This is a genomic window from Halomonas fontilapidosi, from assembly GCF_014192285.1.
Lineage (GTDB): Bacteria > Pseudomonadota > Gammaproteobacteria > Pseudomonadales > Halomonadaceae > Halomonas > Halomonas fontilapidosi.
Map to the genome: position 1 here is coordinate 568259 of NZ_JACHXQ010000001.1, position 114128 is coordinate 682386.

The window sequence follows — 114128 nt, forward strand, 5'->3', positions numbered from 1 at the left end:
CGCCGAGACGGCCCGCGCCATCATCGACCGCCAGTTCGTCGAGGTGATCATCGCGCCGGGGATCGAGGAGGAGGCGCTTGCCATCGTCGCCGAGAAGAAGAACGTGCGCCTACTCGATGTCGGCGCCAAGTGGCCGGGCGAGCGCCAGCACGCCCACGACTTCAAGCGCGTCACCGGGGGGCTGCTGGTGCAGGACCGCGACCTGGGCATGGTCGGCCGAGACGAGTTGACCGTGGTCACCGAGCGGGTGCCCAGCGAGCAGGAGATGCGCGATCTGGCCTTTGCCTGGAAGGTGGCCAAGTACGTCAAGTCCAATGCCATCGTCTACGCCAAGGATGGCCAGACCATCGGCGTCGGCGCCGGCCAGATGAGCCGCGTCTACTCGGCAAAGATCGCCGGCATCAAGGCCGCCGACGAGAGCCTCTCGGTGCCGGGCTCGGTGATGGCCAGTGACGCCTTCTTCCCCTTCCGCGACGGCATCGATGCCGCGGCGGCGGCCGGCATCGCCGCCGTCATCCAGCCCGGCGGTTCCCTGCGCGACCAGGAAGTGATCGACGCCGCCAACGAGGCCGGTATCGCCATGGTATTTACCGGCATGCGCCACTTCAGGCACTGACGCCAGCGGCGAGCTGTAAGCTGTAAGCTGTAAGCGCAGCGTAGATAGCGTCGCCATCATCAGAAAACCCCGTCGGCCATGGCCGACGGGGTTTTCGTTTCTTACAGCTTAAGGCTTATGGCTTACGGCTCCGGGCGAAGCCCGGTCAGCCCAGATCGATGCAGAGGTACTTGGTCTCAAGGAACTCCTCCAACCCCTGATGACCGCCTTCGCGACCCAGGCCCGAGGCCTTGACCCCGCCAAAGGGCGCGGCCGCATTGGAGATCAGCCCGGTGTTGATACCCACCATGCCGTACTCCAGGGCATCGGCAACGCGCCAGACACGTCCCAGGTCCCGGGAGTAAAAGTAGGAGGCCAGCCCGAATTCCGTGTCGTTGGCCATGTGGACGGCATCCTCCTCGTCATCGAAGGGGAAGACCGCCGCCAGCGGACCGAACGTCTCCTCGCGGGCCACCTTCATCTGGTCATTGGCAAAGCTGATCAGCGTCGGCGAGAAGAAGTTGCCGCCTAGCGGGTGGGGGTGCCCCCCCAGCAGCAGCTCGGCGCCCTGATCAACGGCGTCATGGACGTGCTCGCTGACCTTGGCCACTGCCTTGTCGTCGATCAACGGGCCGATGTTGATGCCCTCCTGGGTGCCATCACCAACCTTGAGCTCGCTGTTCATGGCGACGGCCAGCTTTTCGCAGAAGGCATTGACCACGCTGGACTGGACCAGAAAGCGGTTGGTGCAGACGCAGGTCTGACCGGCGTTACGGAACTTGGCAGCCATGGCCCCCTCGACCGCGGCATCCAGGTCGGCATCCTCGAAGACGATGAAGGGGGCGTTGCCGCCCAGTTCCAGGGAGATCTTCTGGATGTGCTGGGAGGCCTGGGACATCAGCTGGCGCCCCACCTCGGTGGAACCGGTGAAGGTGATCTTGCGTACCAGTGACGACTCGGTCATCGCTGCCGCAATGTCGGAGGCACGGCCGGGTACCACATTGAACACCCCGCGCGGCACCCCGGCGCGCTCGGCCAGTTTGGCCAGGGCGGTGGCAGAGAACGGCGTCTGGCTGGCCGGCTTGACCACGATGGTGCAGCCTGCCGCCAGGGCCGCGCCCGCCTTGCGGGTGATCATCGCCGCGGGGAAGTTCCAGGGCGTGATGGCGCCGACCACGCCGATCGGCTGCTTGGTCACCACGATGCGCTGGTTGGCCTTGGCGGCGGGCACGGTTTCGCCATAGACGCGCCGCGCTTCCTCGGCAAACCAGCGCAGGAAGCTCGCCGCATAGGCGATCTCGCCGGCGGCTTCCTTGAGCGGCTTGCCCTGCTCGAAGGTCATGATCATGGCCAGATCGTCCTGATGCTCGAGCATCAGGTCGTGCCACTTCATCAGGATATCGGCGCGCTCCTGGGCGGTCATCGCACGCCACGCTGGCAGGGCCGCATCGGCGGCGGCAATGGCCCGCTCGGTCTCGGCCCGTCCCAGCCGCGGCACATCGCCCATGGCCTCGCCGGTAGCGGGGTTGAGGACGTTGATCTGCTCACCGCTATCGGCGGCGACCCAGCTGCCATCGATGTAAGCGAAGGGACAGTAGAGCTGCGTTTCCTTGAGGGCTTGCATGATCGTCTCCTGCCGCAAAGGCGGACTCTTGTCGGTTTTCCCCCATGCTAAGCGAAAGACCCCGGCGCACCAAGCACCGGGGTCCTTAATCGGTAATTCACATCACCTCAGCGAGGCCGGCGAGGCTCCCGGGTTTCGGACAGGGTAATCGAGACGGAGTCGGAGAAGCGCAGCGCATGGGGCTTGTCGATCTCCACCTGGGCGGTCAGCACCGGTTCGTGGCTCATGATCAGGTCCAGCACTTCGCGCGTCATGCGTTCAAGCAGCAGGAAACGGTGATCTTCCACCAGCGCAATCACCTGCTTGGTGATGGTGCGGTAGTTCAGCGCCTGCTCGATGTGGTTGAACTCGACGGCCTTGTCAGCGCGATAGCGGATCACGGCATTGATCACCACGTCTTGACGATTCTTGATCTCGTCTTCCTTGATGCCGATGTGCGTACGTAACCGCAGGTTCTTGATGCGGATCGTGGCGAGATCATGGTCGAAGTGCTGGTCATCCAGGGCATGCATCGACATGGTGGAGCTCCTTGCGGGGGAAATCAGCGGCCATTCACGAGGGTGAGGAACTCCTGGCGCGTGCTCTGCTTCTCGCGGAACGCGCCAAGCATCACCGAGGAGGTCATGCTGGAGTTCTGCTTCTCCACGCCACGCATCATCATGCACAGGTGGCGTGCCTCGATCACCACCGCCACCCCGCGGGCCTCGGTCACACGCTGCACCGCTTCGGCAATCTGGCGAGTCAAGTTCTCCTGGATCTGCATGCGACGGGCATACATGTCGACAATGCGGGCAAACTTGGAGAGCCCCAGTACCTTGCCGCTGGGCAGATAGGCGATATGGCACTTGCCGATGAACGGGAGAAGGTGGTGCTCGCACATGGAGTACAGCTCGATGTCCTTGACCAGCACCATTTCGTCGGTCTCGGACTCGAACACCGCGCCGTTGATGATCTCTTCCAGCGACTGGGTATAGCCGTGGTTGAGAAACTGCATCGCCTTGGCGGCCCGCTTCGGCGTGTCACGAAGCCCTTCTCGGTCGGGATCCTCTCCGAGTTCGTGGATGATCCGGCGATAGTGACTGGCGAGTTCTTCGGTCATGGTCAGGCCCCGTGAGGTGTCGGTGTCCGATGTGTCATTGGTGGATGGCCTGGCCATCGCATCACCATATACAGAATATATACAGATTTTTAATCTTGTACAATAAAAGCCTAGCGAAGAGGCCAGTCTAGCGCATGTCGCCCGTCGAGAGCAGGCGGCCGTCGTACCGGCAGTGACATCATGTCGCGTATGGGCTGCCTGGAGCCGGCTGCCGCTCCGCTCGCCCTGTGATAGAGTAGAAGCAGCTCCACGCTGTGCCCCCAGTTACCTTCGAGACCTTCGAGAGCCCGACATGACCAAGACCCATGCCTCTCTGCTGATGGCCGCCATGCTGGCGATGCCAACTCTGGCCATGAGCGATACCCTCGAACTGCCGGCCGATGCCACCGTCGATGCCCAGGTTATCGACGTGTTGACGCTGTCCGCACAGACACCGCAACGCAACGACCTGTTGATCCACCCGGTCGCCGATGGCGATGCCTCCCATTCCCTCCCGGAATATTGCGTGCTGATCGGCGACGCCCAGATCGATGGCGAGCGCATCCGCCTGACCACCCAGTCACTGACCTGCATCGAGACCGAGGGCAGCGACAGCGAGATCTACAGCGGCGAGATCTCCGCCGCGGCCTATGGTAGCGACGGCAATTTCGGCCTCGCGGCCTGTCAGGACGGTGACTGCCGCCTGACCCCGGAACAGACCTTTCAACTACGATTGGCCAGCGAACTGGCCATCGAGCAACAGGAAAATCCCGCCGCCAGGATCAACGAGCAGCGCCGCCAGGCCGAGGGCGAAGGGGTGGCCAACCCGATTCCCGCCGACAGGCCAAGCCCTGAAGATAACTGAGCATCATCCCGATCGAGACACAACGCACCCCACGGGGTGCGTTTATTTGTGGTGGCACCCGCTAGCGGCCACGGTCAAGCCAGCCAGCGCGGCCTGGCCTCCAGCGCCTGGCGCTGCTGCTCCAGCGTGCGCAGCTGCCCGTCCCAGTAACCGGCATCGGCCAGCCAGGGAAACGCCGCCGGGAAGGCCGGGTCTGCCCAGCGATCCACCAGCCAGGCGCTATGGCGCAGCAGCCGCAGGGTGCGCAGCGGCTCCACCAGCGCGAGTTCCCGGCGGTCGAAGTCGCGGTGCTGCTCGTAGCCCTCAGCCACCTCGGAGAGTTGCATCTGGCGCTCGCCCTCCTCCTGGGCGGTGAACAGCATCCATAGATCCTGGATGGCCGGGGCCATCAGGCAGTCATCGAAGTCGACCAGTGCAAAGTGCTCGTCGCGGCCGAGAATATTGCCGATATGGCAATCGCCCTGCACGCGGATCGCCTGATCCGCGCTCCACGCATGGGGCAGGAGGCGTCGATGCAGAGTCGCAGTGATACGCTCGTAGGCCTGGCGCTGACGGCGGTCCAGCCAGCGGCTGGCCAGCACCTTGTCACGGGCCTCGAGCACCATGCCATCAAGGTCCAGGGCGCGGCGATGCACGAAGTGTCCCTGCTCGCCCACCGCATGTACTGCGCCGATCAGCTCACCCAGGGCAAACAGATGAGCCGGATTCTCCAACTCGGGCGCCTGGCCGGGCAGGTGAGGGAACAGCGTAAAGCGAAACCCTTCGGCGTAGTGCAGGCTCTCGCCCGCTTCATCTCTCCAGGGGGCAGCCACCTCCACACCGGCCGCGGTGAGCTCGGCAAGGAAATCATGCTCCTCGCGAATCTGGGCGTCTGTCCAGCGCTCCGGACGGTAGAACTTCACCACCCAGCGGCGACGCTCCTCGTCGTGCACCAGAAAGACCCGGTTCTCGTAGCTGTTGAGAGCAAAGGGCTCACCGGGCAGCCAGAAGCCGAGTGATTCCACCGCGGCTACCACCCGAGAGGGCGAGAGCTGAGCGAAGGGATGAAGGGTGGTGTCCATGACGTCTCCCGGGTAACGAGGACGTCATGCTAACAGGGAAGCCATCGCCTGTGTCGCAAGAAGCGCGGATGGCCTTTCGCTGCACACCACGGGATATTCCGGCCATCAGTGCCGGCCGGCCGGCGTTCGCGCCACCGCCCAGGCCTGCACTTCCTCGGCGCCGGCCTGTCGACACGCCACGGCCAGGGCATCCAGTGTCGCGCCGGTGGTCATGACATCATCCACCAGTACCACCCGCCGCGGCAGGCCCGCCGGAACGCGAAAGGCCCCGCGCAGATTGCGGCGCCGCTCGCCACGATCCAGGCCGCGCTGGGTGCGGGTGTCACGGTTGCGCTGCGCCAGCGACAGGGGGCAACCCAACTGTCGCCCGAGACGCACAGCCATCCAGTGCGCCTGGTCGAAGCCACGCTCACGCGACCGCCGAGGATGCAGGGGAACCGGCACCAGCGCGTCGGGCCAGCGCTGAACCGCCGGAGACAGGCCCGCCTTCAGCAGTTCCAGGAGTACCCGGCCGGCCCGTGGTGAGGCATCGAACTTGAAGCGCTGCACCAGACCGGCGACCTCGGCATCGTAGCGCAGCGGGACCCAGGCGCGGTCGTAGCCCGGTGAACGACGTAGGCAGTGGCCACAGCGGCGCCCTCTTGCAGCGCCCGGCTGGGGCTCGGCACAGACCGGGCAGGCCGGCAGGTTCCAGGGCAACTCCGGAAAACAGGCCTCACACCAGGGAAGATGTCCCTGCAGGGCGTCAAGGCAAAAGACACAGCGACCGGGCAGCGCCTTCACCGCCCAACCGTCAACCTTCTTTTTCAGTAAGGTTGACATGCCGGCCGTAAACCTTAGGCTATCCGTCAACCTCGATCCAAACGACAAGTTGACCATAAGCGAGCCCACCATGATGCCTGCGTCACACGAGTCCCGCACCGCTTCCCTGACCCTAGCCCCGACAGGCGAGGTCCGCCACGACTGGACGGTCGAGGAGATCGAGGCACTCTTCGCTCTGCCCTTCAATGAACTGCTGTTTCATACCCAGCACGTCCACCGGGCTCACTTCGATCCCAACGCCGTACAGGTCTCCACGCTGCTCTCCATCAAGACCGGCGCCTGCCCCGAGGACTGCAAGTACTGTCCGCAGTCGGGGCACTACAACACTGGCCTGGGCAAGGAGAAGCTGCTGGAGGTCGAGAAGGTGGTCGAGCAGGCCCGAGCCGCCCGCGAGGCCGGCGCCAGTCGCTTCTGCATGGGGGCAGCCTGGAAGAGCCCGCGTGAGAGAGACCTCGATGTCGTGCTGGAGATGGTCCGTCAGGTCAAGGCGCTGGGCCTGGAGACCTGCATGACCTTGGGCATGGTCGACACTGACCAGGCTGGCCGCCTGGCCGAGGCCGGGCTCGACTACTACAACCACAACCTCGATACCTCCCCCGAGTATTACGGCGAAATCATCACGACCCGCACCTACGCCGACCGCCTGGAGACCCTGGGCAACGTGCGCCAGGCCGGCATGAAAGTCTGCTCGGGGGGGATACTCGGCATGGGCGAGGCCCCTCGCGACCGTGCGGCCCTCCTCCAGCAGTTGGTTCGCCTGGAACCACACCCGGAGTCAGTGCCGATCAACATGCTGGTCAAGGTGCCTGGCACGCCGCTCGAGGACGTGGAGGACCTCGACCCCATCGCGTTCATCCGCGCCATCGCCGTGGCCCGCATCCTGATGCCGACAAGCCATGTGCGCCTGTCGGCCGGTCGCGAACAGATGACGGAGTCCACCCAGGCACTGGCCTTCCTGGCCGGGGCCAACTCGATCTTCTACGGCGATCAGCTGCTGACCACGGGTAATCCCCAGGTGGATCAGGACCGCGCGCTGTTCGCCAAGCTGGGGCTGCATCCGGAAGAGGTGGCAAAGAGCGCTCGCGAAGCCTGTGCCGACGACCAGGGCCAGCAAGCAACGCTGGAGGCCGCCATGGCGCGCCAAGCCAGCCAGGCCCGTGCCGCCGAGCTGTCCTACGACGCCACTGCCACTAAGTCCTACGACGCCAATGCCACTACCGAGGCCTGAGGTCCGCGTGTTGGCACCGGGCGACAGCTGGACGACATGGCTCGCCGAGCGCCGAGAACAACGCCGGGCTCGCGGGCTGTGGCGGACGCGCCGCTGCCAGGCTCCCGGGGGCATTCTCGACTTCGCGGGCAACGACTATCTGGGTCTGGCCGGCGACCCGCGTCTTGCCGAGGCCCAGGCCGAAGGCGCCCGACGCCACGGCGCCGGTGCCCGTGCCTCGCACCTGGTCAGCGGCCATCTCGCGGTACACGAGGCTCTGGAACAGCGCCTGGCCGCGCTGACCGGGCGGCCGGCGGCGCTACTCTTCTCCACCGGCTACATGGCCAACCTCGGAACGCTGCAGGCCCTCTGCGATGCCGACACCCGGGTCTTCCAGGACCGCTTGAACCACGCCTCGCTGCTCGATGGCACCGCGCTTGCCGGCGCCCGCTCACGGCGCTTTCACCATGCGGACCTCGAGGACCTCGAGCGGCTGCTCAGTCGAACCCCGCGAGAGGCTCGCATGCTGGTGGTCAGCGACGGGGTCTTCAGCATGGATGGCGACGTGGCCGACATTGCCGGGCTGGCCGCAACCACCCACCGCCATGGTGGCTGGCTGATGGTCGATGATGCTCACGGCCTGGGTGTGCTGGGCGCGGCCGGCGACGGCTGCGTGGGACGTGCCCACGGCATCGGCCGGGTTCCGGTACTGGTCGGCACGCTGGGCAAGGCGCTGGGGTCCGCCGGCGCCTTCGTGGCCGGCAGCCAGGCGCTGATCGACCATCTTGTTCAGTTCGCTCGCCCCTACATCTACACCACCGCCCAGCCGCCGGGGGTGACCGCCGCCACGCTGAAGGCCCTTGACCTGCTCGAGGCGGAACCCGAACGGCGCACCCGCCTCGCCAAGCTGATCGCGCGCTTTCGTAAAGAAGCCGCCACCCTGGGACTGCCGCTGGCTGGCTCCCGCACACCGATCCAGCCGCTGGTGCTGGGCGAGAGCCACCGGGTGATGCACTGGGCAGCTCGACTGGCCGAGCGCGGCATCCTGGTCGGCGCGATTCGCGAGCCTACGGTACCTCGCGGCCAGGCGCGGCTGCGCATCACCCTGAGTGCCGCCCACCGCGATGCCGACCTGGAGGCGCTGTTCGAGGCACTCGCCGACTGCCATGCCCGGGACGCCCTCGCAGAGGGCGAGGTGGGCCCATGACGCCCTTGGTGCTGCTCTCCGGCTGGGGCTGCGACGCGCGACTCTGGCAGCCGCTGGACGGGCACTGGCCCGACGCAGTTCGCGTCAGTACGCCGAACTGGCCCGGCTACGGGGACCGCCCCCCGCTGGCAGATCCCGGCAGCCTGGCTCAGCTGGCCAAGGACATGGTGGGCGCTCTTCCAGCGGACGCCATCTGGGTGGGCTGGTCGTTGGGTGGGCTGCTCGCCGCCGCGCTGCTCGACCACCTGCCCGCGCCTCGCGCGCTGGTGCTGCTCGGCATGGCCGAGCGCTTCTGTCACCCGAAGGGCATCCCCGTCACGGAGTTGCGGTCCTTCCAGCGGGCCTTCGCGCGAGCCCCCGACGCCACCCACCGGCACTTCCTGCGCTGGCAGCTGGCCGGCGAGCCCGACCCGCGCGCCGCGCATCGACGACTGCGCGCACTGCTCGACGATGGCGGCGCCGCCGACCGCGCCACCCTGGCCGCGGGACTCGACCAGCTCGGCGAGCTGGATAACGCTGAGCGCCTGGCCCACGCACCCTGCCCGGTATGGCGGGTCTCAGGAGCACATGACCCGCTGCTCGCGCCGACCCAGCGCGAGAGCGCCGATCATCATCTGACCGGTGCCGGTCACTGCCCGATGCTCAGCCGGCCGGCGTCACTGGCCGCCTGCCTGGCCGGTATCGCCTCCAGCGGAGGCGCCACGTCATGACCGCACTGCCGCTCGCCACGTCCGACTGCGCAGGCGCCCTGCGCGGTGACGACTGGCAGGCCCGCGTGGCCCGGGCCTTTTCGCGTGCTGCGCCACACTACGCCGAACGCGCCGTCGCGCAACGCCGCATGGCCGAGACACTGCTATCCCAGCTTCCCGAGAACGCCGAAGAGGTTCTGGACCTGGGGTGCGGGCCGGGGGAGCTGGCCGCGCACCTGGCCGCCCGCTTCGGTCCCCGCTGCACGGTCATCGGCCTGGACCTGGCCCCGGGCATGCTCGAGGTGGCCCGCCGCACACACGGTAAAGCAGCCCGCTGGCTGTGCGGCGATGCCGCCGCCCTGCCGCTGGGCGAGGCCAGCCAGGATCTGGTGGTATCCAACCTGGCCGTACAGTGGTGCCCGGACCTCGACGCCGTGATGGCCGAGCTTCGTCGCGTCCTGCGCCCTGGCGGCCGGGCGTTGATCAACACCCTGGCGCCGGGGACCCTGGCCGAGGTCGATCACGCCTGGTCACGGCCCGGCCAACCCGCCGACCTGCTGGGCTTCCGCGACGCCGCGCGTCATCACGGCGCGGCCAGAGGAGCAGGCTTTCGCCATCTCGACTGTCGCGAGCAGATGCTGCAATTTCACTATCCGGACCTCGCCGCGGTGATGGCCTCCATCAAGGGCATCGGCGCCCAGACCTCGCGGCCCGGGACGCAGCTCACCCGCGGCGACCTGGCAAGGGCGGCACATCGCTATGAGGCGCAACGCGAACCCCAGGGCTTGCCCGTGACCTATCGCCTGCTGACCCTGGAGCTTTACGCCTGAGATGAGCGCCTACTTCGTTACCGGCACCGACACCGATGCCGGCAAGACCCTGGTCACCAGCGGCCTGCTGGCCCTGGCGCGCCGTCGCGGCCTGACCACCCTGGGCCTCAAGCCCGTGGCCTCCGGTTGCGAAACCACATCCGAGGGACTGCGCAATGCCGATACCCTGGCGCTGCAGGGCCAGAGTCACCCCGCGGCGAATTACACCATGGTCAATCCCTTCGCCTTCGCCCCCGCCATTGCCCCGCATCTGGCCGCGCGCCGGACTGGCGTACGGCTGGCCCTCGATGACCTGGTCGACCATGCCCGGCCACTGCTTGCCGAGCAACGCGACCTGACCCTGATCGAGGGCGCCGGCGGCTGGCGGGTACCGCTCAATGGGCAAGAGGACCTCTCGGCGCTGGCCGTCAGGCTCGAGCTACCGGTGATTCTGGTGGTGGGCCTGCGTCTGGGTTGCATCAGCCATGCGCGACTGACCGCCGAGGCCATTCGGGCAGACGGTCCACGCCTGGCCGGCTGGGTGGGCAGCCTGGTGGACACGGCGTTCGCTGCCGACACGAGCCTCTACCGTGACAACCTGGCCACCCTCGAGGCCACGCTACCCGCGCCCTGCCTGGGCGTTTTGCCACGGCTGGCCTCCGATCCGCCATGGGCCATGGCCAAGGCCGCCGCGGATTATCTGATGCTGCCCGATGGTGATTGACTTGCACGGGAGCGTCCGTAGAATATGTCCGCCTGCCTACCCGTGCGGATGTGGTGGAATTGGTAGACACGCCAGATTTAGGTTCTGGTGCCGTAAGGCGTGGGAGTTCAAGTCTCCCCATCCGCACCAGGTTCGCCCCGAGCCTGCATGAGTCCTAACTCCTTGAGTCAGAAAGGCTTACAGCCGTGGAAGGTGTCACACTTCGGTGCGACATTTGGAGTCTCCCATGGCCTACGGCAGCTACCTGACTCGGAGCCTACACCGGACAACCTACTACGCCCGGATCGTGATCCCACTTGATCTGCGACAACAGCTCGCAGGGAAATCTGCGACAACAGCTCGCGGGGAAGCGTGAGGTCAGGCAAAGCCTCAAAACCACCTGCAAGGCAACAGCCAAGTGAACCGTACCGGCTTTCTCGGAGAACCGTTGGTTTGAGTCAAGCCACCTTCTTGGCCTGGCCCTATTGTCATAATACTGCGCTTCTCGCTCGGCCGGCGGCATGTTGCCGATCGGCTCCAGGAGCCGTCGATGGTTGAACCAGTCGACCCACTCCAGGGTGGAGAGTGTAAAGTGACCCGATTGGAGCGGAAGCAAAAGCCTGTGGCAATCTTTGGCAATGAGCTCTAAAAATTTAGCTGCTTCAGAAGCTAAACACTACACGAGAAGGCATCACTCTCGACTCGGCGAATTTTCTATAACAAAGGAAAAAGCATGCCACACTGCGAGGAACGAATTATTAAAAATAATCGATTACATTGATAGAGAAAGCTTCAAGACCGGCCTTACGGATAATGGGCATAACAAGTTATTTAAATAAGTAAAAATCAATTTTTATAAAAATTGCGCAAAGCCCATATTTTAATATTCTGAGCGGCCTGGTTCTTCTTGCCACTGCCGGCTACGAGACATGGGCAAACATTGAAGAAGTGTCTATAGGTACTCACCATGGCATCTTGATTTTCATCATTGTTCATCTCTTAAAAACAATACCCAAGTTTGTGCAAGGCCTAAAGGACGTGAATGAGTCAAAGAAAACACACTAAATCTATACCTGAATATACAAAATCGACATATTGAAAATCTCGCAAAACATTTAGCTATAAAGCAATATTATCTCATCATCGTTGAGTGTGGAATTCTCGTAAGCGCTCCACGAACCCCATCTGTTGCGGCCTGAGTTAGACCGGTAGAGCGTCTTTCCAGCGCCAGGGGAACAGCGCGTCGAGATCGTCATGCTAGCCGAGTATCGGCAGGGTTTCGAACACGAATTGCAGATCGTCGTAGGGTGACAGGCCGTTGCCCTTGGCCGTCTCCATCAGGCTGTAGATTGCCGCGCTGCCGTGGGCGCCGCTCGGTGTGTGGCTGAACAGCCAGTTCTTGCGGCCTACCACAAAGGGTCTGATGGCATTCTCGGCCGGGTTGTTGTCCAGCGTAATCCGGCCATCATCGAGGAAACATCTCAGGCGTTGCCACTGACCATCCAAGTAGTGCAGCGCCTTACCCAGCGCGCTTTTCTGCAGCACCTGGTTGGCTGATTTTTCGAGCCAGGTGCGCAGTTGGGTGATCAGCGGGCGGGTCTGAAGAGCGGGCCAGCACTAACCCCAGTCCGCTTTTACTGGGTTACCGCCAGCCTTATCTGTTGGAAAGAATCACGCTCGCTCTCCGGAGCGGTTTCCAGCAGCCGGCGGGACCAGAGCTCGGCAGCGTCGCCATCACCAGCAGCTTCCGCCGCGCGGACGGCGCCCTCGAGGGTGTTATAGCGTTGCGGCCAGGTTCGATTGGAGTTGTCGTAAGCGGCCAAGGCCTCCGCCGAACGATCAAGAGACACCAGCAGGTCCCCGAGTGCCTCGTAAGGAGGGAGCAACGATCCCGGTGTAACCGGATGTTTTTCGGCGGTGGCCTCTAGCTCTCCAGCGGAGCGCAACAGCGCTATAGCATCTTCAGGCCTGCCCTCGGCTTTCGCAATCCAGCCGGAAAGAATGCGGCGGTCCACTTCGATATAGGTTGAGAAACGCGGATCTGCGGCAGAACCGGCATCCCTCACCAGGGATACCAACTGCTGTTCCGCTTCACGGGCGGCGGCCAAGTTGTCGGTATGGACGGCGCCCAGCCCCCGCGCAAACCAGCTCAAGCCAGTCGGCCAGGGAAATTGCTGCCAGCGGATATAGTCGGGATCGCCGAGCGTAAGGGTTGCTGCCGTTTCCCAATCTCGTGTTTCGACAGCCAGCCTTGCCGGCATGGAGGCCAGATGGAAAGCTCCGGGGAAATTCGCCTGATGCGGCCCATTCGCCTGGGCAGTTGCCCACACGTCCCTAGCCGCACTGTCCTCACCACGCTGGAGGTGGCCATAGACCTGATAGTCAAGCGCGTGGACGTAATGAAAGGATTTCGCACCATCAGCCACGTGATTCACCGCCACCTCGGCGGACCGTTGGTTCCACTCGATCACCCGAGCCCAGTCGCCAAGCCGGACATAGATATGTGAAGGCATATGAAGCGCATGGGGCACACTGGGGGCAATCGCGCCATAGGATTCCACAACCTCAGTCGCATCCCCCGCCCGGCCATCCGCATCGGTGGCGTGGATGCTGTAATGGACTGCCCCAGGGTGTCTGGATTCGTTTTCCCAGACCCTGCGAAGGACCTGCTCAGCCTCGTTGAGTAGGGCACTGCGATCATCGGCGGACAGTGCGAGTGTCAGGCGCGACAACGCATAAAGCGAAGCGACGTCAGAATCCTCTGGAAAGGCCTGATACGCCTCACTCATGCCGTTAATCCAGCCCGCCAGGCGCACCTGCACCTGGTCGGTCTCGGGAGCAAAGAAAGCTGCGGTAGCCTCAACCAGCTGCCGCTCACGTGGGTCTTCGACAGCGTCCAGCGCTTTCTGGATGCTCCGCCGACCGAGGGTGATATCCCCTTCGCTCGGCGTGGTAGCCCATAACGGCTGGAACAGGGTTGTCGCTACGCCCCAATGGCCCATGGCGCAGCCGGGATTGGCGCGGACCACGGCTTCGAACTCCGCTCGCGCTCGGGCATACATCATATGATGCATCATCCCTAACGCATGGTCGACGTCAGCGCGAACAGCATCGTCACAGTTAGCCTGGAAGTCGATGGTGCCGATGTCGTTTCTGGCACTGAGCGCAGGGTCATCTTGACTGGTTTCTTCCAAGGCAATCGCAGGAATAGCAACACCAAGAGAGGCGGCAAGCAAGACAAGACGGAATGTTTTCATGACAGGACTCCAGTGAAACCCGATTGCGGGCGGAGCCGGCATGTCATACATCGATCAGGAACTGGGAACACGCTACCAGAAACTGGTCCAGCATGCGCAGCTTATAACAACAATGGTAGTCCGTTGTGGGTTGCTTAGCCAGCACCTTTCTTGCTCAATTTATCCGCCAGCTCAGAAAAATAAAGTCGAGAGACTGCATACTCGCGACCGTTATGGTCCTTGCCTTTAGTGGCAGGACGATGGCAGGAATTCGCGTATGACACTAGGGATCGATGGAGTTGACCTGAATCCATTATCAAGAAAAACCACGGCTCTAGATGAGTCGTGGAAGTGACGAAAATTCTTCACACCAGGCATTCTTTTCTAGATAAAGGAATTACCCGATGCATAGTGTCAGTGCCACCAGGGATCGGGTGTCACGACGGTAGCCGGAGTTGTTCGAGTTGCCGGTATGACCATTGTTCCCAGTTGCGCCCTTGTCGGTGTTGACGTCTTTATCATGGTGGACATCACTGCCTTTTCATGGAGACGTTTCATGCGCTCTTCCAGATACACCGAGTCTTCCGCCATCACAGTAGGGGCGAACAGCAGTGTGATGACCAAGGCTGATGCGTATGCCGTGAGTTTCATGTTGATTACCTCGCAAGGGTATCGAGGGTGCGTATATGGTCGACAGCAGACTCTTGATGCCGAATGACGCCCCGATACCGTGATGAGCCCTACGGCGCTGAGTCACGCAGGAGCAGCACAGCATTTTCTGTGAGCAGGTGCTTGGATGGTCCCTCGGCGCGATAACCGAAGGCGGATGCTCGAGTCCCCGATGCGGTGTTGCACGTTGCGAAAATCGCCGTGCCATCAGCCTGAGGCATCTCGGTGAGGACATTGGAATGACTTGGGCAAGTCACATTTGCTCATCAGAACAATAAGCGCATGGTCAATGTCGTGGGTCTCGTATTTGTCGCCAGGGAGCGTCTTGCTTAGGCATGTTTACTATAGTGCACTTCGAGATAAACATTTCATTTCTGTGCGAGATTTTTTTTCACGTCATGGGAGTTATTGGTGATTTTATAACATAAAAGATTGTCGAATATTAGGGCTCTCCGTCGCTGGGTGTGGAATTCGCCCCCTGCACTGGGCCAGGATATGACCTCCACGACGCTCGGAGGCATGGCATGGAAGGCACCCTGGTCTGCCCTAGTCTGGTGCTGGAAGAGCCCGGTATTCTCAATAAGCAGCACTTGGATACTTTCCACCTGGCGGACTGGCATGCATTAGAGCCAATTCTTGAGAGCAACGTGCCCTTCCTCCTTGCGGCTGGCGACATTGCGCTGCCCACCATTGCGGACCTGGGTGATGGTGGCCTTGGTGAAACCTTAGGCGTCAAGCAAGGAATAGATGAACTCATCGCTGTCGGCGTCTGGACGTGTCGCAACGGTAAGGGTGTCCATGCTGTAGGACTGATCGAAGGCCATGCGGGGCGTGCTCCCTGCGTGCAGGCTTTGGCTGAGCCCGTCATTCGTTATTCTTAGAGACTACTCACGCAAACAGGGGATGTCACTCGAGCGGAGCGCTGGAGGCCGGGGGCAGTCGGCTATTTTGTCAAACAGGTATCTCAGATGGCGAGCGCTTCCCAATAACGCTGTAAACTAGCTAAGGGGGAACAAGGTTACACCTTGCTGTCTCGCTCACGCCTCGCTAGGATAACCGCACCAACCCACTCACTGTTGGGTGTCACACTTCCACACAGATGGTTAGCGAACGCTAACCATCAAGGCTATGATTCATGGGAATTTGTGGTGCCGGTTGGCGTAGTGAGTTCCCCTCTCCCCATCCGCACCATCTGTTCTCCCTGTTGTCGACGCGCTCCCGTCCGTCATCCCCCGAGATGCGCGGCGCCTTCGCGTGCCCATCGTACCGCTTTCACGCTGCCACGGAGTTCTCTCATGACCGCTCCCCTCTCCTCTCCCGTCTGGCACCCCTATGCCCATCTCAAGACCCAGCGCCAAGCGCCCAAGGTGGTCGGCGGCGAGGGGCCGCGCTTTACCCTGGAGGGCGGCGAGACGCTGCTCGACGCCACCTGCTCCTGGTGGTGCATGATCCACGGCTACGCGCACCCGCGGCTGGTGGCGGCGATCCGCGAGCAGGCCGGCGAACTCTGCCACGTGATGCTCGGCGGCCTGACCCACGAGCCCGCCGACCGCCTCGCCCGGGAGCTGGTGCGCGTCACGCCCGAGGGGCTCAATCACGTCTTCTACTCCGACAGCGGCTCGGTGGGCATGGAAGTCGCCATGAAGATGGCCGTGCAATACCACCAGCTGCACGGCAAGCCGGGCAAGCACCGCCTGATGTCGCTGATGAAGGCCTACCACGGCGATACCGCCGGCTGCATGGCAGTCTGCGATCCGGAAGAGGGCATGCACTCGCTGTTTGCCGGCTACCTGCCCCGCCACCCCTTCGCGCCGGCCCCCACCGCGCCCTTCGATGCCGAGCCCGACGCCGTGGCGGCGGACCTGGCTGCGCTGCGCGAGGTTCTGGAACGCCATCACCACGAGGTCGCCGCCCTGCTGATGGAGCCGCTGCTGCAGGCCGCCGGCGGACTCAACATGACCTCGCCCCACTATCTCAAGGGAGCGCGCGAGCTGTGCGACGAATTCGACGTGCTGCTGGTCTTCGACGAGGTGGCCACCGGTTTCGGCCGCACCGGGCGGATGTTCGCCGCCGACCATGCCGATGTCACGCCCGACATCATGGTGCTCTCCAAGGGGCTTACCGGCGGCTATCTCGGCCACGCGGCGACGCTGGCCACCGACCGGGTCCATGATGCCTTCGTCGGCGACACTCCCGAGCACGCCTTCATGCATGGCCCCACCTTCATGGGCAACCCGCTGGCCTGTCGTGTGGCGCTGGAGAGCCTGGCCGTCTTCGAGGAAGAGGACTATCCGGGCAAGATCCACGGGCTCAACCGGGTGCTGCGCGAGACGCTGCTGGATGACGAGGCGCTGGCCGCACACCCCGCCGTTGCCGACGTGCGAGTGCTGGGCGCCACTGCAGTGATCGAGACCCATGACGCAGCCGTCCTGGCCGGCGTCGGCGACTGGGCCCGCGAACAGGGCGTCTGGCTGCGTCCCATCGGCCGCTGGCTGTATACCATGCCCGCCTACATCACCGCCGAGCGCGACATGCGCCACATCACGACGGTGATGAAGGAGTGGTTCCTGGCGCGGTGACTGTCCCGGGGCTAGACCAGCCGGCGCGGAATAGTGAGATCCCAGCTGCGGCAGTGAACGCGCCGTTCGCCCTCGTAGGCATCCAGCGTGGCGTGCAACTCGAAGGCCACGGCGGTCGACGTCAGCACGGTGCGGGTTACCGTGCTCACCTCCCAGTCCCCCCGCTTCAACGAGCGTTCCCAGAGCGTGGTAGCCTTCAGGGAGTCGAAATCGTCGTCTCGCGACTGATAGGTCTCCACCGCGCGTGTTGCCACCTCCAGCTCGCTGTCCTCCAGACGAATCCGGCCGTTGTCGTTGATCACCTCCAGCGTCGAGAGATCCTCGGCGAGGTCACGATGCACATACCAGTTGTGATGCCCCGTCTCGAGTGTCGTCGCCGGGATGGTCGGCGCGGCCTCGGGCTCGGCAAATTCAGCCAGACGATCATCCTCGTCGCGCGGCGGGCGCTGCGGCAGATGCAGCGCACTGCCCTTGTCGAAGATCGTCAGTCGCACCCGCTCGGGCGGCGCCCACGCCAGCGGCCAGTAGGACGTGGAAAGCGAGAGCCTGAGTCGGTGACCCCGCGGGAACACCTGAGCGACGTCGTTGCACTTGACGCGGACCCGGTAGCGACGCCCCGGCTCCAGGGCGCTAGGGGTCTCGTTGCTGTCACGATGCGTCAGATTGAGCAGGCCATAGGTCACGCGGGTGGCCTTGTCGTCTGGCGCCACGTCGGAAAGCCGGACCGCCAGCATCGCCACGGGACGGTCGGCGGAAAGCTCCAGCTCCACTTCCGGCGCGCCCATTATTTCGAGGGCCTCGTCCAGCGGCGGCGTTTCGAAGGTCAGGGCGCCCCCATCCTCTTCTCGCTGGTCATGGGCCAGATCGGGGCCTGCCGCATAGGAGCACCATTTACCGGCAAACAGGCCGCAGGTCAGCGGCGACTGCAGGGTGAGGGCGGTTTCCTCCCGGCGCCGCTGGCCATCCAACGCCAACCTGCCTGGCGCCAGCGACAGGCGCCAATAGGAAACGTTGGGCGAAGGCCAACTCGGCTCAGCCACCCAGCGCCCCGGCCGACAGCCATAGCGAGTGGTCGGCGGCATACTGTCCTGCATCCAGACCCGAACGGCGGGATCCTGCTCCAGGCCGCGGTCTATGCCCTTCAGGCATTGGTCCCACCAGCGCAGGCACTCCTGCAGGAAACCGATGGCCGGCCCCGGCTCGCCAAGATGGGGATACTTGTGGCTCCAGGGCCCGATCAACCCCTTGCAGTGCTCGGGCAGATTCTCCACCAGCCGCTTGACGGCGTTGGAATAGCCGTCCGCCCAGCCGCTGACGGCCAGTATCGGCACCTCGACGCGGGAAAAGTCCTCGCAGATGGAACCGTGCTGCCAGTAGGCGTCACGGTGTTGGTGCTCGAGCCAGGTGGCAAGCCATAGGCCGCTCCCTTCGAGCCGCTGGTGCCACATCTCTCGCCAGGCATCACCGACCACGCTGGGATCCGGCGGCAGCGAATTGTAGGCGAACATGGTGGAGGCCCAGGAGAGATTGTCGCCCAGCAGGCAGCCGCCCATGTAGTGGACATCGTCCGCATAGCGGTCGTCGGTGGAACAGACGCTGATCACCGCGCCGAGTTCCGGTGGGCGCCGATAGGCCAGCTGCAGGCCATTGAAGCCGCCCCAGGAAATGCCGATCATGCCCACCTTGCCGGCACACCAGGGCTGAGCGGCGATCCAGCGCAGGATCGCCTCGCCGTCGAGCAGTTCCTGTTCCAGGTATTCGTCGGTGAGTACGCCGCCGGAGTCCCCGCTGCCACGAATATCCACCCGCAGCGAGGCGTAGCCATGCCCGGCAAAGTAATGGTGGTGCATGGCGTCCCGCCGCGCGGAGCCATCGCGCAGGCGGTAGGGGATATATTCCAGAATGGCGGGCACCGGTGCCTCTTCGGCGCCTTCCGGCAGCCACAGGCGGGCACAAAGTTCGATGCCGTCGTCCATGGGAATCCAGACGGGATCCCGGCACTCGACCGGGTAGGGAAAGTCGGTCACGACATGCATGACACGGTCCTCCTTGAATAACGCAATGGCTCAGTGGGACTCCTGCTCGGTTAGGGGGTCGATCTCGAAGGGCAGCATCCGCCGACACGCCTCGATCCGCTCGATCAGCGCCTCGCGGTTCTCGGCCCCGGTAAACAGCACGCCCAGTTCGAAGGAGAAGGAGTCCTGGTGCTGAAGCTCCGAGAGCTGCATGCCCTCTTTCACGTTGAGATGCACCAGGGTCCCCGGGAACCGCTCCTCGACCTCGCGGATCTCCTCTTGCGAGGGCACGCGACGCACCCAGCCATCCTCGAAGACGCGCAACATCTGCTTGGCAGCAATGGCGTAATCGCCTTCGCGGTGTGGCATGCGCGGGGCAATGCCCAGCGCCGTGTCGACCATTACCTGCATGTGCGGCGCGCCGTCGACCAGCTGAAATATCGCCGCATGCGAGCGAGAGATGCGCGAATTGATCTCGAGCAGCCACAGACGGTCATTCTCCTCATCGAGGAAGTACTCGATGTTGAACGGTCCATCGTCGTAGCCGATATGCGACAGAAAGCGGCGAGTGTTCGACAGTATCCGCTCCTGCAAGGCGTCGGGCAGCGTGGAAGGATATTCGTAACGCAGCAGCACGGAGGCGTGCGTCTCGTCCCTCAAGCTGTCGATGATCCCCTCGGCATGTACTTCGCCGTTCTGAACATACCCCTCCAGGGTACATTGGCGACCGGCAGAGATGATCGCCTCGGCGATACAGTGATGGCCTGAAATAGCGGCCACTTCCTCGGGAAGCTCGGCCAGGGCCATCACCTCGTCGAACGGCTCGCCGAAACGGCCGATGCCGCCGCGAATCGTCGGCAGCGCCTCGCGGAGCTGGTCGGCGTTCTCGATCAGGAAGCCGAGATGAGAGGAGTGGGCCTTTATCGGCTTGATCCAGAACGGATAGTCGATCTCGACAGAATCGACGGCCCGCTCATCAAAGGGGTCGATGGCCTGGAAGGCCGGCACACACGCCGGGATCACTTTCGCCTGCTCCAGGCGGCTCCAGTACTTGTGCTCACACTTGAGAAACGCCTCGAGCGACGGGCCGGGCAGGCCGTATTCCCGGCGCAGGACCGGCAGCAGGCCGCTGGTCGGAAAATCCCAGTACCCGACGATGGCATCCACCGACCCGGGAAAGCGCTCGAGCTGAGCCAGGGCAGTCGCGACGAGACGTTCGAAGGGGTATTCATCGGCATGCACCACCTCCTCGAAGGATAATAACTCGTGGAAGGCATAGTCCTCGCGGTGGCGCAGGTGCGGCAGCATCTGCCTGCTCAGCTCATCCTGGCCGATGATAAAGACATTCCAGCTCATGCGATTTCCTCCGACATGCTCGTCTCCTCAGTGTGGACCATACAGCCCCCAACCGTGGCGACTTGGACGACCTTTCAGCATGTCAATGTTCCGCCGTCATGACTTGATATCGATCAAGGAGTCACGAGCCAAAGGGAGACAGCGGGAGGGCCGCAAGGCACGAGACGATGGTGCCAAGGATGGCGAAGCCGGTAAACTGCCCGACAAACAGGGCCAAGAGACGCAGAGATGAAGGGATTGCGAACACTGTTAGCCATATCGCTGGCCACCCTCGGCCTGGCTGCCCATGCCAATCCCCCGGAGGTCGACGACAGCGATTTGCCAGCGTGGGCCGAAAAACAGCTAGGACCCTTCCATGCCCGTGTCTCGCGCTGGGTGGAGAGCACCTCGCGCCGCATCGACGGCTTCTTCGGAACCACCGATGCACTGAGCGTGGACACCGACTCCTACTTGCGCCTCAGCCAGGAGTGGGACTGGCGGGAAGGTGAGCCCTTCGACCAGGACCTGGGCGCGCGTTTCCGCCTCGACCTGCCCACCACCGAGGAGCGCCTGAGACTGATCATCGAGAGCGAACCCGACGAGACCCGCGGCACCTTGTCGGAGCGAGAGTCGGCGCTCAGCGATGATCCCGCCAATAGCCTGGGCGACCTGCTGGTGGGCTTGAACCGCCTCGGCGACAAGGACAAGACGCGCCACTGGAACACGCGCGTTGGTGCCGGTATCAAGCTGCGCCTGCCGCTCGAGCCCTACGTGCGGCTAACCAGTCAACGGCTCTGGACCCTGCAGGAGGGCCCCTGGCAGTTGCACAGCGACAACCGCCTGTCCTGGTTCAACGGCGACGGCTACTCTGCCCGCACCCGCTGGGACCTGGGCAGGCCACTCGACGAGCAGCGTCACCTGCGCTTTCTCACCAACGTCCAGTGGCGCGAAACGGTCGACCACCTCGAGTTCAGCCAGGTCGTGGAGCTCAACCACCGCCTCAACCGCCGCAGCGTACTGCGCACCTCGGGCGGGGTGATCGGCGAGAGTGGATCCAACCCCGCCATCGAGGACAGCTATCTCGAGGTTCGGTTTCGTCGAGACATTCACAAGGGCTTCACGTTCCTGGACGTTGCCCCTTCTCTGCACTTTCCCCGCGACGCCGGCCGCGACCCGCGCTGGGCACTGACCCTGCGTCTGGAAATGTATTTCCGCCGCCACATCGACCGCGTCAGCCTGTAACGCGAAGGAGCCCTCGCATGCCCCTGAGCAAGACCCGTTCGAGCTTCTACCGCCGCCTCTATGTGGCGCATCTGGTGGCGACCGGTACTGCCAGCGTGCCGGCCATCACCGCGGCCACCGGCATGCCCCGGCGCACCGCTCAGGATACGCTGGGCGCGCTGGACGAGCTGGATATCCGCTGCGAGTTCGAGCCGACCCCCGGCGAGCGTCACAATATCGGCGCCTTCGTGATCCGCGACTGGGGACCGATCGATCCGGCCTGGGTAGCAGCGCATGCCGAGCGGCTGCGAGACGCCCTGGGCTACCCACCCCGAAGATGAGCCATGCGGTGAGACGACGCCTTATCCGTCAACTGACGTGGCTGGGCCTCCTGCTGCTGTTGACCGGATGCGGCTGGGGCGACTGGCGCCAGATTCCGGCATCCGGCAATGATACGACACGGCTGGCGGATGGCGGGATCATTGCCGATGACGGCTACCGATTACCCCTTCATCACTGGCCAGCCAAGGGCGACCCACAGGCCATCGTGCTCGGGGTACACGGTTTCAACGAACACGGTGGCACCTTCAAGCGCCTCGCCGACGACCTGGCACCCCAAGGCATTACCCTCTATGCCCACGACCAGCGCGGCTTCGGCACCACCGCCCAGCGCGGCCTCTGGCCAGGCCACGAGCGGCTGGCCGCCGACGTCACCCTGCTCGCCGAGCGGCTGAGCGCGCGCCATCCGCAAATCCCGCTTTACCTGGTCGGCCACAGCATGGGCGGCGCGGTGACAATCCTCGCCCTGAGCGGTGAGAACCCGCCGCCCGTGGATGGCAGCGTGCTGATCTCACCCGCGGTGTGGGGCTTCGAGGCCATGCCCTGGTACCAGCGTCTGGGTTTGTGGCTCGGCGTGCGCCTTTTCCCCGCCTTGAGCGTCTCCTCGGACATCGTCCAGCGCTTCGGCATCGAGCCCACCGATGATCCCGCCGTCAGGCGCCGGTTGGCAAACGACCCGCTGATCCTTCGCCGCGCGCGCATTGACACCCTGCACGGCGTAAGCCTGGCCATGGAGGCGGGCCTGGAGGCCACCCGACGACTGCCGGCTCCGTCACTGATCCTGTATGGCAGCGAGGACCACATCATCCCACCGGAAGCGATCTGTGCCCTGCTCGCACGACTGCCCGAGAAGGAGGGCTTTCGCCTGGCGCTCTACCCTCAGGGCTACCACATGCTGACCCGCTATACGAAACGCGAGCGCACCGTGGCCGATATCGCCGCCTGGCTGCTTGACCCCGACACTCCCCTGCCTTCGGAGCATGAGCTAAATCATCGGCAGGCTCGCCGGACCCTCTGCGATACATAACGCCCTGCTCAACGTTTACTAAACGTTGAGCAGCCCGCCGTTTACGGCCAGGTGCCTTCGGGAGGGATTGACATGTCACGAGCTAAGCCGGACTGTGAATCAATGAGCAAAGAGACAAATGACGCCTGCCCCGACGACAGCGGCACCATAGGCGAGCTAGCGCAGCAGCTCGATGCCGCCATCGAACGCCTTGCCATCGAGAATGCCGTTGCCGAGGTCTCCCCGGTCTTCGACGTCATTGATGCGGCACGCCCCTTGATGTTCGATGAAAGAGGGCTGGAAGCCCTCTATGCGCGCGTGCCCGCCATCGAGGCCGCAGGTTTCTTCGGTGGCAGCGACTGGGATTATCCCCAGACTCTGGTGCCCTCGCTGGCGGTGCGGACCGCGCGCCACGGGGACCCGATCGCCGCGCTGGTCGAAAGCCTGAGCCAGATCCGCCTGCTGGCCGTCGCCAAGGGCGATTATTCCCATCCCTCCGTCTCGGCAGAACATGCCCATCACTTTCTCGCCCAGGTGATGGCCATGAATCTCGACATCGTGGTCGGCGACCTGCAGGAGGGCGATCGCCTGAGGCCAGACGGGCTCGGCTACGCCGTCCAGGCCCTGTATCGCTATCTGCTGAAGCACCTGGGCTACCAGAACCTGCTGGAGCACCTGGTGGCAGAGGTCTGGCGCATCCTGGCGCAACGCCCTGTCCAGGTCGACGGCGTCAAGCAGATGGTGACCCAGATTGCCACCTGCCTGCCCGGTCTGGAAGACCAGCCGGATGCCACGGTCGGCGAGGCGGGCGCAGACGCCATGCGGCTGATCAACGCCGTGTTCAGTCCCACCGAAGGTTGCCGAGAGGATCCCGGTTTCGAGGTATATGCCGAGCGCCTGGCCGGCATGGATGACGCGGCCCTGCTTCGGGAGTCCATTGACTTTGCTCAGGCCATGCACAGTACGGGGCTGGTCTCGCCTTACATGCCGGGCTTCATACGCTACCTGCGCACCCGCTGGAACGAACTGATCCCGACGGCACTCGGCCTGAGCCATACGGGAGCCGACGCCTTTCACTGTTATCCGGCGTTGATTCACACCCTCATCGATGAAGCCCTGTTTGCCGAAACCAGCCAGGCCGCCTACGGGCTCGCCATGATGCTGGAGAGAGGGATTCTCTATCCGCCTCCGATGGCCCCATCGTTATGGCGGCAGTTACGGCTGACGCTGTGCGATGCTGCGGCAGAGAAGATCGCGGCTGTCTTCGGAGACCGTCGCTCGCCGGAATGCTTTCTGCTCGCCGACGTTATCAATGTCCTCGGCCGCCCGCTGGGCGTGGGTCAGGGGAACTATCCTACCTGCCAGTCGACACGGGCGTTGTCGATGTGGGCTTTCAACACCCCGGCCGACCTGTTGCGGATCGTCGCCTGGGCGGCGCGCGACGACGAGATCGTCATGCGCTTCGAGGGCCACAACATTTCGTCTCGCGAGCTTGGGGCGGGCCTGGCAACCGAGCCACCCGTGGACGTTGATGCCGTCTCCCTGATCACCGTCCCGCACCTCGATCGCATCTACTTCGAGATGGGACGCCGCAGCGTCGGGCGCGGCGAGGATCCCCACAAGTGGGTCAACGCCGAGTTCCATGGCGATCAGGTGGGTCACGGTTTTCGCATTGCCGTCGATGTGTTTACCGGCAATCTGAAGGATTTCGAGGGCTTTATCCGCGACTTTTACGCGGCTTACCATCCCTTCTATAATGGCAATATTCCCGTCATCAATCCGCAGCCAGCGGGTATTGCCGTGACCGATAGCGCGTCGCGCTTTCTCGGCTGGCATGCGATCACGATCCAGCGCCTGGCACTCGACCAAGACAAGGTCATGCGCGTTTACTTTTTCAACCCCAACAACGACAGTGGTCAGGATTGGGGGCAGGAAATTATCACCTCGACACAAGGCAATGGCGAACTCTACGGGGAGGCATCGCTCCCGGTGGCCCAGTTCGCATCACGGCTTTACGTCTTTCACTATGACCCGCTCGAAAAGGGCGAGCCAAACGATGTTCCGACCAATGAAGTGAGTCAGGCCATGAGCCTGGCGCGTAAGAGCTGGGCATCGGGACGCTAGTCCAACGCTGCCTGGCAGTTGGGATAGGCAAGACCGCTGGAAATCGAGCATCAATTTCCTGCTTAATGCAGAAGGAGAGCATCGCATGTCGACTGTATCAGAAGCCCCGGACTCCAAGGACGTTTCGAGCTGGACTGACCCGACACTGGACTCGGTCAAGGGGACTGAAACGCCCAAGGATCCCAACAAGGGCTATATCGCGCTGCTGGGCTGGAGTATCAATGCCATCAAGGCCGCGCAGAAGTTTGACCGTCGTTACGTGGTCGTAGCGCCCGACTGGGCCGCCGATTTCTGCGAGGCCAATCATATCCCCTACATTCCATGGGATTTCGTGCGCCTGAATGATCGATCCATGGAAATTGCGGAGCGGCTCAAGGAGGAAGGCGTCGATGTCGCCATCCCGCTGTTCGAGGAAACCGTCGAATGGTCGGGTGCGATCAACTCCGTGCTTCTGGATAACCCCCGCATGTACGGGCAGTCCATTCTGTTCCGCGACAAGGCGCTCATGAAGCGCCGCGCTCAGCTCGGCGGTATCCGTGTGGGCATCTTCGAAGAGGCCCACGAGAAAGACGACATCATTCGCTTCATGAAACGCGTCAATCAGACGCTGCTCAAGCTCGACGGCGACCCGGATGACCCGATCCACGTCAAGGCCTTCGACAAGGCCGGCTGTCTCGGGCATCGCATGATCCGCAAGCTGGAAGAGATCGACAACATACCCGACGAAGAATATCCCTTGCTGATGGAAAGTCACCTTGATGGCTGGGAATTTGCCGTCGAGGCCTGGATCCATGATGGCAAGATCAAGTTCCTCAACATCTCCGAATACGTGACCCTGGGCTATTCGGTCTTCGTCCCGGCGACACGGGAACTCGAAAGCTGGCGAGATGCCATCACCAAGCAGATCGAGAAGCTGATCAAGACGTTCGATATCCAGTTCGGCCTGATTCACCCCGAGTACTTCGTGGCCTCCGACGGCGAGATGTACTTCGGGGAAGTCGCCTACCGGCCTCCCGGCTTCAAGGCCTTCGAACTCATAGAACGCGCCTACGGGTTCAGCGCCTATCAGGCTTCCATGCTGGTCTTCGACCCCAAGAGCACTAAGGAGGAGGTCGAGGCCTTCTTCCCGCGCGAGGTGGTCGATGCGAAAGGCTACGCGGGTTGCTTCGGCGTGTACCCACGGCGCCGTGTCGTCAGCAAGCTGGAAATGCCCAAGGAAACCACCGAGCATCCCTACTTCGAGTCTCACGAGCTGGTAGCGCCAGCGGAAGAGACGGTGCCGGACCGCTCGGCATTCGGTACACACTGGGGCCTCATCTTCTTCTTCGGTGACGACCCCATCACGATGCGGGACCTGCTCAAGGCTCAGGAGGACCTGGACTTCTACGTCTGATGACGCCCTGAACGTCGTCTCTGGTCGAGGCGGCATGTGACCACGGGCAGGGCCTGCGCCCTGCCCTTTGCATGCCCATCATTCGTGTAGTCCCCGCTCCCCGCTCTCGATGCACCGGCGCGCCAGATAGACCACGACACAAGCGACCAGCAGTATCTCGCCCTTGGTGGTGCGCCCAACGTGGCAGGGGCCAACGGCCCAACGCTGAATTGACACAAGCGCCCAGTCACGCCTACTATTGATAATTATTCTCATCGAAAGGCTATCGCCGGTTCGGCCCACATGACTCCCGAACGCCCCAGGTTACGTACCACCGTTGTCTTCCTGCAGGTCTCCTTTCAGGCCATCAAGCACTCCATGGCCGGCAAGGCGAGCGACGGTCTGCCCTGCTGGCTCGACGGCAGGATGCTGACGATGCTCTGTCGCGACCTCAAGGCGTGTCGCGACCAGGCGGCTGGACAAGGCGACGCCCACCAGGCCCTCGAGACGGCTTGTTCCCAGTGCGATGCCCTGCTCGGCCACTGCCCGGGCGGACTGGACAGCACGCTCTGCCACCACCATCTGGACGCCATCCTGGCCGGCTTGCAGCGCGCCCTCGCGGCGTTGCCCCTCCCACCCGCCGAGCAGGCACCGACGGGCCTCTGGTACAGCGCGACCCGCCACCTTCGCGAAGGCTGGCGTCGCCTCTCCTGAGACCGCATGACACCCTGCTCCCTGCCCTGCTGTCGCTTCTCCGGCCGTTAACGCCCAGCGAGCGCTGCCTGGCCCGCCTCATTAGCGGCGCCACAACGATACCCGTCCCACGCGGAAAGCGCGTCTCCCGAACGATGAAATCTCTACGCCGGGCCCCTATGCTGGAAGGCAACGCCAATACCGGAGGGGCAGAACGATGATCACCGAGACAGACAAGCAACACCTGCAGCGCTGCGTGGAACTGGCGGAGGAGGCCCTCGAGGCCGGCGACGAGCCGTTCGGCTCGGTGCTGGTGAGCGGCGATGGTGCGGTGCTGGTGGAGGATCACAACCACGTCGCCGGTGGGGATGCCACCCAGCATCCGGAGTTCTTCCTGGCGCGCTGGTCCGCGGAGAACCTGACACCCGAAGAGCGCGCGCGAGCCACCGTCTACACCTCAGGGGAACACTGCCCGATGTGTGCGGCCGCCCACGGCTGGGTGGGGCTGGGACGCATCGTCTATGCCAGTTCGTCCGAGCAGTTGGAACAGTGGCTCGAGGCAATGGGCGCGGCGCCACCCCCGGTTCGCCCATTGCCGATTCAGGCAATCGTGCCGGAAGCGGAAGTCGAGGGTCCAGAGCCGGCGCTCGCCGACCGCATCCACGGCCTTCATCGTCGGCTGCACGGCGCCTGAGCCTGAAACTCAGGCCTCGGCCAGCACCTGCGCCATGTAGGCCTCGCAGCGCTGATGAGCCGGCCGCTGACGCAGCCCTTCCCAGTAGGCCACGAACTCAGGTCGCCGGGGAAGGGTACCGAAATGCATGCCCCAGCCGAGGTGAGTACCGACATAGACGTCCGCGGCGCTGAAGGCCGTGCCGGCGATATACGCCCGTCCCTCGAGGACGCCGGCCAGGGTCTCGATGACCGTCCAGTAATCGCCACAGCCGAGCTGTCGCTGCTGTTCGACCGTGGGTTGCACGCCGAGGGTGGTCAGCGCGAGAGCGGCCTCGAGGGGACCGGCCGCGAAAAACAGCCAGCGGTAGTAGTCACCCCGCGCCGCAGGCGGCGGCGCCAGGCCGGCCTCCGGGAAGGCATCGGCAAGGTAGGTGCAGATCGCGGCGGCCTCGGTGACCACCACGTCGCCATGGCGAATCGCCGGCACCTTGCCCATGGGGTTGAGAGCCAGATAGTCCGGCGACTTCATGGTCGTGCCGTACTCGAGGGTCACCGTGCGATAGGGCACGCCGAGTTCCTCGAGCATCCAATGGACGATGCCGCCCCGCGACAGCGGGTTGGTGTAGAAGGTGAGCTCGGCCGGCTCGAGCGGAGCGGGTTCCGCCAACGTGGCTGGCGGAAGCGTGACCTCCGGCGGCAGCACATAGCCCTGGCCGGGGGCGTTGACCACCTCGACCCCGACCGCCCGCAGCGCGGCGATATCCTGATAGAGGGTGCGCAGGGTGACCCCCAACCGCTCGGCAAGCTCAGGCCCGCCGATCGGCTCTGCGTGATGGCGCAACATCCGGATCAGGTCTTGCAGGCGCGACGTTCGTGGCATGGGCGACTCCTCGTGAGCGTTGATGTCTCTCGCCGCCTCAACACGGCGTCGAGGCGTCATCATGCCTTCGAGCCGCTACCGACACCAGCATGCTTTTCACATCTATCTGCCAGCAATGAGCCGCTACAGCGACTGCAGAGACTCGCTCAAGGTGCCACGCCTATCAAGCACGCTCACACACATGTTGCGCTCACAGCCCTTGTGCGCCGCGACGCAGCCAGTCGTGCATGAAAACCAGCTTACGGCGGACCTGTTCAGACAGCACGAAGGGGTAGAGATCCGACAGCCCCATGGCGCGATTGATGTGGTTGACTGCCATCACCTGGTGCGTCGCAATGTGGATCAAGTTCTCGGCATCTGCTTCCATGTAGGGGTCCCAGCCGAGATGAGGCAGGTCGGAGGACGAAAGGCCAGCTGCCACGAAACTATCGGCAATATCCGTCAAGTGCAGCAGGTGGGACGCGGTTTCCGCCCAATCTTCATGGGGATGCGCAGAGGCATAGGTACTGACGAAGCGCGAGCGCCAGTCGGGCGGTGGCCCGTTATGGTAGTAGCGCTGCAGTGCCGCGGGATAGTCCTCCCGCTCATCGCCGAACATGCCCCGGAAGGCGTCGAGAAAATCTTCCCGAAGGCTGAGACGCCACCAGAGCATATGCGAAATCTCATGGCGCATATGGCCGATCATGGTGCGATAGGGCTCTTCCAGGGCTTCTCGCCGAGTCGTGCGCAGGACCGGGTCGGCCTCGGCCACGCTGATCGTCACCACGCCGCCGACATGCCCCATGGGCACCGGGGTCGGGCCCTCGGCCAGCATGTGAAACACCGGGCGAGCGCCCGGGTCCTCGGGCCGAAACCAGTTCCAGCGTCCCAGATTGTCGAGCACCCAGCGCTTGGCGGCCTCGGTCTGCGCCCAGTTGGGCATGGCATCGGGAATGGAGGGATCCGGCGCCAGCTCGGTCATGGCGCAGGCGCGACAGAAGGCCCCCTGCTTGGGAGCGATCCAGTTGCAGCCGATCACGTCACGATTGATGCAGAACGGCGGCATGGTGATGAAGGCCCTGGCCTGCGGATCATAGGCAACCGGCGTTCCCTGGGCGGTGGCAAGGTTATCAAACCAGAGGGCGCCGGCACCGACGGGATTGGCAAAAACGCGCATAAGGCAGTCACTCCGCAAGAATCGCAAGGCAAATAGCCGGGCGTATTACGCTGCATCCTGCTCTTTCTTCCTCTACCAATCAAATCCTCCCATTAACTGCGATCGCGCGAACGCTAGATCTCGAAGCCGAGCCCGAAGTCTTCGGCACTGATCGCCATCAGCGGCTCCGCGCCGGCCTCGATGGCGGCCTTGTGAGCACGGGTGCGCGGCATCAGCCGCTGGTAGTAGAAGCGTGCGGTGTCGAGCTTGGCACGGTAGAAGGCGGCTTCCTGGGTGCTCTCGGAAAGCGCCACCCGGGCCTGCTTCGCCGCACGGGCAAAGAGATAGGCCAGGGTCACATAGCCGGCATACATCAGATAATCGACGCTGGCCGCGCCCACTTCCTCTCGGTCGCTCATGGCCTTCATGCCGATGGCCATGGTCATCTCGCCCCATTCCCGGTTCAGCTTGGCCAGCGGACGCACGAACTCGGCAAGCTCGCTGTTGCCCTCCTCGGCCTCGCAGAACTTGTGGATCTCCCTGGTGAAGACCTTCAGGCTCTCGCCCTGGCTCATCAGCACCTTGCGACCCAGCAGGTCGAGCGCCTGGATGCCGGTAGTGCCCTCGTAGAGGCGGGTGATGCGCGCATCACGCACCAGCTGCTCCATGCCCCACTCCTGAATGAAGCCGTGGCCGCCGAACACCTGCACGCCCTCGTTGGTGGCTTCGAAGCCCACCTCGGTGAGAAACGCCTTGACGATGGGCGTCAGCAGGCCGAGCAGGGTCTCGGCGCGTTCCTTCTCGGCGGCATTGCCCCCATGCTCGACAATGTCGATCATCTGCGCGGCATACAGCACCAGCATCCGGCCGCCCTCGGCGAACGCCTTCTGGGTCAGCAGCATGCGGCGCACGTCCGGATGCACGATGATCGGGTCGGCGGGCTTCTCCGGTGCCTTCGCACCGTCGAGTGCGCGCATCTGCAGGCGGTCACGGGCGTAGGCCAGGGCGTTCTGGAAGCTCGCCTCGGTCAGCCCCAGGCCCTGAATGCCCACGCCGATACGCGCGGCGTTCATCATGGTGAACATGCAGGCCAGCCCCTTGTTGGGCTTGCCCACCAGGAATCCCTTGGCCCCGTCGAAGTTCATCACGCAGGTGGCGTTGCCGTGGATGCCCATCTTGTGTTCCAGCGAACCGCACACCACGCCGTTGCGCTCGCCCGGCTCCCCCGCGTCATCGGGAAGATACTTCGGCACCACGAACAGCGAGATGCCTCTGGAGCCCTCGGGCGCGTCGGGCAGCTTGGCCAGCACCAGATGGACGATATTCTCTGCCAGGTCGTGCTCGCCGGCGGAGATAAAGATCTTGGTGCCGGTGATCGCGTAGGCGCCATCGTCGCTGGGCAAGGCGCGCGTCTTGATCAGGCCGAGGTCGGTACCACAGTGGGGTTCGGTGAGGCACATGGTGCCGGTCCAGGTGCCTTCCACCAGCTTGGTCAGGTAGGTGGCCTGTTGCGCCTCGGTGCCGTGGTGGCGCAGGGCATCGGCGGCACCATGGGAGAGGCCCGGGTACATGCCCCATGCCAGGTTGGTGGCGCAGACCATCTCGTTGAGCACCATGGCAAGCGACGGCGGCAGGCCCTGGCCGCCATGCGCCGGATTGGCCGCGAGGCTAGGCCAGCCGCCCTCGACGTACTGGGCATAGGCCGCCTTGAAGCCCTTGGGCGCCTTTACCTCGCCGCCCTCCAGCAGGCAGCCTTCCTTGTCGCCGCTCTGATTCAGCGGCAACAGCACCTCGCGCGCGAAGCGCGCGCCCTCCTCCAGGATGGCGGCGACCACATAGGGCGAGGCCTCCTCGCCGCCGGGCAGGCCCGCATAGTGGGCCGGGTAGTCCAGCATCTCGTCCATCACGAAACGAAGGTCGCGCAGGGGGGCCTGATAGTTGGGCATCTCGATCTCTCCTGGAAGTCGGGCGAGGACAGCGGCGGCGGCCGCTTTCAAACATGTGTTTGAAATTATCCGTGACGCAACCATCAGTCAAGCGTTCGTTTAAAAGCTTCGAGCGACAAGGTAAGAGGCGCAAGGGATATCCCCCAGGCGCAAGATGAAAAAAAGGAGCAAGCCAAGGGGTTTCCTTGAAGCTTGCTCCTTGTAGCTTGCGGCTGGCCGCAGGCGCTACTGCATGCGAATCCCGCCGTCGAGGCGGATCACCTCGCCGTTAAGCATGGCATTGGTGATGATCTGCTCGGCCAGGCGGGCAAACTCGCCGGGCTTGCCGAGCCGCTTGGGGAAAGGCACGGAAGCGGCCAGCGCCTGGGCCGCCTCGTCGGGAATCTCGCTCATCATCGGCGTCTCGAACACGCCGGGGGCAATCGCCATCACCCGCACGCCGTGGCGCGAGAGCTCACGGGCCGCGGGCAGACTCATGCCCACCACGCCGGCCTTGGAGGCGCTGTAGGCACACTGCCCCACCTGGCCGTCCATGGCGGCGACAGAGGCGGTGTTGATGATCACCCCCCGCTCGCCGTCCTCGCCCGCCGGGTTCTTGGCCATGGCGGCGGCGGCCAGACGCATCACATTGAAGGTGCCCACCAGGTTGATCTGCACGGTGCGATTGTAGGCCTCGAGGTCGGCGGGATTGCCCTCGCGATCGACCAGCTTGCCGACGCTGACCACGCCGGCGCAGTGAATCACACCGGCCAGTCCGCGCTCGCCGCCGAGCGAGACAGCGGCGTCCACGGCGGCCTGGATATCGTCGCCGGAGGTCACATCGCCGCGCACCGCCCGGGCAACCTCGCCCAGGCGCTCGGCATGCGCCTCGACGGCGTCGCTCAGGTCGCAGAGCACGACGCGACCACCGCCGGCCGCCAGACGTTCAGCAGTGGTCGCCCCCAGTCCGGAGGCGGCGCCGGTAATCAGGAAGGTGTTGTCCTTCACTTGCATGTCAGGGTCCTCGTCATTTGGCCGGGGCCGGGTCGGCGGCATCGGCGCGTAGCTTGAAGCGCTGGATCTTGCCACTGGGCGTCTTGGGCAGTTCCTCGACGAATTCGATCACCCGCGGGAAGGCGTGAGTCGAAAGCCGTTCGCGGACCAGTTGGCGAATCTCGTCGGCCAGTTCATCGCTGGCCTCGAAACCCTCGCGCAACACGATATACGACTTGATGATCTCGCCACGAATTTCGTCGGGCTGACCCACGGCGGCGGACTCGGCCACCGCTGCGTGAGTCATCACGCTGTTTTCCACGTCGGTAGGCCCGACACGATAGCCGGCGGTGGTGATGATATCGTCGTCGCGACCGGCAAACTGGAAGGTCCCGTCCGCATTGCGAATCACCACATCGCCGGTCAAATAATACCCTTCGGCGAAGGGGTGCTTCTCCTGCCAGGTATAGCCGGCGAAGAAGTGTGCCGGGGAATTCTTGATATCCACGGCCAGCACGCCAGGCTCACCCGGCGGCAGTTCATTGTACTCGGCATCGAGGATCGCCAGGCGGTAGCCGGGCATCGGCACACCCATCGCCCCGACGTGCTTGGGGTGGTCGAGGGCATGGTGATTGTTGCAGGTCATGCCGGTTTCGGTCTGGCCGTAGTGGTCCATGACCGGACAGCCCAGCGAGCGTTCCACCCAGGTCACCACCTCGGTGTTGAGTGGCTCGCCCGCGGAACTCGCTGCGCGCAGCTCGAGGGTCTGGTGGGCATCGTCGAACAGCCCCGAGGCCTTCATCAGGCGATAGGCGGTGGGCGCGGCGGCGAAATTGGTAATGCGGTGGCGCTTCATGAAGGCCAGCGCCCCCTCGGCACTAAAGCCCGCCTCGCAGAAGTGCGTTGTCACGCCCAGCAGCAGCGGCCCGGCGATGGCGTAGTAGAGGCCGTAGGCCCAGCCTGGGTCGGCCATGTTCCAGAAGCGGTCGCTGTCACGCAGGTCGACGGCCAGTTCCATGTAGAGAGCGAAGGCCGGCATGCCGGCCAGCGGCACGGCCACGCCCTTGGGCTTGCCCACGGTGCCGGAGGTGAACATCTGCAGGAAGGGCTCCTCGCGCGCCAGGCGCGGCGGGGTGGCCTCGATCGGCGAGTGGGCGAGCGCCTCGTTCCAGTCCAGGTCGCTGGCGTGCTGGGCATCGGGTCCGCCGACGGCGAGCACCGGCGGGCACTGGGTCAGATCATCGAACTTGAAGCGGTTGGCGTGATCGGTGATCAGCAGCTTCGTATCGGCGCGGCCCAGTCGATAGTCCACGGCGTCGGGCCCGAAGGCGGTGAACAGCGGTTGGTAGACGGCACCGATGCGCCAGGTGGCCAGCACCGCCACCAGCAGTGCGGGAGAGCGTGGCAGCATGCAGGCAATGCGGTCCCCCACGCCCAGCCCACGCTCGGCAAACCAGCCGGCGAGCCTGGCGCTTTCGGCATCGAGTTCGGCATAGGTCAGGGTATTGACCTGGCCCTGGGTATCCTCGTGCACCAGCGCCAGGACATCGCCACGCCCGGCACGCAGGTGTCGTCCGCAGCAGGACTCGAAGGCATTGGCCTTGCCATCGCGATGATCGTCGAGGCGTGCGATGACGTCATCGATGGAAAAGGTCTCGAGATAGCTCTGATAGTCGGGAAGGGTGCTCATGTAATGCCCTCTCGCGGTTTGTGCTTGTTGTGGCGGCAAATGGGGCACGCCCAATGCTGACGACGTAAGGAAACGGTCATAGCCGATGGCTGGCGTGCGCGCCCACCTTCTGGTTAGATGCAGTTGACGTAAGCGTCAACCTAGCAAGCGCTAGGTACACGCTAGAGGCTCTCGAGGAAGGGGGCAAGCCCTGAACGACGGGATGGGACTAGACGATGGTCGAGCGTGGCGGAGCGATGACGTACCGGCGCTCGACCAGGGGCCGGCGGGTCAGGCGGGTCGATGAGTGATCATCGCGACCAGCTCGTGGGCCAGGTCATCCGGAGAGCGAGGGCCGGCGGGGTCGTACCAGCGCACCGTCCAGTTCAGCGCCCCCATCACGAAGCGAGACACCAGGAAGCGGTCGCCGTGGATCAGACCGGCGCCCAGCGCCTCGTCGATCACCGCTTCCCACAGCGCTTCGTAGGCATCGCGCAGGTGGCTCAGGTGGTCGCGGGCCTCGGGGTCCAGGCGGCGCCATTCGTAGAGGGCAACGACATGGGCATTGCGGTCGGTGAGCAGGGTTTCCAGGTGGGCACGTGCCATGGCCTGCAACCGTGATTCGGCCGTGTTGTCACACTGCTCTAGGGCCGCCTTGGCGATGACCAGGGCATTCTGGGTGCCCTCTTCGATCACCGCGGTCAGGATCTCCTGCTTGTCGCGGAAGTGATGGAAGAGGCTGCCGGACTTGATGCCCATCTCCTGGGCGAGCATGCGCACGGTGGTCCGATCGAAGCCCTCCTGGACGAACAACTGGGCGGCCTGGCGGGTCAACTCCTTGCGACGCGGTGAGTCATTCATTACATTCATCGACGTTTACACTAGCGCTTGCTTGGTTGACCCTGAGAAAACCACAGCCCCGGGGCCGGGTCAACGCAGCCTCCTTGCCAGCCCGGCCTCGATACGCCACAACCAGAAGTGACGGGGATATCACCTCAACCCCCCAACAATCACAACGCGGTTTGTCGCAAGCCGCACGCCATCACGGAGTCACACCATGAGCAACGCCAACGATATCGTTTTCCTCTCTGCCGCACGCACACCCATGGGCGGCATGCTGGGCAGCCTCGCCAGCGTCACCGCCCCGCAACTGGGGGCCACGGCAATCCGCGCCGCCATCGAACGCGCTGGCATCAGTGCCGACAGCATCGACGAGGGCATCATGGGCTGTGTGCTGCCCGCTGGCGTCAAGCAGGGCCCGGCCCGCCAGGCCATGCGCCAGGCCGGCATTGGCGACGTCATCGGCGCCACCACCATCAACAAGCTGTGCGGTTCGGGCATGAAAGCCACCATGCTGGCCCACGACGTGATCCGCGCCGGTAGCGGTGAGGTCGTCCTGGCCGGCGGCATGGAGTCGATGACCAATGCGCCGCACATCCTGACCAAGGCGCGGGCGGGCTATCGGCTGGGCCACGGTGAACTCAAGGACCACATGTTCCTCGACGGTCTGGAGGACGCCGAAACCGGCAAGCTGATGGGCGGCTTCGCCCAGGAGATCGCCAGCGAGCGCGACTACAGCCGCGAGCGTCTCGACGACTTCGCCATCGCCTCGCTGGAGCGCGCCATGGAGGCCACTAACGCCGGCCACCTCAAGGCCGAGATGGCCCCGGTCACCGTCACCAGCCGCCAAGGCGAAAACGTGGTGGACCACGACGAGCAGCCCTTTCAGGCCAAGCTCGACAAGATCCGCTCGCTGCGCCCCGCCTTCGCCAAGGACGGCACCATTACCGCCGCCAACTCGAGCTCCATTTCCGACGGCGCCTCGGCGCTGATCCTGGCCAGCCAGGCGGCGGCCGACCGGCTGGGCGCCAAGCCGATCGCGCGGATGCTGGGCCACAGCACCAATTCACGTCACCCGAGCGAGTTCACCATTGCCCCGGTCGGCGCCATCGACAAGCTGATGAAGCAACTCGACTGGACCGTCGACGACGTCGATCTGTTCGAGATCAACGAGGCCTTCGCGGTGGTCACCCTGATGGCCATGGACGACCTGGGCCTGCCCCATGACAAGGTCAACGTGTTCGGCGGCGCCTGCGCCCAGGGCCACCCCATCGGCTCCACTGGCTCGCGGATCATCGCCACCCTGATCCATGCCCTGCGCACCAAGGGCGGCAAGCGCGGCATCGCCAGCCTGTGCATCGGTGGCGGCGAGGCGACTGCCGTGGCCGTGGAGCTGATCGACTGAGGAGCGCAACGTGGCAGGGATGCCCGACATCCAGTCGTCGTGGATCGACTCGCCGCACGGCAAGTGCTTCGCTGCCCGCTGGCGACCCACTGAGGGCGAGGCATCGCGCAGCCCCATCGTGCTGCTGCACGACTCGCTGGGCTGCGTGTCGCTATGGCGGGAATTCCCCGCCCGGCTAGCGGCTGCCAGCGGCCGCGAGGTCATCGCCTACGACCGCCTTGGCTACGGGAGGTCGTCGCCTTACCCGGGGCCCCAGCCGTCCAGCTTTATCGCCGATGAAGCCGAGTACTTTCATGAGCTGCGTGAGTCCTTCGGACTCGCCCATTTCGTGATTCTCGGCCACAGCGTTGGCGGTGGCATGGCGGTCGAGATCGCCGGCCGGCATGCCGACGGCTGCAAGGCGCTGATGACGGTGGCGGCTCAGGCCTTCACCGAGCCCCGCACCCTGGCCGGCATCCGCGAAGCCGAACAGGCCTTCCAGAACCCCACCGCCATGGCGCGCCTGGCAAAACATCACGGGGCCAAGGCCGAATGGGTTCTGCGCGCCTGGGTCGACACCTGGCACTCCCAGGCCTTCGCTGACTGGACGCTGGACGGCGCCCTGCAGCGGGTAACCTGTCCGACCCTGGCCATCCATGGCCAGCACGACGAATACGGCTCGCTGGCTCAACCCGAGCGGATCGCCACGCAGGTCGCCGGCCCGGCCAAGATGGCCATCCTGCCCTGCGGGCATGTCCCCCATCGCGAGTGCCCCGAGACGTTGATCGCCACCCTGCTGCCCTTCCTGGCCGAGCCGGCCTCGGCCTGAGGCGTATCGATTCTGGCCTGTCTCACCCCTTGGGCGCCGCCAGACGATCGAGACGCAGTCGCTGGCGACCATCGAACAGCCGCCGGCTGCCCGCGGCTACCGCAGCCAGCGTGCCGAAGCCGGTTCCCAGGGTGATGGTGAACATCACCAGTATCTGGTACTTCACCGCCAGCGCCGGCGGGCTCCCGGCGAGAATCTGGCCGGTCATCATGCCCGGCAGGCTGACCACCCCGGCGGCGGCCATGGCGTTGATCATCGGCATCAGGCCACTACGCATCGCCTCGCGGCGAATGTCCCCCACCGCCGCCTGCCAGCGCTGACCTAGCATCAGGCGATTCTCGATCACCGCGCGCTGGCGCCAGGCGGTGTCGGTCAGGCGATCCAGCGCCAGGGCGACGCCGGTCATGGTGTTGCCGAGCATCATGCCCAGCAGCGGAATGGCATACTGAGGTCGGTACCAGGGCTCGGGGCCGATGATCACGGCGAGGGTCAACACGGTCACCGTGAACGACGACAGGAACATCGCTACGGTACCGATACCGAAGGCCCAGCCGCCGATCAGGCGCCGCTTCTGGCGCGCCATCACCTCGCGCCCGGCAATCAACAGCATGCCCAGCGCCATCAGCGCCACCCAGTAGAGCGTCGCTGCCGCGAACAATGCCTCCAGCACCAGACCCACCAGTGCAAGCTGGACCACCGTGCGCGTCGCCGCGATCAGCAAGTGTCGGCTCATGCCGAGCCGCATGGCCGCCGTGCATCCCGCCAGCGCCACCACCATCAGCGCCGCCAGGGCCAGCTGCCACCAGGCCAGTTCGATCACACCCATGCCGGTGCCTCCCTGAGGTTACGGCCTTCGATGCGCCAGTGGCGGGTCGCCACCCTGGCGATCTGATCGGCGTCGTGGGCGACCCAGAGCACCGGCCAGTGTCGCTCGCGAATGCGCGCCATTAGCCACGCCTCCACCCGGCGCGTGGTCGCCCCGTCTAGGTTGGCGGTAGGCTCATCGAGCAGCAGCACCGAGGGCTCCAGGCTGACCGCCCGCAGCAGGGCCAGGCGCTGCTTCTCTCCCGACGACAGCCGCGCGACCTGCCATGTCAGCACCTCGGGCGTGAATCCCAGCGCCTCCAGGTCGGACGCCTCGGCCCGGGGCAGGTGCTCGCCCACCTCGTCTTCCCACCAGTGGCTCTCTGCCGGCACCAGCATCACTCGCGCACGCCACGCATGGGCCGGCAGCGACGCCTGGTCGATATCGCCCAGCCATACCTCACCGTCATGGGCCTCGAGATCGGCCACGGCGCGCAGCAGACGACTCTTGCCGGAACCGCTGGGACCCGACAGGCAGTGAACCTCGCCGGGAGCGACCGTCAGGGTCACCGGGGCCAACTCGCCGACGGCAAGCCGCACCAGGTGCAGCGACGGGGGTGCAGTCATGGTGGCCTCCGCAGCAGGGGAACTGGCTGCGATGGTAGCAGCTAGTCGCGTACGTGAGAGTGAGACATGCCACGGTCATCGCCGCGTCATCTAGGCGACTCTTCACTGTCATGAAAGGCTTCCAGGATACGTCATGCACCTCATATCCCTGACACAGGTGGACTCCCATGCAAACCCTGACACGCTCCCTGCTCGCCGGCGGCTTCGCCGTCGCCGCTCTCACCGTCGGTATCTCTCAGGCCCAGGCTGAGTTCTCCCTGAGCGAGCGCTACACCGATAGCGACGGCGACCTGGTGGCCGATATCCCCGCAGACGAGAGCCAGTGGCTCGACCCCGACACCCTGGTGTTCGCCTATACCCCGGTCGAGGACCCCGCCGTCTACGCCGAGGTGTGGGACGGTTTCCTCGAGCATATGGAGGAGGTCACCGGCAAGACGGTGCAGTTCTTCCCGGTGCAGTCCAACTCCGCCCAGATCGAGGCGATGCGCGCCGGGCGTCTCCATGTCGCCGGCTTCAATACGGGTTCGAACCCCCTGGCCGTGGCCTGTGCCGGCTATCGGCCCTTCACCATGATGGCCGCCGAGGACGGCAGTTTCGGCTACGAGATGGAGATCATCACCCATCCGGGCTCAGGCATCGACGAGGTCGAGGACATCCGCGGCCGGACCCTGACTCACACCTCCGAGACCTCCAACTCCGGCTTCAAGGCGCCCACCGCGCTGATGGCCTCCGAGTTCGATATGGTCTCCGGCGAGGACTACGAGGTCGACTTCTCCGGCAAGCACGACAACTCCGTGCTGGGCGTGGCCAACCAGGACTACGCGGTGGCCACCGTCGCCAACTCGGTCAAGAACCGCATGATCGACCGTGGCGTGATCGACGCCGACCAGCTCGAGGTGATCTACCAGTCCGACACCTTCCCCACCACCAGCTACGGCACCGTCTACAACCTGGCGCCCGAGCTGCAGGAGGCGATCCAGGAGTCCTTCTTCAGCTTCGAGTGGGAAGGCAGCGCGCTGGCCGAGGAGTTTGGTCGCAACGGGGAGGAGCAGTTCATCCCCATCACCTTCAAGGAGCACTGGGCGGTGATTCGCCAGATCGATGAGGCCAACGGCGTCGAATACGACTGCAACTGAGCCTCAACTCAGGAAGGCGCGGGCGGCATGCCGCCCGCGCCTTCGCGTAGATGAGTCACAGGGGAGAACCTGCCACGTGCTGACCCTCAACCAGCTGACCAAGGTCTATAGCGTCGGCGACCCGGCACTGCGCGACGTGACCTTTCGCGTCCCGCGAGGCCAGGTCGTCGGCCTGATCGGCCCCTCGGGGGCCGGCAAGTCGACCCTGATCCGCTGCATCAACCGCCTGGTAGAGCCGTCCAGCGGCGCAATTTACCTGGACGAGACCGACCTGACCTGCCTGGGCAGTCGCGAGCTGCGCCGAGCGCGGCGGCGCATCGGCATGATCTTCCAGGAATACGCCCTGGTGGAGCGACTGACCGTCATGGAGAACGTGCTCTCCGGCCGCCTGGGATACGTGCCCTTCTGGCGCAGCTTCACGCGGCGCTTCCCGGGTCACGACATCGAGAATGCCTACCGCCTGCTCGACCGGGTGGGCCTGCTGGCACATGCCGACAAGCGCGCCGACGCCCTCTCGGGGGGGCAGCGCCAGCGGGTGGGCATCGCCCGCGCCCTGGCCCAGGAGCCAGAGCTGCTGCTGGTGGATGAGCCCACCGCAAGCCTCGACCCCAAGACCAGCCGCCAGATCATGCGGCTGATCACCGAGATCTGCGCCGAGCGCCAGCTGCCGGCCATCGTCAACATCCACGATGTGCCGCTGGCCCAGCAGTTCGTCGACCGACTGGTGGGACTTCGCGCCGGGCAGATGGTGTTCGATGACACGCCAGACCGCCTCGACGAGACCATGCTCAGCGAGATCTACGGTGCCGAGGACTGGACGGCCATGGACCAGGAGGACGACGAGCCCGAGTCCAGCAGCGATGCACAGATCTCCCTGCGGCTGCCGGGGGCAGCGACATGACCGCGAACGCCGCCTATCCGCGCCGCTGGAAACGCCCACCGCAGCTGGTCACGACCCGACGCTGGCGGCTGACCCTGCCGTTGCTGGTCGTGGCCTACCTGGTGCTGGCGCTGGGCTCATTGGAGATCGACGCCGGCCGCGTCGTCGAAGGCCTGTCGCGCGGCGCACGCTTCATCCAGGGCTTCTTGCAGCCGGACTTCGTCAGCCGCTGGCAGGATATTCGTCAGGGGCTGATCGAGAGCCTGACCATGACACTCACCGCCACGGTGGTGGGCGTGCTGATCTCCGTGCCCATCGGCATCGGCGCGGCACGTAACCTGTCACCGCGCCCGGTCTATCTGGTGTGTCGTTCGATCGTCGCCGTCAGCCGTTCGCTGCAGGAGATCATCATCGCCATCTTCCTGGTCGCCATGTTCGGTTTCGGTCCCTTCGCCGGCTTCCTCACGCTGGCCTTCGCTTCCATCGGCTTCGTCGCCAAGCTCCTCGCCGACGACATCGAGGAGGCCAGCGCCAGCCAGATCGAGGCCATCCGTGCCACCGGTGCCAGCGGCCTGCAGCTGATCCATTACGCCATTCAGCCACAGGTCATGCCGCGACTGATCGGCCTGTCGCTCTATCGCCTGGACATCAACTTCCGCGAGAGCGCGGTGATCGGCATCGTCGGCGCCGGGGGAATCGGCGCCACCCTCAATACCGCCATCGACCGTTACGAGTACGACAGTGCCGGCGCCATCCTGCTGCTCGTCATCGCCATCGTCATGCTCTCGGAGTATGGCTCAAGCTACCTCAGGAAGACCCTGCAATGAGCGCTCTCGACACCGGCCCAGGCGAGCCCCCCCACTATTCTCAGGTCTGGACCTTTCGCACGCCGCGTGCCCGGCTGGCGCTATGGGTCGGCTGGGTGGCGCTGGTGGCACTGTTCATCTGGTGCTGGCAGATAATGAACGAGAACACGCTGTGGATCTTCGTCACCGACGCGCCCAGCCAGGCTGCCGACATCAGCAGCCGCATGTTCCCGCCCAAGCTGGCCTATTTACCCGAGCTGCTGATGCCGCTGTGGGATACCCTCAACATCGCCACCCTGGGCACCCTGGGCGGCATCATCCTGGCGGTACCGGTGGCCTTCCTGGCGGCGCGCAACACTACCCCCTCGGCGCTGCTGATTCGGCCCGTGGCGCTGTTCATCATCGTGAGTTCGCGCTCGATCAACTCGCTGATCTGGGCCCTGCTGCTGGTGGCGATCATCGGCCCCGGCCTGCTGGCCGGCATCGTCGCCATCGCCCTGCGCTCCATCGGTTTCGTCGGCAAGCTGCTGTATGAAGCCATCGAGGAGACCGATGCCCGCCAGGTCGAGGCGGTGACGGCCACGGGCGCCGGTCGGGCCCAGGTGATCCACTACGGGCTCGTGCCGCAGGTACTGCCCGCCTTCTGGGGCATCTCAATGTTCCGCTGGGACATCAATATCCGCGAGAGCACCATCCTCGGGCTGGTAGGTGCCGGCGGCATCGGCATGAAGCTGCAGTCCTCCATCGATACCCTGGCCTGGTCCCAGGTGGCCACCATCCTGATCGTGATCCTGGGCACGGTGGTGGTCAGCGAGACGCTCTCGGCAAAGGTCCGCCGTGCATTGATCTGAGCCGCGACGTCGCCATGGCATGGATGCCGCCAGACTCGCTCTCTCGATGAGTCTGCTATAGCGTGACGAGCTCATCCGTTCATGCCTGAAGAGGTCAACCCGTGCCCCATTTCCTGGTGTTCCTGGGCACCGCTCGCAACAGCACCCCACCCGCCCCTGCCCGTCTCGGCCTGCGCGTGGCACGCGCCTGCGGACGGCTGCTCGAGGCAGACGGCGCCACGGTCGAGCTTATCGACCCGCTAGAGATCGAGCTCGGCGCCGTCTTCAAGCCCCATTTCGCCTACGCGAAGGCGAAGGTGCCCGAACCTCTGGACGCCCTCGCCGAGAAGATCGCGGCCGCCGATGGCTACGTGATGGTCAGCCCGGAGTACAACCACTCGATGAGCCCGGCGCTTGCCCACCTGCTGAACCACTTCGGCAGTTCCCTCTACGCCTTCAAGCCCAGCGCCATCGTCACCTACTCCGCCGGACAGTGGGGCGGCGCCCGGGCGGCGGTCAACATGCGCACCTTTCTCGCGGAGCTCGGCTGCCTGCCGGTCTCGGCGATGATTCACATACCCAGGGCCCAGGAGGCCCTCGACGAGGACGGCCGCTTCCGCGAGGACCCGAAGCACTGGGCCGGCTACTTCGGCCGCACCCTGGGCCAGCTCGGCTGGTGGGCAGAAGCCGCCGCGCGCCATCGCGACGTCCAGGACCCGACCGAGGTCTCGCCGGCCTTCCAGCGCGCCCCGGACCAGCGCAACGCGCCGGCGTCCGGGTGATAGCATTGAGTATATATGATTTCCCATATATGATGAGCAGCAAAACGGCCTGATACCCCGCCCCCGACGACTGTCTCAATGGAGACACCATGAACGTACTGTTCCTGTGCACCGGCAACTCCTGCCGGTCCATCTACGCCCAGGCGCTGTTCAACCACCTGATCGAGACCCGGCATCACGCCTGGAGCGCCGGCAGCCATCCGGCCGGCGAGATAAACCCCTTGACATTGATCTGGCTGGAGAAGGAGGGCATTTCCCCCCGCGGGCTCGCCAACAAGTCCTGGGACGATCTCGAGGTGACGCCGAATATCGTCATCACCGTCTGCGATGATGCCGCCGGCGAGGCCTGCCCGCTCTTCCTTGGCAAGGCCGTGAAGGCCCACTGGGGCGTGCCAGCCCCCTCGAGGGCCGAGGGCAGCGAGGCCGAAATCGAGGCCGCCTTCGCCAGCACCTTCGGCGCCCTGCGCCGGCGCATCGAGGCCATGCTGGCCCTGCCGCTGGATCAGCTGTCCAGCGAAGCCCTGCGGCAGGCCTTGGAAAAGATCCACCAGGGTGCCTCCCGGGAAGAGACCCCACAAGGAGACACCACGTGACGACCCATCCCCTCGACGACCTGCCCAATATCGACCGCGTTCGCTTCCAAGTGCCCGACGCGGCCAGCCTGGGCATCCCCGTGGACCGTGAGCATCCCACTCGCATCCTGCTGCTCTATGGCTCGCTGCGCAGCCGCTCCTTCAGCCGCCTGGCGGTGGAGGAAGCCGCGCGGCTGCTGCGCGCCATGGGCGCCGAGACTCGCATCTTCGACCCGAAGGGGCTGCCGCTGCCCGATGCCGAGGAGACGACCCACCCCAAGGTGGCGGAGCTACGCGAACTGGCCGAGTGGTCGGAAGGTATGGTGTGGTGCTCGCCGGAGCGACACGGCGCCATGACCGGCATCATGAAGGCGCAGATCGACTGGATCCCCCTGGCACAGGGCGCGGTGCGTCCCACCCAGGGTAAGACCCTGGCGGTGATGCAGGTGTGCGGCGGTTCCCAGTCCTTCAATACCGTCAATCAGCTGCGCGTGCTGGGGCGCTGGATGCGCATGGTCACCATCCCTAATCAGTCCTCGGTGCCCAAGGCCTTCATGGAGTTCGATGAACACGAGCGCATGAAGCCCTCGTCCTACTACGATCGCATCGTCGACGTCATGGAGGAGCTGGTGAAATTCACCCTGCTGGTGCGCGGGCGCAGCGAGGCGCTCACCGACCGCTACTCCGAACGCAAGGAGTCGGCCGAGCAGCTCTCCGCCCGGGTCAACCAGCGCGCCATCTGACAGGAGTCACACCATGAGCACACTTCAGGATTCCCAGTCTCCCAGCACGTCGGAGGGCATGGGGCTCTTCGAGCGCTTCCTCTCGGTGTGGGTGGCGCTGGCCATCGTCATCGGCGTACTGCTCGGCCAGTTTGCCCCAGCGATTCCCGAGGCGCTGTCGCGTTTCGAGGTCGCCCAGGTATCGATTCCGGTGGCGATCCTGATCTGGGCGATGATCTTCCCGATGATGGCGCAGATCGACTTCAGTGCCGTGCTCGGCGTGCGCCGCCAACCCAGGGGGCTGATCATCACCACCACAGTGAACTGGCTGATCAAGCCCTTTACCATGTTCGCCATCGCCTGGTTCTTCCTGACGGTGGTGTTCCAGCCGTTGATCCCCGCGGACCTGGCCAGCCAGTACCTGGCGGGTGCCATCCTGCTCGGCGCTGCGCCCTGTACCGCCATGGTCTTCGTATGGAGCTACCTGACCCGCGGCGATGCCGCCTACACCCTGGTACAGGTATCGCTCAATGATCTGATCATGCTGTTCGCCTTCGCGCCCATCGTGGTCTTTCTGCTCGACATCTCCAACATTCAGGTGCCCTGGGACACCGTGGCGCTGTCGGTGGTCCTCTACATCGTGATTCCGCTCACCGCCGGCTATCTGACGCGTCGCACGTTGATCGCTCGCCATGGCAGCGAGTGGTACGACAACGTCTTCATGAAACGCATCGGTCCGGTCACCCCAGCCGGGCTGATCCTGACACTGGTGCTGTTGTTCGCCTTCCAGGGTGAGGTCATTCTCGAGGCGCCACTGCATATCGTGCTGATCGCCGTCCCGCTGATCGTTCAGACCTTCCTGATCTTCTTCATTGCCTACGGCTGGGCCAAGGTATGGAAAGTGCCCCACCGCGTTGCCGCCCCTGGGGCGATGATTGGCGCCAGCAACTTCTTTGAACTGGCCGTGGCCGCCGCCATCTCGCTGTTCGGGCTACAGTCTGGCGCAGCGCTGGCCACGGTGGTGGGCGTGCTGGTGGAGGTACCGCTGATGCTGGCGCTGGTGCGCATCGCCAACAAGACTCGGCACCACTTCCCCGAGGCCGAGGCACCCGCCGAGGCAAAGGGCTGAGCCATGGCCATCGAGGTCAGCGACCGCGCCCGCGAGTGGCTGCACAAGCAAGGCGGCGTGGCCACGGTGCGCCTCTCACCCCGTCATGGCTGCTGCGGCGGCAGAGCGGACATCGCGGTGGCCGAAGCCAGGACGCCGGATGCACCGAAGCGCTACACGCGCCTCGAGCACGATGGCGTGGTGCTCTATATCGCTCCGACGCTGCTCGACCAAGACCTGACACTTGATGTCGAGGGCTTCCTGGGCCTTCGACATCTCTTCGTGGACGGTGCGCCGTTGTCCAGATAGCACGCCCTCGCGGCTTGCACCCGGGCGTCTTCCCAGTGAGGATCAAGCGATGACTGCGACTCTCCTGCGGCGCTACCCGCTGCTCACCATCGTGCTGGCCCAGCTGTTCGGCACCTCGCTGTGGTTCTCCGTCAACGGCGTGGGACTGTCACTCTCCCGCGACCTGGGCGTTTCCGAGGCGGACCTGGGCCGCCTGACCCTGACCGTGCAGGCAGGCTTCATCGCCGGCACCCTGTTCATCGCCACCACCGGCCTGGCCGACCGCTTCCGCGCCAGCCGAATCTTCGCCGCCTCTTGCCTGGCCGGTGCCCTGACCAACGCTGTCTTCGTGCTCGCAGCGGCACACCCTCCCCACGCGCTGCTGCTGCGTTTTGCCACCGGGCTCTGCCTGGCCGGCATCTATCCGCTGGGCATGAAGCTGGTGATCGGCTGGACGCCCCGCTATACCGGGGCAGCACTGGCCTGGCTCGTCGGCATGCTGACCCTGGGCACCGCCCTGCCCCACCTCCTTCGCGGCTCAACCCTGGGCCTGCCCTGGGAGTGGTCGTTGTTGGGTGCTTCCATCCTTGCTGTACTCGGCGGGATAGGCATCTTCGTTCTGGGAGATGGCACGCATCTGCCATCCTCGAGCGGCAAGACACGAGTACTCGATGGACTGGCCGCCTTGCGAGAGCCCCGCTTCCGCGCCGTGGCCGGCGGTTACTTCGGCCACTGCTGGGAACTCTATGCCTTCTGGACGCTCACCCCCTTCCTGGTCGCCCGCGAGGTGGCGCGACTCGGCGCAGCCGAGGCTTGGGTTCCCTGGTTGTCGTTTACCGTCATCGCGCTGGGGTTTTTGGGCTGTGTCGGTGGCGGGCAGCTTAGCCGCCGTCTCGGCAGCCTGTGGGTGGCGCGTCGAGCGCTGGCCGCTTCTGGGCTGATCTGCCTGGTCTATCCGCTGGTCGGCTGGCTGCCACCCGGGCTGCTTCTGATACTGCTCGTCCTGTGGGGGCTGAGCGTGATCGCCGACTCGCCACAGTTCTCGGCCCTGGCCGCGGCCAGCGCGCCGCGCGAGCGAGTGGGTTCGACCCTGGCAGTGATGAACGCCGTGGGCTTCGCGCTGACCATCCCGTCCATTTACCTCACTACTGCCCTGTGGGAGTGGCAGGGCGGCTGGGTGCTTTGGTGGCTGCTGCCGGGGCCGATTCTTGGGCTGATGGCGCTCCAGCCCCTGCACCGCCAGGACCCCCTCGCCTCAGGAGATGCCTGACCGTGCGCCGTGTCTTTCCCTGCATCGAGTCTGCCTGGCAAGACCACCGGGACGAGCTACGCGGCTTCCTGATCCGACACAGTGGCGATCGCGATGCCGCCGATGACCTCCTGCAGACCGTCTATGCCAAGGCGCTGGCCCACCGCCGGCAGTTCTGCGAACTGGACTCCCCGCGTGCCTGGCTGTTTCGCGTGGCACGCCACCAGTGGATCGATCAGCAGCGTCGAGACAAACGCTGGACGGACGAGGCACCGCCCGAGATCGCCACGGAGTCGCCGACGGCCTCCCCCGTGGAGAGCCTGATCGACTGTATCGAACGCGCCCTGCCCCATCTCGAGCCGCAGGATCGCGATATCCTGCAGCGCTGCGACCTGGAAGGGCTTCGCCAGGCCGACTATGCCGACGGCCACGGTCTGGGCCTGCCGGCCACCAAGGCGCGCCTACGCCGCGCCCGACAGCGGCTGCGGCTGCGCCTCATCACCCAGTGCGGGATCGTCTTCGACGAGCAGGGGCGCATCTGCTGCCATCGCGCGCACCAAGGATAAGCGAGATTTTTCGCATCGCGGCGGTATCCTTTTGCCGCCTGCTGCGTCTTCCTGGGTGACACCGACCGAACACACAGGGAGAGGATGACCATGCTGGAGGTCTTTAGCTGGCTGGCCGACTGGCTGATCTATGGCGTCGCGGGGCTGGACCCCGAGAGCAAGCTCGGCGCCTCATTGCACTTCTTCGTCGAGGACACCACCAAGATCTTCGCGCTGTTGGTGGTGATGATCTATGTCATCGCCCTGATGCGCGCCTCGCTGAACCTGGAGCGAGTACGCCACTACATCCAGCAGAAGCACCGCCTGGCAGGATACGGCCTGGGCGCCAGCTTCGGCGCCATCACCCCCTTCTGCTCCTGCTCGAGCATCCCGCTGTTCCTGGGCTTCACCAGCGCCGGGATCCCACTGGGCATCACCATGGCCTTTCTGTTCACCTCGCCGATCATCAACGAGGTGGCGGTGATCATGCTGTGGAGCCTGCTGGGCTGGGAATTTACCCTCGTCTACATCGTTATCGGCATGGCCGTGGGCATCGGCGGCGGGATGCTCCTCGATGCCCTGAAGGGCGAGCGCTGGCTGAAGGCTTTCGCGGCCAAGGCCTATCAACAGGCCGCCGCGACGCCCCACGACGATGCGCCCGCACCCGAGACGCCCTCTCTGACCCTGAAGGAGCGCCATGAGTTTGCCAGAGACGAGCTCAAGGAGATCGTCGGGCGGATCTGGAAGTGGGTGCTCATCGGCGTCGGCCTGGGGGCCGGCCTGCATGGCTTTGTGCCCGACGGCTGGTTCGCCGACAACCTGGGCAGCGGCCAATGGTGGAACGTGCCCATCGCCGTGCTGGCCGGGCTTCCGCTCTACTCCAACGCCACCGGCGTCATCCCGGTGATGGAGAGCCTGATCCTCAAGGGGCTGCCGGTGGGCACCACCCTGGCCTTCTGCATGAGCACCGTGGCGGCCAGCTTTCCCGAGTTCATCATGCTCAAGCAGGTCATGCAGTGGCGCCTGCTGGCCACCATCTTCGTCATCCTGCTAGCCAACTTCATGATCGTTGGCTGGCTCATCAACCTGCTGAGCCCCTGGCTGTTCAGCGGATTCCTGTCCTAGAGGAGACACATCATGAAGAAGATCGAGGTACTGGGTACCGGCTGCAAGAAATGCGTCAACACCGCCGAACAGATTCAGGCCATCGCTGGCGAACTGGGCATCGAGGTCGAGGTGGAAAAAGTCACCGACCCGGCCACGATCATGGGCTACCAGGTCATGTCGACGCCCGCCGTAGCCATCGACGGTACGCTCGTTCACAGCGGCAGCGTGCCGGGCCGAGAAAAGATCGAGAGCCTGCTGAAGGGCTAAGCAGGGCATACCGGGCCCGTGTTGATCCTTCAGCACCGGGCCCCTTTCCGAGACGCCCCACCGGACTATCTTGATCATCATCAAGTCCTGTTCAGGGATTACCCCTTCTCCTGGCTCAAGCCTCTGAAATTCTAGGCTGTTGGCAGTAGCAACGCGCCGACGCTACCCACCGTCCTTGCGCGCCTGCCAGGGGGTAACTAATCTGAGAAATGAATCTGCTGATTCAAATATCCATATAACTATGCAGCAACAGCCGATATCGACCTCCCTACAACAACATTCCGGAGCGCCAGACGATGTCCCGACTGAGCCGCCGCAACTTCCTCAAGCTGACCGGCAGTAGTGCTGCCGTCAGCACCCTGTCCCTGTCACCGTTGGCCAAGGCCCAGCCGGACCAGGGTTCGGGCACCACCGGCAGCACGACTCTCCCCTACCCGCGAGAAGTGGTGGCCAGGCTGGGAGACGTCGCCGTCAATCAGCCCGTCCACTTCAACTATCCCGACTCCCGATCGCCATGCGTGCTGATTCGCAAGGGGCGTGAGGTCAAGGTCGGGGTGGGCCCGGACCGGGACGTGGTGGCCTACAGTACCCAATGCACGCACATGGGCTGCCCGGTTAACTACGACCAGAAGGCCGAGACCTTCAAGTGCCCCTGTCACTACAGCGTCTTCGATCCCGACAACGCCGGCCAGATGGTGATCGGCCATGCCACCGAGAGCCTACCGCGGATCATCCTGGAGTATGACGAGGCAGAAGACGCCCTGCTTGCCGTGTCGGTCGATGGGCTGATCTATGGTCGTCAGGCCAATATCATCTGAATCGGGAGAACAACAATGACGCAGTTCAAGGACCGCATCCCGCTGCCCCCGGCAGATGCCCGGAAGACCAACATGGCGTGTCACTTCTGCATCGTCGGCTGCGGCTACCATGTCTACAAGTGGCCCGCCAACCGGGAAGGTGGCAGGACTGCCGACCAGAATGCGCTGGGGCTCGACTTCACCCGCCAGCTTCCTGCCATGCAGCTCACCATGACGCCGGCCATGGTCAACCGGATCAAGGATCACGACGGTCGCGAATACAACATCATGATCCTTCCCGACAAGGCGTGCAGCGTGAACCAGGGGCTGTCCTCGACGCGGGGCGGCCAGATGGCCAGCGTGATGTATTCGGAGGGCACCCCGATCGGCGAGCGGCGGCTTAAGTACCCACTGGTGTACACCGGTGACGACTGGGTCGAGAGCAACTGGGAGCAGGCGATGGCCCTCTATGCCGGCCTGACCCAGCGTATCCTCGACAACGAGGGCCCGGACCAGCTGTTCTTCAACCTCTTCGACCATGGCGGCGCCGGCGGCGGTTTCGAGAACACCTGGGGCACCGGCAAGCTGATCTTCAGCGGCCTGCAGACGAAGATGGTCCGCATCCACAACCGTCCCGCCTACAACTCCGAGTGCCACGCGACCCGCGACATGGGCATCGGCGAGCTCAACAACAGCTACGAGGATGCCGAAATATCCGACGTCATCTTCTCCATCGGCGGCAACTCCTACGAGACGCAGTCGAACTGGTTCCTGGCCCACTGGGAGCCGAACCTCAGGGGCGCCAACGTCGGCAAGAAGCGGGAATGGTTCCCCGACGAGAGCGTGGGCAAGGGCAGGGTCATCCTGGTCGACCCGCGACGCACGCCTACCGTGGCGATCTGCGAGACCGTCGCCGGCAAGGACCATGTCCTGCACCTGGCGATCCAGCCGGGCACCGATACCGCGCTGTTCAATGGGCTGCTGACCTACGTGGTCGACCAGGGCTGGCACGACCAGGCCTTCATCGACGAGCACACCAGTGGCTTCGCGGAGATGCTCGCCGCCAACCGCTTGGAGCTGGACGAGTGCGCCCGGATCACCGGGCTGGATCGTGCCGATATCATCAAGGCCGCCGAATGGGCCTACCAGCCCAAGGCAAGCGGTCATGCCCCGCGCACCATGCACGCCTACGAGAAGGGCGTGATCTGGGGCAATGACAACTATCGGATCCAGTCCGCCATCGTCAACCTCGTGGTGGCCACCCGTAACGTCGGCCGCCGCGGCACCGGCGTCGTGCGCATGGGCGGCCACCAGGAGGGCTATACGCGCCCCCCCTATCCCGGCGGGCGCCCGGCGCCTTATATCGACCAGGAGCTGATCAAGGGCAATGGCATGATGCTGACGGTCTGGGCCTGCAACGCCTTCCAGACCACCGTCAATGCCGAGACCTATCGCCAGGTGATCAAGCGGCGAGCCGCCATCGTCAACCAGGCGCTAGCCGAAGCACGCGGCGCCTCCACCGAGGAGCTGATCGATATCGTCTATGATGCCGTCAAGAACAAGGGCGGCCTGTTTATCGTCGATATCGACCTCTACCGCACCAAGTTCGCCGAGTCCTCCCACCTGGTGCTGCCGGCGACCCATCCCGGCGAGATGAACCTGACCTCCATGAACGGCGAGCGGCGGCTGCGGCTGTCCGAACGCTTCATGGACCCTCCCGGCATCGCCAGGCCGGATTGCCTGATCGCCGCCGACATGGCCAACGCCCTCAAGCAGCGCTTCGAGGCGGCAGGCAACGCGGCGATGGCCGAGCGTTTCGCCGGGTTCGACTGGACGACCGAGGAGGACGCCTTCAACGACGGGTTCCGCATGGCCCATGAGAAGGAGATCGACAGCCAGGGCGGGCCGACGGGACACCTGGCCACCTACGAGCGCCTGTCCGAGGCCGGCAACAACGGCGTCCAGCTGCCCATCAAGGCGTACAAGGACGGCAAGCTGATCGGCACCGAGATGCTGTATACCGACAGCAGGTTCGATACCGAGGATGGCAGGGCACACTTCCAGCCGTCGCCCTGGAACGGGCTTCCCGAGGTGGTTCAGCAGCAGAAGGAGAGGTTCGACTTCTGGATCAACAACGGTCGTACCAATCATATCTGGCAGTCTGCCTATCATGATCAGCACCTGGCCTTCCGCAAGGGCCGCTACCCCATGGCCCCGGTCGAGATCCACCCGCAGGATGCCGAGGCGCTGGGGATCGCCAACGGCGATATTGTCGAGGTCTACAATGACTACGGCGCGACCATGGCCATGGCCTATCTGGAACCCGACCTGAACCGGGGGCAGGTCTTCATGATGTTCGGCTATCCCAATGGGGTTCAGGGTGACGTGGTCAGCGAATGGACGGACCGCAACATCATCCCCTACTACAAGGGGGCCTGGGCCAACCTTCGCCGCATCGGCTCCAACCCCGCCTACCTGCGAGACGTCTCGTTCAAGCGTCGGCGCTATTCCTGAGACATGACGCCGATTGCGGATCTGGCGCAGCATGGGCGAGTGAGGTTACCAATTCTCCCTCGTTCATACTGAATGACTGCCATATCAGCACATGGTCAATCGCCGCTCCGGCCGATTCCCCATGCTGGCGAGACGGTTCTGCAGCAGGGCCAGACGCTCAGCCTGGCCCTGCTGAGCGGCCTTCAGGATATCCTCTATCCAGTTGGGCAGTGCCGGCGCCAGGCAATAGTAGACCCACTGACCATCACGACGGTCGCTCAGCAGGCCGCAGTTGCGCAGCTGGGCCAGGTGACGCGACACCTTTGGCTGGGACTCCTCCAAGGCGTGGGTCATCTCGCAGACGCACAACTCCTGCTCGCAGCGAATCAGCAACGTGAGCGTCAGACGCGTCTCGTCACCCAGGCACTTAAAAAGTCTTGGGGGGTCGAGCTGAATCAAGCGATATACCTCATAGAAACCAAGGGGGTCATTCTACGTCACCGTCCGCTGCTCCGACAGCAACCCCTGCCCAAGCCGGGTACTGTGTCATACCATGTCACGCCGCCTCACGTGGCAATGCCAGGGCCATCAGCGCACTGGCCGCCACCAGGGCAGACGAGATCCACAGGCAGGCGGCAAGGCCATGGACCTGGTAGACCCAGCCGGAGAGCAGCGTGCCCAGCAGGCGACCCATGGCGTTGGCCATGTAGTAGAAGCCCACGTCCATGGAAACGCCGTCGGCGCGGGCGTAGTGGACGATCAGGTAGCTGTGCCAGCTGGAGTTGACGGCGAACAGCACGCCGAAGGCCAGCAGCCCTGCTACCAGCCAGCCCACTTCGGCCAGGGGCAGCAGGGCCAGCAGTGCCGGCAGGCCGGCCAGCAGCAAGGCCCAGAAGGCCGTGACCCCACGCGCCCCGCCCTTGACCAGGCCGGTAAGGCGCGGTGCCTGGGTCTGCACGCCGCCGTAGCCGATCACCCAAATGGCCAGCAGCCCCCCTACCGTCCAGTGGCTCCAGCCGTGCTGGTCATAGAGAAACACCGGCAAGGCGACCACGAACCAGACGTCCCGGGAGGCGAAGAGGCAGAGCCGCGCTGCCGAAAGCACGTTGATGGCCTTTGAGGAGGAGAACACCTCGGTGAACTTGGGCTTGCGCTTCTGGCGTCCCAGGTGGGCCTTGAGGCGCACCAGCGACAGGGCGAGCACGCCCACCAGCATCACCGCCATGGCGATGACGGCGCCACGAAAGCCGATCAAGGTCAGCAGCAGCCCGCCCAGGAAGAAGCCGGCGCCCTTCAGCGCGTTCTTGGAACCGGTGAGGATCGCTACCCAGCGGTAGAGGGCGCTGCCGGCGCTGGGGCTGTCCTTGGGCACCAGCACCTTGACCGCACTCTTGGCGCTCATCTTGTTGAGGTCCTTGGCGATCCCCGAGAGCGCCTGGGCGGCCATCACCCAGGGCACGGTCAGCGCCGTGGCGGGCACCATCAGCATGGCCAGCGCCACGATCTGCAACCCGAGCCCGAGGTTCATGGTGCGGTTGAGCCCCAGGCGGGCCCCCAGCCACCCCCCTACCAGGTTGGTAACCACGCCGAAGGCCTCGTAGAAGAGGAACAGCAGCGCCACTTCCAGGGGCGAGTAGCCCAGCTGGTGGAAGTGCAGCACCACCAGCATGCGCAGGGCGCCATCGGTGAGGGTGAAGGCCCAGTAGTTGCCGGTGATCAGCAGGTACTGGCGCACCTCAAAGGGCAAGGCCCGCAGGCGAACGGCAAGCGAGTTTCCATCAACCACGACCCACCTGCATCTCATCTACCTGCTCCCGCCCTACCTTCCCTAGGCCCACCTTCAGGGCCAGTTCCGCGGTGCGGTTGGCATAGCCCCACTCGTTGTCGTACCAGGCGTAGAGTTTGAGCTGGGTACCGTTGACCACCATGGTCGAGAGGGCATCGATGATCGAACTGCGCGGGTCGGTGCGGTAGTCGATGGAGACCAGCGGGCGCTCCTCATAGCCTAGGATGCCGGCAAGCGAACCCTCGGCGGCGGCCTCGAGCGCCGCGTTGATCTCTTCCACCGTCACCTCGCGCTCGAGCTCGAAGACCATGTCGGTCAGCGAGGCGTTGGCCAGCGGCACGCGCACGGCGTGACCGTTCAGCTTGCCCTCGAGTTCCGGGAAGATGGCGGTGATCGCCTTGGCCGAGCCGGTGGTGGTGGGGATCAGGCTCATGCCGCAGGCGCGCGAACGACGCAGATCCGGCTTTTGTGGAGAGCTCGGGGCGTCGAGGATCGTCTGGGTGTTGGTGATGTCGTGCACCGTGGTCATCGAGCCGTGGCGAATACCGTAGGTCTCGTGGATCACCTTGACCACCGGCGCCAGGCAGTTGGTGGTACAGCTCGCCGCGGTGACGATGCGATGCATCGCCGGATCATAGAGGTCGTCATTGACGCCCACCACCACATTGAGCACGCCCTCCTCCTTCACCGGTGCACTCACTACCACCCGCTCGACGCCCTGGTCGAGATAGGCCTGAAGCGCTGCCGTGGTCTTCATCTTGCCGGAGCACTCGATGGCGACCTGGCAGCCAGACCAGTCGCTATCGCCCAGCGCCTTGTGGGCACTGAAGGCGATACGACGACCGTCGATCAGGATGGCCTCTTCCTCAGCCTGGATGCCCTGTCCCGGCGACCACTGGCCGTGCACCGAGTCGAACTCGAGCAGGTGGGCGAAGGTGGCGGCGTCGCCGCCCGGGTCATTGATGCGCACCAGTTCCACCTCGCCCGCCGCCACGCGGGGCCAGAGGCTTCGCACTACCAGGCGGCCAATGCGCCCAAAGCCATTAATGCCGAGTCGTAGGGTCATGTTGCTCTCCTGATAAACAATGAACGCCGGAAGACAGCCTCAGGCATTGCCGTCTCTCGTCTTGATCTGCAACCACAGCGACAGACGGCGACGAATCTCCTGCAACGCCTGTTCATAGGCGTCCTCGCGGCCGATCAGACGCGGATCGCGAATATCCCAGTAGAGATGCTCGTCGCTTTCGCCCTGCCAGTCGCGACAGGATTGCTGTGCCTTGTCGCACAGCACAATAACGGCATTGAAGTGTTGGCCCGTGAAGTCATCCAGCGACTTGCTGGCCAAGCCCTCGGTGGAAATCCCCTGCTTCTTCAATGCCGCCAGGGTCATCGCAGCGGGTTCATCCGGCTCGCTGCCCGCGCTGTAGGCCTCGAAGGTGTCGCCTGCCAGGTAGCGCAACAGCGCCTCCCCCATCAGCGAGCGAGCGGAATTGGCATTGCACAGGAAGAGCACACGCTGTTTGGTCATGTGGGGAGCTCCCGAATATATATGGAATATCATATATAACAGCGCCAGATGTCAATTCCATGACGGCGATCGCGGGAGGAAGCGATCAGGAGGCGAGCAGGATACCCGACACGGCCAGCAGCCCGACCACGGCCCAGGCGGGCGTTTGCCAGCGCACCAGCAGCAGAAAGCCAGCCACGGCCAGGGCGAACGTCTCGGGCCCGAGGATTGCCCCGGTCCAGACCGGGTCATAGAGTGCGACACCCAGAATACCCACCACGGCGGCATTGGCGCCGCGCATCACCGACTGGGCAGCGGCCCAGTGGCGAACGCTATTCCAGAACGGCAGCACGGCCACCAGCAGCAGCAGCCCCGGCATGAAGATCGCGACGAGCGCCATGGCGGCCCCAGTCAGCCCGCTCGGTCCGATACCCAGCACGCTGCCGAGATAGGCGGCGAAGGTGAACAGCGGCCCGGGCACCGCCTGAGCGGCCCCGTAACCGGCCAGGAAGACATCCGACGAGACCCAGCCCGACTGCACCACTTCAGCCTCGAGCAGCGGCAGCACCACGTGCCCGCCGCCGAACACCAGGGCACCGGCCCGATAGAAGGCATCCAGCAGGTCGAGGGTCGGCGAGGCGGTCGCGAGTGCCAGCAGCGGCAGTCCCGCCAGCAGGGACAGGAAGGCAAGCAGGGCGACGCCGCCGGCCCGATGGGAAACGGGCAGCGATAGCGTCGCCGGCTGCGCCGCATCACCGTTGGCGCGGCATAGCGCCAGGCCGGCCAGCACCCCCGTCAGGATTGCCACTACCTGGCCAAGCGGGCCACCTACCAGCACCACGATGAAGACCGCGGCCAGAGCGATACCGGCGCGACGACGATCCGGACACAGCCCCTTGGCCATCCCCCATACGGCCTGCGCCACGATAGCGACCGCCGCCACCTTGAGGCCGCGGACCAAGCCCTCCACAACGGGCCCCTCGAACAGGCTCGCACCCAGCGCGAAGGCCACCAGCAGCAGCGCCGAGGGAAGGGTAAAGGCCAGCCAGGCCAGCGCCGCGCCCCCCGGACCGGCCCGCAGCATGCCCAGCGCAAACCCCACCTGACTGCTGGCCGGCCCGGGGAGGAACTGGCAGAGCGCCACCAGGTCGCCATAGTCGCGCTCGCCGAGCCACTGCCGACGCGTTACGAACTCGTGGCGGAAGTAGCCCAGGTGCGCGACGGGGCCGCCAAAGGAGGTCAGGCCCAGCAGCAGGAAGGCCAGAAAGACCTCCTGATAGCGGCCCCGATCGCCTGACGGGAGACTCATGGCCGGATACTGCTTCGCCGGCCGGAGCGCGTGGGCGCGGCCACGCTCAGCCGTAGCGGCCGGTGATGTAGTCTTCGGCCTTCTTGGTGGCCGGGTTGGCGAACATCGTTCTGGTGTCGTTGTACTCGATGATCTCGCCAAGGTGGAAGAAGGCCGTATAGTCGGCCACTCGCGCCGCCTGCTGCATGTTGTGGGTCACGGTGATGATGGTGAACTGCTGCTTGAGCTTGTCCATCAGGTCCTCGATGGTCGCCGTGGAGATCGGGTCCAGCGCCGAGGTGGGCTCGTCCATCAGGATCACGTCGGGCTGCACGGCGATAGCGCGGGCGATGCACAGGCGCTGCTGCTGGCCGCCGGAAAGCGAGGTGCCCGGCTGCTGCAGCTTATCCTTGACCTCCTCCCACAGGCCGGCGTCGCGCAGTGCCTTTTCCACCAGTTCGTCCTGATCGGCCTTGCGGCTCACCAGGTCGTGCATGCGCGGCGCATAGACGACATTGTCGTAGATCGACTTGGGAAAGGGATTGGGCTTCTGGAAGACCATGCCCACCCGGCGACGCAGGGCCACCTCATCCATCTTGGCGGCATTGACGTCGAGGCCGTCCATCTCCACCAGCCCCTCGAGACGCACGTTGGGAATCAGGTCGTTCATGCGATTCAGGCAGCGCAGGAAGGTGGACTTGCCACAGCCCGAAGGCCCGATCAGGGCCGTGATGTTCTTCTGGTAGACATCGATGTTGATGTTCTTCAACGCCTGGCTCTGGCCGTACCAGAGGTTGAGGTCGCGGACGCGAATGCTCAGCTCATGGTGAGCATCGGCATTGCGGGTTACCGGCTGGCCAGCTTCGGGACGGGAGCTTTGGTGAGGTGACATCGGCGCGGTACTCCGCTCGGCAACATGAATGTTCATCTAGGGATATCCTGTAACGTAGCGTGGCTTACCAGCGGCGCTCGAACTTCTTGCGCAGGATGACGGCGGTGGCATTGAGGAAGATCAGGATCGTCAGCAGCACAAGGATCCCCCCCGCGGTCTTCTCGACGAAGGCCTGCTCCGGCTCGCCCGCCCAGGTGAAGATCTGGGCCGGCAGCACGGTGGCCGCCTGGGTGAAGGAGGCGGTAGCGTCGGGGATGAAGGCCACCATGCCGACGATGATCAGCGGGGCGGTTTCCCCCATGGCCTGGGCCAGGCCGATGATCGAACCGGTCATGATGCCGGGCATGGCCAGCGGCAGCACGTGATCTCGCACCACCTGCCAGCGCGAGCAACCGACCCCGAAGGCGGCGTGGCGAATCGAGTCCGGCACGCTGCGCAGCGCCGTGCGGGTGGCGATGATGACCACCGGCAGAGTCATCAGCGCCAGCGTCATGCCGCCGACCAGCGGGGAGGAGCGCGGCACCCCGAAGAAGTTGATGAAGATGGCCAGGCCCAGCAAACCAAACAGGATCGATGGAATCGCCGCCAGGTTGTTGATATTGATCTCGATGATCTGGGTCAGGCGGTTGTCCGGGGCGAACTCCTCCAGGTAGACCGCCGTCATCACGCCGATCGGGAAGGCGATAGCCAGCGTCACCAGCATGGTCATCACCGTACCCACGGCGGCGGAGAGAATCCCGGAGGCTTCCGGCATCTTCGAGTCGCCGCTGGTAAAGAAGGTGGTGTTGAACTTGAGCGCCGCCCGGCCCTGCTCCACCAGGGTATCGACGGTGGCCTGCTGGGCGTCACTTAGCTTGTTCCGATGCCCCTTGAGATACTGGTCTACCTCGCTGTCGGCCAGCACCCAGCGGGTCTCGCTGGTGCCCAGCAGCTCTGGATTGTCGCGCATGCGCACCGGGATCAAGCGCTCGAAGGTCCGGCTCACCAGGCGAGACACCTCGGGATCCAGGGCGGCACGCCCCATGCGTTGGGCATCGTCATTGTAGTCGATCTCCACCTGGATCTGCGCCTGCTGGAAGGCCGGCAGGCCCTTGGACAGCATGTCGGCGAAGAACAGCACCAGGAACAGGCCGGCCAGCCCCAGGGCCCCCATGGAGATCCACTTCAGCCGCGACGACCGGCGATGGCGGCGGCGTAGTTGGGCGCTGATGGCGTCGAAGGATTGACTCATCTCGGCGTTTCCTCGGCGTTACAGGTTATTGACGCGATACTTCTCGCGGAAGCGACGGATCATCAGCACCGACACCAGGTTCAGGCTGAGGGTGACGGCGAACAGCACCAGACCCAGGGCGAAGGCGGAGAGCGTCTCGGCACTCTCGAACTCCAGGTCGCCGGTCAGCGCCGCGACGATGCGCACCGTTACCGTGGTCATGTCTTCCAGCGGATTGGCGGTGAGGTTGGGCCGCATGCCCGCCGCCATCACCACGATCATGGTCTCGCCCAGCGCCCGGGAGACCGCCAGCAGCGAGGCGGAGATGATGCCCGGCAGGGCCGCGGGAATGACCACGTCGCGGATGGTCTCGCCCTTGGTCATGCCCAGCGCCAGGGAGCCCTGTCGCATGCTGTCCGGGACCGCATTGATTACGTCGTCGGAGAGCGAGGAGATGAAGGGGATGATCATGATGCCCATGACCACGCCGGGCGCCACGGCATTGTTGAAGGAGGCGTCCAGGCCTAAAAAGCCGGCCAGGTCGACGATCAACGGCGCCACCGTGATGGCGGCGAAGAAGCCGTAGACCACGGTGGGAATGCCGGCCAGCACCTCGAGGGTCGGCTTGGCCAGGGTGCGTACCCGCTTGGGAGCGAACTCCGCCATGTAGATGGCCGAGAGCAGGCCCACCGGGATCGCGACCAGCATGGCGATAGCGGTGATCATGAAGGTGCCGGCGAACAGCGGCACCGAACCGAACTGGGCGGCGGCGCCACCCTCGTCGGCCCGTCCGGCAGCGGCCAGGAAGCTGGCGCCAGGGTTCCAGACGGTTCCGGTGATGAAGTCCCAGAAACTGTGCATCTGGAAGAAGCGCAGCGCTTCGAAGACGATGGAGAAGAGAATCCCGAAGGTGGTGAAGATCGAGATCAGCGCTGCGGTCACCAGGATCCAGCGAATCACCCGCTCGATGGCCTGGCGGGCGTGGAAGTCGGGCTTCACCTGGCTCATGCCCACCATCAGGCCGATAGCGGCGACGACCAAGCTACCGGCCAGCAGGTAAAAGGTGGGAATGTCCGCGCCCAGCAGCAGCATCAGGAAGGCCCCGACGGCGCCCACGGTAATCGCCGGGCCGGCAGTGGCGAGCACGGCGAACCAGGCGTACTGGTCGGGCTGAGCGTACATGGACGCGCCGGTTTCGCGCACTCGCGCGGCCTTGGCACGTCCCAGGAAGAAGGCTATCAGACCCAGCAGCAGCAGAACGCCGCTGAACATGGCGAGGAGTTGATTGGTCTGCATAGGTCTCTCTCGGTGGATTACGACGGCAGCATGCCTGCCGGAAAGCGCGTCGGCCGGCAGCCGTGGGCTGCCGGCCGGATCGGGCGTCCCTGCCCCACAGGCGATTACTTGAGGTCGCTGACCTCGAGCTCAGCCCGGTTCTCGACCTTTTCACGGGTCTGCTCACGCTCGGCTTCCGGCAGCGGGATCAGGCCCAGGTCACCCAGGTAGCCGCCCTCGCCGATCATGGTCTCGGAGACGAACATGTCGACATAGTCGTACAGCGGCGGCACGGCCTCGGCGTGCTGGTTCTTGACGTAGAACCACAGCGAGCGAGCAATCGGGTAGTCGCCGGCACTGATCGCCTCGGGCTCCGGCGCCACGCCATCGATCGCTGTACCGACCAGGGCATCGGGGTTCTCGACCAGGAAGGAGTAGCCGAAGATACCGAAGGCCTCGGTGTCCTCTTGCAGGCGCTGGACAATCAGGTTGTCGTTCTCGCCAGCATCGATGTAGGCGCCGTCGGCGCGAATCTGGGTATAGGCCTCACCACCGTAGGCCTCCATTTCTTCTGACGGCACTTCCATGGCGAGCTCTTCGAAGGCGTCGCGGGTACCGGAGGTGCTGGGCGGGCCGTAGATGGAGATCTCGCGATCCGGCAGGGAGGCGTCGATCTCGCTCCAGTTGATGTAGGGGTTGTCGACCAGCTCGCCATCGACCGGCACCTTGGCGGCCACGGCCAGGAACAGCTGCTCGAGCGTCAGCTCGATAGCGTCGTTGGTGCTGGACTGGGCGAAGACGATACCGTCGGAACCGATCTTGACCTCGGTGACGTCGGTCACGCCGTTCTCGATGCAGCGCTCCAGCTCGGAGACCTTGATGCGGCGAGAGGCGTTGGTGATGTCCGGAGTGCCCTCGCCCACGCCGTTACAGAACAGTCGGATGCCGCCGCCGGAACCGGTGGACTCGATGACCGGCGTCGGATACTCGGTCACCGCGCCGAACTCCTCGGTGACGTAGCTCGCGAACGGGTAGACGGTGCTGGAGCCGACGATGCGGATCTGGTCGCGAGCGTGGGCCACGGTGGCCACGCCCATGACGGCGGCAGCAATGGCAGTGGTCTTGAGGATGCGATTCATGGAGCGATCTCCTGATTGGGACAGTATGCAACCTTCGCGAGTGACACCTTGCACCAGCAAGATGACAAACTGATGACATATACGTCACCTCAGCGTCATCTTTACCGGGGACAAGAAGCCCCCCTGCGGGTCACACACTGACGCAAGGAAATGACAGCATCATGACACGCTCACGTCCAGGAACGCTGTTGACGACGGGAAAGCAGGGAGACCATCACCGCTTGCGCGATGTCGCCGCCGGCGTTTCGGGCAAGGCGGTGCGCCCGGCCAGCACCCGGATGCCGAGGTTGGCCAGCAGTGACGCCCCCAGCATGGTGCCCACCATCGGCCAGGCGCTATCCACCTCGAAGGCACCCACCAGTACCCCGGCCAAGGCGCCGCTGGAGAACTGCAGGCTGCCTTGCAGGGCCGCGGCCGTGGCGCTCATGTGATGAAAGCGGTCGAGCAGTGAGGTAATGGCGTTGGGGGCAATCAGGCCGATGGTGCCAGCGAACAGCATGATCAGCGGCACCATGGTGGCGAGCGACGCCAGGCCGGTGATCACCATCAGCGCCAGTCCGATGCCGGCGGCCAGCTGGATCGCCAGCCCCAGGCGCAGGTTCTGCAGCGGCGTGCGCCACCTCAGCAGACGAATGTTGAGGCGGTTGGCGGCGACCATGGCGACCACGTTGACGCCGAATACCAGCGGATAGAGGGATGGCGTCAGGCCGAAGTGCTCGAGATAGAGAAACGGCGAGGCGGTAACGAAGGCAAACAGCCCGGCGAACGACATCGAGGCCGCGGCAATGAAGCCCATGGCCCGACGGTCGCCAAGCACGCTGGCGTAATTGGCCAACACCCTGGACGGCGTTGCCGCCGACTCACCGGGCGCTCGCGTTTCCGGCAGGCGGGTGCCCAGCAGCCACATCAGGAAACCTGCATAGACCGCCAGGAACACGAAGATCAGCCACCAGTCGGCAAGATAGAGCAGGCCACTGCCGACGACCGGGGCCACCAGCGGCGCCATCAGCATAATGATGGCCATGGTCGACATGACCTTGGCAGCTTCACGCCCGTGAAAACAGTCGCGCACGATGGCCGCCGAATTGACCACGGTCGCGCCACCGCCCAGCGCCTGCACGAATCGCCAGCTCAACAGCTCGCCAAGCGAGTCCACCGTGGTGATCACCAGACTGGCCAGCAGGAAGACCACCAGGCCGCCGAGCAGCACCGGCTTGCGCCCGACGCGGTCGGACACCGGGCCGAACACCAGCTGACCCAGGGCAAAACCGGCCAGGAAGGTAGAAAGCGACAGCTCGGTGTGGTGGATGCTCGCACCGATGTGCCCGGCAATCGCCGCCATGGCCGGCAGGTAGGCATCGATGGCAAAGGGCGCCAGAGCCGTGTTGGCGGCCACCAGCAGCGCTACGCGTCGTGCGTTGAGGGTCAAGGCGCCTCCCGGCATCACGCGACAAAAGATAGAGGGCTAATGATACCCGAAACGGCGGCGCCCTGCCTCGGCCGTCTATATTCGGTCTCTGCGCCTTGCTAGAGTGGCCCCCATGACAACCGGAGGGATCCCGCATGGCAGATGATCTGCTTTCACAACTCAAGACGATGACCACCGTGGTCGCCGACACCGGTGACCTCGACACCATTCGCCGCTTCTCGCCGACCGATGCCACGACCAACCCGTCGCTGATCCTGCAGGCGGCCCAGCACGAATCGCGCCGTGCACGGCTGGCCGAGATCGCCCGCCAGGCCACCGACATCGACGATGCCCTGGACGCGGTGGCCGTGGAGATCGGCAGCGAAGTCAGCGCGCTGATACCGGGCTACGTCTCGACCGAGGTCAGCGCGCGTCTCTCCTTCGATACCGACGCCACCCTGGCACGGGCACGCTCTCTGATCAGCCGCTACGCGCAGCATGGCGTGGGTGCCGAGCGTATCCTGATCAAGGTCGCCGCCACCTGGGAAGGCATCCGTGCCGCCCGTATCCTCGAGCGCGAAGGGATTCGTACCAACCTCACCCTGCTGTTCAGCTTTGCCCAGGCCCGGGCCTGCGCCGATGCCGGCGTCACTCTGGTCTCGCCCTTTGTCGGTCGAATACTGGACTGGCACAAGGCCCAGCAACCCGATGCCGACTTCAGTGGCGACCGCGACCCGGGCGTGCAGTCCGTCAAGCGCATCTATGAACACTTGAAGGGGCATGGCTACAGCACCATCGTGATGGGCGCGAGCTTCCGCAATGCCGGCGAGATCATTGCCCTGGCCGGCTGTGACCGCCTGACCATCTCGCCCAAGCTGCTGGAAGAACTGGCCGAGACCCGCGGTACGCTGGAGCGCCGGCTGATGCCGCTGGATGCCGAGACTCGCACCCCGGAACCCCAGGACGAGGCCGAGTTCCGCTGGGAGATGAATCAGGACGCCATGGCTACCGAAAAGCTGGCGGAGGGGATTCGCAAATTCATGGACGACCAGCGCAAGCTGGAGGCGCTGCTGAGCGAGCTGAGGAAAAGCTGAACGGCAGGAGGTCGTCGAGGCCCGGGTCAGTTACCGTGCGAGGCGGTCTGCTGGGCCTCGAGCATCTCGACCAGCGGCTGAAACTCCTCGCGGTTATGCTCGTTGAGGCGCATCAGGATACGGTGCGCCTCGAGAACCCGTTGGCGGGTTTCCTCGACGTCGGTGGGTATCTCGGGAAGGTCGCAGAGCTCACAGGTCTCGGTGATCGGTGTCTCCACCAGGGTGAAGATACGCGAGAACCCCATGACGTCCAGCATTCGCCGAACATCCGGGTTGTCGGCGATAATGGTCGGTCGCTCGGTGACGCGGCCCTGCACCGCCATGGCCACCTTGGCGAGGAAACCCAGCGCGGTGGAATCCACGTTGGTGGTGTCGCGCAGGTCGATGATCAGCGTCTCGAGGCCCGGGGTCTCGGCCAGCTGACGAGCCTGTTGGTCCAGCGTGGCACACAATGTGAGGCGCACATCCCCGCACAGTTTGAGGACGAATACCCCGGAATCGAACGCCGCCTTGATGCGGCCTTCATGGTTTATCATTGCCAAATCCGCTCAACATCATGATCGTCAGGTCGTCCGGCAGTTCCTCGTGCCCTGGCGCGCCCTTGGCGACACTTTCATCATCGTCTGCCAAGGCGCCCAGTGCAAGGCTGCCACGTAGGTCCTCCAGCGTCTCGCTGGCCAGGACCCGCTGCTCGAGTTCCCTGAGCCGTAGATCAAGCGTATCGCCCGGTAGACACTCCAATATGCCATCCGAACACAGCCACAACCGGAAGTTCTCCGGCAGTGCACAACCCAGCTGGGGATAGTCGACCCCCGGAAATAGGCCGACCGGCATCCCCTCGCCCGGCAGCGGCGTTATCTCACCGTCCGCCACCAGCAGCGGCATGGGCAGCTGAGCGCCCAGCGAATAGTGGAGATAGCGCCGCTCATGGTCAATGACCCCGACGAACAGGGTCGCATGCTTGCCGATGCCGGCATCCAGCAATTCGCGGTTGATCGCCGCCAGCCAGCGCGGCGCCAGGGCCTCGGGGTGCTCACCGTTCCACTCGTGCTGCCAGTGATTGGAGAGATACTTCAGCAGTACGGTAACGAAGGCCGAGGACGCGCCGTGGCCCGAGACGTCGGCAAAGTAGAACAGGCTGTAGCGCGCATTGAAGGCCTGGAAATCGAGAAAATCGCCCGACAGGTAGAGCGAGGGTGCCAGCCAGTAGTCGAAGTCGACGTCATTCAGGAGCTGCGGTCTCGACGGCAGCAGCTTGCGCTGGATCTGTCCACCGGCCTGCTGATCGAGACGCAGCATCGCCAGGTGGGTCTCGAGACTCTCGTTGAGCTCTTCCAGGTTCTCGTTCAGCTGAGCCAGGCGGGCACGGTCATGTTCACGCTCCGCGGCCAGCAGATGCACGTCGATGGCCTTGCCGATCATGCGCCGCAGCAAGGAGCCATGGCGCAACGGGTCGATGATGTAGTCCACCAGACCGGCATCAACCGCACGCAGCAGGTCAGCATCCTCACGCTCATCGCTGACCACCAGGGTCGGCAGACGCTCGGCAAGCCGAGTCCATTCGCCGCTGGGCACCGCTCGCGCGTGGGCCACGATGAGCGCGGTTTCCGAGGGAAGTTCCTCGATGTCGTCGGCGGCATATACCGCCAGGCCGTCGCGGGCGATGGTCTCGGCCAGGGCATCGCGCTCCGGCCCGGGCACGTCGATCACCCCGATCAGTTGCTTGGCTGGTGACATGCGGTCATGGCCTCATTCGGCGAAGGCGTCATCGAAGTCCGCTTCATCGAAGTCGAACGCCTCGTCGACGAAGGGATCTTCCCCCTGTTCGCCATCGCTGACCTCGAAGCGGCGCTGCTGCAACCAGATATCGCGAATGAAGCTGTAGCGGTCACCGCGGATCATCTCCTCCCGGTCAAGCAGGCCAGCGCGCGTATCGATGACCCGCAGGGCGGTGAGACCCATCCGCACCTCGTCATCGTCCACGTAGGTGGTCGGATAGGTATACATGTCTGCCGGAAGGCCGCCGGTATCGCGCAGCGTACTCGGACCGAGCAGCGGCAGTATCAGGTAGCGCGAATCCTCCCATCCCCAGACAGCGAGCGTCTGGCCGAAGTCCTCCTCGCGGCCGGTGATCTCCAGCTGCGTGGCAACGTCGAACAGGCCACCGAGGCCAATGGTGGTGTTGATCAGGAAGCGACCGGTGGCGATGCCGGCATTGCCGCCCTTGCCCTGCAGCAGGCTGTTGAGTGCCGTCCGCGGCTCCCCCAGGTTATAGAAGAAATTGCCTACGCCTCTCTCGACGGGATCAGGGGTAATGAAACGGTAGCCGCGCGCCGCCGGCTTCAGCGCATAGCGGTCGATCACGTCGTTGAAGGCGAACACCTTGCGATTGAAGCCCTCCCAGGGGTCGTCGGGATGTCGCTCCTGGCGCTCGCCAGTGGTGGCACACCCCGCGGTGATCCCCAGCAGAAGGACCAGCGCTACCCGCCCCGCCCACTTCATCGGACACAGTTTCATCGGCTTGCTCGCCTCCCGGCAATTCCCTGTCATGACACTCATTGGCGACGCACCACTACGCTGCCGGCACTGTATCCCGCGCCGAAGGAACAGACCACCCCGAGCGCGCCGCTCGGCAGGTCGTCCCGGTAGAGATGAAACGCGATGATCGAGCCCGCCGAGCTGGTGTTGGCATAGCGGTCGAGGATGATCGGTGCCTGCCCGGGGATCGGCTCATGGCCCAGCACGCGACGGGCGATGAGGTCGTTCATGTGGCGATTGGCCTGGTGCAGCCAGAGCCGCGACAGGTCGTCACCCGAGAGCTCGAGGCTCGCCAGGTGATCGGTGATCAGTGCCGCCACCAGCGGGCAGACCTCCTTGAAGACTCGCCGGCCTTCCTGGACGAAGAGCTTGTCGACGGCCAGAGGATCACTGTCGGTGACCCGATTGAGGAAACCGGCGTTGTTGCGGATGGCGTTGGAGAAGCGCGTCACCAGACGCGTGCCGAGCACCTCGAAGCGCTCGGCGGCCGTCGCCACCGTCTCGCTCTCCAGGACGATGGCGGTACAGGCGTCGCCGAAGATGAAGTGGCTATCGCGATCCCGGAAGTTGAGGTGCGCCGAGCAGATTTCCGGGTCGACCACCAGCGCGCGCTTGACGCTGCCGGCGCGGATGGCGTTGGCGGCGGTCTCGATGGCGAAGGTCGCCGAGCTGCAGGCGACGTTCATGTCGAAGGCATAGCCGCCCGCGCCCAGCGCGTCCTGTAGCTCCGCTGCAACGGCCGGATAGGGCCGTTCCAGGTTGGAGCAGGCGACGATGACCAGCTCGATATCGCCGGCTTCGACCCCCGCCGCCTCGAGGGCATCGCGCGCGGCGGACAGGCCCATCTCGCACTGGAGTGAGGGTGCGTCATTGTCACGCTCCGGCAGCCTCGGGCGCATCCGTGTGGGGTCAAGGATACCCTCGGCGTCGAGCACGAAGCGACTGTGGATGCCCGAGGACTTGACGATGAACTCGCTGCTGGAGTGCGCCAACGGCTCGCGCTCGCCGGCGGCGATGGCCTCGGCATGGCGCTCATTCTCTGCGTCCACCCAGGCATTGAACGAGGCCACCAGGGCCGCATTGTCAATGGCGTGCGGCGGGGTGAAGAGCCCCGTCCCGGTGATCAGCACTTGGCTCATGCTTTTCTCCCTGTGAGTTCTGTCCAGCGCTTCTCGAGGCGCTTGGTGGAGACCGGGAACTTGGTGCCCAACTGCTGGGCGAAGAGCGAGACTCGCAGCTCCTCGATCCACCAGCCGAACTCCACCAGTGCCGGGTCCTCCACGTTACCGCGACGTTCGCTCTCGCGGCGCGCGGTCAGTCGGGCCTCGAAATCCTGGACTTCCTGCATGTGCATCTGATCGCGCATACGCTCGCGCGGCGCCTTCTCCAGGCGGATCAGCGCCGCCTCCATGTAGCGGGGATACTCCTCGAGCCACTCCCCGGCCGCGCTGACGAAACCGGGCTGCACCAGCCGCTGCATCTGGGCCTTGAGGTCACTGTAGACCAGCGCCAGGGCCAGGTTTAGCTGCCCCTTGAGCGCCTTGGTCACGGCCAGGTGGCCCTTGAGGGCCTGTTCCAGGGTGGTCACCAGGGCCTCGGCCCGAGGCAGCAGCGCATCGCCTTGTGCCGCGAGACGCTGTTCCAGCGCCGCCTGCGAGCGCGGCAGTGGGTCGCTGGCCATGACCTGGCGAAACACCGCGCAAACCACATCCTCGATGAGCTGACGCTTGCTGCCCACCTTGGCGAACAGCAGCGCACAGGTATCGAGCCCCTTGAGCCGCTCGATGCCTCGCACCTGATCAGGCAACTGCTCCATGGCGGCCCTTGTCACGCCCCGGCGATGCGCCTCGCGAGCCTTGTCGGGATGGTCGAAGAGTTCGACCCGAAACGCGTCCTTGGCGGGCACCAGGGCCGGATAGGCTTCCACCCGAATTCCGGCCTGAGTGGTGACCCGCGACTCGGGCAGGGGTGTCTCGGGCAGGGCCTCGAGCTCGCTTTCGCTGCTGGCCTGCGCGGCCAGGGCACGGGCGCCCTCCCCCGCAGCCGCCTCGAAGCGACGCTCCAATTCGCGCGCGTCGCGCCCCTGGCCCAGGGTCCGCCCCTGGTGGTCGACCACCCGCAGGTTCATCACCAGGTGCGGCTCCAGCTGGTCGGTACGCCAGTCATCGGGGTGGAGGCGAACGCCGGTCTTGCGGCGCAGAAACTCGCCCAGCGCCTCGGTGAGCGGGACGTCATCCGGGCTCATGGCCTCCAGGGCAGCGTCTACCCAATCAGGGATTGGCACCACCTGGCGGCGCACCGCCTTGGGCAGCGATTTCATCAGCGCGATGCACTTCTCGCGCAGCAGACCGGGTACCAGCCACTCGAGCCGCGCCAGGGGCAACTGGGGCAGCATGGCCGCCGGCACGGTGAGGGTCACGCCGTCGTCAGCGGCCCCGGGTTCAAAATGGTAGCTGAGCGGGTAGCGCACGCCCCCGAGCATCAGTTCATCGGGATAATCGGCCTCGGTGACCTCCCCTGCCTCGCGCGCCAGCAGGGCCGCACGATCAAACTTCAGGATGTCGGGGTTGTCGCGTTCGGCCTTGCGCCGCCAGGCCTCGAAGCCCTTGCCATTGACGATGTCCTCGGGGATGCGCTCTTCATAGAACGCGAACAGCGTCTCCTCGTCGACCAGGATATCGCGCTTGCGAGCACGATCTTCCAGGTCCTCGACCTCTTCCACCAGGGCCCGATTATGGGCGAAAAACGCCCCCTTGGTTCGGAACTCGCCCTCCACCAGCGCCCGGCGGATAAAGAGCTCCCGGGACTCCTGTGGGGCGATGGGGCCATAGTGGACCTTGCGGCCGGTGACGATGGGCAGACCGAAGAGCGTGACCTGCTCGGTGGCGACCACCTGGGCGCGCTTCATTTCCCAGTGCGGCTCGGCATAGGAGCGCTTGACCAGATGGCCGGCCAGCGGCTCGATCCACTGGGGCTCGATTCGGGCCACGGTGCGCGCGAAGAGCCTGCTGGTCTCGACCAACTCGAAGGCCATCAGCCACTTGGGCGATTTCTTGGCCAGCCCCGAGCCTGGATGGATCAGGAACTTGCGGTTGCGTGCCCCCAGATACTCGCGATTCTCGGTGAGAAGGCCCAGATGCGAGAGCAGCCCGGTGAGCAGCGCCTTGTGCAGCGCCACGGCGCTTTCTCGACGGGCTTCGCGACGGACCTTGTCGTCCCTTTCCTGGTCATCGGCGACAGCACGCGGGGCGGGCGGCGGCACCTCGATGTCCATGTCGCGCAGCAGCTGGCGCAGCTGGCGGAAGGTGTCGTGCCACTCACGCAGACGCAGATAGTTGAGGTAGTGATCCTTGCACCAGCGCCGCAGCCGGTTACCGGAGAGTTCCTCACGGGCCGCCTCGAAGCCATGCCAGAGATTGAGCAGTGCCACGAAGTCCGAATCGGGGTCCTGCCAGCGGCGATGCGCCTGGTCGGCGGCCTGGCGCTTGTCGGCCGGCCGGTCTCGGGGATCCTGCACCGCCAGGCCGGCGACCACGATCAGCACATCGCGCAATCCGCCCTGCTCGGCGCCGGCCAGCACCATGCGCGCCAGGCGCGGGTCGATGGGCAACCGCGCCAGCTTGCGCCCCAGTGGGGTCAGGCGATTGCTGGCATCCACCGCGCCCAGCTCGAAGAGCAGCCGGAAGCCATCAATGACGAAGCGCGAATCCGGCGGGTCGACGAAGGGGAAGGCCTCGATATCACCGAGTTTCAGCGACAGCATCGAGAGGATCACCGAGGCGAGGTTGGTACGGCGGATCTCGGGGTCGGTGAACTCGGGCCGGGCGAGGAAGTCCTCCTCGTCGTAGAGGCGGATGCAGACCCCCTCCGCGATACGCCCGCAGCGCCCCTTGCGCTGGTTGGCGCTGGCCTGGCTGACCGGCTCCACCGGCAGGCGCTGGATCTTGGCCTTGTAGCTGTAGCGGCTGAGCCGCACCAGGCCCGGGTCGATGACGTAGCGGATGCCCGGCACGGTGAGCGAGGTCTCCGCCACGTTGGTGGAAAGCACGATGCGCCGCCCCGCATGGGACGCGAAGACACGGTTCTGCTCGGCATTGGAGAGCCGCGCGTAGAGCGGCAGGATCTCGGTGCCCTTGAGATCGGCGCGCCGCAGGGTGTCGGCAGTCTCGCGGATCTCGCGCTCGCCGGGAAGGAACACCAGGATATCGCGCGGGCCATGGAACCAGCGCCTGTCCCGCTCGACCCGCTCGATCTCTTCCACGGCGTGCAGGATGCCTTCCTGCAGGGTACGGTCCTCTTCCTCGTCGTCATCGCGCACCAGCGGCCGGTAGCGCACCTCCACCGGGTAGGTGCGCCCCGAGACCTCCACCACCGGCGCCGGCTGGACCTGCCCCGTCTCATCGTGGCGCCCGAAGTGCTCGGCGAAGCGGGTCACGTCGATGGTCGCCGAGGTGATGATCACCTTGAGATCGGGACGCCGCGCGGTGAGGCGCTTGAGGTAGCCGAGCAGGAAGTCGATGTTGAGGCTGCGCTCGTGGGCCTCATCGATGATGATCGCCTCGTAGCGCATCAGGTCCGGGTCGTGACGGGTCTCGGCGAGCAGGATGCCATCGGTCATCAGCTTGACCAGGGTGCTGTCGCTGCTCTGGTCGGTGAAGCGCACCTGGTAACCCACCTGCTCGCCCAGCGGCACCTGAAGTTCCTCGGCGAGGCGACTGGCCACCGAGCGGGCCGCCAGGCGACGCGGCTGGGTATGGCCAATCAGCCCGCGGCGCCCCAGGCCCAGCTCCAGGCAGAGCTTGGGCAACTGGGTCGTCTTGCCCGAACCGGTCTCGCCGGCCACGACCACCAACTGGTGCTCGCGCAGGGCCTCGAGAATGTCCTCACGACGTTCCGCCACCGGCAACGCCTCGGGGTACTCAAGGGCCACCGGCTGCGCCCGGCGATGCGCCACCTGCTGCCGCGAACGCTCGAGCGCACGCCGCACCTCGGCAAGGCCACGGTCCACGGGCTTGCCCTCCCTGAGGCGACGGCGCAGTCCGCGCAGGCGCTTGTCCAGGGTGGGGACATCGCGCCGCAGGGCATCAGCGAGGTCGCGGGTCAGGGCATCGAGTTCTGCAGCCTCTTGGGCCTTCGTGGCAGGGGCCTGGCGGGTCTCGGTGGTCACGTTCGCTACGATCGTCTCCGTGTCTCATTCATTAAAAAAAGCAACCCGCCCGGGACATCCGGGGCGGGCAGCATATTGTAACGCCGAGGTCACGGCGGCGCCTAATCGCGACCATCAAGCGTGGCTATCGAATGGCTAGAAAGACGCTATCGCGTGCCCAAGGGGCGCCGGCGATAACAGCGCCCCGGCCCACCCGGCTAACGTCATCACGCTTCGGCATTGTCCGTCGCCTCGTCTCTCAGCTGACGACGCAGCACTTTCCCAACGTTGGTCTTGGGCAACTCGTCGCGAAACTCCACGAACCTCGGCACCTTGTAGCCGGAGAGGTCCTTCTTGCACCAGGCGCGCAGCGTCTCGGCATCGAGGCGCTCGTCCCTGGCAACGACAAACAGCATGATCGCCTCGCCGCTGGTCTCGTCGGGCACGCCGACGGCCGCCGACTCGATCACGCCCGGATGGGCCGCCACCACGTCCTCGATCTCGTTGGGGTAGACGTTGAAGCCGGAGACCAGAATCATGTCCTTCTTGCGGTCAACGATGCGGATATAGCCATCCGACTGAAGCACGGCGATATCCCCCGTGTGGAACCAGCCCTGGTCGTCGATCGACTGTGACGTCTCGTCGTCGCGATTCCAGTAGCCCTTCATCACCTGAGGGCCTCTCACGTAAAGTTCACCGGCGACGTTGAACGCCGCGTCCTGGCCATCGGCATCCACCACCTTGACCTCGGTCCCCGCCACGGGCTTGCCGATGGTGCCGAGCTGGATCGCATCCACGGGATTGAAGCTGACGATGGGCGATGTCTCGGTCAGGCCATAGCCCTCGGCCACCGGACAGCCGGTGACCTCTTCCCAGCGCTGGGCCGCGGCACGGGTCAGGGCCATGCCACCGGAGATCGTCAGATGCAGCCGGGAGAAATCGAGGCGGCGGAAATCCTCGCGGTTGCACAGGGCGTTGAAGAGGGTGTTGAGCCCGATGAAGCCGGTGAAGGAGATCCCCTTGAGGGTCTTGACGAAGTCATCCAGGTCACGGGGGTTGGTGATCAGTACCGAGTGATTGCCGGTCTCCATCATGAACAGGCAGTTCACCGTGAAGGTGTAGATATGGTAGACGGGCAGCGGGGCGATGATGGTCTCGGCCCCGTCGCTGAGTGCCGGGCCAATGGCCTGGCGAGCCTGGAGCATATTGGCCACCAGGTTACGATGGGTCAGCATGGCCCCCTTGGGCAGCCCCGTGGTGCCACCCGTATACTGCAGCGCCGCGATATCATCCGGCTCGCGCGTCACCTCCCTGTGGCGGCGGCCCGCGCCTGCCTGGAGAGCCTGGCGAAATGGCGTGGCGCCGGGCAACGAATAGGCTGGCACCATCTTCTTGACGTACTTGACCACGGCATTGATCAACTGACGTTTGGGAAAGCCATGCAGGTCCCCCAGCTCGGTCACTACCACATGCTGGATATCGGTGCGCTCGAGAACCCGTTCGAGCTTGTCGGCCATGTTGGCCAGGATAACGATGGCGCGGACGCCAGAATCCTTGAACTGGTGGGCCATCTCGCGTTCGGTGTAGAGCGGGTTGGTATTGACCACCACCAGTCCGGCTCGCAGCGCACCGAACACAGCCACCGGAAACTGCAGCACGTTGGGCAGCTGAATGGCGATGCGGTCGCCCTCCTGCAGCGTTGTCTCCTGCTGTAGCCAGGCGGCGAAATCGCCGGAGAGACGGTCGAGCTCGGCATAGCTCAGCACGCGCCCCATGCAGCTGAACGCCGGTTTGTCGGCAAAGCGCGACACGGAGGAGTGGAAGATCTCCATTACCGAGGCGTAGTCGTCGAGTCCCTCCAGGGGCTGTCCGGTCAGGATAGCGGGCTTGGCGTTCTCGCTCATGGGCAGTCTCCATGCTGTAGCTGATATGATCAGCGGACTTGTTGTTCTATGCACTACCTTATACCAGCGGCACCACGACGTGAAACAGCCGATTGAAACTTACGTTTTAAACCGAGCTCTTATCACGCCGCCCTGCCAGACCAGTAGCTCGCCCGGCACCATGCGCACCCACTCCTCGTTGTCGGTCAGCGGCTCGGTGGCAATCACCGAGACCACATCATCGGCCGTGGTGTGCTCGGCAAAGTTCACCGTCAGCTCGGCATCCGAGAGACTGGCTCGGCCAAAGGGCGCCCGTCGAGTGATGTGCGCCAGCTTGGTGGAACAGAAGGTGTAGAGGTAATCGCCGTCGGCCAGCAACAGGTTGAAGACGCCCAGGCCTCGCAGCCGCTCACATAGCTCATGAAGAAGCTGCCAGAGGGCGTGACGCCGGGCGTCATCCTGTGGTGGCTCCGGAAAGGCACGCCGCAACTCGCCAAGCAGCCAGCAGAAGGCATGCTCACTGTCGGTGCTTCCCACCGGGCGGTAGAAGGAGTGCGACAACGCCTGCCAGTCAGCAAGTTGGCCGTTGTGAGCATAGCACCACGGCTGCCCCCACATTTCGCGAACAAAAGGGTGGGTATTGGCCAGGCGTACCTGCCCGACATTGGCCTGCCGAATATGGCTGATAACGATGTTGGACTTGATCGGGTAGTCGCAGATCAGCCGGGCAATGGGCGAATGCACCGACGGATGGGGATCACGGAAGTCACGGTAGCCGCCCTCCTCGTAGAACGCGATGCCCCAGCCATCGCGATGTGGCCCGGTGCCCCCGCCACGGTGCAGGAAGCCGGTGAAGCTGAAGCAGATGTCGGTCGGCACATTGGCGCTCATGCCAAGCAGTTCACACATGCGGTTCCTCCCGGCGCACAGGGTGTCGCGCGCGGCGACGACGCAACAAGAAGCTGATCACCAGGCATAGCGCCACGATCAGCGCCACCGCGGCCCACAGTCGCGGGTCTCGGTGATGCGCCTGCCACAGCCGCTGCAGGCCCGGGACGCCTGCCTGCCAGAGACCAACCGCCTTCTCGGGCAGGCGATTGGCCCAGGCGACGAAGCGGTCGGCCATGGTGTCGGCGGCAGGCCGCGAGGCAGCGCCTTGCTCGCCGCCCTCGAAACGCTCGGTACCAAGGGTCCGCCCAGGCGCGTCTGCCAGGTCGATGCCGACACGTCCGTCGGGATTGAGTATCAGGCGGGGCAGGGACAACTCGCGCGTCTCGCCCTGCTGCTCGATAACGGCCGTCAACAGTAGTGGCTGACTCTGCCCCTCGTCGAGTTCGGGCAGGGCGATAACCCAGCGCGAGGCGCCGACGGCGCGGGCCTCGAGACGCTCTCCCTGCAGTTCGCCATGAATCGTGGTGTTGTCATGACTCAGCCGAGGATGTTCGGCGGCCAGTACCACGCGGCCCTGCCGGGGGCGATATACCGCGCCGATGGCCGGCAGCACGTTGACCGCCTGCACCCGCTGACGCTGGAACCCCGGCCCCTCGGCCCGGAATACCAGGCGCGCATTGCCGGTGAGCGCCGGCGCCGGCAGGCGACCACGATAACGCCCCGCCTCGGGCTGCAAGCTAATCCGCGACTGAATATCGCCCTCGGCATCCTGCAGCGAGACCGACAGGGAGGGGGCCTGCTTTTCCGCGTCGAGGGGATCGCCGTCGCGCTCCACCCAGGCCTCGACGGGCACCTCGAAGCCCAGGTAGAGCGTGGTCGGTAGCTCGGCGGTGCGCAGGTGGAGCGAGGAGGCAACATTGATGCGACTGCCCTCGCCCACCGGCCCTTCCAGTCGCCACTCGCCGATCTGGGGATCGGGCACCCGGATCAGGTCAAAGCGCGGATCCACCTGCCAGCGAATGGCGCCTGGCGCCTCATTGGCCCGATAGCGCGTGCCGTCGGGGGCGATCAGGGTCAGGGGCGTATCCTCGGGCTGATGGAAAACCAGCGCCGAGAACGTCTCGACGGCGTCGTCGATGACGAAGCGCCCCTCCTCGAGAGGAACCTGGTCGGCCGGAAAGATCCGCTCAACAATGTCGAGAAAGGCGCCCAGCAGTCCTTCCGGGTTTTCGGCGAGTGACGCCAGGCCGCCGGTGGACTGGGCCAGCCGCTCCACCAAGGCCAGGTCGGCCTGGCCGGAGAAGGCGATGGCATGGATGGTCACACCCCGGTCGGCCAGGTCGGTCGCCAGCTCGTCCAGGAGTCGACGACGCGAGGCCTCATCGACCTCCGGCTTACTCCCTTGGGCGGGGGACAGGTCGATCATGCCATCGGTAAGCAGTACCAGATGCCGCCAGCCGTTGGCATCCGCCCTTGCCGCCTCACGCAGGGCCGCCTCGATATCGGTGTACTGCTGGTAATCCTGCAGGGCCGGCGGCAGGGCCAGGGCCCGTTCGAGCCAGGCCGCATCCACCTCGCCCAGCGGCAGAGGATTATCGACTGTCTCACCGAAGGTCCAGATGCCCGCCGTGGCGCCATTGGGTAACAGCGCCACCAGCATCTCCAGGGCGCTGAGCGCCAGTCGCTCGGGATCGTTGTCCTTCATGCTGCCAGAGACATCCACCACCACCCGGACGTCCGGGTGCTCCTCCCAGTCGACCTGAGCCGGCGCCAGGCTTGCCCACAGCCACAGGGCACAGCCCAGCGTGAGCATGCAGATCAGTCGACCGCAGGGCCCTGGCATGCCATTCCCGCCCATCAAGGCTCCTTAGCCGATCATCGGCTCCTGGCGCTCGCCTCGACCACCGCGGCGACGGTTGGCGGGCGCCTCGTCGGCCATGTCCACGTAGGCATCATCATCGAGGGTGTCGCGATGGCGGCCACGCCACCACAGCAGCAGCCCCACCAGGACACCCACTCCGGCGCCCACGGCGACCAGCGAGGCCGCCGAGACGAACGAGGCACCGTTGCCCTCGAGAAAGGCCACGGCCGCCACCACCACCGCGGGGGCGAAGCCGGTATAGAACTCACCCTCCTCGAGCAGCGGCAGGCGGAAATGGGCCGGCGCCCACATCACACCGGCCACCAGCCAGGTGACCACCAGCCGCGGCAAGCGCGCCAGGAAGGCCAGCCCGAGATAGCCAGTTAACAGCACCACCAGCGACAACACGCCATAGACAAGCCATAGTAGGGACATTGAATCCGAAATCAGCATCACGACCTCGCGACCAGTGCGTCGATGACGCACGTTCTTGAAAATACACTGAGTATGGTACATCTCGCGCAATGAAAGCACAGCCGCCACGTGACCAGGCCCCCGAGACGCCTGCCGATGACCCCGTATACCGCTTCCGGGATGTCGATGACCCAGCATGGCACTGGCTGGAGAACCGCGATGACCCAACGGTCAGCGACTTCCTCAAAGCCGCCAACGAAGAGTCGCGTTGCTGGTTCTCGCCCCTCGACGATCTGGTCGAGCGCCTCTACCACGGCCACCTGGCTCGCCGCGAACTGGCCGTCCACGGGCTGAGGACACCGCTGGACCACTACACGGTGTGGAGCGTGACGGCGGTGGATGCCGACTACCCGGTCTGGTGGCGCCACCCCAATGGCGACGCCGATGCCGCGGAGTGCTTCCTCGACCTGCAGGCCAGGGCCCGCGAGCATGACTTTCTCGAGGTAGGCGACATGGCGCTGTCCCCGGACGAGGCCTGGCTGGCCTGGACCGAGGACACTCGCGGCGACGAGACCTACACCCTCTACCTCAAGCACCTGCCCGACGGTGCGCCCGAGGTGCTGCTCGAGGAGATCGGCCCCGAAATCGGCTGGGCCGAGGACAACACCACCCTGCTCTTCACCCGCTACGACGCCACCCAGCGCCCGGAGAGCATCTGGCGCCTGCCGCTGGCGACCGGTAAGGCCGATGAGCCGGCCCTGGTGCTGCGCGAGGAGGATCCGCAGTTCTGGCTGGGCATGGGCAAGACGCGCTCCCGCGAGTGGCTCGTGCTGGAGAGCGCCTCCAAGGACACCAGCGAGAGCTACCTGATACCCGCTCGGGCGCCAGCCACGGCGCCGCGCTGCTTCCGCCCCAGGGAAAACGGGGTGGAATATGCGCTGGACCACCGCCCCGGCCACTTCTATGTGTTGCACAACCGGGAGGCCACCCACTTCCAGCTCGATGTGCTGGCCGAGCAGCAGCTGGGCGAATCCGACCCCGCCACCCACTGGCAGCCGCTGATCGCCCACCGCGACGATGACACTCTGGAAGGCGTCGACGCCTTCGAATGGGGGCTGGTGATCACCGAACGCGACCATCACGAGGCTCAGGTGCATCTGCGCGTCCTCGAGCTGGATACCGACCACGCCATCACCCGCGACGAACGCCTGCCACTGCCGGAGCTGCCCTGCAGCCTGGCACTGGGTGATGCGCCCCACTTCGATACCCGCTGCCTGCGGCTGCGCGAGGAGTCGTTCATCCTGCCGGTGTCCTGGCTCGAGCATGACCTCGATAGTGGCCAGCGACGCCTGCTCAAGCAGCAGCCGATCCATGGCGACCTGCAGCCGGAACAGCTGGTCTGTGAACGTCTCTGGGCGACCTCCCACGATGGCGAACGCGTCCCCGTCTCGGTGGTGATGCGCGCCGACCTGGCCGGCCACCCGTTGCCTACCCTGCTCTATGGCTACGGCGCCTACGGCGAAGTGCTCGACCCCTGGTTCTCGGTGGCCCGGCTGGAACTGCTGGCGCGCGGCGCCGCTTTTGCCGTGGCGCACGTGCGCGGCGGCGGCGATCGTGGCGAGCCCTGGTACCTGGCCGGCAAGCTCGAGCACAAGGCGAACAGCTTCCACGACTTCCTCGCCGCCCGCGACGCCCTGGTCGAGAAAGGCTTCAGCGACGGCGAGCGCATTGCGGCCTACGGCGCCAGTGCCGGGGGGCTGCTGGTCAGCGCGAGCCTCAACCTGGCCCCGGAAGCCTTCTGCGCCGCGGTCCTCGACGTCCCCTTCGTCGACGTGCTGCGCACCATGGAGAACCCCGACCTGCCACTTACCACCGCAGAGTACACCGAATGGGGCGACCCCCGCGAGCCCGAGGCACGACGCCGCATCGGCAACTACTCACCGCTGGACAACCTCTCGGCACAACCCTGGCCGGCGGTCTTCCTGCAGGGCAGCTGGCACGACACCCGGGTGCCTTACTGGGAACCCGCAAAGCTCTATGCTCGCCTCAGGGAGCTGGACCGTAACCCGGGGGGTGAGGACCCATCGTCGACAGACCGCCCAGCGGAGGGCCGCCCCGCGGCGGATCGCCGCCCCGCGGAGGGCCGCCCCATCCTCCTACGGACCGATATGGCCGCCGGCCACGGTGGGGCCTCGGGACGCTTCAAGGCCTGGCACGACAACGCCCGCCAGGATGCCTTCCTTCTCTGGGCACTGGGGCTCGAGGGCCGGGACGCCTGATCCTGATGTCTAGGTCGCAAGGGACCCGGCCGAGGCCGGGTCCCTTGCATACCGATCAGGCTGCAGTGGCGTCAGCTGCCACCGCCGGCACCACCACCGGCGCCACCCCCGGCACCGCCACCGGCACCGCCACCGGCACCACCGCCAGAGCCGCCGCCGGAACCGCCGCCGGAACCGCCGCCGGAACCGCCGCCGGAACCACCACCGGAGCCGCCGCCGGAACCGCCACCAGAACCACCGCCGGAGCCGCCACCCGAGCCGCCGCCGGAACCGCCACCCCCACCACCGGAATGAATCAGGCCGTTGTCACCACTGCCATCGTCGGTGCCGTCATCCGTGCCATCATCGCTGCCGTCATCGGTGCCGTCGTCGGTGCCGTCATCGGTGCCGTCATCGGTGCCGTCATCGGTGCCGTCGTCGGTGCCGTCATCGGTGCCGTCATCGGTGCCGTCGTCGGTGCCGTCGTCGGTGCCGTCGTCGGTGCCGTCGTCCGTGCCAACATCGGTACCATCGTCCGTGCCGCCACTCGTATCGTCGTCGGCGCCGCCATCGCTGGCGGCCAGCACGACGTCACTTCCGTCGCGTGCGCTGGACAGGGCCGTTCCCCGGTCTCCGGCGCTCGGCGGGTAGAGCAGCAGCAGCTGTTCGGGGCTTTGCCGCGTCGGCAGCCATGACTGCAGCTGCGCCATCTCCTGGTCGTCGAGTACCCGGCCCTCGTTCATGAGGTCGTTGAACATCGCCGCCATTTCGTCGTCGCTGAGAGTCTGTCCACTCCACGAGGACGACTGCGCCGCCACACCGGAAGAGGCCAGGGCACCCATCGCCAAGGCAAGCGCTAACTTCCTGAAACCTTTCATGATGCATCCCCTCGTCGTTATCCCATGCCCCCCGGACGTGACACGCCATGCTCACGTCCACGCTGGACAACAAACTGTTACACACAGCAAAGCATCGTCCTCGCCGGTGATCGGCGCCATAGGACGAAGCCATGAAACAAGGGGCGCTGGGGTATGAGCGTGGACGCCTACCGCGTATGAGGCGTCTCAGGCATGGAGCGGAGGGCGCCCCGATGCAGGGCGTGGATCAGGCATCGATGGGGAGGATGGCGATGATGTGCTCCTCGAGCTCCTCCTCGGGCACCTCGCGCTGCGAGACGGCGAAGCTGCGAACGCTGATGCCCTTGCGGTGCATGCGTTCCGGCCCGCCGGCGATGAGCGGGTGCCAGGCGGCCAGCTTGCGCCCTTCCGCCACTCGCCGATAGGCGCAGGATTTCGGCAGCCAGCGGAAATCGTCGATACGCTTGGGGGTCAGCTGCGTACAGTCGGGCACCCTCGCGAAGCGATGGGCATAGTCACTGCAGCGACAGCTGTCAATATCCAGCAGCTCGCAGGCGACGTTGAGCACCGCCAGGTCGCCGGACTCCTCGTCCTGAAACTTGAGCAGACAGCACTGGCCACACCCGTCGCAGAGCGCCTCCCACTCCTCGCCGGTGAGCTCCTCGAGGTCGAAGCGCTCCCAGAATCGTTCTCTCATCGTGGCTCGCCCCCCTGGGATTCGCCTTTCACTACGCCTCAGTTGGCTACAGGGTCAGACCTGTATTCCTTTTAGTAACGTGCCTCGGTCGGCGTGCGGTAGAGGTCCAGCAGATAGTCCTCCTTGGCCGGCGGCATCTGCAGGTAGTAGCCCTTGTCGCGGATGGCGGCCATGACGTCCTTGGCCCTGGCTCGCCCCAGCGTCCGCTCGGGGGTGAGAATCAGCGTCATGGCGGGCAGCGGCCTGCCGAACTGCTCGAGCAGCGCCTCGGGCACCTCCTCGAGGCCCTGGCGCTTGTCGACGTAGAGATACATCTGCTCCTTGCGCGCGCTCTTGAAGACCTGGCAGAGCAGCTTGTCACCCCGCATGCGATCATCGCTCATCGGGATATCTCCTCGAGGGCCGCCGACAGGCCTGCATTCAGCCGCTCGCCGCGCCAGCCCCCGGGCAGCGGCAACGGCTGGCCCGTGAGATCGGCGCCCACCAGGGCCTCCAGGTCACGCCGCTTGAGCAGCACCTCGGGTGCCACGCCGAGGGCGTCGGCATCGGCATTCACCACCTTCTTCAGCGCCTTGAGGCGCTGCTTGAACTCGGGGGCCATCGGCGAGAGCGGCACCGTCGGCAGTTCGCTCTCATCGACGTGTTGGGCCTCGCGCACCAGCCGCAGCAACTCGTCGCCCTCGCGCTTGATCAGCGGCGACTTGAGGCCCTCGACGCGGGCCAGTTCAAAGCGGTTCTCCGGCAGTTGCTCGGCAATGGCGTAGAGCAGCCGGTCCGGCACCAGCCATCCGCGTGGCACATCGCGGCGCCGAGCCTCGCCCTCGCGCCACTGGGTCAGACGCCGGTAGGCTTCCACCTGACGCGGCGCGAGCCGCCACAGCTGGCGATGGCGCAGATACCACTGGCCATCGGCAGCGTCGCTGCGGGCCGAGAGCGCCACCAGGTCTGCACAGTCCGCTTCAAGCCAGGCGCGACGCCCCTGGCGCTCCAGCGCCTCGCACTGGCGCCGCCACACCTCCAGCAGGTAGACCACGTCAAGGGCGGCGTAGAGCTGCTGTGTCTCGCTGAGCGGGCGCTTGAGCCAGTCGGAACGGGTCTCGTCCTTGGGCAGGGTCTCGCCGACCCAGGTCTCCACCAGCCTCTGGTAGCCCATGGAGGGCACCTCACTAAGCAGCGCCTGGGCGATCTGGGTATCTACCAGCGGCGCAACCGGCACGCCGGCCCAGTGCGCGAAGACCTCAAGGTCCTCGCTGGAAGCATGCAGCAGCTTGAGCGGTCCCGACGACAAAAGCCGCCGGAAATCCGCGGTGCAGGCCACCTCCAGGGGATCCACCAGGAAGGCGGGACCGCCCGCCGTGAACTGGATCAGCGCCGGCACCGGGTGGAAGGTGCTCTCGCGAAAGAACTCGGTGTCCAGCGCGATCACGTCGGCCGACGCCACCTCGGCGCAGGCGGCATCGAGGGCCTCGGGGGTATCGATCCAGTGAATCTCGGGGGTCAGGGGCATGCAGGATTCCGGCAGGGAAAAGGGGATCACTCGCCCCGGAAGGGCAGGCGACCATTGAAGGCGCGGCTCAGGGTGCCACCGTCGACGTACTCGAGCTCACCGCCCATGGGTACGCCATAGGCCAGCCGCGAGAGCGTCACGCCGAGGGGCGAAAGCTGGGCGGCGATATAATGGGCGGTTGCCTCGCCCTCCACAGTGGGATTGGTGGCGAGCACCACCTCCTCCACGCCACCCTCGGCGACGCGGGCCTCGAGCTGATCGAGGCCGATGTCCTCGGGGCCGATACCGTCGAGCGGCGAGAGGTGGCCATGCAGTACAAAGTAGCGGCCGCGATAGCCGCCGGCCTCCTCGATGGCCAGCTGGTCGGCGGGCGACTCCACCACACAGAGCAGATCGTCATCGCGCCGCGAGCTGGTGCAGAGTCGACAGACCTCTTCCTCGGTGAGGGTTCGACAGCGTCGGCAGTAGCCGACCTGCTCCAGCGCCACACCCAGCGCCTCGACCAGGCGTCGACCGCCGTCGCGGTCGCGCTCGAGCAGGTGCATGGCCATACGCTGCGCCGTCTTGGGCCCCACACCCGGCAGCACGCGCAGCGTCTCCATCAGTCTCTCGACCAGCGGGGAAAAGCTCATCGGCGATCTATCTCGACGTCGATCAGAAGGGCATCTGGAAGCCCGGCGGCAAGTTGAGGCCGGCCGTGGCCTCCTCCATCTTGGCCTTGGAACTGGCCTCGACCTTGCGCACGGCATCATTCACGGCGGCGGCCAGCAGATCCTCGAGCAGTTCCTTGTCCTCTTCCATGACGCTGGGGTCGATATCGACCTTGCTCACGTCATGGCGTCCGTTCATGGTCACCTTGATCATGCCGGCCCCGGCTTCGCCCTGGACTTCGGCCTTGGCGACCTCCTCCTGGACACGCTGCATCTTCTCCTGCATCTCCTGGGCCTGCTTCATCAGATTGCCCATTCCACCTTTCATCATGGCGGATTCCTCTCATGGTTGATGTGATCGACAGCCGCGGCGCAATTCAACCGCGTGCCTCGGCGTCGGCCGGCTTGACCGTGGATTCGATCAGGCGCGCACCGAAAGCCTGCTGCAACTTCTGTATGTGGGGGTCACGACTCAGGGCTTCAATCGCCTCGGCATGTCGCTGAGCGGCCAGGCGATCGGCCTGCTGCTTGGGGGTCTCGACTCCTGAGGGCAGCGGGCCCGACTCCATGGCCAGGAGGCGCTCGACCCCGATGGCCGCCAGCGCCTCGCGCATGCGGGTGACATGGACCTCGGCCTGCATCGCCTCCTGGGAGGGGTCGAGCCGCAGCGTCAGTCGTTCGCCGTCGTCGGCCTCGACAACGCAGTGGGCGGCCAGGTTACGCGTCAACCCCCCGAGCCCCAGCGAATCGAAGCAGGCCAGCCAGTCGGCGTGGCTGAAGCCCTCTGCCGCGACGGGCGCAGGAGCGGTCGGCGCTTCAGCGGTCTCCTCTTGCGTCGCTTGTGATTCTGTCACCGACGGGTCCGACAGCGCCGAGGCGTCAGGCAGGGAGGCCTCTGCCGGCCCGGCCGCGGGCTCGTCCACCGGCGAGACAGGAGAAGAGGCCTGCGGAGCTTTCGCATGCGGTTCTTCCTGCTCGATCCAGGGGGGCGGCTCGTCATTCGACCACGCGGGCATGTCGGCCTCAGCGGCCGACGCCACGGGCTCGGGTGACGGGCCAGCCGTCGCGGCTGAATCGGGGGCCTGCGAGGGCTCGGGGGTGAGCTGGGCGGGCGCGGGTGACGAGCCCGCCTGGATGGCCTGCCCACCTTCTGATGCCTGCTCCTGGCGAGCCGGCCCAGCCTGAGAGGGCGCACTGCCGCTCGGCGCCGTGCCGCCCGACCCGGCGCCGTCGGGCTCACCCTGGCCACGCAGGGGCAGCGGCGTCTGCGCAGGACGCGGCACGCCCTGGGGGCGAAACGCCAGCATGCGCAGCAGGGTCATCTCCAGGGCGCTGCGCAGGTCCGGGGCGTGCGCCATGTCGCCACGGCCCTGGATGCCGATCTGGTAGTAGAGCTGAATGTCCTCGGCGGTAAAGCGCGCCGCCAGGGCGAGCAGCGCGTCGCGATCGCCGTGGCCGTTATCCACGGCATCGGGCACCATCTGGGCGATGGCCAGGCGGTGCAGCACCCCGGTGACGTCGTTCAGCACCGCGGCGAAGTCCGGCCCCTGCTCGGCCAGGGCGGCGACCTCGGCGAGCAGCCGAGCGGCATCCACCGTGGCCAGGGCCTCGATCAGTGCGAGCACGTGACGATGATCGAGGGTACCGAGCATCGCGGCGACGTCGGCATGCTGCACCGCTCCTTGGCCGAAGGCAATTGCCTGGTCGGTGAGGCTCATGGCATCGCGCATGGACCCCTCGGCCGCCTTGCCCAGCAGCCACAGCGCACTCTCCTCGAAGGACACCCCTTCGACCTCGAGCACCTTGGCCAGGTGGCCGACGATGCGCTCGGGCGGCATGTGCTTGAGGGTGAACTGCAGACAGCGCGACAGCACGGTGGGCGGCAGTTTCTGCGGGTCAGTGGTCGCCAGCAGGAACTTCACATGGGGTGGCGGCTCTTCCAGGGTCTTCAACAGCGCGTTGAAGCTGCTGGTGGAGAGCATATGCACCTCATCGATGAGGTAGACCTTGTAGCGCCCCTGCGTCGGCGCGTATTGCACGTTGTCGAGCAGTTCGCGGGTATCCTCGACCTTGGTGCGTGAGGCCGCATCGACCTCGATCAAGTCGACAAATCGCCCCTCGTCGATGGAACGGCAGCTGTCGCACTCGCCGCAAGGGGACGAGGTCACGCCCTCGTCGCCCTTGCCGTTACGGGTGCAGTTCAGGCACTTGGCCAGAATGCGCGCCAGGGTGGTCTTGCCCACGCCGCGCGTGCCGGTGAACAGGTAGGCATGATGCAGACGCCCCTGATCGAGGGCATTGACCAGCGCGCGCTGGACATGCTCCTGGCCCACCAGTTCGTGGAAGGTACGCGGTCGCCACTTGCGGGCCAGAACCTGATAGCTCATGCAGCGCGGAATCCTTGCGGTGAAGCGAACAGCAGCGGTGGAATTGACGAACGCCGGGGGCATGCGATGACGCGGCCCGATGTCCGACAGCAAGGCACCATTCTAGCGACCGGGAAGCGCTGCGGGAAGCAACGCCCGATGGTCGTCACCCCGGATATTCCCGCAAGAGATCGCGACCGTAACCCCGGATGAAGTCCAACGCCCGGGCATGCTTCCAGTCGTCGCGATAGACCAGGCCGAAACTGAAGTCGATCTCGGGCGTGAAAGGCAGCATCGACACCCCGTCTTGCGGGGAAAGCTGGTCGGTGGCGGTGATCGGGTTCATCACGCTGATACCGACACCACTGGCCACCAGGGCGGTGATGGCGCCGATATTGGCTTCGGTCTTGCCGGCAATATGAATGCCGTGCGTGGCGGTCAGGTTGAGCAGCGGATCGGCGCCGACATTGGGCTGATTGCTGATCACCAGATACTGGTCCTTGAGATCTTCGATGGTCACCGCGCTCCGGGCTGCCAGGGGGTGGCTCCCGGGCACCAGGCAGCGGGCCTGGGTCGTCAGCCATGCCTCGACGCGCAGCACGCGCGAGGTGACCGGCAGTGTCACGAAGCCGATATCGGCATGGCCCGACTCTACCTCCCGCAGCACATCATGACTCGACATCATGTCGAAGCTGATGCTGAACCCACGATTGTCCTCGAGCAGTGCGGCCACCAGACGCGGCACGAAGCCGAAGGCCAGGCCCGGAATCGCCGCAATCCGCAGCCGCGAGGTACCAAACTCCTTGAGGGCCAGCACGCTGTGGCGCAGTTCATCGATATTGCCCATCAGACGCAAGATCTCCTCATAGAGCTCGCGCGCTTCGGGGGTCGCCACCAGCCGGTTCTTCTCACGCAGAAACAGTTCGAGTCCCAGGTTCTGCTCCAGCTGGGCCAGAGACCGGCTGACCCCCGACTGGGTGATGCCCAGCGTCCTGGCCGCCTGCGAGGCGCTGCCGGCCTCGAACAGGGTCTTGAAGATCGCCAGCGCCTTGAGCGAGTGGATATTGACGTCTGCCATGAGTAAAAATCATCGTGTTCGGTAAAAAGATCATATATTGAAATATTTTGCTGTCGCTACCTAGACTGTTGCTATCCGAACCACATAACGACAACGGATCGACAAGATGACGGCTTCTCCCCTGTTCTACCAGGCTGGCCCCCCGATGCCGGAAGTCAGCCACGGCCACGGTGTCTTCCTGTGGGACATCCACGGCAAGGAGTACCTCGATGGCTGCTCCGGGGCCATTTCCTGCAACCTCGGCCATGGCCGCCAGGACATCCGGGACGCCATGCTGGCACAGCTGGACCGCGTCGCCTTCACCTACCGCACCCAGTTCGAGAACGCCCCGGCCATGGCGCTGGCCCAGCAGCTGGTCGAGATCACCGAGGGTGACTTCGAGAAGATCTTCTTCGTCTCCAGTGGCTCTGAAGCCGTCGAATCGGCCCTCAAGCTGGCCCGACAGTACGTCGTCGCCCGCGGCGAGTCGCAGCGCCGCCACTTCGTCTCGCTGCGCCCCTCCTATCACGGCAGCACGCTGGGCGCGCTGGGCGTCACCGGCTACCAGCCGCTGGAAGGCCCCTTCACCGCCATTACTCCCGGCTCCATCAAGGTGCCGGGGCCGGACTTCTATCGTCAAAGCGACGGCGATCGCGATCTCCACATCCAGCGTGTGCTCGACGAAACACGCGCGGCAATCGACGCGGCCGGCGGCGACACCATCATCGCCATCGTGCTCGAGCCGGTGGGCGGCGCCAGCACTGGGGCGCGACTGGTCGACAAGAGCTACCTGGAGGGACTTCGGCGTCTGTGCGACGAGATCGGCTGTCTGCTCATCTTCGATGAGGTACTGAGTGGCGTGGGTCGAACGGGCAGCTGGTTCGCCTACCAGCAGTGGGGCGTGACCCCGGACCTGCTCACCACCGCCAAGGGGCTGGGCGCCGGCTATTATCCGGTGGGTGCGCTGCTGTGCCGTGAGCAGATCGTCGCGACAGTCATGGCCGGCGGTGGCTTCCAGCATGGCCACACCTATGCCGGCAATCCCCTGGCCTGTGCCACTGCCCTGGCCACCCTGCGTGCCATCCAGCACGAGGGCCTGCTGGACAACGTCAGGGCCCGTGGCCAGCAGCTCCAACAGGGCCTGCAAGCGCTGCAGAACCGCTACCCCTGGATCGGCGATGTGCGCGGCCTGGGCCTGCTGTGGGGCGTCGAGCTGGTCATGGATCCCGTCGAGAAAACGCCCTTCCCTGCCGAGGCCAATCTCTTCGCCCGCATCACGGCGCTGGCCAAGAAGGAAGGCCTGCTGATCTATCCCCGCCGCTCTCTCAACGGCCTGGCCGGCGATCATTTCCTGGTCAGTCCGCCCTTTACCATCAGCGAAAGCGAGACCCTGCTGCTGCTCGAGCGACTCGGCATCGCCCTGAGCCGCCTCGACAGCGAGGTGGTATCGCCGCTGCTCAAGCAGCACAGCGCTGCCACCGCCCACGGCACCACAGGCTGAGACCCCATGACGCTGCTCAACCACAAACACTCGACGATCGAGGCAGCCATCGCCAGCATTCCGCATGGCGCCGTGATCATGGTCGGCGGCTTCGGCTCGCCGGGCACCCCCTTCGCCCTGCTCGACGAGCTGCTGGCCCAGGGCCAGACCGGCCTGACCCTGATCAAGAACGATGCCAATGAACCCGATATCGGCATCGGCCGGCTGATCCGCGCCGGTCGTGTCGACCGGCTGCTGACCTCGCATATCGGCCTCAACCGGATCGCCATCGAGGAGATGAACCAGGGCCGGCTGGCCGTGGAGATGTACCCCCAGGGCCTGCTCGCCGAGAAGATCCGCTGTGCCGGTGCCGGCCATTACGGTTTCCTCACCGATATCGGCCTGGACACCGAGATCGCCGCGGGTCGCCGCGAGATCGAGTGCGATGGCCGGACCTGGGCGATCGAGCCGGCCATCCGGGCCGACATCGCCCTGGTTCACGCCGACCTGGCCGATGCCTACGGCAATCTCGTCTACCGCGGCACCGCCATCAACTTCAACCCGCTGATGGCCATGGCAGCCGACCGGACCATCGCCCAGGCCTTCGAGATCCGCTACCCCGGGAGCCTGATACCGGAAGCCATCCACACCCCCTGCGCCTTCGTCAGCCAGGTGGTGCAGGTCGACCCGGTCACCAGCGAACAGGGGAGGCGCGCCCATGCCATCTGATCAGGAGAGGATTCTCGCTCGCGCCGCCCGGGAAGTGGTCGCCGGCCAGATCGTCAACCTCGGCATCGGCCTGCCCACCCGACTGTTTCACTACCTGCCCGAGGACATGGAGGTGCTGATCCATTCGGAGAACGGCGTGCTGGGCTGCCAACCCCTAGCCTCGGGCCGCGAAGCCGACCTCGAGATGATCGATTCGGGCGGGGCCTATATCGGCACCCGCCCGGGGGCCAGCGTATTCGACAGCGCACTGTCCTTCGCCATGATCCGGCGCAGCCGGGTGGATATCACCTTCATGGGTGCCTTCGAGGTCGACCAGGCGGGCAACCTGGCCAACTGGAAGATTCCCGGCAAGTTCTCCCCGGGGATCGGCGGGGCCATGGAGCTGGCCCAGAAGGTCGACACCCTGGTGGTGCTCTGCTCGCACAACGACAAGCACGGCAACCCCAAGATCCTGCGGCACTGTCGGCTGCCGCTGACGGCGCCGCGCTGCGTGTCGCGGATCATCACCGAGAAGGCCGTGATGCAGGTGACCGCTGCCGGGCTCGAGGTGATCGATATCGCCGAGGGGCTGGAGGTGGCGGCGCTGCGCGCGGCCACCGAGGCCGAGCTGATCATCGACGAGTCACGATTGGGGAGGTTCTGATGTTCGACGCCAAGGAACAACGCATCCTCGAGCGCTGTGAGGCACTGATGGCGCCGGCCCTGGAACTCACCCGGGACCTCGTCCGCGACTACAGCGTGCTGGGCCAGGAACAGGATGCCCTGACCACCATGGAGCGCTGGTTCTCGCGCCTGGACCTGCCGACGGAGCGTGTACCGCTGGATGCCCCGGGCTTCGCCGACCATCCGCAGCGTGCGCCGACCGAATGGTCGAGCGCGGGCCGCTACAACCTGGTCTCACGACTCAACGCCGGAGCCGATGGCCCCCACCTGGTGCTCAACGGCCATCTGGACGTGGTGCCCGCCGAACCCACCGACATGTGGACACGCCCCCCCTGGGAGCCCTGGGAGCAGGACGGTTGGCTCTTTGGTCGCGGCGCCGGCGACATGAAGGCCGGCATCGCCGCCATGGTCATGGCGGTGCAGGCCGTGCGCGAGGCCGGCGTGGCGATCGACTTCCCGCTGACGCTGCAGACCGTGATCGAGGAGGAGTGCACCGGCAATGGTGCCCTGGCCTGCCTCCATCAGGGCTACAGCGGAGACTTCGTGCTGATACCCGAACCCTTCGGGGCACAGATCTACAGCGGCCAGGTGGGCGTGCTGTGGTTCCGGATGCGCATCGACGGGGTGCCGGCGCATGTGCTGGACACCCGCGCCGGCAGTAACGCCATCGAGGTCCTGCAGGACTATCTGCCCGCCTTCAAGGCGCTGGAGAAGGAGATCAATGCCCTGCCCCGCCCCGCGCCCTATGCCGCGCTGGACCATCCCTTCAACCTGAGCATCGGCAAGATCGAGGGCGGCAACTGGGCCTCCAGCGTACCGGCCCACGCGATCCTGGAGGGACGCGTCGGCTTCCCGCCAGGCATGGCGCCAGATGAGATCATGGCCCGCGTGCGCCAGGTTATCGCCGAGCACCATGCCAGTCTCGATGACGGCAGCCCGGCCCCCTCCGTCGCGTTCCATGGTTTTCGCTCCGAAGGCCACCTGGTCGACCTGGAGACACCGGCGATCCGCCTGCTGACGCGCTGTCACGAGGACCTGATCGGCACGCCGCCAGACTACTACCTTTCAACCTGTACCACCGACCTGCGGGCCTTCCATGTCGCGGGCGGCATCAACGGTACCTGCTATGGCCCGGTCGCCCAGCGCATCCATGGCGTCGACGAGTGCGTCGAGATCGATTCCATCCGCCGGGTGATAGCCACCTACGCCCTCTTCATTCATCGCTGGGCTCGCCTCACCGGACTCCAGGGAGACGACGCATGAACGATGCCTATCTGGTCGACTATGCCCGCACCGCCTTCACCCGCGCCCATCCTCGCAAGCCGGAGGTCGACGCCTGGTCGGGCCAGCGTGGCGACGTCCTGCTGGGTCAGGTCATCGACGCCCTGCTGGAGCGAACTCGCCTCGAAGGGGGCACCATCGAGGATCTTAGCGTCGGCTGCGCGCTGCCGGTCAAGGAGCAGTGGAGTTTCGGCGGACGCTATCCCCAGTGGCTCTCGCGGCTGAGCCTGAACTGTGCCTCGCGCCAAATCGACCAGCAGTGCGGCTCGAGCCTGGCCGCGCTGCGCGGGACGGTCCGTGAGATCCAGGCCGGCACCGTTCAGGCCGGCCTGGCGGGCGGTTTCGAGAACATGTCGCGTGTGCCGATGGGCCCGGCCCTGTTCCAGGAAGGCATCCTGACCGTGCCGGACGCACTGCAAGGGGCCGAGGATCTCGACCTGGGCGTGGCCATGAACATGGGCCTGACCGCCGAGCGGCTGGCCAGCGAGAGCGGCATCTCCCGCGAGGCCATGGATGCCTTCGCCCTGCGCTCCCATCAGCGTGCCGCCCAGGCCGAGCAGGCCGGCTGGTTCGACGGCGAACGCCTGGCACTGGCCAACCCGGCCGGCGAGGTGGTCGCGCGCGATGCCAACATCCGTGCCGACACCAGCCTCGAACGTCTGGCAGGTCTCGCCCCGGCCTTTCTCGAGGCAGGGAGAGTCACCGCCGGCAACAGCTCTCCGCTTACCTCGGGCGCCGGCGCGGCACTGGTCATGGCCGAATCCGCCATGGCCCGGCACGGCCTCTCGCCCCTGGCCAGGGTCGTCGAGGTGGTCGACTGCGGCGTTGCGCCGGAGCGCATGGGGGCAGGCGCGGCGGCCGCCATTGAAAGAGCTCTGAGAGTGACCGGCCTGAGAATCGAGGATATCGAGGCCTGGGAGATCAACGAGGCCTTCAGTGCGGTACCGCTCTATGCCATGCAGGCCCTGGGCCTCGACGCCGAGCAGGTGAATGTGTTCGGCGGCGCACTGGCACTCGGCCACCCCCTGGGGGCGACCGGTATCCGCCTGACCGGCACTCTGGCGCGCATTCTGCACGCCCAGAACAAGCATTACGGCTGTGCGGCCGCCTGCATCGGTGGCGGCCAGGGCATCGCCGTGATCCTCGAGCGCGTATGACAGGTGCCTCTGGCACCGGCTCGTTTCCAATATCCAGGTAGACAAACAGGAGGTGACCTCCCCTGCAAGCCGCGCGATGCACTCCCTGACGCCCCCGGCGTCACGATCGACAGACCACCACCACCATCACCAACAACAAGCAGGCACTGACATGACAATGCACAAGAAACCCTTTGTTCGTCCCCTCATCGGCACCCTGGCACTGCTCGGCGCTGTCACCCTCGCCACCCTGCCGGCCCAGGCCCGAGACCTCCCGGCGATCCAGGAGGATGTCTTCCAGGTCGCCAATTCCGGCGCCTATCCGCCCTTCAGCTACGTGGATACCGCCGGCAACCTGGTCGGTTTCGATGTGGATATCGCCGAGGCGCTGGCGGACAGGATGGGCGTCGAGGTCAATATCCAGACATCGCCCTGGAACGGCATCGTCGCCGCCCTGGCAGGCGGCCGTTTCGACGCCTGCATCTGCAGCATGAGCGCCACCGATGAACGCCGAAAGGCCGTTGACTTTACCGACCCCTACTACCGCTCGGGACTCTCCATCTGGGTGCGCGAAGAGACCGACGATGTCAGCAGCATCGCGGACTTCGAAGGCAAGCGCGTGGGCTCGACACTCGGCGAGACCGGCAATCAGTGGGCCACCGAAAAGGCCGAGGGCAGGTGGCGCAACCAGACCTTCCAGGGCCTGCCCGACATGCTCAATGCCCTCACTACCGGTCGCATCGACGTCATGGTCGCCGACGATATTCCCGTCTATGTCGCGCTGAACGAGGAAGATATCGACATCAAGCAGGTAGATGTGGGCGACTTGCCGCGCTTCCCGGCCGCCATCGCCCTTCAGAAAGGCTCCCCGCAGCTGAAGGAGGCACTCAACACGGCGCTGGCCGAGATTCGGGCGGACGGCACCTACCAGCAGATCGTCGACAAGTGGATCGGCCCAGGGGTCGAATTCAACTGATGGGATCGACACGGCAGGGCGAAAGCCCTGCTGCTGCCCACCCTTCCTGACAACACAACAACAGGAAAGAAGGGATCATGGACTTCAATCTGATGATCGAGATCGCGCCGCTACTGGTACAGGCGGCCTGGGTGACGGTGGACATCTCCGCGCGCGCCCTGTTCTTCGGTTTCTTTATCGCCTCGGCGCTGGTGGTGCTGCGCACCTCGCGAATCCGGCCCGTGCGCTGGCTGTCCCGCGCCTATATCAGCGTGGTGCGCGGCACGCCCTATTTCGTGCAGCTGCTGCTGATCTTCTACGGGGGGCCCGCCATCGGCCTGCGCCTGGACCCCTTCACCTGCGGGGTGGTGGTGGGCGCCTTCAACATCGGGGCCTACATGAGCGAAGCCATTCGTGGCGCCATCGAGTCGGTGGACAGTGGCCAGAACGAGGCCTCGCGCTCACTGGGCTTCGGCCGTCTGACTACCCTGCAATACATCATCCTGCCCCAGGCCGCCGGTCTCATGATCCGCTCAGTGGGTGTGCTGGCGATCATTCTGGTCAAGAACTCCTCGCTGGTATCGATCATCTCGGTGGTCGAGTTGACCTACCAGGCCCAGCGACTGATCGGCTCCACCTACAAGCCCCTGGAAGTCTTCACGCTTAGCGCCCTGATGTACATCGTCATCATCTACGCGGTCATGGGCATCGTGGAGTTCCTCTATCGCCGGGCCACGCGTTACACCTTCCTGTAACCCTTACCGGGCGCCTTACCGGGCCACAACAACCAGGATAGCCCCATGGAATTCGACTTCAGCCCCGTTATTGACTACTTGCCCGTACTGCTGCAAGGCGTCGGCGTCACCTTGCTGATCGGCGTGGCCGTCGCCGTGATGTCGGTGGTTGGCGGCCAGATCGTGGCGGTCATCACGCTGTATACCCGCAAGATGGTGAACTGGCCACTGCGCTTCTTCATCTGGCTGTTCATGACCACACCGCTGCTGCTGCAGCTCTATTTCCTGTATTTCGGCATTGGCGAGTGGATACTCATACCGGCGATCGTGGTAGGTGTGCTGGGCCTGGGCTTTCACTACATGGCCTACAACGCCGACATCTTCATCGCCACCATCAAGTCCGTGTCGAGTGGCCAGTATGAGGCATCACGCTCGCTGGGTTTCGGGCATCTGGCCACGCTGTTCTATGTGGTTCTCCCCCAGGCGTTCAATCGCGCACTGCCCCAGCTGAGCAACAACATGATCATCATGGTCAAGGATATCTCGGTGCTCTCGGCCATCGGCATCGGCGAGATGGTCTACGTCTCGCAGTACGCCATCAGCGTGACCTTCCGCCCTTTTGAGTTCTACATCACCATCACCGTTATCTACTACCTGATCAACCTGATGATGGAAGCCGGCCAGACGTGGATCGAACGTCGTGCCGCCTACCGCAGCTAACGAGGACGTCACATGACACAGACAACCGAGACCCCGATGGTCGAGCTCAAGGGCGTCAAGAAACGCTTCGGCGACCTGGAAGTGCTCAAGGGTATCGATCTTAGAGTCGACCGCGGCAGGATCATCTCCATCATCGGGCCGTCGGGTTCGGGCAAGAGCACCCTGTTGCGCTCCGTCAACAACCTGGAAGTGATCGACGAGGGGCAAATTCTGCTGGATGGCGTGCAGGTCAATCGTCCCGACCTGAAGGGACTCGCCTTCGAGAAGCACATCAACCATATCCGCCAGAACATGGGCATGGTGTTTCAGCACTTCAATCTGTTTCCCCACCTCTCGACACTCGAAAACGTGACGCTGGCCCCCCGAAAGCTCAAGGGAGTAAGCACCAGTATCGCCCGGGAACTGGGCATGGAGCTGCTCGAGCGTGTGGGACTGGCGGACAAGGCACAGGTCTACCCGAGCGCCCTCTCGGGTGGCCAGAAACAGCGGGTGGCCATCGCCCGGGCGCTGGCCATGCAACCCAAGGTCATGCTCTTCGATGAGGCCACCTCGGCCCTCGACCCCGAGTTGGTCGAAGAGGTCAACCGCGTCATGAAGGGACTGGCCGAGGAGCATATGACCATGCTGATCGTTACCCACGAGATGGCGTTCGCGCGCGACGTTTCCGACTGGGCGATGTTCATGGATGGCGGCGTGGTGGTCGAGGCCAATACCCCTGAGCACCTTTTCAGTCATCCCGATCAGGAACGCACCCAACACTTCCTGCGCAAGCACCTGGGCACACAGGGCTGAACAAGACCGCGGTTCGACGGCCACGAAGCGTCGTCGAACCGCGTACGCCGGGCCGTTCACACGCAACGTGCTGCGTCAGGACCGGCATACCTAGGCGGTCTCGGGTGTGACGCCTGGCATCACGTGCACCCCCGCTGTGACGTCGATGGGATTCAGGCTTCCAGCGCCTGGCGTTCGAGCGCCTGCCTGATGCCGTCATCCAGCCCCAGTGCGCCACCCAGCTGGTCGAGCCAGGCCCGTTCCATGGGGTTCTGGTCGTCGATCACCGCCACGCTGACCAGATACATCTCGCGCGCCGCCTGGGGAGAGTCCGCCTGCCGAGCCAGCGCCTGGGCATCCAGCGGGGCCTCGAGCTGGCGCTGGACCCAGTCGTGCAGTTCGGCATCCGCGCCCAGGTCGTCGATCTGCTCGGTGATCAGGGCACGTTCGCGGTCATCGATATGGCCATCGGCCCGCGCCGCCATGATCACCGCCTGCAGCAGCTCCAGGCTGCGCTGCTCCCGCGCATCGCCTTCCAGCTGCTCCATGGCATGCCCCTCCCGAGCGGTGTCGGCCTGGGCATCGCCGCGGGAGTTCTGCCAGGCCTTCCAGGCCAGCATGCCGACGCCGGCAATGGCCCCGTACTTGATGGCCTTGCCGCCCAGCTTGCGGCCGCGCTTGGAGCCAACCAGCAGCCCCAGGGCACCACCGCCGAGCAGGCTCTTCATGTCGACCCCGCTGCCCTTTCCCGCCTCTCGGCCGCCGCCGAGCTGCGAGGAGAGGCTATCGATCATCCCCTGGACATCCAGGCCGCCGCCCGGTGCGCCGCTACCCTGGCGGCCACCGCCGGCCTGCTTCATGATCTGGTCGAGAATACGGCTTGCATTCATGGTGTTTCGCTCCCGGTGAGAGGCAGGAAGGGGGCCAGTGGGCATCGCTAAGCGTTCAGGTAACGAGATTAGCACCCCTCGTTACGCGCCAGGAAGCAGCAGGAGGTACCAGGCGTAACCCGTGATACCGATACGGTATGGCCCGTGACGGGCTTGAATGGCGCAGGAGTAGCGAGAGATAGGCGGGGGGATCAGCTCTTGGGGGGAAGGTCACGTCGCTAAATCCCGCGTGAAAAGCTGGCCTGCTCACTCAGCAGGCCAACTTCGCGACGCCGGTGAAATGTCCGGGTTAGACACGTTCGAAAATGGTCGCGATACCCTGACCACCGCCGATACACATGGTGACCAGTGCGTAGCGACCCTGAATGCGCTCCAACTCGTACAATGCCTTGGTCGCGATGAAGGCACCGGAACAGCCCACTGGGTGCCCCAGTGCAATGGCGCCACCGTTGGGGTTGGTCTTGGACATGTCCAGCCCGAGCCCCTTGGATACAGCCAGAGCCTGGGCGGCAAAAGCTTCGTTGGATTCGATGACGTCCATTTGATCAAGTGTCAGGCCAGCACGCTCCAGCGCTCGCTTGGTAGCCGGAATCGGGCCTTCGCCCATGATGTGGTTAGGCACTCCGGCAACCGCGTAGGAGACCAGGCGAGCCAGCGGCTTGTAGCCATCCTTCTCGGCCGCTTCAGCACTACCCAGAACCAGCATTGCCGCACCATCGTTGATACCCGATGCGTTACCCGCTGTGACGGTACCCTCCTTTTTGAATGCCGGGCGCATCTTGGCGAGGCCTTCCAGGGTGGTATCGGCTTTACAATGTTCGTCAGTGTCAAAAACGGTTTCACCCTTACGGCTCTTCAAGGTGATAGGCACGATCTGAGACTTGAAACGGCCTTCTTCAATGGCGACGGCCGCACGTCGCTGAGACTCGACCGCAAAGGCGTCTTGTTCCTCGCGACTCAGTTCCCACTTTTCAGCCAGGTTCTCAGCCGTGATGCCCATGTGACCCTCACCGAAGGGGTCGGTGAGCACGGCAACCATGGAATCAACCATCCCCGTGTCGCCCATTCGAGCACCGGAACGCATTGCCGGAGCAAAATAGGTGCCCCGTGACATGACTTCGACGCCCCCGCCAACACCGTAATCGCAATCGCCCAGCATGATGGCCTGGGCGGTAGAAACGACGCCCTGAAGGCCGGAACTGCACAGACGGTTGACCGCCATCGCCACGGAATCCATCGGCAAACCGGCCTGGATAGAGGCAACGCGGGCTACGTATGCGTAGCGTGAGTCAGTCGGAACACAGTTCCCGACAGTCACGTAGTTGATTTTTTGAGGATCTACGTTTGACCGGCCAACGGCCTCTTTCATGACGGTTCCTGCAAGTTCTGCCGGTTCCATCTGGCTCAAAGAACCGCCGAAAGTCCCGATTGCTGAGCGTGCCGCGCTTAGTACATAGACGTCGCGATTTGCCATGTATCACCCCTTTAGATTACATCAGTCAACGCTAAGTTTTTTACCGCGGCCCATCGTGCCCGGATTGGTGACTATGGCGCCGGTATCTATTGGGCTAAACGGTAACGTTAGAGTCGTCGTGTCGGTATGTTCCCGCGCCTGCCACGCAGTGCTCTGATCTTGTACAGCGCAAATGCCATCGTATTCTTTCGCAAAAGTACCTAGATAGATGATTTACCGCTATTGGACTTTCCGGGGGGGCGGGGGCTCAATATTCAAGGATGGGGTCCACTTCAGCCGTGGCGTCCCCTATCTACAGAGTCCCGGATGATCAAATCACCTACAAAAGTTGCCCCCTGCTAGCCGCCAGGGAGCTTCTTCAGCCATTCATCCGGGAGCAGGTTCATGGACATCAGGCTGGATAACCACGCGACCACGATATCGAAGATCCAGGCAGGGAGGTGCCGACATTGGCGCGGCAGGATGGCTTCTCGCTTGTTTCGGGTCGGGAGGGATCGACGTATCTCACGCCTATCGACTACGGGCCGTAAAGGGGAAGGAATCGTCAGGCGAAAGTGGTATACGCCATAGGGAGTTCGAATCACGGGGGCAGGTTCAGGGTCATTGTGTATCACCAGATCGTATCTGTCACGAAAATGGCGGCAACAAACCCTTCAAAATCAATCATATGGCCGAAATGGAGGCGGCCCCGACAGCCACATCCCGGCACACGCGACCACCACTACCGTTGCTCCCTTCCGGGCCTGGCGGGGTTTGCGGTTTAGCGTTGCGGGAGGACCGACGGGGCCACCACGGCAGGATGCTCGAGGCATCGCTCGCCCGATAGCGCTATATGCCGTCATCGAGCGAGCTGCACTATATCAATGCCCGGCCTCGGCCACAAGGGGCGACGCGGGTAACCCGGTTGGCCGCAGGCGCAGGGATGAGGAAGCGGCGTCGCTCGTGTATGGTATGCCAGTCATTTCCGCCACTGCCTATCACGGAGGCGCACCATGAAGAAGGATCCGAACAAGGGCTACATTGCCCTGTTGGGCTGGAGCCTGAACGCTATCGAAGCCGCCGAGAACTTCGATCGACGCTATGTCGTGGTCGCCCCGGATTGGGCGGAAGAGTACTGTCAAAAGCACGATATCCCCTATGTGCCGTGGAACTTCGAGCGTCTCAATGACCGCTCGATGGAGATTGCCGAGACCCTCAAGGAAAAAGGCGTCGACGTGGCCATTCCGATGTTCGAGGAGACCGTGGAATGGGCGGGTGCCATCAACTCGGTGCTGCTCGACAATCCGCGCCTCTACGGTCAATCCTTGCTGCTGCGCGACAAGGCACTGATGAAGCGCCGCGCCCAGCTGGGCGGCATCCGCGTCGGCATCTTCGAGGAGGCCCACGACAAGGAGGACGTCGTGCGTTTTCTCAAGCGGGTCAACCAGACCCTGCTCAAGCTCGATGGTGACCCCAACGACCCGATCCACCTCAAGGCGTTCGACAAGGCCGGTTGCCTGGGCCATCGGGTCATCCGCACGCCGGACGAGGTCGATACCATCCCCGAGGAGGAGTTTCCGGTGCTGATGGAATCGCACCTGGATGGCTGGGAATTCGCCGTGGAGGCCTGGATCCACAACGGCAAGATCGTCTTCCTGAATATTTCCGAATACGTGACGCTGGGCTACTCGGTCTTCGTGCCGGCCTCGCCGGAGCTCGAGAAGTACCGCCCCCAGATCACCGCCCAGATCGAGAAGCTGATCAAGACCTTTGACATCGAGTTCGGCCTGATCCACCCCGAATACTTCGTCACCAACGACGGCGAGATGTACTTCGGCGAGGTGGCCTACCGCCCGCCGGGCTTCAAGGTCTTCGAACTGCTCGAGAGGGTCTACGGTTTCAATGCCTACCAGGCCTCGATGCTGGTCTTCGATCCCAAGTCCACGCATGACGAGGTCGAGGCCTTCTTCCCCAAGGAGGTGGTGGACGCCGATGGCTTCGCCGGCTGCTTCGGGGTCTATCCGCGCCGTCGCGTGGTCAGCAAGCTGGAGATTCCCGAGGAGGTCGAAGACGACCCCTACTTCGAGTCCCACGAGCTGACGCCGCCCATGGAGGAGACCGTCACCAAGCGGACTGCCTTCGGCACCCACTGGGGCCTGATCTACTTCAAGGGCGACGAGTCGGCGCGCATGAAGGAACTGCTCAAGCACATGGAAGAGCTTGATTTCTATGTCTGATACAGGCGTCATGGATTTTATGACAGCCTGACGACAAGGAGTCGGCGTGACTACGCCTCGAGATATGCAAGACGCCAGTACACCGCAACAGGCCAGCGACAAGCTCGCTGGCCTGCTCAAGAAACTGGATGACGCCATCAAACTGCTGGCAGAGGCGCCCGAGTTTGCCAAGCCGGGCAAGCTGCCCCGGGTTCTCGATACCGCCCGGCGGATCATGCTGCAGGAGGGCGGCTGCGAGGCCATCGAGCAGCGGGCCCGCAAACTGGAGGAGGCCGGGGTCTTTCGCGGTTCCGACTGGCAGACCCCCCAGTACCTGGTGCCCTCCCTGACCACCCATTCGCTCAAGAGCGCCAACGCCGACATCGTGGTGATCGAGGCGATCAGCGAATTGCGGATCCTCGCGGTGGCCAAGGGGGACTACCTGCATCCCCTGCTCTCCGAGGAGCAGGCCCACCATTACCTGACCCAGGTGATGGCGCTCAATCTCTGGCTGCTGTTCGGCGCCCCCACCGAGGCGGAACGCGAGACCCAGGGGCGACTGGCGCAGATTCCCCGCTACCTGTTCCAGCACCTGGCCGAGCGCATCGGCTACGAGCACGTGATCGACCGATTGATCACCGAAATCTGGCGGATCCTGCAGCAGCGGCCGATCCAGGTGGATACGATCAAGCAGATGATCACCCAGATCGCTATCTGCCAGGCCAATCCGGAGATCGACCTGGGGGCCAGAGGCCAGGGGGCGGACCGTCTGGTCAGCTCGCTGTACGGTCCCACGCACGCGTGCCGCGAGGATCCCGGCATCGAAACCTACCGCGAGCGCCTCTCGAGCATGGACAGCGGCGCCCTGCAGTACGAGGCGACCGGCTTCGCCCGGGCCATGCATGACACCAGCCTGGTCTCGCCCTACCACGCCGTGCTGCTGCGTCACCTGCTCGATCACAGCGACCACCTGCTCGCCGAGGCCATGGGACTGTCGTCGACCGGACGCGACTGCCTGCTCTGCTATCGCGAGCTGGTGCACGCGCTGATCCGCGGGGCGGTCTACCCGACCACGCCCCAGGCGATCTATGGGCTGGCGCTGATGCTCGAGCGCGGCATCCTCTATCAGCCCCCGGTGGCCCCGGCCATGTGGCGCCAGCTGGGGCTCAGGCTATCGGACTGGTCCGAGGCGCGACTCAACCTGGCCTTCGGTGACAGTGCCTCGCCGCGCGCCCGGCTGCTGGAAGGGGTGCTGTGCATGCTCGGCCTGCCGCTGGGCGTGGGACAAGGCAACAACCCGACCTGCCAGTCCGCCCGCGCCCTGTCCATGTGGGCCTACAACGACCCCGACTACCTGTTGCAGATGGTCACCTGGGCCGCGCGTGACGACGAGATCATCATGCACTTCGAGGGCAATCCCCTCTCCTCCATGGCCAGCCTCTCCGGCGTCGCCAAGGAGTTACCGATAGATCTCGATCCGGTCTCCTTGCTGGTGGTGCCGCACCTGGATCGCATCTATGCCGAGATGGGACGACGCTGTCTCGATCGCGAAGGCGACCCGCATCGCTGGGTCAATCCGGAATTTCACGGCTGGTGGTCGGGCCGCGGCTTTCGCATCAACGTCGATGTAACCACCGGCAAGCTGCACGAGCTGGACGACTTCCTGCGCCATTTCTATGCCAGCTACCACCCTTATTACAACGGCAACCAGCCGCTGATTCACCCCCAGCCAGCCGGCATCGCGGTGACCGACAGCGCGGCTCGTTTTATCGGCTGGCACGCCATTACGCTGCTGCGCGTCACGCTCGATCCCAGCGATACCATGCGCGTTTACTTCTACAACCCCAACAATGACAGCGGTCAGGACTGGGGGGATGGTATCGAGGTCAGCACCGCCGGCAATGGCGAGCGCTTCGGCGAGTCCTCACTGCCCTTCGAGCAGTTCGCCTCGCGCCTCTACATCTTCCACTACGACCCGCTGGAACGCGGCGAACTGGCCAAGATCACCCAGGAGGAGCTCGATCGGGTAACCGGCTATATCTACCGCAGCTGGGGGGCCGACCGGATTCCTCCTGGGGAGCTGCAGGCCGACGAGGGGCCGTAAGGCCCCCTCCTGCGGCCATGCAGCGCCTCGACCAGCTACTCCTCTCCCAGGGCCTGGCCCGTTCACGGACCCGCGCCCAGCGGTTGATCCGCCACGGACGGGTCCGGCTGGCCGATGGCGGCATGCCGCTGAAGAAACCCGGCGAGAAGTTTCCCGAGGCGACGCGCCTGACGGTGGACGAGGATCCCGAGGAGCGCTATGTGTCCCGGGCAGGCCTCAAGCTGGAGGCGCTGATCGAGACCCTCGGTCTGACGCTCGCGGGCCGCCTGGTGCTCGACGTCGGCCAGTCCACCGGCGGCTTCACCGACTGCGCCCTGCGCTTTGGGGCCCGCCATGTGATCGGCGTGGAGGTCGGCCATGATCAGCTCGACCCCTCGCTGCGCAACGATCCCCGCGTCACCTGCCTCGAGGGACTCAACGCGCGCACCATGACCGGCGAGCCGCGGCTGAGAGCCGCCTTCGATGCGCTGGGGGCGACGGGCCCGGACCTGGCCGTAATGGATGTCTCCTTCATCTCCCAGACGCTGATACTGCCCGACCTCGCCGACCTGCTGCCGTCGGGGGGCGAGCTGCTGAGCCTGGTCAAGCCACAATTCGAGCTCGGGCCGGGCGGCGTCAACGCGCGCGGTCTGGTGGCCGACCCCGAGCGCTATGCCGAGGTAGAGACCCGGTTGCGCGAATGCTGTACCGGGCTCGGCGTCGAGATCCTGCATTGGCAGCCGAGCCCTTTGCTGGGCGGTGACGGCAACCGCGAGTTCCTGCTCCACGCTATCAAGCGCTGACGGCGTTACGCCTCTTGGCGAGCGTCCTGTGCCAGCCCTTACTCAACGCCCGGCATCGCCGTCACCGCCATCGAGATCGCCCGGATCCCCACCGGCGCCGGGTGGCGGATGCTCGGCAGGCACCGACGAACCGGTAGCGATATGCTGGACCCTTGCCGTCTCGCCGCCGGCGCGGTGCAACCAGACATCAAGCTGATTGAAGGCGATGTCGATGCCGTGCTCGGCGAACAGCTCACCCACCCGGCAGTTGATCTCGTCGGTGGCAAAGAGACGATCGCCGAGGCTGTTGACGAAGATGCGCAGCTCGAAGTCCAGCGTGCTCTCGCCATAGCTCATGAAGAAGACCTGGGGCTCGGGATCCGCCAGCACCCGCGCATTCTCGTCGGCGGCCTGTCTCAGCAGGCGATGCACCAGGCGATGATCCGAGCCGTAGGCAACACCGTAGCTCAGCACGACCCGCGTGACCGTGTCGGAGAGCGACCAGTTGATCAACTGATCGGTGATGAAGGTCTTGTTGGGAATGATGATCTCCTTGCGGTCGAAATCAGTCACCGTGGTGGCGCGAATGCGGATCTTGCTTACCGTGCCGGTGAGGTTGCCCAGGGTGATGGTGTCGCCGATGCGCACCGGCCGCTCGAAAAGGATGATCAACCCCGAGACGAAATTGGCAAAGATTTCCTGCAGGCCAAAGCCCAGCCCTACACCCAGCGCCGCGACCAGCCACTGCAGTTTGCTCCAGGAAACCCCCAGGGTCCCCAGCGCGGTCACCACGCCCCCGCCGACAATGGCGTAGGCGAGCAGCGAGCTAATGGCATAGGCACTGCCCTGCTTGAGCTCCAGGCGGGACAGCACGCTCACCTCGAGCAGACCCGGCAGGTTGCGTGCCATCATCAGGGTCAGCACCACCACCAGCAGGGCGGTGATGATATCGGCCACCGAGACCATGCTCGCCACCGCCTCGGCCGCCTGGCCCTCCCCCGGCTCGATGAGGGTGACCTGTTCCAGATAGCTGAAGACGGAGAGCAGGTCGGACCACACCAGGTAGAGCACCAGAATGAAGCCGATCAGCAGGATCAGCTTGGAGAGGCGCAGCGACTGCTGGTTGACCTGCTCCATGTCCAGCGGTGGCTCCTCGACCACCTCGAGGCTACCCTCGGCGCCCTCCTGTGCCTGGGCACGCCGCCGCGCCAAGGCGCGGCGATAGGCCAGACGGCGTGCCGCCACCGCCAGCCCACGAATCACCGTGGCTTCCACCAGGACCCAAAGCCCGAGCAGATAAAGCGTGATCACGAAGCGCCCCAGCAGGCTGAGTGCCGTGTATTCGTAGCCATAGATAATCAATCCGGCCAGCACCAGGGGCACCAGCGCAATGACCAGGCCGATGATCAGCCGGAATAGCTTGACCCCGAAGAAGGGCACATGGGCCAGGATCAGCTTGCTCATCACCAGGCTCATGGCCAGCAGGCCACTCAGCAGCAGGACCAGGCCCAGCGGGCGTTGATTCAAGGCGATCGCCGCATCCCGGGCCAGCGGGCCGATCAACAGCACCGGCACCAGGGCCACGCCCAGCCACATCAGCCAACGGCGCAGAGCCGCCGCATAGCTGGGAGGCCAGTAGAAGTGTCGGGTCGCCACCCCACCCTGAAACAGCAGGTTGCGCGCCCAGGCAATCACGGCCCAGGCCAGGGCCAGATGAAGCAGCGCATGGCCGATGCCGCGGGTCATCCCTTCGGCGCCCATCAGCAGTGCCAGACCGAGGGCCAGCACACACAGCGGGCCGGGCAGGGCCAGCAGGGCATTGAGTGCCACCGCCTGCGGCGTGTGTCCCTGGGAATCCCGCTTGAGCAGGCCGACCTCCTGATGCAGGCGTGCCAGGTGCTCGCGGATCCGCCGTTGACCGGCCAGCAGCCCCAGCGCCACCAGCAGCACCGGCAGGCCGAACAGGGCCCGGGCATTCGGCGGCCGCCAGTTCGTCGGCAATATCGTTCGCCACTCCCCCTCGCGCCACTCCATGGCGAGGTTCTCGGGCAGATGGTTGAGCCAGGCCAGTCCGACGGGACGGGTATTGGGAATCCAGAACAGCTGCTCGTCGATGGTGGCGCGCAGCTCCTGGCTGGTAGCCAGAAGCTGCTGCTGGTTGAGCTGCAGGTCAATGGCTGCACTGAGCATCTCGCCATAGGCCTGTTCCAGCTGGTCAACCAGCTCACGACGGGCCTGGTAGAGCGCGAGCAGAGAATCGATCAGGGCAGGAGATGCCTGGGCGTCGGCCTCCTCGATCCGCTGCCGCGCCAGCTGCTCGCCCTCGCGCAACTGATCACGCTGTCGACCCAGCTCGAACTGCTTGAGACGCAGGTCGGCGATCTCGTCCTGCAGGCCTCGTCGCGCCTCCACCCGCGGCAACATCTGACGCTGCTCACGCAGGATTCTCGCCAGCAGTATGCTGCCGCGGATGGCGTCGATCTGTTCGTTGAGGCTGCGCTGCAGCTGACGAACCCGGTCGAACTGGCGACGCACCTCGAGCCCCTCCCGAACCAGACGATTGGCCCGGTCGGTGGCGCGCAGCAGCTCCAGACTCATGGTGCGGTTGATCTCCCGGGCCCTGCGCACGACGGGATGACCGATTACCCCGCCTGCCTCGTCGCTTACCGCCTCGGCGATGGCCTGTTCGGACTCCTCGCGACGGCGTCGATCGATGATCCCCTGAAGCGTGGTCAGACGGGCCTCCTGGCTGGCGACCTGGCGCTCCAGCAGGTCGCGGTGCTCCTGGTCCAGCTCCCTCAGGCGGGTGTTGGTGGCCAGTTCACGCTGGTGAAGCTGCAGGGTCTGCTCCGCCAGCTCGCGTTCGATGCGCAGTTGCCAGCGCCGGGGGTCATCCTCGGCAACCTGACCGGCCGCCAGCTCCTCCAGCTGGCGGCGATTCTCGTCGGCCCGCTGCATTGCCTCACCGATGGCCTGCTGTGCTCGCTCCGGCAGGGTCTGGGCACTCAGCAGCCGAGCCGAGACCTCGGCGAGGCGATCCTGAAAGCCCGATAGCGCCTCCTGGGCCTCCTTGCGGCGCTCTTCCAGCGCCTCGAGGGAGAGCGCCTCCAACTCGTCAAGGCTCTCCTCCTGGTCGGTCTGCTGCATGTCGCGAAGCTCGCGTTGCAGACGCTTGAGCTCCTGAGGCGCCTCCTGAACGCGCGTCTCGAGGCGTGACAACTGCTCCCTGACCGCGGTCAGACGCTGAGCGGCGTCGAGGGCAGCGTTCAGTGCGTCGATGTCTCGCTGTGCACCCTCGCTGGGCGTCTCGCCCTCGGCCGGCTTGCGCTCGTCCAGTCGAGACTCGATCTCCTCGCGTGACGGCAACTTAGGAGACAACGACGCCTCCGATGCACTCTCCTGAGCCAACGTGGGTGGCGCGACCACCAGCCAGCTCAGCGCGCTCAGCAGCACGCTCAGCAACAACGGAAAGAGGAGGCGCCGCGAGGCAATGCTCAAGCGACAAAGATGTACAGCGACATTCAAGGGACAGCCTCGGTTATGATGAACCCGTGGAGGATTCTCGACCCGCCGAGCCGGCGTGGCAATGCTGACATGTTGCTCGAGGCAGCGTCGGTTTGCCGAACCGAGGCGTTTGAGACGATATTTCGACCTTTAACAGGTACCCGATCATGATGTCTGCTCGATTTTCACTGCTGTCTGCCGCCCTGATGCTGGCCGTTCTGAACGCTGACGCTTCGGCCGCCGAGCCGATGAGCCAGGCCGAGCGGAAGGCCATCGAGTCCCGCATCGCCGACCTGAAGGAGGAGATGAGTGCCTTGCAGCGACAATTGGCCGATGCCGACGGCGAGCGCCCTCAGGATGCCGCTCTCAGCGAGACAATCCCCGCACAGCAACTGACCGACGCGGTGGATGAGCGACGCCAGCTTGAGCGCGAATCGGCACAGAACCCCTTCGCTATTACCACCCATCGGCGTAACTACTGGTTCCCACTGAGCTACAACGCCAGCCCGAACAACGAAGCCTTCCAGAACGTCAGCGAGCGTGACGCACTCGACCGGGCAGAAATGAAGTTCCAGTTCAGCGCCAAGTTCAACCTGGTGGAGGACCTGTTCGGCGACTATGGCGGCGATCTGCATTTCGCCTATACCCAGCGCAGCTGGTGGCAGGCCTTCAACACGGATGCCTCATCGCCCTTTCGCGAGACCAACTACGAACCGGAAGTCTTCCTCGACTTCGAGAACCACATGTCACTGCTGGGCTGGACCAACACCAACAATCGCCTGGCCTTAAACCACCACTCCAACGGCCGCTCCGACCCGCTGTCACGCAGCTGGAACCGACTGATCCTCGAGTCGACCCTGGTCAACGATGACTGGGCGCTGATCCTGGCGCCCCACTGGCGCATCCCCGAGTCGAAGGAGGACGATGACAACCCTGACATCCACAAGTATCTGGGTTACGGCGACATTACCCTGGCCCATCGCTTCAACGGCGACAACGAGCTCAGCCTGATGCTGCGTGGCTATCCCAGCGACGGCAACATGGGGACCCAGGTGGACTACTCCGTGCCCCTTTTTGGTAGCATTCGTGGCCACCTGCAGTACTACTACGGATACGGCGAGAGCCTGATCGACTACGACGAGCGCAGCCATCGCCTGAGCCTGGGATTCAGCCTCAACCCACTGTTTCCGGGCGCAGTCTGGAGTGCCAACCCTGACCCAATTCAAGGCCAAGTGCATTGAAGTCACCTCGCTGACTGCTATGCTGAGCGTGTCATTCACCGTCACAGGAAGACCCCGATGGCCAGTCATGCCCCCCGCACCAGCGAATCTACCCAGCAGCTCAAGGAAGACCTGCACAATCTCAGCCAGACCGTCGAGGAACTGGTCAACGCGACCGCCGATGACTCCCGCAGCAACATCAAGGAGCTGCGAGACCGCGCCGAGAAGCGCCTGAAGGATACCCGCGAGCGCCTGGAGGCCCGCGGAGAACGCATCTATGGCGAAGCCCGCGACAACGTCACCCAGCAAGCCGATGCCTGCGACCGCTATGTCCATGACAACCCCTGGACCAGCATCGGCATCGGCGCCGCGGTCGGGGTGGTCGTCGGCATGCTCATCGGGCGTCGCTGATGTCGGCGAGCCAAGGACCGGCTCAACGGCTGTTCGCGGCCGGCAAGCGGCTGCTCGGCAGCCTGCTTGCCATCGGCGAGACGCGCCTGCGCCTCGCCGTGCTCGAACTCGAAGAAGAGCGTGCGCGACTGGTCGGCCTGTTGATGCTCGCCGGGCTGAGCCTGATCCTGCTGATGCTGGGCATCGGCGTGCTGACAACCCTGGTGATCGTCGCCTTCTGGGAGACACACCGCCTGACGGCTATTGGCTTGAGCGCTCTGGTGCTGTTGAGCAGCGGCATCCTGCTCGCCCTGAGAGTGATGCACCTGGCCCGCCGCCGCACCCTGCTGGCCGGCACCCTGCGCCACCTGGCGAGCGACCGCGATCTGGTGGAGGCGTCTCGTGAATCGCACTGAGCGCCGGGCCCGCAAAGCCGAGCTCGAACACGCTATCGAGCAGCAGCGCATCGACCTGCTGGTCGCCGCCAGCCGCTGGCGGTCGGAGAGCCGCTCCATCGACCGGGGGTGGAAGTTCCTGATGCGCTACAAGGTCCCGCTGATGGCCGTGGGCGGCGTGCTGCTCTACCGGGGCGCACGACGCCCCGGCGGCGTGTCGCGCCTGGCAGGCCGCCTGGCGACCGGCGCACTGCTCGTCAAGCGGGCTCGAGTCTTGTTGCGTTGATCGGGGTAGCCTGACCCGTGGGCCACCCCGCTACATCACCTGGCGGCTGTCACTGCCCGGAGGAATCCTGCCATGTCCCTTGCCATCACGCTGCATATACTGGCCGCCACGATCTGGGTCGGTGGCATGTTCTTCGCCTGGATGATCCTGCGGCCGGTGGCCGTTGACCTGCTCGAGCCTCCCCAGCGCCTGACCCTCTGGTATCACGCCTTCCAGCGCTTCTTTCCCTGGGTCTGGGCCGCCGTGATCGTGCTGCTGGTGACAGGACTGTGGATGCTTTTCGGCGTGTTTGGCGGCATGGGCGGCGCCGGCCTCCACGTCCACCTGATGCTGGTGTCGGGGCTGGCGATGATGGCGCTCTTCCTGCACATCTGGTTCGCGCCCTACCCGCGACTGGGCAAGGCCATCGCCGCCGAGAACTGGTCCGCGGGGGGAAAGCAGCTGGGGCAGATCCGCCGACTGATCGGAATCAATCTGATTCTCGGGCTGGCCACCGTGGCGGTGGCTTCCGCGGGTCGCTATCTCTGACCGCACTCCCCGCTCGCCCCGTAACACGGCGCAAAAGCCAGGGTTAAAAAGCCAAGGCTAGAGCGCATTGCCGCAGGCCACACCGGACGCCCAGGCCCACTGGAAATTGTGGCCGCCAAGCTCCCCCGTGACGTCCAGCACCTCACCGATAAAGCGCAGTTGCTGCAGCCCCTGGACCGAAAAGTCCTTCGATGAAATCGCTGAGGTATCCACGCCCCCCATGGTCACCTCGGCAGTCCGCCAGCCTTCCGTGCCGGCGGGCTTGACCTGCCAGGCCTTGAGGCTTTCGGTCCAGGCCTCAAAGTGGGCATTAGCGTATTCGGCAAGCACCCTGTCGTCGCCTTGCCACTCGACCAGCGCCTGAGCCAGGCGCTTCGGCAGCCGCTCCCCCAGCCAGGTGGAAAACCGACGCTTGGGCGTCGCGCGTCGGGCACGACACAGCGCCTCGAAGGCATCGAGGCCCGGCAACAGGTCGATAGAGAGGGTGTCGCCGGGCTGCCAGACACTGGAGATCTGCAGCATGGCCGGCCCCGAGAGCCCGCGATGGGTGAAGAGCAGGGGCTCTCGGTAGGTTCTCTCGCGACAGGTTACCGCTACCTCGCAGCTGACCCCGGCCAGTGCCTCGGCCCGCGCCTTCCACTGGGAGGTCAGGGTGAAGGGCACCAGCGCGGCCCGCGTCTCGGTGATCGCCAGCCCGAACTGCCGAGCGATATCGTAGCCAAACCCGCTGGCCCCCATGGTGGGAATCGACAGTCCTCCGGTGGCCACCACCAGAGCCCCGCAGTCGATGCCCCCCAGCGATGTCGCCAGCCGCATGCCCTCCCCGCGCCGCTCGACGCCCTCGACGACGGTCTTCAGGCGCACCTCCACCCCTGCCCAGTCACACTCGGTGAGCAATACCCGCAGGATCTCCTTCGAGGAGTCGGCGCAAAACAGCTGGCCCGGCGTCTTTTCCACGTACTCAACCCCGTGGCGCTCCACCAGTTCGACGAAGTGCTCGGGGCGATAGCGCTTGAGCGCAGAGATGCAGAAGGCAGGATTCTCGGAATAGAAGTTCGCCGGCCCCGACGCCAGATGGGTAAAGTTGCAGCGCCCGCCGCCGGACATCAGGATCTTCTTGCCCGCCTTGTTGGCATGGTCGACCACCAGCACCCGCCGGCCCGCATAGCCGGCCGTCAGGGCACACATCAGGCCGGCGGCGCCGGCACCGATCACCACCACATCGTAAGTCACGATCTTGCTCCCCCGCGCCGCATCGATCCTGGCGGCGCATTCTAGCAGCCCCTGGATGCCTCGCCGAGCGGCGTCGCGAGATCAGCGATCCGCCTGGCCGATTCCCTATTCCTGTACATGTCTTGTACAGTTACGCTTATGGGGAACGCTTCTACATTGTTGTCACACTCTTTCCGCTATGGCGGGTTAGGCTTCAGGAAAGCCTGACACACCGGGCGACTGCCCGCTCACCGAGACGATCGACCACACCCATGACTGCATCGCGACCCCGCCTACTCCTGCTGCTCGGCCTGGCAGCCTTGCTGTGTTCATCTCCGCTGGCCGCCCAGCAGCCCACGGCGGTGATCGCCGCCCGCGCCGGCCTGGTGGCCTGGTCCGACCCCCTCGAGGCCCTGGGCACCCTGCACGCCGACGAGAGCGTGACGCTCTCGGCTACCGTCACCGACACCATCCGCGAGCTGAACTTCCGCGATGGCGACAGCGTGGAGGCCAACCAGCTGCTGGTGCGCCTGGCCGATGATGAAGCCCAGGCCGACCTGCGGGCCGCCCAGGCGCTGCGTGACGAGCGCCGCAATGCGGTCAACCGCCTGGCGCAGCTGCAGAATCGCAACCTGGCGCCACGGGCCGACGTGGAGGATGCCCGGGCGCGGCTGCGCCAGGCCGAGGCAGAGATCCAGGCGCTGGAGGCCAGGCTGGCCGACTACCGCATCCGGGCCCCCTTCGACGGCGTGGTGGGCTTTCGCAATGTCAGCGTGGGTGCCCTCGTCTCGCCGGGTACGGAGCTTGTCACCCTGGACAAGCTGGACATCATGAAGCTCGACTTCACCTTGCCCGAGCTCGCCCTGGGCGAGCTCTCCCCCGGGCTGCCGCTCACCGCCACCAGCGCGGCCTATCCCGACGCGACCTTCGACGGGGAAGTCGCCACCATCGGCGCCCGGGTCGACCCGGTAAGCCGCAGCGTCACAGTGCGCGCCGAGCTCGACAATCCTGATCACCGCCTGCGCCCCGGCATGCTGATGCGCGTGGTGGTCAAGCGCGCCCCACGCGAAGCCCTGGTGATTCCGGAGTCGGCGCTGATCCCCCAGGGGGAGCGCCAGTTCGTGTTGGTACTGGACGAAACGGACCAGTATCGGGTCGAGCGACGCCAATTGATGATCGGTGCCCGCCGTGAGGGCGAGGTGGAAGTGCTTGACGGGCTCGAGGCCGATGAGCTGGTGGTCGCCCACGGCACCGAGCGCGTCCGCGATGGCCAGCCGACTCGCCTGCTGGGCGTCCTTGACGACGACACCAGCGTTCCCGAGCTGCTGCGCCGCGGGCGTGACGCGGCGGAGGACAACGGCTGATGCGCCTCTCCGACGTTTCCGTCCAGCGCCCGGTGCTGGCGGTGGTACTGGCGGCGCTGATCGTGGCCTTCGGGCTTCTCGCCCTGCAGCGCCTGCCGCTGCAGGAGTACCCCTCCATCGACCCGCCGGTGGTCGGCATCGACACCCGCTATCCCGGCGCCTCGGCCAGCGTGGTCGAGACCCGTATCACCCAGGTACTGGAGGACCGCATCTCCGGCGTCTCCGGCATCGAGGTGATCTCCTCCTCCAGCCAGGACGGCCGCTCAAGCATCAACGTCGAATTCGGCCTGGACATGGACATCGATGCCGCGGCCAACGACATCCGCGACCGCATCTCGGGCTCCCTGGACAACCTGCCCGAAGAGGCCGAGCCGCCGGAGGTACAGAAGGCCGACTCCAGCTCCGACGTGGTGATCTGGCTCTCGCTCTCCGGCGAGGGATTCTCCATGGCCGAGCTCACCGACTATGCCAACCGCTTTCTGGTCGACCGTTTCTCGGTACTGCCCGGTGTCTCCCAGGTCAGGATCGGCGGGGGGCGCGAGTACGCCATGCGGGTGTGGCTGGATGCCGATGCCCTGGCCGCCCGAGACCTGACCGTCGGCGACGTGGCGGACACCCTGCGCAGCGAGAACGTGGAACTGCCCGGCGGGGCCATCGAGTCAAGGGATCGACAGTTCATTGTGCGCCTGCCACGCAACTTCGCCACTCCGGCGGATTTCCGCGGCCTGGTGCTCGACCAGGGCAGTGACGGCTACCTGGTGCGCCTGGGCGATGTGGCGCGGGTGGAAATCGGTGCCGTGGAGGAGCGCACCATCTTCCGCGGCAACGGCACGCCGATGGTGGGGCTGGGCATGATGAAGCAGTCAACCGCCAACGTGCTGGAGATCTCCAAGGGGGTCAAGGCCGAGATGGCGCGCGTGCAGGCCGGCCTGCCGGACGGCATGTCGCTGTCGCTGAACTTCGACTCCTCGGTGTTCGTTTCCGGCGCCATTTCCCAGGTGGTGCAGACCCTGTTCATCGCCATGGGCCTGGTGGTGGTGGCGATCTTCCTGTTCCTCGGCAACCTGCGCACCACGCTGATCCCGGCGGTCACGGTCCCCATCGCACTGATCGGCACCTTCGCCGCCCTGGCCGTGATGGGCTTCACCATCAACCTGCTGACCCTGCTGGCGCTGGTACTGGCCATCGGGCTGATCGTCGACGACGCCATCGTGGTGCTGGAGAATATCCACCGACGCATGCACGACCACGGCGAGACCCCGCTGGTCGCTGCCTTCCGCGGCACCCGCCAGATCGCCTTCGCGGTCATCGCCACCACCCTGGTGCTGATCGCGGTGTTCGTGCCGTTGAGCTTCCTGCAGGGCGACATCGGCCGGCTGTTCTCGGAATTCGCCCTGACGCTGGCCTCGGCGGTGGCCCTCTCCAGCCTGCTGGCGCTGACCCTGACGCCGATGATGGCCTCCAAGATCCTCAAGGCCGACATGCACGAGGGGCGCCTGGCTCACGGCGTACAGTGGGTGCTGGAGCACTCGCGCTGCGTCTATGGTCGGCTGCTCGAGCGAGTGCTCAAGTTGCGCCTGCTGGTGCTGGCCCTGTTCCTCGGCATCATCGGCGGCATGTTATGGCTGAACGGCGAGTTGCCCAACGAATACACCCCCCGTGAGGATCGCGGCAACTTCTGGGTGCTGGTCAACGGCCCACCCGGCGCCACCTACGACTACATGCTCGATTACATGGACGAGATCGAGGCGCGGCTGCTGCCCATGGTGGACGACGGAGAGATCGAGCGGGTGGTGGTCCGCGCGCCACGCGGCTGGGGCAATATCGAGAATTTCAACAGCGGCTTCGTGATCGTCAATCTGGCCGACTGGGGCAGCCGTCGTTCGGCCTGGGCGATCATGGACGAGATTCGCCAGACGCTCAGCGACCTGCCCGGCGTGCGTGCCTTTCCGGTGATGCGCCAGGGCTTCGGGTCCAGCGTCGAGAAGCCCGTGCAGTTCGTGCTGGGGGGCGGCACCTATGAGCAGCTGGCCGAGTGGCGCGACACCCTGATGGCACACATCCGCGACGACAATCCGCGGCTGACCGGCCTGGACAGCGACTACGAGGAGAACCAGCCCCAGCTTCGCGTGGATATCGACTACACCCGCGCCGCTGCCCTGGGCGTCACCATCACGGAGATCGGCCGCACCCTGGAAACCCTGCTGGGTGGGCGCAGCGTGACGCGTTACGTGGACGACGGCGAAGAGTACGACGTGATTCTCGAGGGCGAGCCCGGTGCCCGCCCCAGCCCCTCCGCCCTGGAGAATATCCGGGTGCGCTCGCAGCGCAGCGGCGAGCTGATTCCTCTGGGCAACCTGGTAACCCTCACCGACTTCGCCGGGCCCAGTACGCTCAATCGCTTCAACCGCATCCGCGCCGTCACCCTGCAGGCCGACCTGGAAAGCGGCTATCCGCTCGGCGAGGCATTGGCGTACCTGGAGGCTACGGTTGACGAAATCCTGCCTCCCGAGGCCCAGACCGACCTCAAGGGGGCCTCCCGGGACTACCAGGAAGCCAGCGGGGCCACCGCTTTCCTGCTGGGGCTGGGCATCCTGGTGGTGTTCCTGGTGCTGGCCGGACAGTTCGAGAGCTTCGTGCACCCCTTCGTGATCATGCTCACCGTGCCCCTGGCCATCTGCGGTGCCCTGCTGGGGCTCTACCTCACCGGCCAGTCGCTGAATATCTACAGCCAGGTGGGGCTGGTGATGCTGGTGGGGCTCGCCGCCAAGAACGGCATCCTGATCGTGGAGTTCGCCAACCAGCTGCGCGACCAGGGCGTGGCCTTCCACGAGGCCCTGGTCGAGGCCGCCGTGACCCGCCTGCGCCCCATCGTGATGACCGCGGTGACCACCATGGCAGGCGCCGTCCCGCTGATCGTCTCCAGCGGCGCCGGCGCCGAGACCCGGCTGGTGATCGGCACCGTGATCCTCTGCGGCCTGGCGGCGGCCACCCTCTTCACGCTCTTCGTGGTGCCGGTG

The 114128-nt window shown here is 65.0% G+C and carries 103 protein-coding genes, 1 tRNA gene, 1 other RNA gene and 1 pseudogene (2 of these 106 running past the window's edge); 55 read left to right on the plus strand and 51 right to left on the minus strand.

Translation table 11 applies throughout. The features are described 5' to 3' along the window. Positions 1 to 616, plus strand: partial view of a bifunctional phosphoribosylaminoimidazolecarboxamide formyltransferase/IMP cyclohydrolase gene (purH, locus tag FHR95_RS02605; protein ID WP_183313242.1) — the final stretch only. 965 nt of this gene lie to the left of the window's left edge; only the last 616 of its 1581 coding nucleotides appear in the window; its start codon lies off the left edge, out of view; it ends in the stop codon at positions 614 to 616. A gap of 145 nt (positions 617 to 761) precedes the next feature. Here purH and FHR95_RS02610 read toward each other — a convergent pair whose 3' ends face one another. From FHR95_RS02610 to folE, 3 genes are all read right to left on the minus strand, one after another. Further along, on the minus strand, positions 762 to 2219 hold the full coding sequence (locus FHR95_RS02610; protein ID WP_183313243.1) for an NAD-dependent succinate-semialdehyde dehydrogenase: 1458 nt from the start codon (positions 2217 to 2219) through the stop codon (positions 762 to 764). 107 nt (positions 2220 to 2326) lie between these two features. Further along, a complete protein-coding gene (gene folX, locus FHR95_RS02615; RefSeq protein WP_052448752.1) occupies positions 2327 to 2737 on the minus strand; it encodes a dihydroneopterin triphosphate 2'-epimerase in 411 nt (136 codons plus the stop codon). Positions 2738 to 2760: 23 nt separating this feature from the next. Further along, positions 2761 to 3318, minus strand: a complete 558-nt coding sequence (gene folE, locus FHR95_RS02620; protein ID WP_040186206.1) for a GTP cyclohydrolase I FolE — start codon at positions 3316 to 3318, stop codon at positions 2761 to 2763. Between the two features lie 292 nt (positions 3319 to 3610). Between folE and FHR95_RS02625 the strand changes: the two genes are divergently transcribed. Beyond that, positions 3611 to 4162: a TraB/TrbI/VirB10 family type IV secretion system protein gene (locus tag FHR95_RS02625; protein ID WP_183313244.1), complete on the plus strand. Its 552-nt coding sequence runs from the start codon at positions 3611 to 3613 to the stop codon at positions 4160 to 4162. A gap of 74 nt (positions 4163 to 4236) precedes the next feature. Here FHR95_RS02625 and FHR95_RS02630 read toward each other — a convergent pair whose 3' ends face one another. Together FHR95_RS02630 and FHR95_RS02635 are read right to left on the minus strand one after the other, a co-directional pair. Further along, complete coding sequence (locus tag FHR95_RS02630) at positions 4237 to 5223, minus strand: serine/threonine protein kinase (protein WP_183313245.1); 987 nt, start codon at positions 5221 to 5223, stop codon at positions 4237 to 4239. 105 nt (positions 5224 to 5328) lie between these two features. After that, positions 5329 to 6045 carry a ComFC family protein gene (locus tag FHR95_RS02635; protein ID WP_183313246.1) on the minus strand — a complete coding sequence of 239 codons (717 nt, stop codon included), beginning with the start codon at positions 6043 to 6045 and terminating at the stop codon, positions 5329 to 5331. A gap of 73 nt (positions 6046 to 6118) precedes the next feature. On the opposite strand from FHR95_RS02635, the gene bioB reads away from it, so the two are divergent. The 6 genes from bioB to FHR95_RS02665 all read left to right on the plus strand — a co-directional run bounded on the left by bioB (position 6119) and on the right by FHR95_RS02665 (position 10810). Beyond that, positions 6119 to 7273: a biotin synthase BioB gene (gene bioB / locus FHR95_RS02640; protein WP_183313390.1), complete on the plus strand. Its 1155-nt coding sequence runs from the start codon at positions 6119 to 6121 to the stop codon at positions 7271 to 7273. A 7-nt stretch (positions 7274 to 7280) separates the two neighbouring features. Next, entirely contained in the window at positions 7281 to 8459 is a 1179-nt protein-coding gene (gene bioF, locus FHR95_RS02645; protein WP_343065161.1) for an 8-amino-7-oxononanoate synthase, read from the plus strand. After that, positions 8456 to 9169 (plus strand): alpha/beta fold hydrolase, encoded by a 714-nt coding sequence (locus FHR95_RS02650; RefSeq protein WP_183313248.1) that lies wholly within the window; start codon positions 8456 to 8458, stop codon positions 9167 to 9169. The genes bioF and FHR95_RS02650 overlap by 4 nt, the downstream gene beginning before the upstream one ends. Next, positions 9166 to 9978 (plus strand): methyltransferase domain-containing protein, encoded by an 813-nt coding sequence (locus tag FHR95_RS02655; protein ID WP_183313249.1) that lies wholly within the window; start codon positions 9166 to 9168, stop codon positions 9976 to 9978. The genes FHR95_RS02650 and FHR95_RS02655 overlap by 4 nt, the downstream gene beginning before the upstream one ends. Position 9979: 1 nt before the next feature. After that, complete coding sequence (gene bioD, locus FHR95_RS02660) at positions 9980 to 10681, plus strand: dethiobiotin synthase (RefSeq protein WP_183313250.1); 702 nt, start codon at positions 9980 to 9982, stop codon at positions 10679 to 10681. A 44-nt stretch (positions 10682 to 10725) separates the two neighbouring features. Beyond that, positions 10726 to 10810: transfer RNA gene (locus FHR95_RS02665), tRNA-Leu, on the plus strand. A gap of 1107 nt (positions 10811 to 11917) precedes the next feature. On the opposite strand, the pseudogene FHR95_RS02670 reads toward FHR95_RS02665, so the two are convergent. From FHR95_RS02670 to FHR95_RS02680, 3 genes and pseudogenes are all read right to left on the minus strand, one after another. Further along, positions 11918 to 12262: pseudogene (locus tag FHR95_RS02670) on the minus strand (IS66 family transposase); the annotation flags it as partial. Between the two features lie 32 nt (positions 12263 to 12294). Next, positions 12295 to 13917 carry a tetratricopeptide repeat protein gene (locus tag FHR95_RS02675; RefSeq protein WP_221199171.1) on the minus strand — a complete coding sequence of 541 codons (1623 nt, stop codon included), beginning with the start codon at positions 13915 to 13917 and terminating at the stop codon, positions 12295 to 12297. Positions 13918 to 14310: 393 nt separating this feature from the next. Then, positions 14311 to 14547: a hypothetical protein gene (locus FHR95_RS02680; protein ID WP_143422497.1), complete on the minus strand. Its 237-nt coding sequence runs from the start codon at positions 14545 to 14547 to the stop codon at positions 14311 to 14313. A 542-nt stretch (positions 14548 to 15089) separates the two neighbouring features. Here FHR95_RS02680 and FHR95_RS02685 point away from each other — a divergent pair. Continuing rightward, the gene (locus FHR95_RS02685; protein WP_183313251.1) at positions 15090 to 15446 is read left to right on the plus strand and encodes a hypothetical protein; all 357 of its coding nucleotides are present in this window, start codon (positions 15090 to 15092) and stop codon (positions 15444 to 15446) included. A 414-nt stretch (positions 15447 to 15860) separates the two neighbouring features. Continuing rightward, positions 15861 to 17144: an adenosylmethionine--8-amino-7-oxononanoate transaminase gene (bioA, locus tag FHR95_RS02690; RefSeq protein WP_183313252.1), complete on the plus strand. Its 1284-nt coding sequence runs from the start codon at positions 15861 to 15863 to the stop codon at positions 17142 to 17144. An 11-nt stretch (positions 17145 to 17155) separates the two neighbouring features. Here the strand turns inward: bioA and FHR95_RS02695 are convergent, their stop codons facing one another. After that, on the minus strand, positions 17156 to 19180 hold the full coding sequence (locus FHR95_RS02695) for a CocE/NonD family hydrolase (protein ID WP_183313253.1): 2025 nt from the start codon (positions 19178 to 19180) through the stop codon (positions 17156 to 17158). 30 nt (positions 19181 to 19210) lie between these two features. Beyond that, entirely contained in the window at positions 19211 to 20515 is a 1305-nt protein-coding gene (locus FHR95_RS02700) for an ATP-grasp domain-containing protein (RefSeq protein ID WP_183313254.1), read from the minus strand. Positions 20516 to 20743: 228 nt separating this feature from the next. Between FHR95_RS02700 and FHR95_RS02705 the strand changes: the two genes are divergently transcribed. The 7 genes from FHR95_RS02705 (at position 20744) to FHR95_RS02735 (ending at position 27943) form a co-directional block, all read left to right on the plus strand. Beyond that, positions 20744 to 21736: a hypothetical protein gene (locus tag FHR95_RS02705; RefSeq protein WP_246378324.1), complete on the plus strand. Its 993-nt coding sequence runs from the start codon at positions 20744 to 20746 to the stop codon at positions 21734 to 21736. A gap of 17 nt (positions 21737 to 21753) precedes the next feature. Further along, the gene (locus tag FHR95_RS02710) at positions 21754 to 22056 is read left to right on the plus strand and encodes a winged helix-turn-helix domain-containing protein (protein ID WP_183313255.1); all 303 of its coding nucleotides are present in this window, start codon (positions 21754 to 21756) and stop codon (positions 22054 to 22056) included. An 8-nt stretch (positions 22057 to 22064) separates the two neighbouring features. Beyond that, positions 22065 to 23081, plus strand: a complete 1017-nt coding sequence (locus tag FHR95_RS02715; RefSeq protein ID WP_343065162.1) for an alpha/beta hydrolase — start codon at positions 22065 to 22067, stop codon at positions 23079 to 23081. A gap of 102 nt (positions 23082 to 23183) precedes the next feature. Continuing rightward, positions 23184 to 25184: a hypothetical protein gene (locus FHR95_RS02720; protein WP_183313256.1), complete on the plus strand. Its 2001-nt coding sequence runs from the start codon at positions 23184 to 23186 to the stop codon at positions 25182 to 25184. 85 nt (positions 25185 to 25269) lie between these two features. Continuing rightward, on the plus strand, positions 25270 to 26577 hold the full coding sequence (locus tag FHR95_RS02725; RefSeq protein ID WP_040186157.1) for an ATP-grasp domain-containing protein: 1308 nt from the start codon (positions 25270 to 25272) through the stop codon (positions 26575 to 26577). Positions 26578 to 26859: 282 nt separating this feature from the next. Further along, positions 26860 to 27270 carry a hypothetical protein gene (locus FHR95_RS02730; protein ID WP_040186155.1) on the plus strand — a complete coding sequence of 137 codons (411 nt, stop codon included), beginning with the start codon at positions 26860 to 26862 and terminating at the stop codon, positions 27268 to 27270. Between the two features lie 196 nt (positions 27271 to 27466). Beyond that, positions 27467 to 27943: a nucleoside deaminase gene (locus FHR95_RS02735; RefSeq protein ID WP_040186153.1), complete on the plus strand. Its 477-nt coding sequence runs from the start codon at positions 27467 to 27469 to the stop codon at positions 27941 to 27943. Between the two features lie 9 nt (positions 27944 to 27952). On the opposite strand, the gene FHR95_RS02740 is transcribed toward FHR95_RS02735, so the two are convergent. From FHR95_RS02740 to FHR95_RS02765, 6 genes are all read right to left on the minus strand, one after another. Further along, positions 27953 to 28804 carry an HTH domain-containing protein gene (locus tag FHR95_RS02740; protein ID WP_183313257.1) on the minus strand — a complete coding sequence of 284 codons (852 nt, stop codon included), beginning with the start codon at positions 28802 to 28804 and terminating at the stop codon, positions 27953 to 27955. Positions 28805 to 28994: 190 nt separating this feature from the next. Further along, entirely contained in the window at positions 28995 to 29960 is a 966-nt protein-coding gene (locus FHR95_RS02745) for a zinc-binding metallopeptidase family protein (protein WP_183313258.1), read from the minus strand. Between the two features lie 113 nt (positions 29961 to 30073). Further along, a complete protein-coding gene (locus FHR95_RS02750; protein WP_183313259.1) occupies positions 30074 to 31885 on the minus strand; it encodes an acyl-CoA dehydrogenase C-terminal domain-containing protein in 1812 nt (603 codons plus the stop codon). A gap of 225 nt (positions 31886 to 32110) precedes the next feature. Next, positions 32111 to 32878 (minus strand): SDR family NAD(P)-dependent oxidoreductase, encoded by a 768-nt coding sequence (locus tag FHR95_RS02755; RefSeq protein ID WP_183313260.1) that lies wholly within the window; start codon positions 32876 to 32878, stop codon positions 32111 to 32113. 13 nt (positions 32879 to 32891) lie between these two features. Continuing rightward, positions 32892 to 34547, minus strand: a complete 1656-nt coding sequence (locus tag FHR95_RS02760) for an AMP-binding protein (RefSeq protein WP_183313261.1) — start codon at positions 34545 to 34547, stop codon at positions 32892 to 32894. 270 nt (positions 34548 to 34817) lie between these two features. Continuing rightward, positions 34818 to 35387: a TetR/AcrR family transcriptional regulator gene (locus FHR95_RS02765; protein WP_183313262.1), complete on the minus strand. Its 570-nt coding sequence runs from the start codon at positions 35385 to 35387 to the stop codon at positions 34818 to 34820. Between the two features lie 196 nt (positions 35388 to 35583). On the opposite strand from FHR95_RS02765, the gene FHR95_RS02770 reads away from it, so the two are divergent. Together FHR95_RS02770 and FHR95_RS02775 are read left to right on the plus strand one after the other, a co-directional pair. After that, complete coding sequence (locus FHR95_RS02770) at positions 35584 to 36771, plus strand: acetyl-CoA C-acyltransferase (RefSeq protein WP_183313263.1); 1188 nt, start codon at positions 35584 to 35586, stop codon at positions 36769 to 36771. A gap of 19 nt (positions 36772 to 36790) precedes the next feature. Continuing rightward, a complete protein-coding gene (locus FHR95_RS02775) occupies positions 36791 to 37579 on the plus strand; it encodes an alpha/beta fold hydrolase (RefSeq protein WP_183313394.1) in 789 nt (262 codons plus the stop codon). A gap of 22 nt (positions 37580 to 37601) precedes the next feature. On the opposite strand, the gene FHR95_RS02780 is transcribed toward FHR95_RS02775, so the two are convergent. Continuing rightward, positions 37602 to 38405, minus strand: coding sequence for an ABC transporter permease (locus FHR95_RS02780; protein WP_040186140.1), 804 nt, complete (start codon positions 38403 to 38405; stop codon positions 37602 to 37604). Continuing rightward, entirely contained in the window at positions 38396 to 39010 is a 615-nt protein-coding gene (locus FHR95_RS02785; protein ID WP_183313264.1) for an ABC transporter ATP-binding protein, read from the minus strand. Before FHR95_RS02785 ends, FHR95_RS02780 begins: the two co-directional genes overlap by 10 nt. Positions 39011 to 39177: 167 nt before the next feature. On the opposite strand from FHR95_RS02785, the gene phnD reads away from it, so the two are divergent. The 15 genes from phnD to FHR95_RS02860 all read left to right on the plus strand — a co-directional run bounded on the left by phnD (position 39178) and on the right by FHR95_RS02860 (position 52613). Continuing rightward, positions 39178 to 40146, plus strand: coding sequence for a phosphate/phosphite/phosphonate ABC transporter substrate-binding protein (gene phnD, locus FHR95_RS02790; protein WP_183313265.1), 969 nt, complete (start codon positions 39178 to 39180; stop codon positions 40144 to 40146). 76 nt (positions 40147 to 40222) lie between these two features. Next, complete coding sequence (gene phnC, locus FHR95_RS02795) at positions 40223 to 41047, plus strand: phosphonate ABC transporter ATP-binding protein (RefSeq protein WP_183313266.1); 825 nt, start codon at positions 40223 to 40225, stop codon at positions 41045 to 41047. Next, positions 41044 to 41853 carry a phosphonate ABC transporter, permease protein PhnE gene (gene phnE / locus FHR95_RS02800; protein ID WP_040186132.1) on the plus strand — a complete coding sequence of 270 codons (810 nt, stop codon included), beginning with the start codon at positions 41044 to 41046 and terminating at the stop codon, positions 41851 to 41853. Before phnC ends, phnE (FHR95_RS02800) begins: the two co-directional genes overlap by 4 nt. Further along, a complete protein-coding gene (gene phnE / locus FHR95_RS02805) occupies positions 41850 to 42683 on the plus strand; it encodes a phosphonate ABC transporter, permease protein PhnE (protein WP_183313267.1) in 834 nt (277 codons plus the stop codon). Before phnE (FHR95_RS02800) ends, phnE (FHR95_RS02805) begins: the two co-directional genes overlap by 4 nt. A 101-nt stretch (positions 42684 to 42784) precedes the next feature. Next, positions 42785 to 43444 (plus strand): NAD(P)H-dependent oxidoreductase, encoded by a 660-nt coding sequence (locus FHR95_RS02810; RefSeq protein ID WP_183313268.1) that lies wholly within the window; start codon positions 42785 to 42787, stop codon positions 43442 to 43444. 89 nt (positions 43445 to 43533) lie between these two features. Then, on the plus strand, positions 43534 to 44037 hold the full coding sequence (locus FHR95_RS02815) for an arsenate reductase ArsC (protein WP_183313269.1): 504 nt from the start codon (positions 43534 to 43536) through the stop codon (positions 44035 to 44037). Continuing rightward, complete coding sequence (arsH, locus tag FHR95_RS02820; protein WP_343065164.1) at positions 44034 to 44759, plus strand: arsenical resistance protein ArsH; 726 nt, start codon at positions 44034 to 44036, stop codon at positions 44757 to 44759. Before FHR95_RS02815 ends, arsH begins: the two co-directional genes overlap by 4 nt. Positions 44760 to 44772: 13 nt before the next feature. Continuing rightward, positions 44773 to 45867, plus strand: coding sequence for an ACR3 family arsenite efflux transporter (gene arsB / locus FHR95_RS02825; protein WP_183313270.1), 1095 nt, complete (start codon positions 44773 to 44775; stop codon positions 45865 to 45867). A gap of 3 nt (positions 45868 to 45870) precedes the next feature. Further along, positions 45871 to 46155, plus strand: coding sequence for a CC/Se motif family (seleno)protein (locus FHR95_RS02830; RefSeq protein ID WP_040186127.1), 285 nt, complete (start codon positions 45871 to 45873; stop codon positions 46153 to 46155). A 49-nt stretch (positions 46156 to 46204) separates the two neighbouring features. Beyond that, positions 46205 to 47404, plus strand: a complete 1200-nt coding sequence (locus FHR95_RS02835) for an MFS transporter (protein ID WP_183313271.1) — start codon at positions 46205 to 46207, stop codon at positions 47402 to 47404. A 2-nt stretch (positions 47405 to 47406) separates the two neighbouring features. Beyond that, on the plus strand, positions 47407 to 47949 hold the full coding sequence (locus tag FHR95_RS02840; RefSeq protein WP_221199174.1) for a sigma-70 family RNA polymerase sigma factor: 543 nt from the start codon (positions 47407 to 47409) through the stop codon (positions 47947 to 47949). 90 nt (positions 47950 to 48039) lie between these two features. Beyond that, positions 48040 to 49053, plus strand: a complete 1014-nt coding sequence (locus FHR95_RS02845; RefSeq protein WP_183313272.1) for a permease — start codon at positions 48040 to 48042, stop codon at positions 49051 to 49053. Positions 49054 to 49065: 12 nt separating this feature from the next. Then, positions 49066 to 49302: a thioredoxin family protein gene (locus tag FHR95_RS02850; protein WP_040186123.1), complete on the plus strand. Its 237-nt coding sequence runs from the start codon at positions 49066 to 49068 to the stop codon at positions 49300 to 49302. Between the two features lie 296 nt (positions 49303 to 49598). Further along, complete coding sequence (locus FHR95_RS02855) at positions 49599 to 50120, plus strand: arsenate reductase (azurin) small subunit (RefSeq protein ID WP_040186121.1); 522 nt, start codon at positions 49599 to 49601, stop codon at positions 50118 to 50120. A 15-nt stretch (positions 50121 to 50135) separates the two neighbouring features. Beyond that, complete coding sequence (locus FHR95_RS02860) at positions 50136 to 52613, plus strand: arsenate reductase (azurin) large subunit (RefSeq protein WP_183313273.1); 2478 nt, start codon at positions 50136 to 50138, stop codon at positions 52611 to 52613. Between the two features lie 84 nt (positions 52614 to 52697). On the opposite strand, the gene FHR95_RS02865 is transcribed toward FHR95_RS02860, so the two are convergent. From FHR95_RS02865 to FHR95_RS02910, 10 genes are all read right to left on the minus strand, one after another. Continuing rightward, positions 52698 to 53051, minus strand: coding sequence for a metalloregulator ArsR/SmtB family transcription factor (locus tag FHR95_RS02865; RefSeq protein WP_040186117.1), 354 nt, complete (start codon positions 53049 to 53051; stop codon positions 52698 to 52700). A gap of 97 nt (positions 53052 to 53148) precedes the next feature. Beyond that, positions 53149 to 54396 (minus strand): organoarsenical effux MFS transporter ArsJ, encoded by a 1248-nt coding sequence (gene arsJ / locus FHR95_RS02870; protein WP_183313274.1) that lies wholly within the window; start codon positions 54394 to 54396, stop codon positions 53149 to 53151. Beyond that, positions 54371 to 55444 (minus strand): ArsJ-associated glyceraldehyde-3-phosphate dehydrogenase, encoded by a 1074-nt coding sequence (locus tag FHR95_RS02875; protein WP_183313275.1) that lies wholly within the window; start codon positions 55442 to 55444, stop codon positions 54371 to 54373. Before FHR95_RS02875 ends, arsJ begins: the two co-directional genes overlap by 26 nt. A 39-nt stretch (positions 55445 to 55483) precedes the next feature. Beyond that, complete coding sequence (locus FHR95_RS02880) at positions 55484 to 55906, minus strand: arsenate reductase ArsC (RefSeq protein WP_183313276.1); 423 nt, start codon at positions 55904 to 55906, stop codon at positions 55484 to 55486. 85 nt (positions 55907 to 55991) lie between these two features. Further along, positions 55992 to 57194, minus strand: coding sequence for a chromate efflux transporter (gene chrA / locus FHR95_RS02885; RefSeq protein WP_183313277.1), 1203 nt, complete (start codon positions 57192 to 57194; stop codon positions 55992 to 55994). 46 nt (positions 57195 to 57240) lie between these two features. After that, positions 57241 to 58101 carry a phosphate ABC transporter ATP-binding protein PstB gene (gene pstB / locus FHR95_RS02890; RefSeq protein ID WP_425485250.1) on the minus strand — a complete coding sequence of 287 codons (861 nt, stop codon included), beginning with the start codon at positions 58099 to 58101 and terminating at the stop codon, positions 57241 to 57243. A 28-nt stretch (positions 58102 to 58129) separates the two neighbouring features. Next, the gene (gene pstA / locus FHR95_RS02895; RefSeq protein WP_040186107.1) at positions 58130 to 59296 is read right to left on the minus strand and encodes a phosphate ABC transporter permease PstA; all 1167 of its coding nucleotides are present in this window, start codon (positions 59294 to 59296) and stop codon (positions 58130 to 58132) included. Positions 59297 to 59314: 18 nt separating this feature from the next. Continuing rightward, a complete protein-coding gene (gene pstC, locus FHR95_RS02900) occupies positions 59315 to 60571 on the minus strand; it encodes a phosphate ABC transporter permease subunit PstC (protein ID WP_040186105.1) in 1257 nt (418 codons plus the stop codon). Positions 60572 to 60675: 104 nt separating this feature from the next. Continuing rightward, positions 60676 to 61689 carry a substrate-binding domain-containing protein gene (locus FHR95_RS02905; RefSeq protein WP_183313278.1) on the minus strand — a complete coding sequence of 338 codons (1014 nt, stop codon included), beginning with the start codon at positions 61687 to 61689 and terminating at the stop codon, positions 60676 to 60678. A gap of 214 nt (positions 61690 to 61903) precedes the next feature. Further along, entirely contained in the window at positions 61904 to 63118 is a 1215-nt protein-coding gene (locus FHR95_RS02910; protein ID WP_183313279.1) for a multidrug effflux MFS transporter, read from the minus strand. 134 nt (positions 63119 to 63252) lie between these two features. Here FHR95_RS02910 and tal point away from each other — a divergent pair, with 134 nt between their 5' ends. Beyond that, a complete protein-coding gene (gene tal / locus FHR95_RS02915) occupies positions 63253 to 64191 on the plus strand; it encodes a transaldolase (RefSeq protein ID WP_183313280.1) in 939 nt (312 codons plus the stop codon). A 26-nt stretch (positions 64192 to 64217) separates the two neighbouring features. Here tal and FHR95_RS02920 read toward each other — a convergent pair whose 3' ends face one another. From FHR95_RS02920 to FHR95_RS02960, 9 genes are all read right to left on the minus strand, one after another. Continuing rightward, entirely contained in the window at positions 64218 to 64727 is a 510-nt protein-coding gene (locus FHR95_RS02920) for an STAS domain-containing protein (RefSeq protein ID WP_040186097.1), read from the minus strand. Continuing rightward, positions 64714 to 65928, minus strand: a complete 1215-nt coding sequence (locus FHR95_RS02925; RefSeq protein ID WP_183313281.1) for a PP2C family protein-serine/threonine phosphatase — start codon at positions 65926 to 65928, stop codon at positions 64714 to 64716. The genes FHR95_RS02920 and FHR95_RS02925 overlap by 14 nt, the downstream gene beginning before the upstream one ends. A gap of 12 nt (positions 65929 to 65940) precedes the next feature. Beyond that, on the minus strand, positions 65941 to 66708 hold the full coding sequence (locus tag FHR95_RS02930; protein ID WP_183313282.1) for an MlaA family lipoprotein: 768 nt from the start codon (positions 66706 to 66708) through the stop codon (positions 65941 to 65943). 38 nt (positions 66709 to 66746) lie between these two features. Then, positions 66747 to 67868, minus strand: a complete 1122-nt coding sequence (locus FHR95_RS02935; protein WP_183313283.1) for a beta-ketoacyl-ACP synthase III — start codon at positions 67866 to 67868, stop codon at positions 66747 to 66749. Beyond that, complete coding sequence (hrpA, locus tag FHR95_RS02940) at positions 67865 to 71896, minus strand: ATP-dependent RNA helicase HrpA (RefSeq protein WP_183313284.1); 4032 nt, start codon at positions 71894 to 71896, stop codon at positions 67865 to 67867. Before hrpA ends, FHR95_RS02935 begins: the two co-directional genes overlap by 4 nt. A 206-nt stretch (positions 71897 to 72102) precedes the next feature. Continuing rightward, a complete protein-coding gene (locus FHR95_RS02945) occupies positions 72103 to 73779 on the minus strand; it encodes an AMP-binding protein (protein WP_183313285.1) in 1677 nt (558 codons plus the stop codon). A gap of 99 nt (positions 73780 to 73878) precedes the next feature. Next, complete coding sequence (locus tag FHR95_RS02950) at positions 73879 to 74667, minus strand: class II glutamine amidotransferase (RefSeq protein WP_040186084.1); 789 nt, start codon at positions 74665 to 74667, stop codon at positions 73879 to 73881. Next, positions 74660 to 76492 (minus strand): VWA domain-containing protein, encoded by a 1833-nt coding sequence (locus tag FHR95_RS02955; RefSeq protein ID WP_183313286.1) that lies wholly within the window; start codon positions 76490 to 76492, stop codon positions 74660 to 74662. Before FHR95_RS02955 ends, FHR95_RS02950 begins: the two co-directional genes overlap by 8 nt. A gap of 24 nt (positions 76493 to 76516) precedes the next feature. Beyond that, positions 76517 to 76945 (minus strand): hypothetical protein, encoded by a 429-nt coding sequence (locus FHR95_RS02960; protein ID WP_246378329.1) that lies wholly within the window; start codon positions 76943 to 76945, stop codon positions 76517 to 76519. Positions 76946 to 77034: 89 nt separating this feature from the next. On the opposite strand from FHR95_RS02960, the gene FHR95_RS02965 reads away from it, so the two are divergent. Further along, entirely contained in the window at positions 77035 to 79203 is a 2169-nt protein-coding gene (locus FHR95_RS02965) for a S9 family peptidase (RefSeq protein WP_183313288.1), read from the plus strand. A gap of 71 nt (positions 79204 to 79274) precedes the next feature. On the opposite strand, the gene FHR95_RS02970 is transcribed toward FHR95_RS02965, so the two are convergent. The 8 genes from FHR95_RS02970 to FHR95_RS03005 all read right to left on the minus strand — a co-directional run bounded on the left by FHR95_RS02970 (position 79275) and on the right by FHR95_RS03005 (position 86337). Next, a complete protein-coding gene (locus FHR95_RS02970) occupies positions 79275 to 80060 on the minus strand; it encodes a hypothetical protein (RefSeq protein WP_183313289.1) in 786 nt (261 codons plus the stop codon). Between the two features lie 226 nt (positions 80061 to 80286). Then, on the minus strand, positions 80287 to 80736 hold the full coding sequence (locus tag FHR95_RS02975) for a YcgN family cysteine cluster protein (protein ID WP_183313290.1): 450 nt from the start codon (positions 80734 to 80736) through the stop codon (positions 80287 to 80289). Positions 80737 to 80807: 71 nt separating this feature from the next. Next, the gene (locus FHR95_RS02980) at positions 80808 to 81119 is read right to left on the minus strand and encodes a YcgL domain-containing protein (RefSeq protein ID WP_052448749.1); all 312 of its coding nucleotides are present in this window, start codon (positions 81117 to 81119) and stop codon (positions 80808 to 80810) included. Further along, positions 81116 to 82243, minus strand: a complete 1128-nt coding sequence (rnd, locus tag FHR95_RS02985) for a ribonuclease D (RefSeq protein WP_183313291.1) — start codon at positions 82241 to 82243, stop codon at positions 81116 to 81118. Before rnd ends, FHR95_RS02980 begins: the two co-directional genes overlap by 4 nt. 26 nt (positions 82244 to 82269) lie before the next feature. After that, entirely contained in the window at positions 82270 to 82875 is a 606-nt protein-coding gene (recR, locus tag FHR95_RS02990) for a recombination mediator RecR (protein WP_040186073.1), read from the minus strand. Positions 82876 to 82897: 22 nt separating this feature from the next. Further along, positions 82898 to 83224 (minus strand): YbaB/EbfC family nucleoid-associated protein, encoded by a 327-nt coding sequence (locus FHR95_RS02995; protein WP_040186072.1) that lies wholly within the window; start codon positions 83222 to 83224, stop codon positions 82898 to 82900. Between the two features lie 46 nt (positions 83225 to 83270). Then, positions 83271 to 85280: a DNA polymerase III subunit gamma/tau gene (gene dnaX, locus FHR95_RS03000; RefSeq protein ID WP_183313292.1), complete on the minus strand. Its 2010-nt coding sequence runs from the start codon at positions 85278 to 85280 to the stop codon at positions 83271 to 83273. Between the two features lie 145 nt (positions 85281 to 85425). Further along, complete coding sequence (locus FHR95_RS03005; protein ID WP_040186068.1) at positions 85426 to 86337, minus strand: LysR family transcriptional regulator; 912 nt, start codon at positions 86335 to 86337, stop codon at positions 85426 to 85428. Positions 86338 to 86443: 106 nt separating this feature from the next. Here FHR95_RS03005 and FHR95_RS03010 point away from each other — a divergent pair, with 106 nt between their 5' ends. The 9 genes from FHR95_RS03010 (at position 86444) to FHR95_RS03050 (ending at position 94806) form a co-directional block, all read left to right on the plus strand. Continuing rightward, on the plus strand, positions 86444 to 87817 hold the full coding sequence (locus tag FHR95_RS03010) for an aminotransferase family protein (protein WP_183313293.1): 1374 nt from the start codon (positions 86444 to 86446) through the stop codon (positions 87815 to 87817). A 6-nt stretch (positions 87818 to 87823) separates the two neighbouring features. Then, the gene (locus FHR95_RS03015) at positions 87824 to 88525 is read left to right on the plus strand and encodes a CoA transferase subunit A (protein ID WP_183313294.1); all 702 of its coding nucleotides are present in this window, start codon (positions 87824 to 87826) and stop codon (positions 88523 to 88525) included. Continuing rightward, complete coding sequence (locus FHR95_RS03020; protein ID WP_040186064.1) at positions 88515 to 89168, plus strand: 3-oxoacid CoA-transferase subunit B; 654 nt, start codon at positions 88515 to 88517, stop codon at positions 89166 to 89168. Before FHR95_RS03015 ends, FHR95_RS03020 begins: the two co-directional genes overlap by 11 nt. Continuing rightward, positions 89168 to 90451, plus strand: a complete 1284-nt coding sequence (locus FHR95_RS03025; RefSeq protein WP_183313295.1) for an ArgE/DapE family deacylase — start codon at positions 89168 to 89170, stop codon at positions 90449 to 90451. The genes FHR95_RS03020 and FHR95_RS03025 overlap by 1 nt, the downstream gene beginning before the upstream one ends. Beyond that, positions 90448 to 91626: an acetyl-CoA C-acyltransferase gene (locus FHR95_RS03030; protein ID WP_183313296.1), complete on the plus strand. Its 1179-nt coding sequence runs from the start codon at positions 90448 to 90450 to the stop codon at positions 91624 to 91626. Before FHR95_RS03025 ends, FHR95_RS03030 begins: the two co-directional genes overlap by 4 nt. Before the next feature lie 151 nt (positions 91627 to 91777). Continuing rightward, positions 91778 to 92581, plus strand: a complete 804-nt coding sequence (locus FHR95_RS03035; RefSeq protein ID WP_040186060.1) for a transporter substrate-binding domain-containing protein — start codon at positions 91778 to 91780, stop codon at positions 92579 to 92581. Positions 92582 to 92658: 77 nt separating this feature from the next. Beyond that, complete coding sequence (locus tag FHR95_RS03040) at positions 92659 to 93315, plus strand: amino acid ABC transporter permease (protein WP_183313297.1); 657 nt, start codon at positions 92659 to 92661, stop codon at positions 93313 to 93315. Between the two features lie 45 nt (positions 93316 to 93360). Beyond that, entirely contained in the window at positions 93361 to 94014 is a 654-nt protein-coding gene (locus tag FHR95_RS03045; RefSeq protein ID WP_040186057.1) for an amino acid ABC transporter permease, read from the plus strand. Between the two features lie 12 nt (positions 94015 to 94026). Next, positions 94027 to 94806 carry an amino acid ABC transporter ATP-binding protein gene (locus FHR95_RS03050; RefSeq protein ID WP_425485252.1) on the plus strand — a complete coding sequence of 260 codons (780 nt, stop codon included), beginning with the start codon at positions 94027 to 94029 and terminating at the stop codon, positions 94804 to 94806. 152 nt (positions 94807 to 94958) lie between these two features. On the opposite strand, the gene FHR95_RS03055 is transcribed toward FHR95_RS03050, so the two are convergent. From FHR95_RS03055 to ffs, 4 genes are all read right to left on the minus strand, one after another. After that, complete coding sequence (locus tag FHR95_RS03055; RefSeq protein ID WP_040186055.1) at positions 94959 to 95675, minus strand: tellurite resistance TerB family protein; 717 nt, start codon at positions 95673 to 95675, stop codon at positions 94959 to 94961. 289 nt (positions 95676 to 95964) lie between these two features. Continuing rightward, positions 95965 to 97149, minus strand: coding sequence for an acetyl-CoA C-acyltransferase family protein (locus FHR95_RS03060; protein ID WP_040186051.1), 1185 nt, complete (start codon positions 97147 to 97149; stop codon positions 95965 to 95967). 338 nt (positions 97150 to 97487) lie between these two features. Next, positions 97488 to 97763 (minus strand): DUF6538 domain-containing protein, encoded by a 276-nt coding sequence (locus FHR95_RS17395; protein ID WP_425485254.1) that lies wholly within the window; start codon positions 97761 to 97763, stop codon positions 97488 to 97490. Positions 97764 to 97835: 72 nt separating this feature from the next. After that, an RNA gene (gene ffs / locus FHR95_RS03065) (signal recognition particle sRNA small type) lies at positions 97836 to 97932 on the minus strand. A gap of 209 nt (positions 97933 to 98141) precedes the next feature. Here ffs and FHR95_RS03070 point away from each other — a divergent pair. From FHR95_RS03070 to FHR95_RS03080, 3 genes are all read left to right on the plus strand, one after another. Next, positions 98142 to 99365, plus strand: a complete 1224-nt coding sequence (locus FHR95_RS03070; RefSeq protein ID WP_040186050.1) for an ATP-grasp domain-containing protein — start codon at positions 98142 to 98144, stop codon at positions 99363 to 99365. A gap of 64 nt (positions 99366 to 99429) precedes the next feature. Beyond that, a complete protein-coding gene (locus FHR95_RS03075) occupies positions 99430 to 101448 on the plus strand; it encodes a hypothetical protein (protein WP_183313398.1) in 2019 nt (672 codons plus the stop codon). Positions 101449 to 101465: 17 nt separating this feature from the next. Continuing rightward, entirely contained in the window at positions 101466 to 102230 is a 765-nt protein-coding gene (locus FHR95_RS03080; RefSeq protein WP_183313298.1) for a TlyA family RNA methyltransferase, read from the plus strand. Between the two features lie 42 nt (positions 102231 to 102272). Here the strand turns inward: FHR95_RS03080 and mscK are convergent, their stop codons facing one another. Beyond that, positions 102273 to 105638 carry a mechanosensitive channel MscK gene (gene mscK, locus FHR95_RS03085; protein ID WP_183313399.1) on the minus strand — a complete coding sequence of 1122 codons (3366 nt, stop codon included), beginning with the start codon at positions 105636 to 105638 and terminating at the stop codon, positions 102273 to 102275. A gap of 242 nt (positions 105639 to 105880) precedes the next feature. Between mscK and FHR95_RS03090 the strand changes: the two genes are divergently transcribed. The 5 genes from FHR95_RS03090 (at position 105881) to FHR95_RS03110 (ending at position 108532) form a co-directional block, all read left to right on the plus strand. Next, entirely contained in the window at positions 105881 to 106954 is a 1074-nt protein-coding gene (locus tag FHR95_RS03090) for a phospholipase A (protein ID WP_425485255.1), read from the plus strand. Between the two features lie 57 nt (positions 106955 to 107011). Further along, positions 107012 to 107344 carry an ElaB/YgaM/YqjD family protein gene (locus tag FHR95_RS03095; RefSeq protein WP_040186047.1) on the plus strand — a complete coding sequence of 111 codons (333 nt, stop codon included), beginning with the start codon at positions 107012 to 107014 and terminating at the stop codon, positions 107342 to 107344. Continuing rightward, the gene (locus FHR95_RS03100) at positions 107344 to 107739 is read left to right on the plus strand and encodes a phage holin family protein (protein ID WP_040186046.1); all 396 of its coding nucleotides are present in this window, start codon (positions 107344 to 107346) and stop codon (positions 107737 to 107739) included. Before FHR95_RS03095 ends, FHR95_RS03100 begins: the two co-directional genes overlap by 1 nt. Continuing rightward, positions 107726 to 108004, plus strand: coding sequence for a YqjK family protein (locus tag FHR95_RS03105; RefSeq protein ID WP_183313299.1), 279 nt, complete (start codon positions 107726 to 107728; stop codon positions 108002 to 108004). Before FHR95_RS03100 ends, FHR95_RS03105 begins: the two co-directional genes overlap by 14 nt. A 72-nt stretch (positions 108005 to 108076) precedes the next feature. Beyond that, a complete protein-coding gene (locus FHR95_RS03110; RefSeq protein WP_183313300.1) occupies positions 108077 to 108532 on the plus strand; it encodes a CopD family protein in 456 nt (151 codons plus the stop codon). 57 nt (positions 108533 to 108589) lie between these two features. Here FHR95_RS03110 and FHR95_RS03115 read toward each other — a convergent pair whose 3' ends face one another. Beyond that, on the minus strand, positions 108590 to 109765 hold the full coding sequence (locus FHR95_RS03115; RefSeq protein ID WP_183313301.1) for an aminoacetone oxidase family FAD-binding enzyme: 1176 nt from the start codon (positions 109763 to 109765) through the stop codon (positions 108590 to 108592). Positions 109766 to 110016: 251 nt separating this feature from the next. Between FHR95_RS03115 and FHR95_RS03120 the strand changes: the two genes are divergently transcribed. Both FHR95_RS03120 and FHR95_RS03125 read left to right on the plus strand, forming a co-directional pair. Further along, entirely contained in the window at positions 110017 to 111108 is a 1092-nt protein-coding gene (locus tag FHR95_RS03120) for an efflux RND transporter periplasmic adaptor subunit (RefSeq protein ID WP_183313302.1), read from the plus strand. Beyond that, positions 111108 to 114128: the 5' portion of an efflux RND transporter permease subunit gene (locus FHR95_RS03125; protein ID WP_183313303.1), read on the plus strand. The gene runs 93 nt beyond the window's last position; the window shows 3021 of its 3114 coding nt (coding positions 1-3021); its start codon is at positions 111108 to 111110; its stop codon lies beyond the right edge, outside the window. Before FHR95_RS03120 ends, FHR95_RS03125 begins: the two co-directional genes overlap by 1 nt.

What these genes read in the sequence shown, in the direction of transcription:
- FHR95_RS02610 (WP_183313243.1), bottom strand. Translation starts at nt 2,219, where the DNA reads ATGCAAGCCCTCAAGGAAACGCAGCTCTACTGTCCCTTCGCTTACATC.
- folX (WP_052448752.1), bottom strand. Translation starts at nt 2,737, where the DNA reads ATGTCGATGCATGCCCTGGATGACCAGCACTTCGACCATGATCTCGCC.
- folE (WP_040186206.1), bottom strand. Translation starts at nt 3,318, where the DNA reads ATGACCGAAGAACTCGCCAGTCACTATCGCCGGATCATCCACGAACTC.
- FHR95_RS02625 (WP_183313244.1), top strand. Translation starts at nt 3,611, where the DNA reads ATGACCAAGACCCATGCCTCTCTGCTGATGGCCGCCATGCTGGCGATG.
- FHR95_RS02630 (WP_183313245.1), bottom strand. Translation starts at nt 5,223, where the DNA reads ATGGACACCACCCTTCATCCCTTCGCTCAGCTCTCGCCCTCTCGGGTG.
- FHR95_RS02635 (WP_183313246.1), bottom strand. Translation starts at nt 6,045, where the DNA reads ATGTCAACCTTACTGAAAAAGAAGGTTGACGGTTGGGCGGTGAAGGCG.
- bioB (WP_183313390.1), top strand. Translation starts at nt 6,119, where the DNA reads ATGCCTGCGTCACACGAGTCCCGCACCGCTTCCCTGACCCTAGCCCCG.
- FHR95_RS02650 (WP_183313248.1), top strand. Translation starts at nt 8,456, where the DNA reads ATGACGCCCTTGGTGCTGCTCTCCGGCTGGGGCTGCGACGCGCGACTC.
- FHR95_RS02655 (WP_183313249.1), top strand. Translation starts at nt 9,166, where the DNA reads ATGACCGCACTGCCGCTCGCCACGTCCGACTGCGCAGGCGCCCTGCGC.
- bioD (WP_183313250.1), top strand. Translation starts at nt 9,980, where the DNA reads ATGAGCGCCTACTTCGTTACCGGCACCGACACCGATGCCGGCAAGACC.
- FHR95_RS02675 (WP_221199171.1), bottom strand. Translation starts at nt 13,917, where the DNA reads ATGAAAACATTCCGTCTTGTCTTGCTTGCCGCCTCTCTTGGTGTTGCT.
- FHR95_RS02680 (WP_143422497.1), bottom strand. Translation starts at nt 14,547, where the DNA reads ATGAAACTCACGGCATACGCATCAGCCTTGGTCATCACACTGCTGTTC.
- FHR95_RS02685 (WP_183313251.1), top strand. Translation starts at nt 15,090, where the DNA reads ATGGAAGGCACCCTGGTCTGCCCTAGTCTGGTGCTGGAAGAGCCCGGT.
- bioA (WP_183313252.1), top strand. Translation starts at nt 15,861, where the DNA reads ATGACCGCTCCCCTCTCCTCTCCCGTCTGGCACCCCTATGCCCATCTC.
- FHR95_RS02695 (WP_183313253.1), bottom strand. Translation starts at nt 19,180, where the DNA reads ATGCATGTCGTGACCGACTTTCCCTACCCGGTCGAGTGCCGGGATCCC.
- FHR95_RS02700 (WP_183313254.1), bottom strand. Translation starts at nt 20,515, where the DNA reads ATGAGCTGGAATGTCTTTATCATCGGCCAGGATGAGCTGAGCAGGCAG.
- FHR95_RS02705 (WP_246378324.1), top strand. Translation starts at nt 20,744, where the DNA reads ATGAAGGGATTGCGAACACTGTTAGCCATATCGCTGGCCACCCTCGGC.
- FHR95_RS02710 (WP_183313255.1), top strand. Translation starts at nt 21,754, where the DNA reads ATGCCCCTGAGCAAGACCCGTTCGAGCTTCTACCGCCGCCTCTATGTG.
- FHR95_RS02720 (WP_183313256.1), top strand. Translation starts at nt 23,184, where the DNA reads ATGAGCAAAGAGACAAATGACGCCTGCCCCGACGACAGCGGCACCATA.
- FHR95_RS02725 (WP_040186157.1), top strand. Translation starts at nt 25,270, where the DNA reads ATGTCGACTGTATCAGAAGCCCCGGACTCCAAGGACGTTTCGAGCTGG.
- FHR95_RS02730 (WP_040186155.1), top strand. Translation starts at nt 26,860, where the DNA reads ATGACTCCCGAACGCCCCAGGTTACGTACCACCGTTGTCTTCCTGCAG.
- FHR95_RS02735 (WP_040186153.1), top strand. Translation starts at nt 27,467, where the DNA reads ATGATCACCGAGACAGACAAGCAACACCTGCAGCGCTGCGTGGAACTG.
- FHR95_RS02740 (WP_183313257.1), bottom strand. Translation starts at nt 28,804, where the DNA reads ATGCCACGAACGTCGCGCCTGCAAGACCTGATCCGGATGTTGCGCCAT.
- FHR95_RS02745 (WP_183313258.1), bottom strand. Translation starts at nt 29,960, where the DNA reads ATGCGCGTTTTTGCCAATCCCGTCGGTGCCGGCGCCCTCTGGTTTGAT.
- FHR95_RS02750 (WP_183313259.1), bottom strand. Translation starts at nt 31,885, where the DNA reads ATGCCCAACTATCAGGCCCCCCTGCGCGACCTTCGTTTCGTGATGGAC.
- FHR95_RS02755 (WP_183313260.1), bottom strand. Translation starts at nt 32,878, where the DNA reads ATGCAAGTGAAGGACAACACCTTCCTGATTACCGGCGCCGCCTCCGGA.
- FHR95_RS02760 (WP_183313261.1), bottom strand. Translation starts at nt 34,547, where the DNA reads ATGAGCACCCTTCCCGACTATCAGAGCTATCTCGAGACCTTTTCCATC.
- FHR95_RS02765 (WP_183313262.1), bottom strand. Translation starts at nt 35,387, where the DNA reads ATGAATGACTCACCGCGTCGCAAGGAGTTGACCCGCCAGGCCGCCCAG.
- FHR95_RS02770 (WP_183313263.1), top strand. Translation starts at nt 35,584, where the DNA reads ATGAGCAACGCCAACGATATCGTTTTCCTCTCTGCCGCACGCACACCC.
- FHR95_RS02775 (WP_183313394.1), top strand. Translation starts at nt 36,791, where the DNA reads ATGCCCGACATCCAGTCGTCGTGGATCGACTCGCCGCACGGCAAGTGC.
- FHR95_RS02780 (WP_040186140.1), bottom strand. Translation starts at nt 38,405, where the DNA reads ATGGGTGTGATCGAACTGGCCTGGTGGCAGCTGGCCCTGGCGGCGCTG.
- FHR95_RS02785 (WP_183313264.1), bottom strand. Translation starts at nt 39,010, where the DNA reads ATGACTGCACCCCCGTCGCTGCACCTGGTGCGGCTTGCCGTCGGCGAG.
- phnD (WP_183313265.1), top strand. Translation starts at nt 39,178, where the DNA reads ATGCAAACCCTGACACGCTCCCTGCTCGCCGGCGGCTTCGCCGTCGCC.
- phnE (WP_040186132.1), top strand. Translation starts at nt 41,044, where the DNA reads ATGACCGCGAACGCCGCCTATCCGCGCCGCTGGAAACGCCCACCGCAG.
- phnE (WP_183313267.1), top strand. Translation starts at nt 41,850, where the DNA reads ATGAGCGCTCTCGACACCGGCCCAGGCGAGCCCCCCCACTATTCTCAG.
- FHR95_RS02815 (WP_183313269.1), top strand. Translation starts at nt 43,534, where the DNA reads ATGAACGTACTGTTCCTGTGCACCGGCAACTCCTGCCGGTCCATCTAC.
- arsB (WP_183313270.1), top strand. Translation starts at nt 44,773, where the DNA reads ATGAGCACACTTCAGGATTCCCAGTCTCCCAGCACGTCGGAGGGCATG.
- FHR95_RS02830 (WP_040186127.1), top strand. Translation starts at nt 45,871, where the DNA reads ATGGCCATCGAGGTCAGCGACCGCGCCCGCGAGTGGCTGCACAAGCAA.
- FHR95_RS02835 (WP_183313271.1), top strand. Translation starts at nt 46,205, where the DNA reads ATGACTGCGACTCTCCTGCGGCGCTACCCGCTGCTCACCATCGTGCTG.
- FHR95_RS02845 (WP_183313272.1), top strand. Translation starts at nt 48,040, where the DNA reads ATGCTGGAGGTCTTTAGCTGGCTGGCCGACTGGCTGATCTATGGCGTC.
- FHR95_RS02850 (WP_040186123.1), top strand. Translation starts at nt 49,066, where the DNA reads ATGAAGAAGATCGAGGTACTGGGTACCGGCTGCAAGAAATGCGTCAAC.
- FHR95_RS02855 (WP_040186121.1), top strand. Translation starts at nt 49,599, where the DNA reads ATGTCCCGACTGAGCCGCCGCAACTTCCTCAAGCTGACCGGCAGTAGT.
- FHR95_RS02860 (WP_183313273.1), top strand. Translation starts at nt 50,136, where the DNA reads ATGACGCAGTTCAAGGACCGCATCCCGCTGCCCCCGGCAGATGCCCGG.
- arsJ (WP_183313274.1), bottom strand. Translation starts at nt 54,396, where the DNA reads ATGAGATGCAGGTGGGTCGTGGTTGATGGAAACTCGCTTGCCGTTCGC.
- FHR95_RS02875 (WP_183313275.1), bottom strand. Translation starts at nt 55,444, where the DNA reads ATGACCCTACGACTCGGCATTAATGGCTTTGGGCGCATTGGCCGCCTG.
- FHR95_RS02880 (WP_183313276.1), bottom strand. Translation starts at nt 55,906, where the DNA reads ATGACCAAACAGCGTGTGCTCTTCCTGTGCAATGCCAATTCCGCTCGC.
- chrA (WP_183313277.1), bottom strand. Translation starts at nt 57,194, where the DNA reads ATGAGTCTCCCGTCAGGCGATCGGGGCCGCTATCAGGAGGTCTTTCTG.
- pstB (WP_425485250.1), bottom strand. Translation starts at nt 58,101, where the DNA reads ATGAACATTCATGTTGCCGAGCGGAGTACCGCGCCGATGTCACCTCAC.
- pstA (WP_040186107.1), bottom strand. Translation starts at nt 59,296, where the DNA reads ATGAGTCAATCCTTCGACGCCATCAGCGCCCAACTACGCCGCCGCCAT.
- pstC (WP_040186105.1), bottom strand. Translation starts at nt 60,571, where the DNA reads ATGCAGACCAATCAACTCCTCGCCATGTTCAGCGGCGTTCTGCTGCTG.
- FHR95_RS02905 (WP_183313278.1), bottom strand. Translation starts at nt 61,689, where the DNA reads ATGAATCGCATCCTCAAGACCACTGCCATTGCTGCCGCCGTCATGGGC.
- tal (WP_183313280.1), top strand. Translation starts at nt 63,253, where the DNA reads ATGGCAGATGATCTGCTTTCACAACTCAAGACGATGACCACCGTGGTC.
- FHR95_RS02920 (WP_040186097.1), bottom strand. Translation starts at nt 64,727, where the DNA reads ATGATAAACCATGAAGGCCGCATCAAGGCGGCGTTCGATTCCGGGGTA.
- FHR95_RS02925 (WP_183313281.1), bottom strand. Translation starts at nt 65,928, where the DNA reads ATGTCACCAGCCAAGCAACTGATCGGGGTGATCGACGTGCCCGGGCCG.
- FHR95_RS02930 (WP_183313282.1), bottom strand. Translation starts at nt 66,708, where the DNA reads ATGAAACTGTGTCCGATGAAGTGGGCGGGGCGGGTAGCGCTGGTCCTT.
- FHR95_RS02935 (WP_183313283.1), bottom strand. Translation starts at nt 67,868, where the DNA reads ATGAGCCAAGTGCTGATCACCGGGACGGGGCTCTTCACCCCGCCGCAC.
- FHR95_RS02945 (WP_183313285.1), bottom strand. Translation starts at nt 73,779, where the DNA reads ATGAGCGAGAACGCCAAGCCCGCTATCCTGACCGGACAGCCCCTGGAG.
- FHR95_RS02950 (WP_040186084.1), bottom strand. Translation starts at nt 74,667, where the DNA reads ATGTGTGAACTGCTTGGCATGAGCGCCAATGTGCCGACCGACATCTGC.
- FHR95_RS02955 (WP_183313286.1), bottom strand. Translation starts at nt 76,492, where the DNA reads ATGCCAGGGCCCTGCGGTCGACTGATCTGCATGCTCACGCTGGGCTGT.
- FHR95_RS02960 (WP_246378329.1), bottom strand. Translation starts at nt 76,945, where the DNA reads ATGTCCCTACTATGGCTTGTCTATGGCGTGTTGTCGCTGGTGGTGCTG.
- FHR95_RS02965 (WP_183313288.1), top strand. Translation starts at nt 77,035, where the DNA reads ATGAAAGCACAGCCGCCACGTGACCAGGCCCCCGAGACGCCTGCCGAT.
- FHR95_RS02970 (WP_183313289.1), bottom strand. Translation starts at nt 80,060, where the DNA reads ATGAAAGGTTTCAGGAAGTTAGCGCTTGCCTTGGCGATGGGTGCCCTG.
- FHR95_RS02975 (WP_183313290.1), bottom strand. Translation starts at nt 80,736, where the DNA reads ATGAGAGAACGATTCTGGGAGCGCTTCGACCTCGAGGAGCTCACCGGC.
- FHR95_RS02980 (WP_052448749.1), bottom strand. Translation starts at nt 81,119, where the DNA reads ATGAGCGATGATCGCATGCGGGGTGACAAGCTGCTCTGCCAGGTCTTC.
- rnd (WP_183313291.1), bottom strand. Translation starts at nt 82,243, where the DNA reads ATGCCCCTGACCCCCGAGATTCACTGGATCGATACCCCCGAGGCCCTC.
- recR (WP_040186073.1), bottom strand. Translation starts at nt 82,875, where the DNA reads ATGAGCTTTTCCCCGCTGGTCGAGAGACTGATGGAGACGCTGCGCGTG.
- FHR95_RS02995 (WP_040186072.1), bottom strand. Translation starts at nt 83,224, where the DNA reads ATGATGAAAGGTGGAATGGGCAATCTGATGAAGCAGGCCCAGGAGATG.
- dnaX (WP_183313292.1), bottom strand. Translation starts at nt 85,280, where the DNA reads ATGAGCTATCAGGTTCTGGCCCGCAAGTGGCGACCGCGTACCTTCCAC.
- FHR95_RS03005 (WP_040186068.1), bottom strand. Translation starts at nt 86,337, where the DNA reads ATGGCAGACGTCAATATCCACTCGCTCAAGGCGCTGGCGATCTTCAAG.
- FHR95_RS03010 (WP_183313293.1), top strand. Translation starts at nt 86,444, where the DNA reads ATGACGGCTTCTCCCCTGTTCTACCAGGCTGGCCCCCCGATGCCGGAA.
- FHR95_RS03015 (WP_183313294.1), top strand. Translation starts at nt 87,824, where the DNA reads ATGACGCTGCTCAACCACAAACACTCGACGATCGAGGCAGCCATCGCC.
- FHR95_RS03020 (WP_040186064.1), top strand. Translation starts at nt 88,515, where the DNA reads ATGCCATCTGATCAGGAGAGGATTCTCGCTCGCGCCGCCCGGGAAGTG.
- FHR95_RS03025 (WP_183313295.1), top strand. Translation starts at nt 89,168, where the DNA reads ATGTTCGACGCCAAGGAACAACGCATCCTCGAGCGCTGTGAGGCACTG.
- FHR95_RS03030 (WP_183313296.1), top strand. Translation starts at nt 90,448, where the DNA reads ATGAACGATGCCTATCTGGTCGACTATGCCCGCACCGCCTTCACCCGC.
- FHR95_RS03035 (WP_040186060.1), top strand. Translation starts at nt 91,778, where the DNA reads ATGACAATGCACAAGAAACCCTTTGTTCGTCCCCTCATCGGCACCCTG.
- FHR95_RS03040 (WP_183313297.1), top strand. Translation starts at nt 92,659, where the DNA reads ATGGACTTCAATCTGATGATCGAGATCGCGCCGCTACTGGTACAGGCG.
- FHR95_RS03045 (WP_040186057.1), top strand. Translation starts at nt 93,361, where the DNA reads ATGGAATTCGACTTCAGCCCCGTTATTGACTACTTGCCCGTACTGCTG.
- FHR95_RS03050 (WP_425485252.1), top strand. Translation starts at nt 94,027, where the DNA reads ATGACACAGACAACCGAGACCCCGATGGTCGAGCTCAAGGGCGTCAAG.
- FHR95_RS03055 (WP_040186055.1), bottom strand. Translation starts at nt 95,675, where the DNA reads ATGAATGCAAGCCGTATTCTCGACCAGATCATGAAGCAGGCCGGCGGT.
- FHR95_RS03060 (WP_040186051.1), bottom strand. Translation starts at nt 97,149, where the DNA reads ATGGCAAATCGCGACGTCTATGTACTAAGCGCGGCACGCTCAGCAATC.
- FHR95_RS03070 (WP_040186050.1), top strand. Translation starts at nt 98,142, where the DNA reads ATGAAGAAGGATCCGAACAAGGGCTACATTGCCCTGTTGGGCTGGAGC.
- FHR95_RS03075 (WP_183313398.1), top strand. Translation starts at nt 99,430, where the DNA reads ATGCAAGACGCCAGTACACCGCAACAGGCCAGCGACAAGCTCGCTGGC.
- FHR95_RS03080 (WP_183313298.1), top strand. Translation starts at nt 101,466, where the DNA reads ATGCAGCGCCTCGACCAGCTACTCCTCTCCCAGGGCCTGGCCCGTTCA.
- FHR95_RS03090 (WP_425485255.1), top strand. Translation starts at nt 105,881, where the DNA reads ATGATGTCTGCTCGATTTTCACTGCTGTCTGCCGCCCTGATGCTGGCC.
- FHR95_RS03095 (WP_040186047.1), top strand. Translation starts at nt 107,012, where the DNA reads ATGGCCAGTCATGCCCCCCGCACCAGCGAATCTACCCAGCAGCTCAAG.
- FHR95_RS03100 (WP_040186046.1), top strand. Translation starts at nt 107,344, where the DNA reads ATGTCGGCGAGCCAAGGACCGGCTCAACGGCTGTTCGCGGCCGGCAAG.
- FHR95_RS03110 (WP_183313300.1), top strand. Translation starts at nt 108,077, where the DNA reads ATGTCCCTTGCCATCACGCTGCATATACTGGCCGCCACGATCTGGGTC.
- FHR95_RS03120 (WP_183313302.1), top strand. Translation starts at nt 110,017, where the DNA reads ATGACTGCATCGCGACCCCGCCTACTCCTGCTGCTCGGCCTGGCAGCC.